Annotated in this window: 120 protein-coding genes (1 of these 120 only partly in view); 70 read left to right on the top strand and 50 right to left on the bottom strand. The window is 50.0% G+C overall.

The window, feature by feature from the left end; genetic code table 11:
• From FD09_RS09930 to FD09_RS09905, 6 genes are all read left to right on the top strand, one after another.
• Positions 1 to 358 carry the 3' end of a PTS system mannose/fructose/sorbose family transporter subunit IID gene (locus FD09_RS09930; protein WP_057820912.1) on the top strand. The gene continues 458 nt to the left of window position 1, outside the view, so only the last 358 of its 816 coding nucleotides appear in the window; its start codon lies beyond the left edge, outside the window; it ends in the stop codon at positions 356 to 358.
• Positions 359 to 661: 303 nt separating this feature from the next.
• Positions 662 to 1,135: a PTS sugar transporter subunit IIA gene (locus FD09_RS09925; protein ID WP_057820910.1), complete on the top strand. Its 474-nt coding sequence runs from the start codon at positions 662 to 664 to the stop codon at positions 1,133 to 1,135.
• A 2-nt stretch (positions 1,136 to 1,137) separates the two neighbouring features.
• Entirely contained in the window at positions 1,138 to 1,482 is a 345-nt protein-coding gene (gene yajC, locus FD09_RS09920; protein WP_057820908.1) for a preprotein translocase subunit YajC, read from the top strand.
• On the top strand, positions 1,424 to 3,346 hold the full coding sequence (locus FD09_RS09915) for a heparinase II/III family protein (RefSeq protein WP_057820906.1): 1,923 nt from the start codon (positions 1,424 to 1,426) through the stop codon (positions 3,344 to 3,346). Before yajC ends, FD09_RS09915 begins: the two co-directional genes overlap by 59 nt.
• Before the next feature lie 271 nt (positions 3,347 to 3,617).
• Complete coding sequence (locus FD09_RS09910; protein WP_057820904.1) at positions 3,618 to 4,484, top strand: metallophosphoesterase family protein; 867 nt, start codon at positions 3,618 to 3,620, stop codon at positions 4,482 to 4,484.
• A 15-nt stretch (positions 4,485 to 4,499) separates the two neighbouring features.
• Complete coding sequence (locus tag FD09_RS09905; RefSeq protein WP_157053760.1) at positions 4,500 to 6,467, top strand: heparinase II/III domain-containing protein; 1,968 nt, start codon at positions 4,500 to 4,502, stop codon at positions 6,465 to 6,467.
• Between the two features lie 330 nt (positions 6,468 to 6,797).
• Here the strand turns inward: FD09_RS09905 and FD09_RS09900 are convergent, their stop codons facing one another.
• From FD09_RS09900 to FD09_RS09890, 3 genes are all read right to left on the bottom strand, one after another.
• Positions 6,798 to 6,977, bottom strand: a complete 180-nt coding sequence (locus tag FD09_RS09900) for a hypothetical protein (protein ID WP_057820901.1) — start codon at positions 6,975 to 6,977, stop codon at positions 6,798 to 6,800.
• A 220-nt stretch (positions 6,978 to 7,197) separates the two neighbouring features.
• Positions 7,198 to 8,199 carry a serine hydrolase domain-containing protein gene (locus FD09_RS09895; RefSeq protein ID WP_057820899.1) on the bottom strand — a complete coding sequence of 334 codons (1,002 nt, stop codon included), beginning with the start codon at positions 8,197 to 8,199 and terminating at the stop codon, positions 7,198 to 7,200.
• A gap of 12 nt (positions 8,200 to 8,211) precedes the next feature.
• A complete protein-coding gene (locus FD09_RS09890) occupies positions 8,212 to 10,047 on the bottom strand; it encodes a hypothetical protein (RefSeq protein ID WP_057820898.1) in 1,836 nt (611 codons plus the stop codon).
• Positions 10,048 to 10,403: 356 nt separating this feature from the next.
• On the opposite strand from FD09_RS09890, the gene FD09_RS09885 reads away from it, so the two are divergent.
• From FD09_RS09885 to FD09_RS09875, 3 genes are all read left to right on the top strand, one after another.
• Positions 10,404 to 11,156, top strand: coding sequence for a gamma-glutamyl-gamma-aminobutyrate hydrolase family protein (locus FD09_RS09885; protein ID WP_057820896.1), 753 nt, complete (start codon positions 10,404 to 10,406; stop codon positions 11,154 to 11,156).
• Positions 11,149 to 12,462 (top strand): APC family permease, encoded by a 1,314-nt coding sequence (locus tag FD09_RS09880; RefSeq protein ID WP_057820893.1) that lies wholly within the window; start codon positions 11,149 to 11,151, stop codon positions 12,460 to 12,462. Before FD09_RS09885 ends, FD09_RS09880 begins: the two co-directional genes overlap by 8 nt.
• A gap of 369 nt (positions 12,463 to 12,831) precedes the next feature.
• Positions 12,832 to 14,505, top strand: coding sequence for an ABC transporter ATP-binding protein (locus FD09_RS09875; protein WP_057820892.1), 1,674 nt, complete (start codon positions 12,832 to 12,834; stop codon positions 14,503 to 14,505).
• Positions 14,506 to 14,662: 157 nt separating this feature from the next.
• Here FD09_RS09875 and FD09_RS17100 read toward each other — a convergent pair whose 3' ends face one another.
• The 7 genes from FD09_RS17100 to FD09_RS09845 form a co-directional block, all read right to left on the bottom strand.
• Complete coding sequence (locus tag FD09_RS17100) at positions 14,663 to 14,743, bottom strand: putative holin-like toxin (protein ID WP_420806854.1); 81 nt, start codon at positions 14,741 to 14,743, stop codon at positions 14,663 to 14,665.
• A 208-nt stretch (positions 14,744 to 14,951) separates the two neighbouring features.
• The gene (locus FD09_RS09870) at positions 14,952 to 16,235 is read right to left on the bottom strand and encodes an RNA-guided endonuclease InsQ/TnpB family protein (protein WP_057820889.1); all 1,284 of its coding nucleotides are present in this window, start codon (positions 16,233 to 16,235) and stop codon (positions 14,952 to 14,954) included.
• A gap of 454 nt (positions 16,236 to 16,689) precedes the next feature.
• Positions 16,690 to 18,324: an ABC-F family ATP-binding cassette domain-containing protein gene (locus FD09_RS09865; RefSeq protein WP_057820887.1), complete on the bottom strand. Its 1,635-nt coding sequence runs from the start codon at positions 18,322 to 18,324 to the stop codon at positions 16,690 to 16,692.
• 152 nt (positions 18,325 to 18,476) lie between these two features.
• Positions 18,477 to 20,117 carry an ATP-binding cassette domain-containing protein gene (locus tag FD09_RS09860; protein WP_057820885.1) on the bottom strand — a complete coding sequence of 547 codons (1,641 nt, stop codon included), beginning with the start codon at positions 20,115 to 20,117 and terminating at the stop codon, positions 18,477 to 18,479.
• Positions 20,118 to 20,497: 380 nt separating this feature from the next.
• Complete coding sequence (locus FD09_RS09855) at positions 20,498 to 20,680, bottom strand: hypothetical protein (RefSeq protein ID WP_057820883.1); 183 nt, start codon at positions 20,678 to 20,680, stop codon at positions 20,498 to 20,500.
• A 39-nt stretch (positions 20,681 to 20,719) separates the two neighbouring features.
• A complete protein-coding gene (locus FD09_RS09850) occupies positions 20,720 to 21,283 on the bottom strand; it encodes an LOG family protein (protein WP_057820881.1) in 564 nt (187 codons plus the stop codon).
• 110 nt (positions 21,284 to 21,393) lie between these two features.
• A complete protein-coding gene (locus FD09_RS09845) occupies positions 21,394 to 22,317 on the bottom strand; it encodes a helix-turn-helix domain-containing protein (RefSeq protein WP_057820879.1) in 924 nt (307 codons plus the stop codon).
• 243 nt (positions 22,318 to 22,560) lie between these two features.
• Between FD09_RS09845 and FD09_RS09840 the strand changes: the two genes are divergently transcribed.
• The 3 genes from FD09_RS09840 to FD09_RS09830 all read left to right on the top strand — a co-directional run bounded on the left by FD09_RS09840 (position 22,561) and on the right by FD09_RS09830 (position 25,080).
• Positions 22,561 to 23,253, top strand: a complete 693-nt coding sequence (locus FD09_RS09840; protein ID WP_057820877.1) for a hypothetical protein — start codon at positions 22,561 to 22,563, stop codon at positions 23,251 to 23,253.
• An 83-nt stretch (positions 23,254 to 23,336) separates the two neighbouring features.
• Positions 23,337 to 23,582, top strand: coding sequence for a hypothetical protein (locus FD09_RS09835; protein ID WP_157053759.1), 246 nt, complete (start codon positions 23,337 to 23,339; stop codon positions 23,580 to 23,582).
• Between the two features lie 256 nt (positions 23,583 to 23,838).
• Positions 23,839 to 25,080 (top strand): S41 family peptidase, encoded by a 1,242-nt coding sequence (locus FD09_RS09830; RefSeq protein WP_057820873.1) that lies wholly within the window; start codon positions 23,839 to 23,841, stop codon positions 25,078 to 25,080.
• Between the two features lie 24 nt (positions 25,081 to 25,104).
• On the opposite strand, the gene FD09_RS09825 is transcribed toward FD09_RS09830, so the two are convergent.
• The gene (locus FD09_RS09825; protein ID WP_057820871.1) at positions 25,105 to 25,443 is read right to left on the bottom strand and encodes a hypothetical protein; all 339 of its coding nucleotides are present in this window, start codon (positions 25,441 to 25,443) and stop codon (positions 25,105 to 25,107) included.
• A gap of 33 nt (positions 25,444 to 25,476) precedes the next feature.
• Positions 25,477 to 25,638 carry a hypothetical protein gene (locus FD09_RS16310; protein ID WP_157053758.1) on the bottom strand — a complete coding sequence of 54 codons (162 nt, stop codon included), beginning with the start codon at positions 25,636 to 25,638 and terminating at the stop codon, positions 25,477 to 25,479.
• Positions 25,639 to 25,887: 249 nt separating this feature from the next.
• Between FD09_RS16310 and FD09_RS16925 the strand changes: the two genes are divergently transcribed.
• Positions 25,888 to 26,013, top strand: a complete 126-nt coding sequence (locus tag FD09_RS16925) for a hypothetical protein (protein WP_268873287.1) — start codon at positions 25,888 to 25,890, stop codon at positions 26,011 to 26,013.
• Positions 26,014 to 26,289: 276 nt separating this feature from the next.
• Here the strand turns inward: FD09_RS16925 and abc-f are convergent, their stop codons facing one another.
• Positions 26,290 to 27,873 carry a ribosomal protection-like ABC-F family protein gene (gene abc-f / locus FD09_RS09820; RefSeq protein ID WP_057820869.1) on the bottom strand — a complete coding sequence of 528 codons (1,584 nt, stop codon included), beginning with the start codon at positions 27,871 to 27,873 and terminating at the stop codon, positions 26,290 to 26,292.
• Between the two features lie 526 nt (positions 27,874 to 28,399).
• Between abc-f and recQ the strand changes: the two genes are divergently transcribed.
• Positions 28,400 to 30,202 carry a DNA helicase RecQ gene (recQ, locus tag FD09_RS09815; protein ID WP_057820867.1) on the top strand — a complete coding sequence of 601 codons (1,803 nt, stop codon included), beginning with the start codon at positions 28,400 to 28,402 and terminating at the stop codon, positions 30,200 to 30,202.
• On the opposite strand, the gene FD09_RS09810 is transcribed toward recQ, so the two are convergent.
• The gene (locus FD09_RS09810; RefSeq protein WP_235812261.1) at positions 30,165 to 31,775 is read right to left on the bottom strand and encodes an ABC transporter ATP-binding protein; all 1,611 of its coding nucleotides are present in this window, start codon (positions 31,773 to 31,775) and stop codon (positions 30,165 to 30,167) included. The genes recQ and FD09_RS09810 overlap by 38 nt on opposite strands.
• 102 nt (positions 31,776 to 31,877) lie before the next feature.
• Here FD09_RS09810 and FD09_RS09805 point away from each other — a divergent pair, with 102 nt between their 5' ends.
• The 5 genes from FD09_RS09805 (at position 31,878) to rpsR (ending at position 34,947) form a co-directional block, all read left to right on the top strand.
• Positions 31,878 to 32,855, top strand: a complete 978-nt coding sequence (locus FD09_RS09805) for a helix-turn-helix domain-containing protein (RefSeq protein ID WP_057820865.1) — start codon at positions 31,878 to 31,880, stop codon at positions 32,853 to 32,855.
• 43 nt (positions 32,856 to 32,898) lie between these two features.
• Positions 32,899 to 33,555 carry a DNA alkylation repair protein gene (locus FD09_RS09800; protein WP_057820863.1) on the top strand — a complete coding sequence of 219 codons (657 nt, stop codon included), beginning with the start codon at positions 32,899 to 32,901 and terminating at the stop codon, positions 33,553 to 33,555.
• A gap of 170 nt (positions 33,556 to 33,725) precedes the next feature.
• Positions 33,726 to 34,019 carry a 30S ribosomal protein S6 gene (rpsF, locus tag FD09_RS09795; protein WP_057820861.1) on the top strand — a complete coding sequence of 98 codons (294 nt, stop codon included), beginning with the start codon at positions 33,726 to 33,728 and terminating at the stop codon, positions 34,017 to 34,019.
• Between the two features lie 35 nt (positions 34,020 to 34,054).
• Positions 34,055 to 34,660 (top strand): single-stranded DNA-binding protein, encoded by a 606-nt coding sequence (ssb, locus tag FD09_RS09790; protein WP_057820938.1) that lies wholly within the window; start codon positions 34,055 to 34,057, stop codon positions 34,658 to 34,660.
• 47 nt (positions 34,661 to 34,707) lie between these two features.
• Positions 34,708 to 34,947, top strand: coding sequence for a 30S ribosomal protein S18 (gene rpsR, locus FD09_RS09785; RefSeq protein ID WP_057820858.1), 240 nt, complete (start codon positions 34,708 to 34,710; stop codon positions 34,945 to 34,947).
• 280 nt (positions 34,948 to 35,227) lie between these two features.
• Here rpsR and FD09_RS09780 read toward each other — a convergent pair whose 3' ends face one another.
• Positions 35,228 to 36,187 carry a helix-turn-helix domain-containing protein gene (locus FD09_RS09780; RefSeq protein ID WP_057820856.1) on the bottom strand — a complete coding sequence of 320 codons (960 nt, stop codon included), beginning with the start codon at positions 36,185 to 36,187 and terminating at the stop codon, positions 35,228 to 35,230.
• Positions 36,188 to 36,294: 107 nt separating this feature from the next.
• Between FD09_RS09780 and FD09_RS09775 the strand changes: the two genes are divergently transcribed.
• Both FD09_RS09775 and ssb (FD09_RS09770) read left to right on the top strand, forming a co-directional pair.
• Positions 36,295 to 37,971 carry an ABC transporter ATP-binding protein gene (locus FD09_RS09775; RefSeq protein ID WP_057820854.1) on the top strand — a complete coding sequence of 559 codons (1,677 nt, stop codon included), beginning with the start codon at positions 36,295 to 36,297 and terminating at the stop codon, positions 37,969 to 37,971.
• A gap of 94 nt (positions 37,972 to 38,065) precedes the next feature.
• Entirely contained in the window at positions 38,066 to 38,524 is a 459-nt protein-coding gene (ssb, locus tag FD09_RS09770; RefSeq protein ID WP_057820852.1) for a single-stranded DNA-binding protein, read from the top strand.
• A gap of 59 nt (positions 38,525 to 38,583) precedes the next feature.
• On the opposite strand, the gene FD09_RS09765 is transcribed toward ssb (FD09_RS09770), so the two are convergent.
• The 7 genes from FD09_RS09765 to FD09_RS09735 form a co-directional block, all read right to left on the bottom strand.
• The gene (locus FD09_RS09765; RefSeq protein ID WP_157053757.1) at positions 38,584 to 39,195 is read right to left on the bottom strand and encodes a hypothetical protein; all 612 of its coding nucleotides are present in this window, start codon (positions 39,193 to 39,195) and stop codon (positions 38,584 to 38,586) included.
• 247 nt (positions 39,196 to 39,442) lie between these two features.
• Positions 39,443 to 41,263, bottom strand: a complete 1,821-nt coding sequence (locus FD09_RS09760) for an ATP-binding cassette domain-containing protein (RefSeq protein WP_057820848.1) — start codon at positions 41,261 to 41,263, stop codon at positions 39,443 to 39,445.
• The gene (locus tag FD09_RS09755) at positions 41,250 to 43,037 is read right to left on the bottom strand and encodes an ABC transporter ATP-binding protein (protein WP_057820847.1); all 1,788 of its coding nucleotides are present in this window, start codon (positions 43,035 to 43,037) and stop codon (positions 41,250 to 41,252) included. The genes FD09_RS09760 and FD09_RS09755 overlap by 14 nt, the downstream gene beginning before the upstream one ends.
• Before the next feature lie 174 nt (positions 43,038 to 43,211).
• Positions 43,212 to 43,412, bottom strand: a complete 201-nt coding sequence (locus FD09_RS09750; protein ID WP_027828808.1) for a cold-shock protein — start codon at positions 43,410 to 43,412, stop codon at positions 43,212 to 43,214.
• Positions 43,413 to 43,586: 174 nt separating this feature from the next.
• Entirely contained in the window at positions 43,587 to 44,612 is a 1,026-nt protein-coding gene (locus FD09_RS09745; RefSeq protein ID WP_057820845.1) for a DUF4179 domain-containing protein, read from the bottom strand.
• Positions 44,599 to 45,111 carry an RNA polymerase sigma factor gene (locus tag FD09_RS09740; RefSeq protein WP_057820842.1) on the bottom strand — a complete coding sequence of 171 codons (513 nt, stop codon included), beginning with the start codon at positions 45,109 to 45,111 and terminating at the stop codon, positions 44,599 to 44,601. The genes FD09_RS09745 and FD09_RS09740 overlap by 14 nt, the downstream gene beginning before the upstream one ends.
• 216 nt (positions 45,112 to 45,327) lie before the next feature.
• On the bottom strand, positions 45,328 to 46,104 hold the full coding sequence (locus FD09_RS09735; protein ID WP_057820841.1) for a sulfite exporter TauE/SafE family protein: 777 nt from the start codon (positions 46,102 to 46,104) through the stop codon (positions 45,328 to 45,330).
• A gap of 111 nt (positions 46,105 to 46,215) precedes the next feature.
• Between FD09_RS09735 and FD09_RS09730 the strand changes: the two genes are divergently transcribed.
• The 5 genes from FD09_RS09730 to FD09_RS09710 all read left to right on the top strand — a co-directional run bounded on the left by FD09_RS09730 (position 46,216) and on the right by FD09_RS09710 (position 50,022).
• Positions 46,216 to 46,809 (top strand): TMEM175 family protein, encoded by a 594-nt coding sequence (locus tag FD09_RS09730; RefSeq protein WP_057820839.1) that lies wholly within the window; start codon positions 46,216 to 46,218, stop codon positions 46,807 to 46,809.
• Positions 46,802 to 47,578 (top strand): hypothetical protein, encoded by a 777-nt coding sequence (locus FD09_RS09725; protein ID WP_057820837.1) that lies wholly within the window; start codon positions 46,802 to 46,804, stop codon positions 47,576 to 47,578. Before FD09_RS09730 ends, FD09_RS09725 begins: the two co-directional genes overlap by 8 nt.
• Before the next feature lie 75 nt (positions 47,579 to 47,653).
• Complete coding sequence (locus FD09_RS09720; protein ID WP_057820835.1) at positions 47,654 to 48,586, top strand: ABC transporter ATP-binding protein; 933 nt, start codon at positions 47,654 to 47,656, stop codon at positions 48,584 to 48,586.
• Positions 48,579 to 49,292, top strand: a complete 714-nt coding sequence (locus FD09_RS09715; protein WP_083487749.1) for an ABC transporter permease — start codon at positions 48,579 to 48,581, stop codon at positions 49,290 to 49,292. Before FD09_RS09720 ends, FD09_RS09715 begins: the two co-directional genes overlap by 8 nt.
• 16 nt (positions 49,293 to 49,308) lie before the next feature.
• On the top strand, positions 49,309 to 50,022 hold the full coding sequence (locus FD09_RS09710) for an ABC transporter permease (protein ID WP_057820831.1): 714 nt from the start codon (positions 49,309 to 49,311) through the stop codon (positions 50,020 to 50,022).
• Between the two features lie 94 nt (positions 50,023 to 50,116).
• On the opposite strand, the gene FD09_RS09705 is transcribed toward FD09_RS09710, so the two are convergent.
• Entirely contained in the window at positions 50,117 to 50,812 is a 696-nt protein-coding gene (locus FD09_RS09705; RefSeq protein ID WP_057820829.1) for a M23 family metallopeptidase, read from the bottom strand.
• A gap of 194 nt (positions 50,813 to 51,006) precedes the next feature.
• Between FD09_RS09705 and FD09_RS09700 the strand changes: the two genes are divergently transcribed.
• The 5 genes from FD09_RS09700 (at position 51,007) to FD09_RS09685 (ending at position 55,123) form a co-directional block, all read left to right on the top strand.
• Positions 51,007 to 52,050 (top strand): S41 family peptidase, encoded by a 1,044-nt coding sequence (locus tag FD09_RS09700; RefSeq protein ID WP_057820827.1) that lies wholly within the window; start codon positions 51,007 to 51,009, stop codon positions 52,048 to 52,050.
• Positions 52,051 to 52,200: 150 nt separating this feature from the next.
• Positions 52,201 to 53,256: an LLM class flavin-dependent oxidoreductase gene (locus FD09_RS09695; protein ID WP_057820824.1), complete on the top strand. Its 1,056-nt coding sequence runs from the start codon at positions 52,201 to 52,203 to the stop codon at positions 53,254 to 53,256.
• Entirely contained in the window at positions 53,253 to 53,933 is a 681-nt protein-coding gene (locus tag FD09_RS09690; protein ID WP_157053756.1) for an NADPH-dependent F420 reductase, read from the top strand. Before FD09_RS09695 ends, FD09_RS09690 begins: the two co-directional genes overlap by 4 nt.
• Positions 53,934 to 54,268: 335 nt before the next feature.
• Positions 54,269 to 54,436, top strand: coding sequence for a hypothetical protein (locus tag FD09_RS16305; RefSeq protein ID WP_157053755.1), 168 nt, complete (start codon positions 54,269 to 54,271; stop codon positions 54,434 to 54,436).
• A 93-nt stretch (positions 54,437 to 54,529) separates the two neighbouring features.
• Entirely contained in the window at positions 54,530 to 55,123 is a 594-nt protein-coding gene (locus tag FD09_RS09685) for a DJ-1/PfpI family protein (protein WP_268873288.1), read from the top strand.
• A 97-nt stretch (positions 55,124 to 55,220) separates the two neighbouring features.
• On the opposite strand, the gene FD09_RS09680 is transcribed toward FD09_RS09685, so the two are convergent.
• On the bottom strand, positions 55,221 to 55,748 hold the full coding sequence (locus tag FD09_RS09680) for a histidine phosphatase family protein (protein ID WP_057820820.1): 528 nt from the start codon (positions 55,746 to 55,748) through the stop codon (positions 55,221 to 55,223).
• A 179-nt stretch (positions 55,749 to 55,927) separates the two neighbouring features.
• Here FD09_RS09680 and FD09_RS09675 point away from each other — a divergent pair, with 179 nt between their 5' ends.
• Positions 55,928 to 57,523 (top strand): ATP-binding cassette domain-containing protein, encoded by a 1,596-nt coding sequence (locus FD09_RS09675; RefSeq protein ID WP_420806853.1) that lies wholly within the window; start codon positions 55,928 to 55,930, stop codon positions 57,521 to 57,523.
• Positions 57,524 to 57,603: 80 nt separating this feature from the next.
• On the opposite strand, the gene FD09_RS09670 is transcribed toward FD09_RS09675, so the two are convergent.
• From FD09_RS09670 to FD09_RS09635, 9 genes are all read right to left on the bottom strand, one after another.
• Entirely contained in the window at positions 57,604 to 58,242 is a 639-nt protein-coding gene (locus FD09_RS09670) for a TetR/AcrR family transcriptional regulator (protein WP_057820818.1), read from the bottom strand.
• Between the two features lies 1 nt (position 58,243).
• A complete protein-coding gene (locus tag FD09_RS09665) occupies positions 58,244 to 59,017 on the bottom strand; it encodes an ABC transporter permease (RefSeq protein WP_057820816.1) in 774 nt (257 codons plus the stop codon).
• Positions 58,986 to 59,933: an ABC transporter ATP-binding protein gene (locus FD09_RS09660; RefSeq protein WP_057820814.1), complete on the bottom strand. Its 948-nt coding sequence runs from the start codon at positions 59,931 to 59,933 to the stop codon at positions 58,986 to 58,988. The genes FD09_RS09665 and FD09_RS09660 overlap by 32 nt, the downstream gene beginning before the upstream one ends.
• Before the next feature lie 136 nt (positions 59,934 to 60,069).
• Positions 60,070 to 60,993 carry a sensor histidine kinase gene (locus FD09_RS09655; RefSeq protein ID WP_057820812.1) on the bottom strand — a complete coding sequence of 308 codons (924 nt, stop codon included), beginning with the start codon at positions 60,991 to 60,993 and terminating at the stop codon, positions 60,070 to 60,072.
• Positions 60,994 to 60,995: 2 nt separating this feature from the next.
• Complete coding sequence (locus tag FD09_RS09650; protein WP_057820811.1) at positions 60,996 to 61,670, bottom strand: response regulator transcription factor; 675 nt, start codon at positions 61,668 to 61,670, stop codon at positions 60,996 to 60,998.
• A gap of 15 nt (positions 61,671 to 61,685) precedes the next feature.
• A complete protein-coding gene (locus tag FD09_RS09645) occupies positions 61,686 to 62,690 on the bottom strand; it encodes an agmatine deiminase family protein (protein WP_235812259.1) in 1,005 nt (334 codons plus the stop codon).
• A 153-nt stretch (positions 62,691 to 62,843) separates the two neighbouring features.
• The gene (locus FD09_RS16300) at positions 62,844 to 63,041 is read right to left on the bottom strand and encodes a hypothetical protein (protein WP_157053754.1); all 198 of its coding nucleotides are present in this window, start codon (positions 63,039 to 63,041) and stop codon (positions 62,844 to 62,846) included.
• Positions 63,013 to 63,498 (bottom strand): NUDIX hydrolase, encoded by a 486-nt coding sequence (locus FD09_RS09640; protein ID WP_057820808.1) that lies wholly within the window; start codon positions 63,496 to 63,498, stop codon positions 63,013 to 63,015. The genes FD09_RS16300 and FD09_RS09640 overlap by 29 nt, the downstream gene beginning before the upstream one ends.
• A 141-nt stretch (positions 63,499 to 63,639) precedes the next feature.
• Positions 63,640 to 64,029 (bottom strand): hypothetical protein, encoded by a 390-nt coding sequence (locus FD09_RS09635; protein WP_057820807.1) that lies wholly within the window; start codon positions 64,027 to 64,029, stop codon positions 63,640 to 63,642.
• Positions 64,030 to 64,185: 156 nt separating this feature from the next.
• Here FD09_RS09635 and sdaAB point away from each other — a divergent pair, with 156 nt between their 5' ends.
• From sdaAB to FD09_RS09555, 16 genes are all read left to right on the top strand, one after another.
• Entirely contained in the window at positions 64,186 to 64,851 is a 666-nt protein-coding gene (sdaAB, locus tag FD09_RS09630) for an L-serine ammonia-lyase, iron-sulfur-dependent subunit beta (protein ID WP_057820805.1), read from the top strand.
• A gap of 14 nt (positions 64,852 to 64,865) precedes the next feature.
• On the top strand, positions 64,866 to 65,735 hold the full coding sequence (gene sdaAA, locus FD09_RS09625) for an L-serine ammonia-lyase, iron-sulfur-dependent, subunit alpha (protein WP_057820802.1): 870 nt from the start codon (positions 64,866 to 64,868) through the stop codon (positions 65,733 to 65,735).
• Entirely contained in the window at positions 65,732 to 66,229 is a 498-nt protein-coding gene (locus tag FD09_RS09620; RefSeq protein WP_057820800.1) for a kinase, read from the top strand. The genes sdaAA and FD09_RS09620 overlap by 4 nt, the downstream gene beginning before the upstream one ends.
• A 42-nt stretch (positions 66,230 to 66,271) precedes the next feature.
• A complete protein-coding gene (locus tag FD09_RS09615) occupies positions 66,272 to 66,535 on the top strand; it encodes a type II toxin-antitoxin system Phd/YefM family antitoxin (RefSeq protein WP_057820798.1) in 264 nt (87 codons plus the stop codon).
• A gap of 283 nt (positions 66,536 to 66,818) precedes the next feature.
• Positions 66,819 to 68,831, top strand: a complete 2,013-nt coding sequence (locus tag FD09_RS09610; RefSeq protein WP_057820796.1) for a DHH family phosphoesterase — start codon at positions 66,819 to 66,821, stop codon at positions 68,829 to 68,831.
• A 22-nt stretch (positions 68,832 to 68,853) separates the two neighbouring features.
• Positions 68,854 to 69,309 carry a 50S ribosomal protein L9 gene (gene rplI, locus FD09_RS09605; RefSeq protein ID WP_057820794.1) on the top strand — a complete coding sequence of 152 codons (456 nt, stop codon included), beginning with the start codon at positions 68,854 to 68,856 and terminating at the stop codon, positions 69,307 to 69,309.
• 39 nt (positions 69,310 to 69,348) lie between these two features.
• Entirely contained in the window at positions 69,349 to 70,761 is a 1,413-nt protein-coding gene (gene dnaB, locus FD09_RS09600; RefSeq protein WP_201782872.1) for a replicative DNA helicase, read from the top strand.
• Between the two features lie 417 nt (positions 70,762 to 71,178).
• Complete coding sequence (locus tag FD09_RS09595) at positions 71,179 to 72,483, top strand: adenylosuccinate synthase (protein ID WP_057820792.1); 1,305 nt, start codon at positions 71,179 to 71,181, stop codon at positions 72,481 to 72,483.
• Positions 72,484 to 72,760: 277 nt separating this feature from the next.
• The gene (locus FD09_RS09590) at positions 72,761 to 75,310 is read left to right on the top strand and encodes an MSCRAMM family protein (protein ID WP_057820790.1); all 2,550 of its coding nucleotides are present in this window, start codon (positions 72,761 to 72,763) and stop codon (positions 75,308 to 75,310) included.
• 131 nt (positions 75,311 to 75,441) lie between these two features.
• On the top strand, positions 75,442 to 75,810 hold the full coding sequence (locus FD09_RS09585; protein WP_057820788.1) for a PadR family transcriptional regulator: 369 nt from the start codon (positions 75,442 to 75,444) through the stop codon (positions 75,808 to 75,810).
• Positions 75,782 to 76,621, top strand: a complete 840-nt coding sequence (locus FD09_RS09580; RefSeq protein WP_057820786.1) for a DUF1129 domain-containing protein — start codon at positions 75,782 to 75,784, stop codon at positions 76,619 to 76,621. Before FD09_RS09585 ends, FD09_RS09580 begins: the two co-directional genes overlap by 29 nt.
• A gap of 143 nt (positions 76,622 to 76,764) precedes the next feature.
• Complete coding sequence (locus FD09_RS09575; RefSeq protein ID WP_057820784.1) at positions 76,765 to 77,301, top strand: TetR/AcrR family transcriptional regulator; 537 nt, start codon at positions 76,765 to 76,767, stop codon at positions 77,299 to 77,301.
• Entirely contained in the window at positions 77,301 to 78,359 is a 1,059-nt protein-coding gene (locus FD09_RS09570) for an ABC transporter permease (RefSeq protein ID WP_057820782.1), read from the top strand. The genes FD09_RS09575 and FD09_RS09570 overlap by 1 nt, the downstream gene beginning before the upstream one ends.
• A 14-nt stretch (positions 78,360 to 78,373) precedes the next feature.
• The gene (locus FD09_RS09565; RefSeq protein ID WP_057820780.1) at positions 78,374 to 79,057 is read left to right on the top strand and encodes an ABC transporter ATP-binding protein; all 684 of its coding nucleotides are present in this window, start codon (positions 78,374 to 78,376) and stop codon (positions 79,055 to 79,057) included.
• Between the two features lie 183 nt (positions 79,058 to 79,240).
• Positions 79,241 to 80,020, top strand: coding sequence for a CPBP family intramembrane glutamic endopeptidase (locus FD09_RS09560; RefSeq protein ID WP_162261504.1), 780 nt, complete (start codon positions 79,241 to 79,243; stop codon positions 80,018 to 80,020).
• A gap of 28 nt (positions 80,021 to 80,048) precedes the next feature.
• A complete protein-coding gene (locus FD09_RS09555) occupies positions 80,049 to 80,672 on the top strand; it encodes an SAP domain-containing protein (RefSeq protein WP_057820777.1) in 624 nt (207 codons plus the stop codon).
• Here the strand turns inward: FD09_RS09555 and FD09_RS09550 are convergent.
• The 4 genes from FD09_RS09550 to FD09_RS09535 all read right to left on the bottom strand — a co-directional run bounded on the left by FD09_RS09550 (position 80,669) and on the right by FD09_RS09535 (position 82,890).
• Positions 80,669 to 80,998, bottom strand: coding sequence for a MazG nucleotide pyrophosphohydrolase domain-containing protein (locus FD09_RS09550; protein ID WP_057820774.1), 330 nt, complete (start codon positions 80,996 to 80,998; stop codon positions 80,669 to 80,671). The two genes, FD09_RS09555 and FD09_RS09550, sit on opposite strands and share 4 nt — an antisense overlap.
• A gap of 81 nt (positions 80,999 to 81,079) precedes the next feature.
• Positions 81,080 to 81,721 (bottom strand): ABC-2 transporter permease, encoded by a 642-nt coding sequence (locus tag FD09_RS09545; protein WP_057820773.1) that lies wholly within the window; start codon positions 81,719 to 81,721, stop codon positions 81,080 to 81,082.
• Complete coding sequence (locus FD09_RS09540) at positions 81,699 to 82,439, bottom strand: ABC transporter ATP-binding protein (RefSeq protein ID WP_057820771.1); 741 nt, start codon at positions 82,437 to 82,439, stop codon at positions 81,699 to 81,701. Before FD09_RS09540 ends, FD09_RS09545 begins: the two co-directional genes overlap by 23 nt.
• Positions 82,429 to 82,890, bottom strand: coding sequence for a helix-turn-helix domain-containing protein (locus FD09_RS09535; RefSeq protein ID WP_057820769.1), 462 nt, complete (start codon positions 82,888 to 82,890; stop codon positions 82,429 to 82,431). The genes FD09_RS09540 and FD09_RS09535 overlap by 11 nt, the downstream gene beginning before the upstream one ends.
• 252 nt (positions 82,891 to 83,142) lie before the next feature.
• Here FD09_RS09535 and FD09_RS09530 point away from each other — a divergent pair, with 252 nt between their 5' ends.
• Complete coding sequence (locus FD09_RS09530) at positions 83,143 to 83,907, top strand: CPBP family intramembrane glutamic endopeptidase (protein ID WP_057820768.1); 765 nt, start codon at positions 83,143 to 83,145, stop codon at positions 83,905 to 83,907.
• Between the two features lie 22 nt (positions 83,908 to 83,929).
• Positions 83,930 to 84,628 (top strand): CPBP family intramembrane glutamic endopeptidase, encoded by a 699-nt coding sequence (locus FD09_RS09525; RefSeq protein WP_057820766.1) that lies wholly within the window; start codon positions 83,930 to 83,932, stop codon positions 84,626 to 84,628.
• A gap of 150 nt (positions 84,629 to 84,778) precedes the next feature.
• Here FD09_RS09525 and FD09_RS09520 read toward each other — a convergent pair whose 3' ends face one another.
• Together FD09_RS09520 and thiD are read right to left on the bottom strand one after the other, a co-directional pair.
• The gene (locus FD09_RS09520; RefSeq protein WP_057820764.1) at positions 84,779 to 84,970 is read right to left on the bottom strand and encodes a hypothetical protein; all 192 of its coding nucleotides are present in this window, start codon (positions 84,968 to 84,970) and stop codon (positions 84,779 to 84,781) included.
• A gap of 68 nt (positions 84,971 to 85,038) precedes the next feature.
• Positions 85,039 to 85,851 carry a bifunctional hydroxymethylpyrimidine kinase/phosphomethylpyrimidine kinase gene (gene thiD / locus FD09_RS09515; protein WP_057820762.1) on the bottom strand — a complete coding sequence of 271 codons (813 nt, stop codon included), beginning with the start codon at positions 85,849 to 85,851 and terminating at the stop codon, positions 85,039 to 85,041.
• Between the two features lie 153 nt (positions 85,852 to 86,004).
• On the opposite strand from thiD, the gene FD09_RS09510 reads away from it, so the two are divergent.
• The 3 genes from FD09_RS09510 to FD09_RS09500 all read left to right on the top strand — a co-directional run bounded on the left by FD09_RS09510 (position 86,005) and on the right by FD09_RS09500 (position 87,357).
• A complete protein-coding gene (locus tag FD09_RS09510) occupies positions 86,005 to 86,184 on the top strand; it encodes an MraZ N-terminal domain-containing protein (protein WP_057820760.1) in 180 nt (59 codons plus the stop codon).
• 32 nt (positions 86,185 to 86,216) lie between these two features.
• Positions 86,217 to 86,456, top strand: a complete 240-nt coding sequence (locus FD09_RS09505; RefSeq protein WP_057820758.1) for a CsbD family protein — start codon at positions 86,217 to 86,219, stop codon at positions 86,454 to 86,456.
• 139 nt (positions 86,457 to 86,595) lie between these two features.
• Positions 86,596 to 87,357: a glycosyltransferase family 2 protein gene (locus FD09_RS09500; RefSeq protein ID WP_057820756.1), complete on the top strand. Its 762-nt coding sequence runs from the start codon at positions 86,596 to 86,598 to the stop codon at positions 87,355 to 87,357.
• Here FD09_RS09500 and FD09_RS09495 read toward each other — a convergent pair.
• From FD09_RS09495 to FD09_RS09475, 4 genes are all read right to left on the bottom strand, one after another.
• Positions 87,314 to 88,471, bottom strand: a complete 1,158-nt coding sequence (locus FD09_RS09495; RefSeq protein WP_057820754.1) for a cation:proton antiporter — start codon at positions 88,469 to 88,471, stop codon at positions 87,314 to 87,316. The genes FD09_RS09500 and FD09_RS09495 overlap by 44 nt on opposite strands.
• A 96-nt stretch (positions 88,472 to 88,567) precedes the next feature.
• Positions 88,568 to 89,398: a DUF6612 family protein gene (locus FD09_RS09490; protein WP_057820752.1), complete on the bottom strand. Its 831-nt coding sequence runs from the start codon at positions 89,396 to 89,398 to the stop codon at positions 88,568 to 88,570.
• 453 nt (positions 89,399 to 89,851) lie between these two features.
• Positions 89,852 to 90,067, bottom strand: a complete 216-nt coding sequence (locus FD09_RS09480; protein ID WP_057820748.1) for a hypothetical protein — start codon at positions 90,065 to 90,067, stop codon at positions 89,852 to 89,854.
• A 71-nt stretch (positions 90,068 to 90,138) separates the two neighbouring features.
• Positions 90,139 to 91,173: a branched-chain amino acid aminotransferase gene (locus tag FD09_RS09475; protein WP_057820746.1), complete on the bottom strand. Its 1,035-nt coding sequence runs from the start codon at positions 91,171 to 91,173 to the stop codon at positions 90,139 to 90,141.
• A 372-nt stretch (positions 91,174 to 91,545) separates the two neighbouring features.
• On the opposite strand from FD09_RS09475, the gene FD09_RS09470 reads away from it, so the two are divergent.
• Positions 91,546 to 92,649 (top strand): phosphomevalonate kinase, encoded by a 1,104-nt coding sequence (locus FD09_RS09470; protein ID WP_057820744.1) that lies wholly within the window; start codon positions 91,546 to 91,548, stop codon positions 92,647 to 92,649.
• Positions 92,650 to 92,830: 181 nt separating this feature from the next.
• Positions 92,831 to 93,940 (top strand): lactate oxidase, encoded by a 1,110-nt coding sequence (locus FD09_RS09465; protein WP_057820742.1) that lies wholly within the window; start codon positions 92,831 to 92,833, stop codon positions 93,938 to 93,940.
• Positions 93,941 to 94,063: 123 nt separating this feature from the next.
• Here FD09_RS09465 and FD09_RS09460 read toward each other — a convergent pair whose 3' ends face one another.
• Positions 94,064 to 94,456 (bottom strand): GntR family transcriptional regulator, encoded by a 393-nt coding sequence (locus tag FD09_RS09460; RefSeq protein ID WP_057820740.1) that lies wholly within the window; start codon positions 94,454 to 94,456, stop codon positions 94,064 to 94,066.
• Positions 94,457 to 94,754: 298 nt separating this feature from the next.
• Here FD09_RS09460 and FD09_RS17095 point away from each other — a divergent pair, with 298 nt between their 5' ends.
• From FD09_RS17095 to FD09_RS09445, 3 genes are all read left to right on the top strand, one after another.
• Complete coding sequence (locus tag FD09_RS17095; RefSeq protein ID WP_057820739.1) at positions 94,755 to 95,843, top strand: PcsB-like coiled-coil domain-containing protein; 1,089 nt, start codon at positions 94,755 to 94,757, stop codon at positions 95,841 to 95,843.
• A 408-nt stretch (positions 95,844 to 96,251) separates the two neighbouring features.
• Positions 96,252 to 97,700: a DUF2252 domain-containing protein gene (locus tag FD09_RS09450; protein ID WP_057820737.1), complete on the top strand. Its 1,449-nt coding sequence runs from the start codon at positions 96,252 to 96,254 to the stop codon at positions 97,698 to 97,700.
• Entirely contained in the window at positions 97,693 to 98,031 is a 339-nt protein-coding gene (locus tag FD09_RS09445; RefSeq protein WP_057820735.1) for a DsrE family protein, read from the top strand. The genes FD09_RS09450 and FD09_RS09445 overlap by 8 nt, the downstream gene beginning before the upstream one ends.
• Before the next feature lie 55 nt (positions 98,032 to 98,086).
• Here FD09_RS09445 and FD09_RS09440 read toward each other — a convergent pair whose 3' ends face one another.
• The gene (locus FD09_RS09440; protein WP_057820733.1) at positions 98,087 to 98,758 is read right to left on the bottom strand and encodes a DNA-3-methyladenine glycosylase; all 672 of its coding nucleotides are present in this window, start codon (positions 98,756 to 98,758) and stop codon (positions 98,087 to 98,089) included.
• Positions 98,759 to 98,812: 54 nt separating this feature from the next.
• On the opposite strand from FD09_RS09440, the gene FD09_RS09435 reads away from it, so the two are divergent.
• Entirely contained in the window at positions 98,813 to 99,184 is a 372-nt protein-coding gene (locus FD09_RS09435) for a DUF488 domain-containing protein (protein ID WP_057820731.1), read from the top strand.
• 69 nt (positions 99,185 to 99,253) lie between these two features.
• On the opposite strand, the gene FD09_RS09430 is transcribed toward FD09_RS09435, so the two are convergent.
• Together FD09_RS09430 and FD09_RS09425 are read right to left on the bottom strand one after the other, a co-directional pair.
• Complete coding sequence (locus tag FD09_RS09430; RefSeq protein WP_057820729.1) at positions 99,254 to 99,640, bottom strand: hypothetical protein; 387 nt, start codon at positions 99,638 to 99,640, stop codon at positions 99,254 to 99,256.
• A 111-nt stretch (positions 99,641 to 99,751) separates the two neighbouring features.
• A complete protein-coding gene (locus FD09_RS09425) occupies positions 99,752 to 101,602 on the bottom strand; it encodes a heavy metal translocating P-type ATPase (RefSeq protein WP_057820727.1) in 1,851 nt (616 codons plus the stop codon).
• A gap of 233 nt (positions 101,603 to 101,835) precedes the next feature.
• On the opposite strand from FD09_RS09425, the gene mutY reads away from it, so the two are divergent.
• From mutY to FD09_RS09390, 7 genes are all read left to right on the top strand, one after another.
• Positions 101,836 to 102,933, top strand: coding sequence for an A/G-specific adenine glycosylase (gene mutY / locus FD09_RS09420; RefSeq protein ID WP_057820725.1), 1,098 nt, complete (start codon positions 101,836 to 101,838; stop codon positions 102,931 to 102,933).
• 22 nt (positions 102,934 to 102,955) lie between these two features.
• On the top strand, positions 102,956 to 103,201 hold the full coding sequence (locus FD09_RS09415; RefSeq protein WP_057820723.1) for a hypothetical protein: 246 nt from the start codon (positions 102,956 to 102,958) through the stop codon (positions 103,199 to 103,201).
• 280 nt (positions 103,202 to 103,481) lie between these two features.
• Complete coding sequence (locus tag FD09_RS09410) at positions 103,482 to 104,468, top strand: mannose/fructose/sorbose PTS transporter subunit IIA (protein ID WP_057820721.1); 987 nt, start codon at positions 103,482 to 103,484, stop codon at positions 104,466 to 104,468.
• A gap of 36 nt (positions 104,469 to 104,504) precedes the next feature.
• Positions 104,505 to 105,320: a PTS mannose/fructose/sorbose transporter subunit IIC gene (locus tag FD09_RS09405; RefSeq protein ID WP_057820719.1), complete on the top strand. Its 816-nt coding sequence runs from the start codon at positions 104,505 to 104,507 to the stop codon at positions 105,318 to 105,320.
• 17 nt (positions 105,321 to 105,337) lie between these two features.
• Positions 105,338 to 106,267, top strand: a complete 930-nt coding sequence (locus FD09_RS09400) for a PTS system mannose/fructose/sorbose family transporter subunit IID (protein ID WP_057820717.1) — start codon at positions 105,338 to 105,340, stop codon at positions 106,265 to 106,267.
• 172 nt (positions 106,268 to 106,439) lie between these two features.
• Entirely contained in the window at positions 106,440 to 106,841 is a 402-nt protein-coding gene (locus tag FD09_RS09395; protein WP_057820715.1) for a DUF956 family protein, read from the top strand.
• 401 nt (positions 106,842 to 107,242) lie between these two features.
• Positions 107,243 to 107,599: a DUF956 family protein gene (locus tag FD09_RS09390; RefSeq protein WP_057820712.1), complete on the top strand. Its 357-nt coding sequence runs from the start codon at positions 107,243 to 107,245 to the stop codon at positions 107,597 to 107,599.
• Between the two features lie 57 nt (positions 107,600 to 107,656).
• On the opposite strand, the gene FD09_RS09385 is transcribed toward FD09_RS09390, so the two are convergent.
• Positions 107,657 to 108,844: an MFS transporter gene (locus tag FD09_RS09385; protein WP_157053762.1), complete on the bottom strand. Its 1,188-nt coding sequence runs from the start codon at positions 108,842 to 108,844 to the stop codon at positions 107,657 to 107,659.
• A gap of 145 nt (positions 108,845 to 108,989) precedes the next feature.
• On the opposite strand from FD09_RS09385, the gene FD09_RS09380 reads away from it, so the two are divergent.
• The 3 genes from FD09_RS09380 to FD09_RS09370 are packed head-to-tail and all read left to right on the top strand — an operon-like array spanning position 108,990 to position 111,246.
• Positions 108,990 to 109,559, top strand: a complete 570-nt coding sequence (locus FD09_RS09380) for a restriction endonuclease (protein WP_057820710.1) — start codon at positions 108,990 to 108,992, stop codon at positions 109,557 to 109,559.
• A 50-nt stretch (positions 109,560 to 109,609) separates the two neighbouring features.
• Positions 109,610 to 110,443, top strand: a complete 834-nt coding sequence (locus tag FD09_RS09375; protein WP_235812258.1) for a sugar phosphate isomerase/epimerase family protein — start codon at positions 109,610 to 109,612, stop codon at positions 110,441 to 110,443.
• A complete protein-coding gene (locus FD09_RS09370) occupies positions 110,440 to 111,246 on the top strand; it encodes an SGNH/GDSL hydrolase family protein (protein ID WP_057820708.1) in 807 nt (268 codons plus the stop codon). Before FD09_RS09375 ends, FD09_RS09370 begins: the two co-directional genes overlap by 4 nt.
• Here FD09_RS09370 and FD09_RS09365 read toward each other — a convergent pair.
• Together FD09_RS09365 and FD09_RS09360 are read right to left on the bottom strand one after the other, a co-directional pair.
• On the bottom strand, positions 111,236 to 111,808 hold the full coding sequence (locus FD09_RS09365; protein ID WP_057820706.1) for a TetR/AcrR family transcriptional regulator: 573 nt from the start codon (positions 111,806 to 111,808) through the stop codon (positions 111,236 to 111,238). The two genes, FD09_RS09370 and FD09_RS09365, sit on opposite strands and share 11 nt — an antisense overlap.
• An 82-nt stretch (positions 111,809 to 111,890) precedes the next feature.
• Positions 111,891 to 112,376, bottom strand: a complete 486-nt coding sequence (locus FD09_RS09360; RefSeq protein WP_057820704.1) for a VanZ family protein — start codon at positions 112,374 to 112,376, stop codon at positions 111,891 to 111,893.
• Between the two features lie 164 nt (positions 112,377 to 112,540).
• On the opposite strand from FD09_RS09360, the gene manA reads away from it, so the two are divergent.
• On the top strand, positions 112,541 to 113,515 hold the full coding sequence (gene manA / locus FD09_RS09355) for a mannose-6-phosphate isomerase, class I (RefSeq protein ID WP_057820702.1): 975 nt from the start codon (positions 112,541 to 112,543) through the stop codon (positions 113,513 to 113,515).
• The last annotated feature ends 272 nt before the right edge of the window (positions 113,516 to 113,787 follow it).

Below are 113,787 nucleotides of genomic sequence, written 5' to 3'. Positions count from 1 at the left end.
GATTTTAATGGGTTATCTGGGCTGGAAAGTTGGGACAAGTATCATTGATACATTGTCCGACCGGATGGCTGCAATTGCGACATTGGCCAGTACGATTGGTTTAACGGTGATTGCCGGTTTGTCGGTTTCCTTCGTGAAGATCAACCTGGCTTGGCAATATACGCAGGTCATTAAGGGCAAGCAGCAAGTGGTTTCTGTGCAAACGATCTTGGATAAGATCATGCCGTTCATGCTGCCGATCTTGTTGACGTATTTCGTCTACTGGTTGATTACGAAGAAGAAGTGGACGATTTATAAGATTGTGTTGCTGCTCTTTGTGGCCGGTGTTCTATTATCGGTCCTGGGTGTCTTGAAGTAATAAAATTTTCCGGGACTGGAACCAAAAGCCATCGCTCCTTGCCGTGCCAAGTGCTGCGCAATCTCCGGTGAAATGGGGCTGGAACGTGGTGACGGCGCTTTGAGCCCGCTGAGGAACGCGGTCTCAAAGTCGCCTAACAGCATATAATCTTGGCAAAACCGGCCAAGATTATTGCTGTTTCCACCACTGAGCCCCATTTCACCTCCGATTGCTCCGCATTGGCACTGGTAACGTCGCGATTCACGCTTTTGTTTCCGTCCCTTTTTTGTTTGACACTATCATGAATACAAAGGAGTTTTTAACATGACTTATCAGTTAGCGATCGTCGGCCATGGCCGATATCCGGAGGGTGTGATGTCTGCCTTGAAGTTGTTGGCGGGTACGACGGATAATCTGCATGCGTTTAATTTAGATGAAAATACCACCCACGAACAATTTACCAAGGACATTGATACATTCTTGGATGAAAATGATGATGCCATTGTGTTTGCCGATATGACCGGTGGGGCGCCGCATCAGATTACGGCCCGCTTGATTTTGGACAAGAACAAACCCAATCAGTACATTATTTCCAGTGCGCCGGTGAATCTGATTTTGGATTTATACGCCCAGTGCCAAGCTGGCATGGTGACGCCAGAAAAAATTGATGGCATTTTAAAAAACAGCCTGAAAGAAGCCAAGGGTTTGATTCAACTGTTACCGTTGCGCAATCCAGTCTTGGATGATTTGGCCGAAAATGATAATGCGGCGCCGGATGACGCGGGAGAAGGGATCTAATCATGGATTTGTGGAAGATTTTGCTGCTGGTCTTACTGGCCGTTTTGGTGGTGCTGTACTTGGTTTTGATTCCGTTAGCTCGCCGCGGGGCGATGCGCAAACAGGCGGCGAAATTCGATGAAGTCCATGCCAAACTGAAGGCTGGCGATCAAGTCGTCTTGGCGGACGGCATCGTCGGAAAAATCAAAGAATTGACCAGTGATGACGTGCAACTCACAATTGCTGCTGGGGTGACCATTACGGTGAAACGGATGGGCATCATCGCAGTGGAGAAGGAGGCGGCAAATAATGGCCACATGGCCCCAGTACATTCAACATCTGGCACAACAACACCATCTAAGTCCTAACGCGCGGGCAAATGCTGATCGGCTCTTACAGCATCAGTATCTGTTTGATAGTCCCTACGCCATGGAACCGACCCAAGTCACCTATACTGAAGAGACATTGGATTGGCACCACACGCCGAATGGTGATCCAGAATGGCTATATATGCTCAAACGGCAAGAGTATTTGCTGGACTTGTTAGAGGCCTACGAAGAGACTGGTAACCAGGATTATCAGCAACGGATGAAAGCACTGCTGTTTTCCTGGATTGACCATAATCTCGACGATCCTTCGACTTGGCGGACGATTGATACCGGGATTCGACTGTTGAATTGGACCAGCGTGGTCACCGCGTTGGTGGCAAACGGCCAGTTGAACGCCACGGAACGGCATCGGATCGAAGCCGCGGTGGTGGCCCAGGCAGAATATCTCCACGATAATTACACGGAAAAATTCGATATCAGTAATTGGGGTGTCCTCATTACCACGGGCATTCTCACTTATGCGGCAGCCTTTCCCCGGGTGATCGAGCGGGCTGTCGTCGAGTGGGCGCAAGCACGTTTTGAGACCGAGTTGGACCTGCAAGTGGATGGCCAAGGACTCCAGTGGGAACAATCACCGCTGTATCTGCTGGAAGTTTGGCGCAGTACCTTAGCAGTCATCGCGGCTCAACAAGCCCATGATGTGCCGGTGGCCGCGATTGTGCGAGAAAAGGCCGCGGCGATGCATCGGGGGATTGTCCATGATTTGAAACCAGATGGGACTTTGCTGCAACAGGGTGATACGGATGCTATCCGCATTGACAGTCTTTATAATGCGTCAGCGGCCATCCTGAATTTGCCCAGTGCACTGCAACAGCAGCTGGATCCGATCTATGATTATGTGTTGCTGGAAATGGCCCACGAACAATGGCCGGATCCAGCTGACGGCCAGGCTGAACTGCCTCGCGAATTAGTGGCACCAGTATCGGGAAACACGATGTGGCGTTCACACTGGTCGACGGATGCAGATTACTGGCATACCTATAATGGCAGTCTCGGCAGCGGTCACGGTCACGCCGCGTTGGGCCATGTGGATCTTGTGATCAATGGGCATGATGTGATCGTTGATCCTGGTCGTTACACCTATGTGGATGGCACAGAACGGCGCTTCTTGAAGTCACCGGCGGCTCATAACACCCAACTTTTAGATGCCCGGCCGTTCAGTTTGCCTCATGATTCGTGGAAGTATCAATATGTCTCGACGCCCGTGAGTAACGAAGTCGTGCAATTTGGTTCAGATGGTCGGTTAGTGAAAATGACCTACTTGGATCAATCTGGTACCGTGCCGGCCGTGGTAACCCGGTATTGGGTAAGCTTGGCAGCCGCTCAGGTATGGCTTGCCATTGATACGGTCCACGCGGCCGGTACCCATGAATGGCACCATTACTGGCAAGTGGCCCCGGACCGCGGAGTGACACAACAAGATGATCACTTTGTCTTAGGTCAAGATGTCATATTAGCGACTACGACGCCAGACGCGTGGCCCAGTCAGACACTGTATTCGCCGCAGTATAACGATCTGCAGCATTTGACGCGGTTAGAAACCAGCACGGAGTTTACCAATTTCGGTATTACGGCGACAGTGTTTGCCCCAACAGTGAACTATCAAGGGATGCAAGTCGTGGCCCCGCGACAGTCCGGTGAAGATAAGCCAGCAGCGCCTCAATTGGCCTGGGGCATTCGTGTGGATTTGCAAGACGGCACCAATTACTTGGTGACATTGCAACCGGAAAACACGATTGTCGGGCGGAAGCTGTATTGGTTTGATGGCACAGAAGCCTACGGAGCGTTGAATGTATTTAAGCGTCAAGGGCAGCAAGTTCAACAACACGACCAGCTTCTTTAACAGCAGAGTACAGAAAAGCGACCAGCAACGGTCGCCTTTTCTGTATTTTTTTCTGATTTCAGTAAATATCTAGGTTATACTATGTGCGTGATGTCACTTGCAAAAGGTGGGAGAAACAACGACTTTAACAGAAATTCAGACGATGTTGCAGGCGCGCACATGGTCGCCCGCGCAGCGGGATCATTTATAGAAACTAATCAATCAAAATCAGAAATTACGGGGTAAAGATGATGAACGGTATACCCGTAATCTCGGACTACTGCAAGAGTTTTTGCAGGATGATCAAGGCGCTGATCTGACTTTCGACGTCTTGAGTGATGTCCATACCAATGGCCAGGATCTAGAGAAACCAGAAAATAGGCGATTTGTCACCGCGTTACAGGATATTCAATATCTTGATCCGTTGGCAGATGCATTCGTCGTTCCCGGTGATTTCACGGATCACGGGGAAGAATTTGCCTATCGCGACTTTTTCCAGTCGCTGCAGGAATATCATATGGCCCGGCCGATCGTGGCCCTAGGGAATCATGATGTGCGCTGGCAAAAAACGGAGACGGCATTTAAACAACAGTATTGGCGATACAATGGTCAGTATATGGATGGGGCGGCGTCGGCCCAGCGATTATATTGGGACACCTTTGTCCGAGGATATCATTTCATCATTATGAATACTGAAAAAGACTTGAAGGACAATGTCTATCTTTCACGGGAGCAGTTGGCATGGGTGCAGACGCAGTTGGCCGCGCATCAGGACCCGCAGCGCCCCACATTGCTTATTATCCACCAGACCTTTACGGGGACAGCAGACCATATTGCTTTGGACCGGATTTACAATCCCGCCCAGGATCCAGATCCGCACTTCAATGCAGAGATGGCACTGAAGGATATTTTGCGGCAATATCCGCGTACCGTCATCTTCACCGGGCATGTGCATAATGGCCGGGACATGATTAAGGTGTATCCCGAAGCGTATGGGTACGTGGTGGATTGCCCTTCGTTTGTTCGGGCGGATTACGGTCAACCGGGGCATGGCGATGCCTACCAGGTGAGAGTCCAGGGTAACACCGTCACTTTGCGGCTGCGAAGTTACAGCGACAATCATTGGCTGCCGCAAAATCAGCGTGTGTTTACAGTGTGAAAGGGGAGTTTGAAAGTGGCAGAAAAAACGACCAACGGCGATAAAATGCGGTTTTTAATTCAGGAAGGATTACTTGATCCCACCGAAGCAATTGTCCGGGCCAACCGGATATTGCAGCGGGATTTCTTATTTGACGATCCCTACAATATGGAACCGACCCATGAGTCTTACCACATGGATCCCATTACCTGGCAGCATTCGCCCAATGGTGATCCGGAGTGGCTGTATGTGTTGAAACGGCAAGGATACCTCATGGATTTGATGTTTGCCGCCCAGGCGCAAAAGGACCCGCGCTATCTGACGGATGCCCGGACTTTAATTTTTGACTGGATTGATCAAAACTTGGCTCACCCAGAGACATGGCGGACGATTGATACCGGCATTCGATTAATGAATTGGGCGCCGGTGGTGCAGGTATTGCGCAAACAGGATTTTTTGAATGCGACGGACGAAGCCAAAATTCGAGACGCAGTGCAGGCACAGATGGCCTATTTACGAACGCATTTTATCGACCGCTACTTATTATCCAATTGGGGCGTCCTGATCGTCACAGGGCCGCTGGTTTACGGCACGCTTCAGCAAAAAACGATTGCGGAAGTGGACATGACATGGTGCTTGCAGCAGTTGGAGACGATGTGCGCGTTACAGATCGCTGATGATGGCAGTCATTGGGAACAATCGCCATTGTACTTTATCGAAGTCTGGCGGGACCTTTTGGCCGTGCAATACGCATTTGGCCGGTATCGGCGGGAGTTACCGCTGCTCATTGCGCAAAAGATTGCGGCCATGCGGCGAATGGCGCCGTATTACCTGACGCCAGCGGGGACCTTGTTGCAGCTAGGGGATACCGATGCTGTCCGCATTGATGAACTAATCCAGACGGCCAATATGATGGTTGGTCAAATTACTTCGGTCACAGAAAAGCTACCATTGCATGTGGATTATCAGTTGGTTGCCATTGCCAATCAGCGGTTGTCCTTTAATCGCTATGCCGGGTATAGTGGCGGCGTTGAGTTACCATTGACGTTAGATAGTCCGGTCAGCGGCAACTACTTTGGCCGTTCCACGTGGAACAAGAATGCCGATTATTGGCACGTCATTAACGGCAATATTGGCAGTGGTCATGGTCATGTGAATCTGGGCCATTTCGACTTGATTATTAAAGGCCAGCCCGTATTGATTGATCCCGGCCGGTATACCTATGTGGACGGGGAAGAGCGGCACGCCATTAAAGCGGCGGCGGCCCACAATACGGTGATGATTGATGGTCAGGATTATGATGTCCCCATTGCCAGTTGGGAATATCAAACCCTGGGGACACCACTGGCCAACATGGCCTGGCACGGAGACGGCGCGGATGCCATTACCAGCATTTATCAAGTGGCCCCGGAAAAGGGCACTAAGGCGACAATTACCCGCCAATTTGTGTGGTTGGCGACCAGTCACACCTGGATCGCATTGGATCACGGGCAAGCGCATGGGCAGCATCAGTTGACGATTCCGTTGAATTTTGCCCCTCGGTTTCACGTGAAACAGGCCGGCGATCGCTGGCAAGCTCAGTTACGGACCGGTCGGCCAGTGGTGGATGTCTTTGTGGGTGAGGCCAACGGGACTGTGACCACCGGCCCTTATTCGGCTCGGTATAATCAGATGAGCACGCTGCAACGGCTAACGCTGACCCAGGATTTTAAAGATGAAGCGTTCCACGGACTAGTCGTTGCGCCCACCGATACCTGGCACAGTGTCAGTGTGGTACCGGCCCGGCAGGCGGAGAATCCTAAGGGTGTGGTGGCGCCGCAATTCTGTTACGCCTTGCGCCTGGCCGACAGCCAAGGCAATCGGACTTATGTGGTGTGGCAAAAGCAGAACACGGCCAAGGGCTATCAACTGTACTTCGTGGATGATGTTCCGGTATTTGGGAACCTGACGATTATCCAGGTCAGTGCGGCAGGGGACATTACACGGCAGTTGGTACGGTGGTGAGTTCTTAAAATACCGACATATAAAAAGGCCTGATCAATACAAGGGACTGGGACAAAAACCTCCCCGATGAGCCGTGCCAAAGCTCCGCAATCTGCGGTGACAGGTGGCTGCGAAGCGCAGCAAGTGCGTAGCCGCAGGCGTAGCAAGCTGTGACGGCGGTTTGAGCCCGCAAAGTGCGCGGTCTCAAACACGCCTAACCACATCCGCGCGCAAAAACCGCGCGCGGTGTGGTTTCCACAGCTGAGCCACCTGTCACCTCCGATTGCTCCGCATTGGCACTACACCCATCAGGACTCGGATTTCTGTCCCGGTCCCTTTGCCTGTGTGCAACTACTGTTTTCTGGTCATCTTGATAACGAAGCTGATTGCAATTAGAGCTATCCCGATGCCAGCGATGTAAGCAATGATGGGGAAGCGCATAACAATGGCCGCAAAAGCGATGGCGCCTAAAAAGGATGCCAGGGACGCTAACGGTTTCGTTTTAATTTGGTGCCACTTAGTTTGCCGCATGGGTTGATCGCCTCAAATCGTTTTTCTGATTCTTTGTAGACTATTTTTTCACTTTTTTTAATTTTAACAACCATGTATCGCCTGACTTACAATAATGTAAGGTAATGGGACCCGGAAATAAAAACACGACACTCCGAAAAAATCGAATGTCGTTTTTTTTAGTCATCTGCGCCATTTTTGGCAGTTTGGCGTAGAAAGAACCGGCGGTGGCGTTGGAAATCTACAACTGCTCGTGCCACGCATCCCGTTGCGGATACCATGCTGCCAAGCGCGCGTCATTCACCGGCGTGACGTTATATAACCACGTGGTGGCCAAGCCGCGTTCCGGCGATACATAAATGTCTGCCTGATAGCCTAACACCCGGCCGCCGTGCCAGTACCAGCTGCCCTTTTTCAACCAGGCAAAGCCATAGAAACCCTTGTACAAAGTCATGGCCGCCTGCCACGTGGTCGGCCGCAAGAACCGCTGTTGCAATACCGTCTGGGCCCAGCGGGTGAGGTCGTCAATGGTGGTTACTAACCCGCCATCGCCGGCGATGTGGTGGCCGCGACCCAGTGTGACTAACTGGCCATCAATCTTCAGGTAGCTGTCGGCCTGGGCAAATTGGGTTCCCAGCTTAGTGCGGGTCATACCCAGAACAGAGAAAATGCGTTGTTGGAAAATCTGCGCCAACCCTTGGCCGGTGACACGTTCCACCACTGTGCCCAGCAGCAGATAGTTTGAGTTGGAATACTGGCTCTTAGTCCCTGGCGTGTATGTCAGGGGTAAGGGATTGATCGACGCCAAGGCATGGACCAGAGAGATGTTTCCCCCCACCGCGCGATTGATCTGGGGATCATCATCTGGATCGGTCGATAACACTCGGCCAGCGAGGGTTTGCTTAACGACTGCGTCCACATAATCTGGGACACCAGCGGCCATATTAAGCAGTTGACGTAAGGTGATTTGATCAGCAAACCGATACTCCGGCAGATACTGGGAAAGCTTGTCGGACAAGGTTACTTTTCCTTCTTCCGCCAGCATCAAGACTACCGTCGCGAGAAACTGCTTGGTGACCGAGCCAATGCCGCTGGTGGTGGAAAATGTGAAGGGCATGCCAGTGGCATAATCCGCGATTCCTTGAGTATGGCGAAAAAGCACTTGGTCCGGTGCGGTCACGGCTAGCGCGCCGTTGTAATTTGCATCATCATTGATTTTTGTAATTTTTGACCAGCGGTTCATCTAATTGCCTCCTTATTTTGGCAACCGATCGTCTTGAATGGCCCCGGTGGCCACGCCGCTTGTACCGCTGACTTGGGCTTGGAAGCTCACTGTATCGCCGGGCTGAATGAAGCGAGCGAAGGGATCGCTCTTGATGTTGACCACATAGACGACCTTCTTTTCATTCAACAGAAGATAGAGGGTATCACCGTTGATGCTGGTGCGAAAGACCGTACCCTTGACCGCTTCTTTCTTACCGTTACTGGCATTGGCCGTGATGTTGCCGCTGAATAACGCCCGATATTTAGTCAGGGCTGTATCGGCGTCGTCCCCAGTGGCCACCGTGCTTTGGGTGCCATTGCCGGAAGCCAGCATGTACACATAACTGCGGAAAGCGTTGCTAGAATCCAGCATCGATACGACCCAAGTGGGCTTGCCGTCGATCCGGTAGAGCATGGGCATCTTCGGCTTCCAACCGGTTTGCTTCATCATATCTTTTGCCAGTTTCTGCGCGCGGTCCGGGGTCATGGCATCGGCACTTTCCTTATAGTAATAACTTTGGCCGCTGGCCGCATCTGTGAAGGCATAACCCATCACGGATGTCTGTGCGGACTTGGCGCTGGTCAGGGATTGCTGATAGTAGATTTGGCCCTTGTACAGCACCGGAGTGGCGTCTTCGTCGTTGCCTTCCGTGCCGCTGCCAGTGACGGCGACCATCACGCCTTGGCGGGCACCGCCAAAGCCGTTGGCGTTCCACCAGCCGTTGCGTTCTCGCCCCCAAGCGCCAATCTGACCGCTGGCCGTGGTGGGATCAACGGCGACATCCAGCCACTTCGGCTTTTTCTTCAGATCCTTGTAAAAGTTCAGCTCACCAGTCACGGCATTCAAAGTCACGACTGCTTTGTGGCGAAAATCCTGACGGTTGGTGACGCCGTAGCATTTCACGAGCGTGCTCACGTAGTAAGGATCGCCATTGTCGTCAATTTCCAGTTGGGGCGCATTGGCCATCAATACGTAGCCGGAATTGGCGGTTTTGGCGTACATTAACCGGCGGGCATCGCGGCTAAGATAGGCCTCCGGGGTGTAGCGCATGCTGCGTTTCACGAATCGGGGATCGGCGGTCTTGCTGGTGGCGTCGGTGACGAAATAGCCATCGACTTGTTGATAACGGAGATAGCGCCAGAAACTACCGTCAAAATCCAATGGAGCGACGTAAACAAGTTTATTCTTATATACCTGGGCCCGGACATGATCCACGGAATAGACGTTGGCATTGGGAATATTACTCAGGGAGTTATTGACCTGGGTCAGCACTGTGGCGGGGGCGTTGACCACCGGCATTTGCTGCTTGGAATTAGTCGCTGCCGGCATCGGCGCCTTGTTAGTGGAAGCATACGTTTTCACCGGAGCGTTAAGGGCTACCCGCTTGGCGTCAACGACATTCATGATACCGAAAATGAGAAAGGCTAATACTGCCAGGGCAATGCCCCAGCCAGCACCCTTCGCAAAAAGTCGGGCCGGGTGACCCTGATTAAGCGTGCGGCGGGTGGTGGCGTCTTTTTTCTTCTTATCTTGAAAGAGGCTGCTGACTTCTTTCATAGTCATGCTGCCGAGGAAAGCGGCTTGAATCAAACAGGTAATCACGAAGCTGCCTAGATTGGCGGTGATCACTGTAGCCAGGCTGGGTTCGGGCAGACCGAAATAGAGTACGCCGTAAGCGACGATGAAAAGAATAATGCTGACCACTGCGTCAGCGCCTGCCCTGCGAGTACGTTTTTCGCGGAGCAGCCAGACTGCGCCGATGATGGCGGCGATGATGCCGAGTGCGGTGAAGCGGAAGGTGATTAATAGAAAGTTCAACCACATCATGATGATTCCTCCAGAGGGGCGGGGACAAAGTTTGTTCCGGTGGCGGCCGTACCAATGCTCCGCATTGGCACTTTATCCATCGAGGTTCAAAATTTTGTCTTCGCCCGGATTATAGTGCCATAACTAACGATTATTATATCTGCTTTGACTTTACCGGAACGGGTGCGGCATGGCAAATTCGTTTTCAATAATATAGTAAAAGGTGAAAATGATGTTGACGAAAGTTGAACTTCGCCTTAGAATGAGACTATTTCTAATTCATATAGTCAGTCCGTTGGTGGGAAATTAACGACGTCGTCGAGGCCCCCCAACTCTGATTACGATCACTACTTAGAGTCATATTGGAGGAATTATACATGAAACCGATTATTGCCCTTACCGCAGATGCTTTGGTTAAACCATCACCGGTTATTAATGAGAACGAAGCGCCATTCACCCCGCGCGGATTAGTGGAGGGAATCCTGGCTGCTGGTGGGATTCCGATCGTGCTGCCTTTTCCGCAGAAAGTCAGTGAAGCTGAGGAGGCCGCTCAGGCGGCGTTGAAAACATTTGACGGGTTGGTCATTCCAGGTGGACCGGATATTGATCCGACTCTGTTTGGAGAAGAACCCATCCCCCAAATCGGCCGCACCAACTATCAACGGGATGCGTACGAGATTGCGCTGATTAAGGCGGCGGCTTTGCAGCACAAGGCAATCTTGGGGATCTGTCGCGGTATTCAGATCATTAATGTGGCTTTTGGCGGTACACTGTACCAAGATCTGGGTACCCAAGATCCGCAATGTGCCATTCAGCATAGTCAAAAGGCACCGGGTCAATTCCCGACCCACCACGTGACGACTACCCCAGGTTCTCAGATCAATCAAATCGTGGGTGCCAAGACCTTCGTCAATTCCCGGCACCATCAGGCTGTTCGGACAGTCGCCCCGGCGTTTAAAGCCACTGCGAAGGCGCCGGATGGCGTGATTGAAGCGATTGAGCTGCAACAGGGCGACGACATTTTGGCCGTGCAATGGCATCCGGAGAACATGTGGCAAGAAGATGCGGGTTCACTGGCGCTTTTCCAAGATTTAGTAACCCGTGCGGGAAAGCGTGAAGACAATGAATGATTCAATGGAAAAGAAAAATGAATTGGGCTTCTGGAGTATCATTTTATTAGGTATTAACGGTATTATCGGCTCTGGCATTTTCCTTCTGCCTAATGTTGCCGCCAAGATGGTGGGAACTGCCAGTATCTTTGTCCTGATTTTCGATGCTTTGTTGGTCTTCGCCATTGCCCTGTGTTTTGCTAAGTCGGCGACTTATTTTGACACCAATGGTGGCCCTTATCTATATGCTAAGGATGCCTTTGGCGGATTCATTGGCTTTGAAGTCGGCTTTGTCACTTGGGCGATTCGCATCATCGCGGAGGCGACGATGGCCGTGGCTTTCACCACTGCACTGGGTTCGATTTTCCCCTATGCGGCCACGACGATTGGCAAGGACGTGATCGCCGCCACGATGATTATCCTGCTGGCCATCATGAATATCGCCGGCGTCCGGGTATCGAAGGTGGTGAACAACATTATCACGGTATCAAAACTGATCCCGCTGATTCTGTTCATTGCTGTCGGCATCTGGTTCATCAAGGGCGGCAATTTCACCCCCTTATTCCCTGGCGGCCATTACACCAGCGGTAGTTTTGGTCCCGCCGCAGTGACCATGTTCTATGCGTTCACCGGTTTTGAAGGCGTCGTGGTGGCTGCTGGCGACATGCGCGATCCCGAACATAATTTGCCCCGTGCCCTGGTGATTGTCATGCTCATTGTTTTGGCTTTTTATTTATTGATTCAGGTTGTCTGTATCGGTATTTTAGGCGGCAATTTGGCCACTTCAGCTACCCCGATTCAGGCGGCATTTGGCCGAGTGGCCGGCAGTTTCGGCAGTGCCTTAGTTGAAGCCGGCACCTTGCTGTCCACTGGTGGTCTGCTTGTGGCATCCAGCTACATCACGCCTCGGTCTGGTGTCGCATTAGCTGAAAACGGCATGATGCCGCCAGCTCTGGCTAAGGTGAATAAAAAGGATGGCCCGTGGGTAGCGATTATTGTATCGTCCACATTGGGTTTGATCGTGGCGTTATCCGGTACCTTCAATTATCTAGCCCAAATCAGTGCAATCTCTCGCTTTGCCCAATACATTCCCACTTGTTTAGCGGTGTTGGTCTTCATGAAGACCAAGAAAAATGTCCCGTCAAACTTCCACTTGCCATTGGGTCCAGTGATTCCGGTACTGGCGATCGTCGTCAGCGGCTGGCTGTTGACCCAAGTCACGTTAATCCAGTTTGCCTGGGGCTTTGGTGCTCTGGCCGTGGCGATTCCGTTCTACTTCTTGATGGTTTACAACAAGAAGCGGCGTGAGCGTCAGGAAGCGGAGTAGAACGATGTTGTACACGCCAGTCGGACTATTTTGCAGTTGTTTCTTTTGCCTCCGATTTGCGGTGATTTGCGGTAAAAAAAGTTCTTGATATAATAAAAACAGAAAAGCCGGTGCGCAAACACCGAACCATGCGAACCGTTTTAAGAGCGGCAACTAAGTTCAGACATCTAATTGCGAGCCTGCCCTAGCTGGTCCAAGCTAAGGGGCGGGTTTTTTTATTTGTCGGGCATGTTGATTTTGATCATCCCGAATAACATACTTGGGATGGGAAACAATTGACAAACACAATAACGTACCTCAGAATGTTCTCAACAGGTGAATGGAATCACAATAAACACTCATTTATCATTTTGAGAGAAGGTTATCCGCGTGGTGAAAAAAAGTGTCAGTAATGTCAGTATTTTCAATCGCATTCCGCACTTTTCAGTTTATATTGGCCTCTCATTTATCCTCGCGTTAGCTGTTCAACTCATCAGTTTAGTCCCACCGCTAATCATGCAGCGTATCATTGACCAGATCATTCCGGCGGGTAATTTACGCGACGTGACAATTTCGGTGCTCTTTTTCATCGCGATTCCCATTTTGATGACGGCGGCGAACACTTTCTACAAATATATACTGGCGGTGGTCGTGCGCCGTTCAGGCCGGGCGTTGACGCTGGCTGCTTTTGCCAACGTGCTGCAGCAGCGAATGCCTTACTTCGATCGCACGAATAGCAGTGAACTGGCAACCTTTATTCGTCAGGAAACGATGAAATACGTGATGTTCTGGCTGGCAGATCTGCCTCAACTGGCGGCGAATGTGGTCGTTTGCCTCGTGATCGTGGGCTATGTGTTTCACATCCATTGGCTGTTGGCCCTATTGTTGTGCCTATATTTCCCGATTGCTTTCTTTCCGAGCAATTTTTTTGGCCGGGTGGTGAATGGCCTCACTGGACGGATTATTCAAGCCAACGGCAAGATGGCCCAGACAATCACCGACAGTGTCCGTTCGATTCGGCTGGTTAAGGCTTTTCAACTGGAAAAGAAGCAGACGAACACACTGAAAAAGGCGTTAACCGATGCCGTGAGCGTTTGGAGCAAAGTGGCTTTCTTTGATAACCTGACTGCACTGTGGATCACCAATTTTGTCAATCAGCTCATCATTGGCGTTATCTTCGTGGTGGCTGCTGGGTTAGTGATTCAAGGGCAAATGACGGTGGGCGGAATTGTGATTGTACTGAGCTATCTGGCGGTGTTTTATGCCAATGCGGCGACGATTCTCAATACGAATTATGAGTTCAAAAAGCAGCTGGCCGAATTCGCGCCCCTGGCGGATTTGCTGCAACTGAGCGATGGTGAAACTTCTGGTGCTTTGCCGCTCACGGACTTTCAACGCATTGCATTTGACCATGTGACTTTCCACTACACCGAGGAACGGGGAGATATTTTGCGGGATCTCTCGCTGGCCATCAAGCGGGGGACCTGGGTCGGCTTGGTGGGCGAAAGCGGTGCGGGCAAGACCACAATCTTTGACTTGCTTCTGCGATTCTATCAACCGCAAAAGGGTGTGATTGAGATTGACCAGACGCCTATTGCGGATTATTTGCTCAGTGCGTTGCGGCAGCAAATCACCTTGGTGTCGCAAAGTGTTTCCATTTTTCCGGGCACGATTCGAGAGAACTTATTGTTAGCCAAGGCCGATGCGACAGATGCCGAGCTGGAAGAAGTGCTCAACGAAGTGGCTTTAACGGAATTTGTCCAGTCCCTGCCAGAAGGTCTGGATACGCCCGTTGGCGAAGCAGGAAGTTTACTGAGTGGCGGGCAACAACAGCGATTGAGTCTCGCACAGGGATTATTGCGGCACAGTCCGATTCTGTTACTGGACGAAATCAGCTCTGCGTTGGATAGTGACACGGCGGAAGCCATTAAGGAAATGGTCTACCGGTTGAAAGAGCAAAATCAGCTTACAATATTGTCGATCAGTCACGATCGCCAGTTTTTGACTCGGTGTGATGCCATTTATCGGATTCAGGGTGGGCAGGCCATCGAAGAAGTGAGCTGAGTTGGTTGCTCAGCGAAGTTTGTGTTGATATAGTGTAGATAGAAAAAGGCCGGTGCGCTAACACCGACCGATGCAAACCGCTTTAAGAGCGGCGCCAGTATTGAACAGTGATGCAAGTCTGCCCTCAACCGGTCAAAGCATTGGGCGGGCTTTTTTATTACTTGTTCTCAGCCTTGATAATCGCGACGACCAGAAGGCTGAACGTGAAGATCAGCATAAGAACTTGGTACGTACTCACACTACGCGAAACCTTTCGTCAGATTCTCCCATGTCCGTTCCTTTTTTCGGTACCAAATGATACTAAATAAGAAAATTGCCGGTTCCTCCAGACGATGGTCTGTCTGGGATGCTCTCAACCAACTAGGATAGCCTGGTAGTCGAGTCTGACACGATTCCCGGCCTTAGAGTCCCCGTGAACGTCGGGTAGCCAAGCAATTGCTTGAATCTTATTCTGTTGCCGTAAGTACCATATAGTCTGTGGCTTGTTGCAAGTTGATCGCAGCGTTAACGTCGCGATCAATGGATAATCCGCAGTGCGGACAATTAAATTGACGGACGGCCAGATCCGCCATTGTGCCGTGGAATTGTACTCGATTGTAAGTGCCGCATTTGTGGCATATCTTTGTGCTGGGATACCAGGTGCCGACTTCACGCAACTCAATGCCGTGCTTTTGACACTGCCACGTGAGCCAGGTCTTGAAGTAAGAAAGTCCCAGCTTTTGCAGACTGGGCGCCATCTTGGGGTTGGCCTTCATCCCCTTGATGTTGAGCTTTTCCACGGTGATGTGCGGCGGTTTGAGTTTAACAATGCGCGCAATCGCCTGGCGGACCGTTTCTTTGTTTATTTTTGCCAGTTTAGCCGACCAGCGCGCCAGATAGTAGCGTGCTTCTTCGATTCCACGACTGGTTAGATGACCAGCCTTTTGATGCGGATGATTTTTGGCAAAACTTTCCTCGGCTGCGATTTTACGATGAGCCAAGCGGGCCTGCCAACGTTTCTTCATCTTTTCTACGTGGTAGTAATAGTGTGTCTTAGAGATGTTGATAAACTTTTCACCGGTATTCAAAACGGCCATGTCCTTGACGCCCAGATCAATACCCAGGCCTAACTTCGTGCCGGTGTGGGAGACTGGCCGAATGGGTGCCGGCTCATCGGTAGTCACTGCCACCCAATAGTCATTCGCCCAGCGGCTGACCCAGCAGCCGGTGATATGATACCCGGTTTTCTGAAGCTGATCATCAATAGGCAGATAACCAAATTCAGAAAGCCGCAGCCAGCCTACGAGTGGCAATCTGATCCGATCGCGCTGAATGCGAATCGAACCGCTGAAGTAGGTTGCTTGGCGGGCATGATAGCCCTTGAAGCGCGGCTCTTTTGCTAAGCCCTTGAAATAGTTCCGAAAAGCTCGTTCAGCATCGCGAAAGGCTTGCTTCCGCGTCTTCTGCGGGGCTTGATCCCACCAGGCCGGATAAGAACCGCTGACCCGAATGACATGGTTGAACACTTTCTCAAACTCTGCCGCAGAGATGTAAAACTGCCTTTGTGTTTCTTTAGGCAGCTCTTTGAAAGCGTCGTAGTCTGGATAAAGCTGTTTGCGTGTCTCCAGCAAGCCGAACTGCACATTGAGATAAAGATTGAACAACTTGCGTTTGACGGCCATGCACAGGATCAAGAAATCATTCTGGGCATCATTGGCTACGTGAAGTTTAGTCTTATAACTGCGGGTCATGGTTCCTGCCCTCCTAATCGGCTGCTCCGTGCCATCATCAACAGTGGGAAACGTATGTTCCTAACGAACCCATTTTATCAAAGGTGTCACCAAGCGACAACGCTTTAGCCATCCGCAGAAACGCAGAGACATCCCTTGCCGGACGAGCACATACAGTTATGGAGTATCAAAAAAGTGCCAAATAACGAAGATTATTGATTGGCCACGACGCTCACAACGATACCGTTAAAGTCGAATGAGCTCGAACAATACCCTATTTGGCAACTATTAATAACCCATGGCATTCACTTCCCTCAGGGGAAAACCGTACCCACCGCCTTAAAACTTCTGCTCAAATAGTATATCATATTCCATTCTGTTAATTAACAAAAATAAGCCATGTCAAAAAGTGGGGAAACCGCTTGGTGACGTGGCTTATTTGTTCGGAATTTTTCAGCAGATTACTGTATACCAATTACTTGCTAGGATAAATCTCCTGCACTTGTTCCTGCGCCACTGGGTGCGCCAAGAAATCATCGTAACTGATATCCGCTCGGTCCACCACACCCAATGGCCCCACTTCAATAATGTGGTTAGCGATGGTTTGAATGAACTGGTGGTCATGGCTGGTGAAAATTACAGCGCCAGTGAAATCGATCAACGCATCGTTCAACGCCGTGATACTTTCCAGATCCAAGTGGTTGGTGGGATCATCTAGCAGCAAGGTGTTGGCTTGGCTGAGCATCAGCTTGGCCAGATAGCTGCGGACCTTTTCACCACCAGAAAGCACGGGCACTGACTTGAGCACTTCATCACCGGAGAAGAGCATCCGGCCTAAGAAGCCGCGCAGGAAGGTGTTGTCGTCTTCTTCCTTGTTCTTCACATATTGCCGCAACCAGGACAAGATATCCAAGGACTCATCGCTGAATTCAGGGTTCAAATCCTTCGGCATGTAAGCGCGGTTGGTCGTCACGCCCCATGTGATCGTCCCGGTATCCGGTTGGTCAACACCCGCCAGAAGTGCCAGTAAGTGGGTTGCGGTGACGTCGCTGCGGCTGATGATGGCAGTCTTTTCACCCGGGCGCAGGGTAAAGCTGACGTTATCCAGTACCTTCACACCGTCGATGGTCTTCGATACATGATCCACCCGCACGAGATCGTTACCCAAGGGCCGTTCTGGTTCGAATTTAATGAACGGGTACTTCCAGCTGCTGGGTTTGATGTCGTCCAGGGTAATTTTATCCAGCTGTTTTTTCCGCGCCGTGGCCTGTTTTGACTTAGAAGCATTGGCGGAGAAGCGAGCGACGAACTCTTGCAGCTGTTTGATTTGTTCCTCTTTTTTTGCATTTTGGTTGGACCGTAACTGTTGGGCCAACTTGCTGGACTCTAACCAGAAATCATAGTTGCCGACAAACATTTCGATCTTGCCAAAGTCAACGTCACACATCATCGTGCAGACTTTGTTCAGGAAATACCGGTCATGGCTGACTACCAGAACGGTTTTGTCGTAATCGGCCAACCAGTTTTCTAACCAGGCGATCGTATCCGGATCTAGTCCGTTGGTCGGTTCGTCCAGTAACAGCACGTCCGGTGAACCGAATAGTGCCTGGGCCAGTAACACCTTAACCTTTTGACCTTCTGGCAGTTCCTTCATCAGCTTCGTGTGATCCGCGTCACCGATTCCCAACGCTTGGAGCAGTTGGGCAGCATCGGATTCTGCGTTCCAGCCGTCCATTTCGGCAAACTCGGCTTCTAAGTTAGCGGCTTTGACGCCGTCTTCCTCGGAGAAATCGGGTTTGGCATACAGGGCATCCTTTTCCTGCATCACTGAATAAAGCCGGTGATATCCTTGGATGACGGTATCCAGGACGGTCTGGTCGTCGAAGGCGAAGTGGTCCTGGCGCAGGCTGCTCATGCGTTCATGGGGATCCATGCTGACGGAACCGGTGGTGGGTGTTAATTCCCCGGAGAGAATCTTTAAAAAGGTGGATTTTCCGGCACCGTTCGCGCCGATAATGCCGTAGCAATTCCCGGGCGTGAACTTCAAATTGACGTCTTCGTAAAGCTTACGGTCGGAAAAAGTCATTGAGACATTCGTTACTGTTAACAAAGCGTACCTCACTTTTCTTGAGTTGTAATACATGGCAATTCTGCTGGCCGCATTTTAGCAGCCGGCGGAATTGCCATGGGAAAAAGAATCCTTCAGATTGTTTTAGCGTATCAGATATTGGGTGAACAAACAATGGGGGTGGAAAACGACGCTTATTGCTTGATTTGCTGGTGAATTTGCTGCTGTGTAATGACCAGCAAATTTGCCCCTTGGGGAATTGTCTCGGTCCGGTGGGTCACAATGAGGACGATCTTGTGGGCTAAGGCCGGTGCAATATTGGTCAGTATTTGGGTCCGGCTTTGTTTATCCAGTGCCGCCGTGGCTTCATCCATGATCACCAATTCAGTGTGGGAAGCGTCAGCTAATAAGCGGGCAAAGGCAATTTTTTGTCGTTGACCACCGGATAGATTCGCACCGAAGTCAGCAATTTCTGTCGCCAAACCTGCGGGCAGGGCAGCCACATCTTCCGCCAGCGCTACCTGTTCCAAGATGGCGGTGATTTGCAAGTCACTGAGACGATGGTTGGGATCGATATTGTCTCGCAGAGTACCGGCAAATACTGGCGCATTTTGAGCCAAGTAACTCGTTTTGGCATATAAATCGCGTAACGAAAAGGTATCGCTGGTTTGATCATTATAGGTAAGCTGGCCTTGAAACTTCTTAATGAAGCCCATTAGGATGTTGATCAAGGTTGATTTTCCGGTGCCGTTTTTTCCGATCAGGTAATAGATCTGACCTTTTTCCAGCTGTACGTTCACCTTGTCAAAAAGCAGCTGCGATCCGTTGGCATAGCGCAGGTTCGTGAACGTGATGGTCGTCAACGGCTTTTTTAAGCGCTGAGTATCCAACATGCCTTGGTCGTCCAGAGATTCAAAAAAAGTGTTCAGTTTCGTGTAGGCAATGTCGTCCAGCTTGGCTTGCACATAGATCACATTAAAGATGGCGATGGGACTATAGATATTGTCGATGTACAGAAGCAACGCCACCAATGCCCCGATGGATAACGAATTGAGATGGTGGGTGATGACCAGCACGATCACCCCGCCTTTGATAGCATTGACTAGCAGGGCAAAAATGGCGAAGAATGATTCGTGAATCAACGCCATTTCCGTTTTGTTGGCGGCGGCATTTTCTGATAACTGATGAAACGCGGCAATTTCGCGGCGATAACGACCAGTCACACGATAGACAATAAACGCCATCACGCTATGGGTCAGGATTTGATTAATCGTCTCCTGATTCTCTAATAGTGTAGTTTTGATCGAATATAGCCATTTCAGCAGCAAGCGGGTCACCGCAAAGACCAATACGTAACCAAACATAATGAACCAAATGAGCTTGGTACTGATGGCACCGATAAAGATCAGACTGAAAAGCAGCGTTGGTGCCAGATCTCTGATGACTTGGAAGGCGAATGCGAACACCACATCGCGCCCCGCACTGGCGCCGTTCTCGATTAATTGCAGCAGCGTACCCAAAGAGCGGTCGGCGACATGTTGGTATTCAATGGTGTCCATTTTTTCTAAAGCGCGTTGTTTGATGCCATAGTAGATTCGCTCAGGCAGCTTGTTTTTGGCGTATTCGTCGAAGTAGCCAATGATGGGAATGAGAATTAAAGTGGCGAGATAAACGAGGAGGGTGGGATCAAAAAGAGTGAGTGTGTGCAGCTGATCTAATACGTTTTGGAAATAGTGAACATTCAGAGTGGTCAAAAAAGCAATCAAAGTGCCCACGGCACAGTAAAGACTGCTGAGGCCTTTGTTTGCCGCGAGGATTTGCCGATATTTTTTCATAGAGTTATCTCCTGTTGATGTGTGCAGATCACCATCATTCAGGCAGGTTGAAAAATCCCAGTCGCACTTGAGAGGTTAGAATGCGGACGCAAAAGTATTTGCGGCCGTTTCGATTAGGGTTCCTCAAATAGGGACACGCGCCAACGCACTGTGCCCGTGCTGAATGATCATGATCATGGGACGGATGGAATTGTTGAGCCAGGACGTAGTAGAAATTCTACGCACTGGCCAAGTTACATCGCACATTCAACATTGAGAAGAAACTCCTAACTCCTTGATTTACCAACGTATTGCGTTGGTTGAAAACGCTTGTGATTTGATCGTATCACGCCAGCATTGCGTATACAAGGCGGCGATAAAGGAGAAACTGCGGTGGCCCACTATTGGCGGCGTTCGTGCATGTCAGTGTAGTGAATCACTGCCAGAATGGCAATCGTGGATACAGCAACACCCAAAGCCGATAAGTCAGTTGAATAGATTCGGGACAACGCGATCGTCGTCCCGCCAATGATCAACACCAGGGCAAAGCGAATTCGGTGTAAAAACTGCCATAGTTTACGCATTGTGACAAAACCTCCACTTCAGAGTACTTAGTGCCAAGGTTAATGATACTGACGAACACCTAATGGCCGATAATGGGCGATAAAATCATCAATGGCCGCGTAATCCGCAGAGAACAAAAGGTGGTCGAATGCGTCTTGGTCGAAAAAGCCCTGGCCGACTGCAGTTTGATACATGGCCCGTAACGGTTGGTAGTAACCATTCAAATCAAACAATACAGTGGGACTGCTATTCAGACCGATCCGCGCAAACGAGATGGCCTCAGTGATCTCTTCCAGAGTACCTGGCCCACCAGGCAGTGCAATGTTCACTTCTGCTAAGTCCAACATCCGGGCCTTGCGGGTGCCCATGTCAGCGACCACCTCCAATTTGGTGAGGCCGGTCATGGCTAAGCCGCGCGCTGCCAAGATCTGGGGAATGACGCCAATCACTTGCCCGCCATGGGCCAAGACACTCTTGGCCACGATCCCCATTAGTCCCATTTGACCACCGCCGTAAACCAAGGTATCCCCGCGTTGACCAACCCAAGCACCAAGCTGTTGCGCCGCTCGGGCAAAAGAAGCATCGCGGCCAGAATTGGCACCGCAAAAGACTGCAATTTTCACTGATATTCACTCCTATTATCCTGTATCCTGTCACGATGGTATTTATATTACGGTGAAACGTAACAAGCCACAAGTGGAGAGGGAGAACGATCCGGAATTATAAAATAGATTCAATTTGGAGACTGGGGATCATCGTTGTTTTTGGCCTGGAAATATCCCCGCCGCAGGTAATGGTTGCGCCCGCGATCCCAATGCACTTCAGTAATCAAGTGATAGTCGCGGGAAAAGGGCAGATTTAATTTATCGATCCAGGAAAGGAGATCAGGCAGCTGCTTTTCGACAACGGGGAAATCTGTATACAAACCGACCAAATAACGACAAAAAGTGAGTACAAATTGGATATCGATGGCTTGGGAATCGGCACTGATGGTTTGCAATTCTGTCACCAACCGAGCCGCAGTGTCCAAATGACCGGCCAGCAATTGCGGTTGAATTTCGTTCAGGTAGGCATCGGCCAAGTCATTGTCGATCTCATCCGAAAAAGAACGATAGGCCAGCAGCGTTTGGATGATTTGGCGAAAGAAACGGTGGTGCAGCGGATCGGTCAATGGGAGCAGAAAATTAGTTTCTGCGCTCAGCCGGGCTTGTTCCAGCGTCCAGTCCGGCGTATTTTGCAATACCGCTTGAAATTCGACGATGGGGGCATTCGACATGTGCAGGGAATTATGACCAGTGATATACACCAGCGCATAGGCGGTTACGGCTAGCGCCCGCATTTCTGGCAATGCATGGTAGCGGTTCGTGGCATAAAAAGCACGCAGGGCCTTAAAGTTACCCTGTTGATAATTATCGCGAATTTGCCGTCTGAGTTTTTCAGTCACAGAGGGTTCCATCCCACGATGCTGATAAAGAAATTCGGTTACACCAATATTCAGGCGCTGCAACAGGGCAAACAGCTTATCGGCACTGATATTTGTCTCGCCTTTTTCAAACTTGGCGTAAAACGAGCGGGAAACGATGCCCGTATAAACAGCCTTTTGCGGTAAATGTTGATTCGTGCGTAACCGCCGAATTGTTGGGCCATAAGTGATCATCATGTCACCTCCAAAGATTGTCTACTATATGAGACATATTGTGGATCACCGGTCTGGCGTCGTCAAGTATGAAGGCTAATAAGGTATGATAAAAGACCACCCTACCATTATGTTCGTACTTTATTCACACAATATCCAATTTTCCGTCAACAATTATTCTAATTATGATCGAATAATTCCTTCACGATAGAACTTGCTTGAGGGAAAGCTATGAAAGGTTGACTAATCTAGGAGGAACTTGTTATGAAAAGTATTAAAGTCTCTGGCTTAGTTGGTTTGACCGTTCTAGCATTAGCAACAGCAACACCGATTTCAGTGGCTGCAGCGGATAATCAAGCTGTACCGATTAATGTCGGAACAGCCTCGAATTCACAAGATCAAGGGTCGGATTTTGTGGATGCAATTGATCAATATGTGCATGTGATTAATAATCAATTTGTATTGGATGTTCCAACTAATTCAGGAATTCCAGAAAATCGAATTACCGATACACGTGAGATCCTCAGCAGAGAGAACGATACTATTCGAAAGCTGAATTTGACAATTGATCCAACTACGAAATCAATTCAGCAACCAGGGATCGAAGCGCCAAGCAATTCTGGGTTTAATGCACCATCAATTCAATGGTATGGAGTACGTTACTCGTTTACAAGTAATGCACAGGTTGCTTCATTTCATGCGACGACAAATCGGATCCGCAGTGAAACCACCGGTGCTGCTGCTTTTATTGGACTTATGTCAGTTCCTGCATATGCAGTCACTCCTATAGGCGGTACAGTGGTCACTTTTATTGCTGGGCAACTTGGAGCGTTTAGACAACTCGTAGGAGATGCTGGGGATGGAATAGCTTCATTCAATGAGTCGCACACTCATGATTACATTCACTTGGAACTCCATTTGTGGAGTAAGTATTACGTGCCGGGGGTTGGCGCATAGTGATTGATCAGTGAGGTGAAAAAATGCCATTTTTTCAGACGGTATTTAAGTTATTACTATTCGCTCTCTTACTTCTTTTTTCGATGCATATTGAAAAAGAATGGAGAAGAAACAAGCGCTTGCCAATGACACCGCCCAGAAACATCAAGGAGCTTCGTGATGATATTACCTTCTGTCTTGCTTTAGGGGGCTGGTTGATCATTTCTCGGATTGACTTTGCTAACCCCACCGAATCTCACCAAGTGTTTTCGAATATGATTATCGCAGTCATCATTGTGACGGTTATTATCGTTAAATGGTGGAATTTCAAAAAACGCGCCAACCAATGATTTAACTACCAATAAACGGTGGTAATCCCGGATTTCGTAATTAGGGTTGCCACCGTTTTTCCGGTTTAAAAACAGTTTAAATTCGGCGTTAACGTTATTCGTAAATTGCTCACGAAGGCTACAGTGACAGTCATTGAGCAAACATCATCAGTTATCATTACACCTAAAAAGCGTCTACTATATGAGACGTATTGTGAGTCAGTGGCCCGATATCGTCAAGTATGCTTGTCCCAGATAGACGAAAGGACTGAAGTACATGGATTACGTGACGATGTTTCAAGAAATTCAAGCGGTAATGCGCAAGGACTATGCAGGTGCCCAAGATAAGCAGGATTGGCCCATTCAGCACCCCGACCTGGCGACATTAACGCAGGTGCCAGATGATCACGCCTTTCTCCATTTGATCCAGCAATATTTGGGGCAGTATCGGGATGACCATGTCTTTTTCTTCAATGATCAAATTCCGTACCAAAAAGTTAGCTTTTCTGTCCGTCGTTATCAAGATATCCTTTATGTGACGGCAGTTAACCAAGAATCACGATTGAAACTGGGAACAGCAATCACTGCGATTGACGGCTTAACCATTCCAGCAGTGGTGAAAGCCCATCGATTGGAATTAGACCCCATACCGGAAAGGCAATTGTTTGGCGGCATTTTGCAGGCTGCCCAAACAGTCACGCTGAATGATGGCAAGATATTGTCGTTGCGGCATTTTTCCGTCCAATCAGATCCGGGTGTTTTCACTTACCGTCAGTTACAGAGTGACATGGGCTATGTGAAGATGACTAATTTTGCGGACTACACTGCAATTCAGCAGTTTTATCAGCAGTATTGGCCGCAAATTACGGCATTACCCAAGCTGGTGATTGATGTGCGGGTGAACAACGGCGGCGACGATGACAATTTTCGTCCATTGTTAAATGCCATGTACGTGGGCACCGTGGATAAGTCAAAAAGTGAACCGGATACCAATATGCAGGTGAACGCCACCCCGCGCAATTACCGTAATTGGCAATCACAGTTCACGCCATTACTGCCCAAGATGGATGACAGCGGCCGTCAAATGGTGACCCGCATCACAGCGTTTCTTAAAGCCCACCAAGCAGATGGTCTAATTAGTTTTGATGTTCCTGGCGGCGAGGAAACGACTGAAAAAATTCATGGGACAGACTTGCCGAAACGGATCGTTGTATTAAGTGATCGTTATTGCGGCAGTTCAGGCGACTCTTTTGTCCTGGCTGCCAAGAAGTCACCGAAAACGACAGTGATTGGCCGGGCAACTTACGGTGTATGGGATTATGCGAATGTGGTAACCCAGGATCTGGGCCATTTCCATCTTGCTTATCCGATTACCCGAGCGGATTGGATCGACCGCGGTGCGGGGATTGATGGTGTGGGCGTGCAGCCGGATATTCATTTACCTTGGACGCCCGAAATGATCACGGAAGATCAGGATCTGGCGTATGCGGAGCACTTTTTGAACAAGTCGGCGCTGTAACTGATCTGGAAATTACGGATGGTGTTAATTGATGTAATCCAGATGTGCTTTCAAATTAGTGACCACTGCCTGGGCCATGGTGGCCGGATCAACAACGCGGTTGGCACTCATGTTGTAGAGCAGAATATCCCACATACCGCCAATCATCATCAAATCAATGATCGTTTCATTCTTGGTGCCGGTATGCCAAGGCAAATCTTGGTGGGGGAGCATGACCAGCATTTTTTGCCGCTGAGTATCCCGAACAACGCTCAATAGTCCATTCTTTTGCAGTAAACGCAACGGTGTATACTGTTTTTGCCAAAACGCAAAGAAAACGGTGAACAGCTGCAAATACAGTCCGAGTAAAAAGATGTACGGCACACACATTAGGCCATCTAAGACATCAAAATGCCATCATCGAGTGCCAAACGATTGGATGCCCATCGAAAGTGGCAAGAGAAGAGTGGTACTGGCAATGATTTGTGGTACGGTGGCGGCTGGTAATATGGACAAAACCAAGACATCGGTGATTACGATGAGAGCAACCCGCCAGCTCTTTGCAATTGGCGTTTTCATTTAGTAATCACCTTGCGCTCGCGATTCAAAACCACGTGGGGTCACTTCTTTCTTTTCACAAAAACGTAAATAGTTAGCATTTCCGGTAAATAGTTAGCATTTCCGATAGAAAGCAATACCACCCATGAGCAACCCATAATTTAAATATATTGGTCCACAAAAAATTGTCAAGTGATGTTCTTCACCAGTTTGCCTAGCTTGGTTCTTGATGTAATTACACTTATAATTACATCAAAAGGGGGCGTTCTTATGACTGTTAAGACGAGACTTTTTGAGCAAAAACCGGATTATGATATACGAGCGGCAATGGAAGCTGATCGAATTAACGATAATGGTACACCGGTGGGTCGTGAGGACGTTTGGCATGATGATTAATAATATGCCAAGTCAAGGGGATCTGATTTGGGTTAATAGTGAGCCTCGTGCGATCCATGGATATGGCGGTCATGATCCAGAAGCAGAAAACACATTTCGACCAATGCTAGTAATGAGTGATGCTGCGTTATGGCGAGAATGCTTAGGTTCGTGTATCGGCAAAAAAGCAGGAGCACCAAGGTGAAAAACGCCCTGGTGTTCCTGCTTTTTATAGTTCGTGTGGCTATATTTTTTGAATGTACCCAAAAGTTTAGGAAATTTAAAATGAGTCGTTCGCTAGTCTGCCATATCCAACATCCGCTGCACGATTCGCTCCTCCGCAATATGCAGTTCCTGATCGCACAACTTACGCAGTAAATACCGGTCATGGGAAACAATCAACAATGTTCCGGCATATTCCTGCAACAGACTTTCGATTTCCTCTCGGGCTGAAATATCCAAGTGGTTGGTCGGTTCGTCTAGGATCAATAGATTGATCTTCTTTTGGAAAAGCTGCAGTAAGGTCAGCCGAATCCGTTCACCGCCAGAGAGATCCTGCAACCGGCGGGCAGCATCGTCGGCGAAGAAGCCGAACCGGGCCATGGCCTGGCGGGCAGCCTGCTCGTTGGGCATGAATGTTTGCACATACGCCAGTAAGCGCTCCTGGGGGCGGTCAAACTGGGGATTTTGAGGCAGATAGCCGGGTTGTAAACTCGCTCCCAACGTGACAGTGCCGCTGGTGGGGGTTAATTGACCCAAAATGAGTTTGACCAGGGTGCTCTTACCCGTTCCATTGGCACCAGTCACAGCGACGCGATCCCCGCGATGGATTTGGAAGTCGGCGTGTTGGAACAAAGTACGCGGACCAAATGATTCGCCCAGATCACGGGCAGTGATGACATCGTTCCCCGAGCGACCAGCAGTACGCACATTTTGCAGGCGGTGTTTAGGCGGCTGGGGTACTTGAATGACTTGGATTTTGGCCAGTCGTTTCTCCAGTTCCTTAGCCTTCCTGAAGAACTTCTCGTTTTGACTTTCATTGGCCCATTGGCGATACTGGCGAATTTGCAGCTGCAGTTTACGAATGGCCTTGGCTTGCAGGTCGTGATCCTTTTGTATGCTGGCCAGCCGCTCGGCTTTGAGCTTAATATAGCGGGAGTAATTACCAGGATAGGTGACTAATTCACCATCTTCGATTTCCCACGTTTGGGTGGTGACACGGTCAAGGAACATGCGATCATGGGAAATCACCAAATAACCGGTCTTACCCTTTAACAAAAACTGTTCCAACCACTCAATGCCAGTGGTATCCAAATGGTTAGTGGGTTCGTCTAATAAGAAAAAGTCGGCATCGGATAACAGCAGTTGGGCCAGGGCGACTCGCATTCGTTCGCCGCCGGATAACTGGTTCACCGGCGTATCGCGGTAAGCCCAAATAGCCAGTCCCTTCATGACCGTGTTGATCCGGTCCGCAAAGGCATAACCGCCCTGATCTTCGAAGTCCTGCTGGAGATTGGCGTAGCGGGCCAGCACTTTGTCCAGGTCAGCATCGGGTTGGCTCATCTGGTTTTCGCAGTAGCGCAGGGCGTCTTGAAGCTTGGTCAAAGCCGGTTGGCTGGCGCCCAAAAACGCGGTCACTGTCGCCGGAGTATCAATGAGCTGCTGGTTTAAGTGGGCGATAGTGGCGTCTTTTGCCCGGCTTACCACCCCGTCACTGGGCGTGTCGCTGCCTAGCAGGATGTCCATGAGGGTGGACTTACCGGTGCCGTTCGCACCGACCAGAGCGACCCGGTCACCGGCAGCGAGTTGCAGCGAAATATCGACAAAGAGCGGTTCGTGATCAAATTGTTTGGTGATTTTACTAGCTTGAATGAATAACATATTTTTTCTCCTTAAAGTTGCCGGAGAACGCAAAAGGCCATGGCGAGTATTCACCATGGCCCCGTTAATGGATTGGCGTCTCGGCGGTCACTGGTGGCGTTTCATTTGACTGTTTTTGGACAGACTGGTCCCGTTAACAGGCAAAGTGAAACCAACAGATTGACGAAAAGAAACGCCAAAGCGCACAAAATCTATTTCAAAAATGTGATTCTTTCCGTAACCGCACATGATGCCGCACCTTCTTTCGTAATTTATTAAGTATAGGATACAAGAAACACGCAGGAATAACAACTACCTGGGCGCGCCGCTCACCCGTCGTAAACGGGCTCCGCGGACCAGAAGCTAGCCTCTCCGAAACGGGCAAAGCCGAGCAGAAGCTATGTTAGAAGGCAGGTCAGGCAAAAAACCTAAGGGCGGGTTTTCTGCCTGACCTGCCTTCTGACGCCGCTTCTACCGCTCGCCTTTGCCCTCTATATACAGAACCACCATCTCCTCGTACAATGGGGAAAAGAACAGGAGGATCAATTTGGCACACGCAGAAGCAGCACACATACTTCAAGAAAAGTTTGGTTATGATCATTTTCGGACCGGTCAAGACCAGGCAATCGAGCGGGTTTTAGCCGATGAGAATACATTGGTGGTGATGCCCACCGGTGGCGGTAAATCGCTGTGTTACCAAATTCCGGCGCTGATGCTGCCGGGGTTAACGGTGGTGGTGTCGCCGCTGATTGCTTTAATGAAGGATCAGGTGGACGCGTTGAATGATAACGGCATTCCGGCCACCTTTATTAATAGTTCCATCGATTTCCGCGAAATTGACGAACGGCTCCGCCAGGCGGCGGCCGGTGAGGTGAAACTGTTATACGTGGCGCCAGAACGATTTGAGTCTGAGCAGTTTGTGGACGAATTAAATGATATTAAAATCAGTTTGCTGGCCATTGATGAAGCGCACTGTATTTCCCAATGGGGCCACGATTTTCGCCCCAGCTACCTTTCTCTAGCCGCGGTGCCTGAGCGGTTGGCCAGCCATCCAGCGGTCATTGCCTTGACGGCGACGGCGACTCCGCGTGTGGCCCAGGATATTCGCCAGCGTCTGCACATTCCGGATGACGGGATGGTCAATACCGGTTTTGCCCGGGACAACTTGAGCTTCCAAGTGGTCCGGGGCCAGGATGAGGATCGGTATTTGGCTGAGTATCTAAAATTAAACCAAGATCAGTCGGGGATTATTTACGTCAGTACCCGCAAAGAAGTAGAGCGGCTGTATACTTTCTTGAGCCGTAAGAAGTTGCCGGTGACCCGGTATCACGCCGGGATGAATGATGCCGAGCGGGCACAAAATCAGGAGGACTTTCTCTTTGATCGCTCACCCATCATGATTGCCACCAATGCATTTGGCATGGGTATTGATAAGAGCAATGTGCGCTTCGTCATTCACGCCCAGGTGCCCAAGGACTTGGAGTCTTACTACCAAGAAGCGGGGCGGGCTGGTCGGGATGGCCTGCCCAGCGAGGCTATCTTGCTGTTCAAGCCCGCGGATGTGCAATTGCAGCACTTCTTCATTGAGCAGTCCGATGCCGATACGGCGCATAAACACTTGCAGTATCAAAAACTGCAGACCATGGTCCAGTATGCAAATACGGACGACTGTCTGCAGCAGTTTATTCTGCGTTATTTTGGGCAAAATGATACCTCACCCTGCGGCCGCTGCAGTAATTGCCTGGATCAGCGGGAAGCAGTAGATGTGACGACGGATGCGCAAAAAGTGTTGTCCTGTGTGGTGCGGATGCATGAACGGTTCGGGAAGAGCTTGGTGGCCCAAGTGCTGGCGGGGTCCAATGTGCAGCGTATTCGCGAAATGCGGCTGACAGAGTTATCCACGTATGGATTGATGCGGCCGCAATCACAGAAAGAAATCGCGACATTTATCGACTTTTTGACCGCGGGCGGATTTTTAGCCGCCCGGGGTGGTCAGTATCCTACGCTGAGTGTGACACCCGCCGGCGTCGCCGTGCTCAAAGGGGAAGAAACTGTCCACCGGAAGACCGCGGTCCGGGCCCATCAAAGTGTGTCCACAGACGATGCGACGTTTGAAGCATTGCGACTGGTGCGCCGCCAGTTGGCAGAGGAAAACAAGCTGCCGCCTTACATGATCTTCCCGGATCAAACGCTGAAAGCGATGAGCAGTGAAAAGCCGCAGACATTGATGGATATGTTAGCGATCAAGGGTGTGGGCGAAGCCAAATTGGACAAGTATGGTCAGATTTTTCTTGATGCGTTGAATGACCAGGCTAAGCAGACTGTGCACGCAGCTGATCCAAATGGATAACCCGATCGTACATGGCTTGGACAGCGGCGGGGACTTGGTGGCCCACTTCGATTAATGTTTCAGGACCGGCCAAGAATTCTCGGCGGACCTTGTCGGCCAGTTGATCGTCTAATGCGGAAGTGGCTTCGTCCGCCAGGAGTACGGGTCGCTGGCGGATCAGTGCTCGGGCGATTTCGATCCGCTGGACCTGGCCGCCGGAAAGGTTTTGACCGTTTTCCACGACTTGGTAATCCAGCCCCTTTTCTGCCACTAAAGCACTCAACCCGGCGTCTTTCATGGCGCTCAGGACGGCAGTATCGGAGAATGCCGCCCCCAGGGTGATGTTGTAACGGAGGGTGTCGTTGAAGAGGAAGGGCGTTTGTTTCACCAGCCCAAAGTGTTTGCGCAGCGCCACCCGGTTGATCTTGGTAGCGGGGATGCCGGCCACGGTGTAAGTCCCACTGGCTAAGGGAATTTCTCCTTGCAGCACCCGCAGCAAGGTCGATTTGCCAAATCCGGACGGGGCCATGAGCAGCACTTTTTCGCCCGGGGCAATGTGCAGGTTGATATCTTGCAAAATGGCCTTGTCGCCGATTTTCACAGTGGCATGATTCATCACGAGACTGTTGTCCCTGGTTTGGGGCAAGGGTTGGCCGTCATCCGTGGCAGCGGCCATTGCATCTTCAGCGGTGCGGATGCGTTTCAGCACGGGCTTGGTCGCCCCCCGCTGGTTATACTCATCCAAGGCAGCCATTAACGGGTTGCGCATGTCGTTGGCGAGCTGCACGACTCCCATGAAGTTGGCTAATGTTAAAGCACCGGCGATAATACGCCAAATACCGACGCCGAAGGGAACGAGCACTCCCAGTACCATGATCGTGGTCAACGCGCTGGCTTCGATGGTGCCCATGAGAAAGTTCATGTGGAATAGACGATCCTCCAGGCGGCTGGCAAGTGCGCCGGTCTGCTTCTTAACCACGCCATTCGCTTGATAGGCACGGGCAGTATCCAAGCCCGCCAGAAAATCCTTGAGCTGTCCAGTCCAGGAGGCATTAGCGCTGGACCAGCGAGTCGATGCCCGGCCGATCATTTTCTGGGAAAACGAGGAAATCAAGGCCGGGATGATGTTGCCGACAAAGAATGCCAGGGCGGTGAGCCAGTCGAAGTAGACCGCACCGATAATTGCGCCAATAGCGGTGATCATATTTTCGAGAATGAGCAATTCGTTGGTGGTGCCGTTAGTCTCCAAAAGCTTCAAGTCGTTGGTCATAAACGAAATACTTTTCCCACTATCAGTGGTCAGCGGTGCGTCATCCACCATGTATTGAATTAGGCGTGTCTTGACGCGCAGGTTTACTGCCCGAACGACGACCGCCCGCATGGTTTTGAGCAGCCATTGCGCTGCGCCCCAAGCGACAAACATTCCCAATCCTAAAACAGCACTGTGCAGAAATAACGTCAGACTACGGGCGGTGGCGGCCGCAAAAAAGCGGGTCAAGACCCACGCATTGCCCACGTTGCTGATGCTGGAGAATAAACTGATCAACAAGTAGATGCCAATTTGCCATTTCTTACCATATCGCCAAACAATCATGATCCCCACACTCCTTATTGCTATTGTGTCCTCAGTGTAATCAGCCTAAAGTTGAGGTGTGTGATAAATGTCATATATGACCGTTAAACGGAGGCGGAGGACATGGCAGCATTGGGAGAAACAATTCGGCAAATTCGCCGAAACAAGGGGTTAACGCTGGCGGAAGTGGCCGATGAACAAGTGACAGCATCCTTCTTATCGAAGTTTGAACGCGGGGTGACGGACATGGGCACGGATCGATTCTTGCATATCTTGAATCGAATCCATACCACGCCGGAGGAATTCTTCTATATCCATTTGGGGACAACAGCTGAGAAAAAGGCGAGTCAGGACGGCTATTACAATCGCACTGCCATGTTTCAATCATTGTTCGGGCACAGTCTGCATATCACATCAACGGCTGAGGCCCAGCAAACCCTCGCTAATTTAATCGTTTGGGAAAAAGAAGCCAGCGAGCGTTATTTGACGACACCAAGTCTTCTGAATATGCTCTATTGGCGCGCTCAGCAACTGATGAAGCAGGACGTGACGGATCTGATTCAAAAAAAGCCGTTTGGCGATAGCCATGGGACGGCTCAATTTTCCAATGAAGCCCGGCAATATCTGTATAACGTCAACGACTGGGGTGAATTTGAAATCTATGTCTTTGCGATCTTTGCGGTGGATATGCGGCCAGCCGACGAACGGCGGTTATTCCAAGTGGCGTTGACGCGCAGTAAAAAATACAGCAGTTTTCCTGGGGCACCCAAGTTACGATTTAACATTATCTTCAATCAATTGTTTTTGGAAATGAACCGACAAGCCTATGCAATTGTGGAAGCAGATTTGCCCCAGTATGCGGATTTATTGAGGGCAGATCCCAATGCGGAACAAGAAATCTGGTACCGGTTCATTCGGGCCTGGTGGCTTTACCGGACTGATCGCCCCACAGAGGCAGCAGCACTGGGAGCGCGTACTGTTAAACTGGCCACGACTTTGCGGATGACCAAACTCGCTCAATTCGTTCAATCGGTACTGGCCTCAGTGGCCACCCAGGGACCGGAACAGGACTACACCTTTTTCCAGCAAACCGTGGTATAGGCATGCATGTTTGGCGGTACATCATTTTAGGAAGTGGGATTTGATGGATATTTTAACCTTTCAATTAATTGGCGATCCTGCAAAGGCGCCGCATATGGCAAAATACATGAAGGATCAATTTCCGTTTTTAGGTCTGCCGACCCCCATGCGTAAATCCCAGTCTAAGGCGCTGCTTAAAGTCAGCCGCGAACAGAATCTGGCGACAGTCCGCAGGTGGATCACCGATCTGTACCAGCGAGAAGCGCGGGAATATCAATACGTGGCGATTGATTTGGCCTTGGAGAACGTCAAACGCTGGCAGTTCGCGGACATCCAGTTTTTGCAGCAATTTGTGGGTCAAAAAAGTTGGTGGGACACAGTAGATGCGTGGCGAAAAGTTTTCGCGCTGTACGTCAGGATTCATCCAGACCAAAAGCCGGCTGTGTTTGCGCTATTCTTTGACGAACCAGATTTCTGGCTGCGCCGGGTGGGGATCAATCTGCAGTTGCTGGAAAAAGAAACACAAGATACGGCCATGCTCAGCCGCGCCATCTTGGCCGATCAGGATACCGGCGAATTCTTTATTCAGAAAGCGATTGGCTGGTCCCTGCGGCAATACAGCAAATATGATCCGACGTGGGTGCAGCAATTTCTGAACGCACACAAGCTCAGCCCACTGGCAGTGCGGGAAGCCAGCAGGTATTTATCTGCTCACGATTAATAGAATTTCTAGAAAACAGGCCAACTTGTGGATGGTTGGTGTTTATGGTAAGCTACTAACTTGTGAGTATCAAACTTTTTTGCAGTTCTAGCGAATTCAGAATCGTTTCAAATACTCTCCTTGCACGCGGGAATCGCGTGCCATTCAGTCCATAAGGAGGTGTAACAGTCATGGCAACACACTACGAAATTACGTACATCATCAAGCCGGATATCGACGATGATGCAAAGGCCGCTTTGATCGAACGTTTCGACAAGATTCTGTCCGACAACGGTGCAACCGTAGATGATTCCAAAGACTGGGCAAAGCGTCGTTTTGCTTACGAAATCAACCACTATCGTGAAGGCACATATCATGTCGTCAACGTACATGCGGATGATGACAAGGCGGTTAACGAGTTTGACCGGTTGAGCAAGATCGAGCCGTCTATTTTACGGCATATGATCGTCACCCGGGAAGACTAATCGGTTAGAACTTTATAGGAAGGAGCTTGGTTGTATTGATCAATCGTGTGGTATTAGTGGGTCGTTTGACTCGAGATGTTGATTTACGCTATACCCAAAGCGGCACAGCGGTGGGTTCATTTACCGTCGCGGTCACTCGGAATTTTAAGAATGCCCAAGGTGAACGGGACTCCGACTTTGTCAGCTGTGTGATGTGGCGGAAAGCGGCAGAGAACTTTGCCAATTTTACGCGTAAAGGTTCTTTGGTGGGTATTGATGGCCGCATTCAAACGCGGAACTATGAAAATGCCCAAGGTCAACGGGTTTATGTGACCGAAGTCGTCGCTGATGACTTCGCGTTACTGGAACCTAAGTCAGTGACGGATGCGCGGCCGCACGACAGTGGTCAAACCCAAGGCTCGGGCAATAACCCTGGTCAAGGGCAGCAGTCGTCTTACAACAATGGCGGTAATAACAATAATAATTACAGCCAAGGTCAAGGCGGCAACCGCAACAATCAAAGCAACCAAGGGAATTCCTATAATAATAACAATGCACAGCAACCATCCAGCGGGGCTCCTAAAAAGGACGATACGTTGGCCGATCCGTTTGCGGATAATGGTCAACCCATCGATATCTCCGATGATGATTTGCCGTTCTAACTAAACGTCTATTGGTATTACAATTTCACGAGAGAGGATGAATATACATGGCAGGACAACGTCGTGGTGGCCGTCGTCGGCGTAAAGTCGACTTCATCGCTGCTAACCATATTTCGTACATTGACTATAAAGATACGGAATTACTGAAGCGGTTTGTTTCTGAACGGGGTAAGATTTTACCTCGTCGGGTTTCTGGCACAAGTGCTAAGAACCAACGGAAGATTACGATCGCAATCAAGCGGGCTCGGATTATGGGCTTGCTGCCGTTTGTTACAGAAGAGGGTTAATTACCCGATTCGTGACCAGCATGGGGAAACCTGCGCTGGTCTTTTTTTATGCAGAGGGCGCAGCGCCCCGGGTAGAAGCGTAGAGATAAGAGCGGTCAGGCAGAAAACCCGGGCTTAGGTTTTATGCCTGACCGCTCTTATCTCATAGCTTCTGGGGCGCTGCGCCCGTTTACACGGCTGAGTCGGTTCATCGGCACCCTAGCCCCTCTGGTCGGCTCCGCCTGTTTACGTGGTTAGGGTCGGTTCATTGCGTACTAGCCCAGGTCGGTTCTCCCACCACTCACTCAATCACCTGCTGGAAAAACGAATAATCCCGCTCCGCGCCATGAGTGGCAATCAAATCCAACTTCGCCCGAACATCTGCCGCTACATCTTTCATCCGCAACGCCTTCGCCAATTGCACCGCGCTGTCCCCAATCGTCTTGCCGGCTTCCCGCTGGTCGGTTCGAAATAGCCACCAAGCCCGAATAAACCGATACGTAATCTCATGTTCGGCATCCGGTGTTTTGTCCAACAGAGCCGCATACTGTGGTAAATACTCGCCCACCATGGCATAAGCGCGGCGATTCATCTCTAAATAAAGTTGATTGGCCATAATATCAAAGCACAATTTCGGGGCACCGTGAAACTGGCTATATTTTTCACTCCGTTTCACGGCCACTTGAAATAAGCGGCGTTCGTCGTCGATCTGCATGTCGACGGCAAATATCGTAAAGACATAAAGTTCAAATTCGCCCCAATCATTAACGTTATACAGATAATGCAGGGCTTCGTGAGAATATTTTCCCGTACTGTCCGTGCGGACGGGGGGCTGTTTCGTGAGCATCCCAATGACTTCCTGGGTCATCAGTTGTTGGACACGCCAATGAAGCATATTTAACAAGGTCGGTGCCGCGTGATATTGCGTGGCAGCAGCTTTTTCACGTGCCGCCAAGTCCGCTTTTGTTTTCGCTATATCCGGCCGGTCCGCTAATGACATATCCTCGCCAAACAAACGGCCCAACATGATGGTCCGGTTAAAGTAACCGTCTTGGTTATCACCTGAATGAATGTAAAAGAACTCTTCAGGTGTGGTAAAAATTTGGGCGAGCACATGCAAAAACTTGGTCGTCGTGATATCTGCGACGCCGCGTTCGAACTTAGATAGAAAAGATAATGTGACCTGATCATCGGCCACATCCGCCAGAGTCAGACCCTTGTTCGTCCGAATCTGGCGGACTGTCTCGCCCAATTTGACCATCGAAGAGACCTCCTGCTCAATCGAAATCTTAGTCATATATGATAATTCTCAGACATTCTCATTTTAACGTGCCTAAACTTGAAGTACAAGTAAGGGAGCGAATGAGGATGACGGAAAAATTAGTGCATATTGATGGCCGGGTGGTCATCGCTAGTATCGCGACAGTTGTATCGAGTTTGGTGGGCGTAGCGATCCCGCTGGTGTTAAAGAAAGCCATTGACCAACAATCCGGATTCGGTAACGGTGTGGGATTTCAATTGATTACACTCTTCGTGGGACAGGCGCTTTTGATCACATTGGGAGAATACATCATGGCCCAGTCCGGTGAACGGCAAGTGCTGAACATTCGCCAGCGGCTCACCGGCCATTTGCTCTATACGCCCAAGGATTTCCTGGATCATCAGCAAAGCGGCGATCTCTCGTCCCATGTGATGAACGATACCAACAGTATTCGCACTTTCTTGACTGCCAATGTGGCCAACTTTGTGGCGGGGATCGTCACCATCATCGGCTCACTGATTGCCCTGTTTATGCTGGATTGGCGGCTGAGCCTGGTATTGATTGCTTGTTTACCGGTGGTCATCGTCGTGGTGGTGCCGCTCTCTAACCTGTCGGAAAAGTACGCCGAACACTTGCAAAATGATACCGGCGCAACCACGGGCTTTCTCACAGAAACCTTCCGCGAGACAGGGCTGATTAAGGCCAGCACGGCTGAACAAACCATGACTGCCAAGGCTGGTCGGCGATTCACCGATTTGTATCGAGTGGCGTTAAAGGCGGATCTGCTGGAAGCGATTGCCTCTCCGTTAGTATTACTGTGCCTGTTCGGTGCCGTGGCCGTCATTTTCACTTACGGCGGGCAACGGGTGACTGCGGGGACGCTGACAGTGGGAACACTGATGTCGTTTCTCATTTATCTTTTTCAACTGTTGAATCCACTGGGTGGTCTTTCAAACTTTTTTGCCGAATTGGCTAAGATGAAAGGCGCTACGGCGAAGATTCAACAATTGTTGCACACACCGCAAGAAGATTTAACGACGGGTCATTCTCCTGCTCCTGGTGACTTAGTTTTAGCCAATGTGACATTTGGTTACGGAGATGCCACAGTGCTGGACGATGTGACGGTGACTGTGCCTCAGAACAAAAAAGTCGCCATCGTCGGGCCGTCTGGCGGTGGGAAATCTACCTTGGTCAGTCTGATCGAACGATTTTATCCCTTGACTCAGGGCAGTCTGACCTTGGGTGGCGCGGCTGCGCAAACGATGGATCTGCGGGAATGGCGCCAAAACTTCGCCCTAGTGGATCAAAATAATGATATTGTGGCTGGCACAATTCGCGATAACCTGCTTTTTGGCTTACAAGGCCAATATACACCAGCAGACATCACCCGAGCACTGGCAGACGCCGGTCTGGCAAAGGATATCGCCGAATTTCCAGATGGTTTGGAAACGGCTGTGGGCGAAGATGGTACTTTACTTTCTGGCGGGCAAAAGCAGCGGCTCCAGATTGCTCGGGCGTACTTAAAATCGCCGCGCTTTATCATTTTTGACGAAGCCACAGCAAATCTGGACGCTGATGCAGAGCACCAAGTAACGACCAGCTTGAACAAGCTGCTGCACCAGCGGACCGCGATCATCATTGCCCACCGGCTATCCACGATTGTTGATGCGGACATCATTTATTTTTTGGAAGATCACCATATTACTGGTCAAGGAACCCATGCGGAACTCATGGCCAGTCACGACTCTTACCGCCGGTTTGTTCAGGAACAAATGATTCAGTAGCATTCTGCAAACTTGTCCCCACTGTTTTGCGTAACTAATCAGTGTACCGAAAAAAGGAGGCCAGTATTGGGCTGGCCGAAGGGAGTTATGCAGAATGATGAATCATGTGGTGTTGGTGGGGCGGTTGTGCCAGGACGTGGAAGTTAAACATACCGAAAGTGGAGTCGCACTCGCTCGGTTTAATGTGGCAGTTGACCGGAACTATAAAAACAGTCAGGGTGAACGAGACACGGATTTCGTGAATTGTTTGCTGTGGCGCAAATCCGCAGAGATCTTTGCCCAGCATACGTGCAAAGGCTCGCTTGTGGGGATTAGCGGACAGGTGCGAACGCATAACTATGAAAATAAAGAAGGGCAGAAGGTTTATGTCACAGAAATTGCGGCGGATGGCTTCAGCTTTTTGGAATCCAAGGCCATTACAGAGTCGCGCCGGTCAGGGACGCCGGTGGGTGCGTTAGCCAGTAGCATGGATAACGGTGCCATGTTGGTTGATCCCCTGGCCACCAATAACGGCCAAGCCATCGATATTTCAGATGACGATTTGCCGTTCTAAAGCATATCAAGAATCCCCGCCGGTACGGTCTAATGGCCGATACAGCGGGGGTTCTTTAGTTATTCCTGTAAAACAAACAATTGATTAGGCGTTTCAATAAACCAATGGGAATTCCACTGATAATATTCGTCCATGATATCGTGATTGCCCTTCACTTGTTCCGGCGTGGCAGTGTATTGTTTGATTACTCGCAACGATTTACCGTCTACGGTAAGCACTGTGCCAACGGCCAACCGGCTGGCCAGGCGTTGTCCCGCCATGGTTTGCGTATTCGCGTAAATCCACTTGCTGGCGTCCTTACTTTCAAAATGCGGGCCGTCCGCCAATGTGTACAGACTGGGCAACTGTGATCCATTGGTGGTTTGTGCTGTGGGAATGGCTACTAAACCAAACATGGCGCCATTCAATTGGACTTGCCGGCCACGGGTGGGTTCTTTCGCCACCACCGTGGTCGCCGCCGAAGCTGTGCTGCTGCTGGCCTGACTCGTTTGCGATGACTGACTGGCAACAGGACTATTGCTCTTTGCTTTGCTTTGTTCACTCACTTTACTGGTAGATTGTGCAACCTTCGCGGCGGTCCCGGTAGCGGACTTTTGATTGCCACTGGCACATGCGCCTAACGTCAAGACGACGAATAGCGCGGATAAAAAGATACTCATTTTCTTGATCATGTTAATCGTCTCCCCCGTATTCATACTTCCTGTTAGCCATATTATACGGGGAATTGCTCAGCAACGCACGAACAATGTTGTAAGGTTGGAGAGAGGGCGGAGCGCCCCGGGTAGAAGCGTAGAGATAAGAGCGGGCAGGCAGAAAACCCGGGCTTAGGTTTTATGCCTGCCCGCTCTTATCTCCTAGCTTCTGGGGCGCGCAGCCCGTTTGTGGAGTCCGACCAAACCGCGCGGTACTCAGCACATGCTAGTCCTTATACATCGCTGCCTGGCTTTCCCAAAGTTGCCGGAAATAAGCTGAATGCTGTGACAATTCTTTGGCTGGACCAATCTCCACGATCCGCCCGGCCTGCAACATAATCACTTGGTCTGCTAGAGTCGTGGCGCCGATCCGGTGGGTAATGAATAGCGACGGCTTGTTCGCCGACAATCGTTTAATTTTAGCAAAGACATTCAATTCATGGATCGGATCCAAGCTGGACGTGGGTTCGTCCAAGATCTGAAATTGGCCGTCGCGGTAGGCTGCTCTGGCAATGGCAATCTGTTGCTGTTGGCCGCCACTGGGTTGGAAGTTCTCGGTGCTGAAGCCGCCAATCGGTGTTTTTACCCCGTGAGGCAGGTGGCCCAGCCAATCGGCTAAGCCCCAATCCTGAATGATTTTAGTGAGTTTGTCCTGGTCAATTGTTATATCACTGGCAATATTTTGATCCACCGGGATATCAAACACCTCGTAATCTTGGAAGACCACACTGAATATACGCGTGTATTCCGCTAACGGAATCTGCTGGATATTTATCCCATTCAATCGAATCACACCATTGGTTGGTGTGTACAATCGTAACATCAGCTTCACTAGTGTGGTTTTACCACTGCCATTCTCACCCACCAGTGCGGTCACACCTTTGAAAGGCAGTGTAAACGATACATCGTGAAGTACTTCGCCGCGATTTGGATAGCTGAAGCTGACGTGATCAAATTGTAATACCAGGTTGGTTGCCGCTGTTGGCAAATACTGAATCGGTGTCAATTGTTTCGGCGGTTGGGATGACGTCAGCACTTTCTGAACATACTGAATTTGATTCTGGAATTGGGCCAGATGCTGCCAGGCTGCTACGAGTGCGGAGACCGAAGCCGCAATTTGGACGACGCCGGCAAACAGCGTATTGATATTGCTGATCGGCAGAATGTGGATCGCCATTTTGAATACCACCAGTGTGAAAACCGCGACAATGGCAACACTGGAAATCAACTGTGAAACGATCTGGGAGTTATATTCAATGTGGATCAGTTCCTGATTTTGCGTTTTCTCTTTCCGCCAGACTGCTTTGTACCGGGTTTGAATCACATCGCTCATCTGCCAAAGTTTGATGGCCTTAATGTTGCTGTAAGTGTTCACCACTTGGAGGAGAAAGTAGTTCATTTGTTTCTCCAGCGTCATCAACTGGGAAAAGATCTTAATGTTTTTCCCAGTTAAATGTTGGTACAGTCGGCTTAAGAATAGTTCAAGCCCAAGCAGCACCGCCAAAGTAACCAGCGTGATCCCCAAAAGATGGGGAACGGCTGTAATCCGGTAGGCCACCATCCAAGTAATCAGGGAAGCCCCGGTGATAATCGCCAATGTGTTTTGCACCGTTGTTTGCAGTTGATAGAAAAAAGCTTGTACCCCGCCAGAATAGCGAAAAGAAGCATCACTCTTATTCATTATGCTGTAATATTGCTTCGTTTCCAGGGTAGCAAAATCCACTTTCTCCCATTCTTCATGCATCTGAATTTTCAGCATTTCGTTAGCTCTGGTCGCATTCACTGTCATTGCCTGTTGCAGCAGTTGGGCCAGGACGCCAACGATAATCACTGTTAAGTAGGTAGTCACTGCGATCTGAATAGCTCCCGAGAATTGATGGTTCAGCATCGCATTTAACAATGCCGTGTTGCCAACAATTAAAATATAGGGATTAGCGGCATTGAGCAGACTAGTAGCCAGCGTTAGGTAGACCAGCCTTTTGTCTAAATTGTTCATGAGCACTAGCGTCGTCCACAACCCGTACAGTTCATCCTTAATCTTTTTCATTCTGCTCACCTACCGCATAAAGCGACTTTTGTGCATCCCACAGTTTCTTGTAATACTGACAACTCTGTAATAGGTCGGCATGAGTTCCAACACCCATGATTCGGCCGTTTTTGAGGACCATAATCTGACTTTGCAGAGTCAAGGACCCCAGTCGGTGAGAAATAAAAATCACCATTTTATTTTGTAACTGCTGGCTAGCTAATGCATAAAACTGTTTCTCCGCCAAAGGATCCAGTGCGGCAGTGGGTTCGTCCAGAATATTCAAATCGGCATCCTTGTAAAGTACCCGCGCAAACAGCAACTTTTCTTTTTGCCCGCCGGATAAAGAGATACCGTTGGGATCTAACTCATTACCAAGCATGGTCTGTACGCCCTGGGGCAGATGTTGCACAAAATCAGCCATGCCAACAGCCTGCAGCACTTCGTTCACTTTGGCATAATCGATTTTTCTGGGAACTACCAGTGCAATATTCTCGGCAATCGTGAAGTGCAACAGAATATCATCTTGAAATTCCACTGCCATTCTTTCCAGCAGAGAGGCGTTGGTCCAGGCCGCACGCGGCCGATCGTTGATTGTAATCTGGCCGCTGGTGGGCGTATAAAGACCGCAGATCAACTTGATCAAGGTGGTCTTACCCGCACCATTTTCGCCGACAATTGCCAAAGGATGACCAGCGGTTAGGTTCAATGAGATATAGTGCAGCAGGGTGGTATCGCTCACCGCAAAAGAAACGTCACGCAACTGGAGGTTCCGAATCTGGCCAATATCCGGTAAGCCCAATGCCCGTTCAGTTGGCTGAGCATAACCGAGAAAGGCTCGAAAATTCGTCGCATACGATAAATTTCGGCCGATTTCAGCATAGGCTTGCCGAATCGTCGTAAAACGCGTATTTAATACTTGCATCGCGGTGATGAAGACAATGATGTTTTCAATACTGACAGTTTGCGACTGAATCAGAAATAGCAATGTGCCTAACATACCGAGGGCGTTGATGGCCACTTGGGCAATTCCCACGGCAGTAGTCACCCGACTATATCTGCGTTGCCAGTTCACTACGCCATTACCCAGAGTCAGGAGGTGATGGTGCAACAGCGGAAGCATATTGAACAGTCTGATGTCCTTGCCACTGCTGCGTTTAAGCAATAATCGAGTGAAATAACTTTGATAACTCGTTATCTGATTTTCTTCCGCCTTATGTCGGGCAAACCAGCGATTCGCGACCCGTTGCAAGCCGTATTCAGCGATGTTAATGGCCAGCACGATAACGATCAGCCACGGATTGAAATAGCCCAAAACTGCCGCCACGACGACAACCTGAATGCTATTGCGGATGACCTGGAACGTATTGTCCACGATTGCTTCAATGCCATCGTTCCCACCATTATAAATTGACTCGTAGGCCTGGTCGATCACCGTTTTTCCCTTGACAGAATCAATATCTGATTGTCGCCAGTTGAAAATCAGGGCAGAGAAAACCGGAATGTAATCAAAACGGAAGGCAAACGTGTATTGGGCAAGGGCATCTTGCAACCGCGTATCCAAAATACCCAAGGCATAACCAATGACTGTTACCGCAAAAATAATGCCGATAGTGATCAGAATTGAGAATAACGGCTGTTGAAGCAGGCGCACCACGACGACCGGAAAAGAAACAATGAACCCGACATAGGCGGCACCGACCAGACAGTCTAACAGAAACAGCCCATACTTAGCCGCCTTTTCCGTTTTTGTGAATGCCCGCATCACGAAGGCCCAATTACCATGCTGATCCAACGTACCATCTCCTCGTTTCAACGACGTATAAGAGGATTACTTGTCATTTTCATCTTGATGAGTCAAGTTTACAAGGAGGCCGAAACGATTGCACATATTTTTTAGAGACGACTGGTACTTTTCTGCACAAAAAAACCTCCAGGCAGATGCCCAGAGGTTTTGGTTAATTACGAATTAGTGTTTAACAACGTTCGTAGCTTGGGGGCCACGATCGGATTGTTCAACGTCGTAAGAAACAGCTTGGCCTTCGTCTAAAGACTTGTAGCCGTCACCTTGGATAGCAGAGAAATGTACGAATACATCCTTGCCATCGTCACCAGTGATGAAGCCATAACCCTTGTCAGCGTTGAACCATTTAACTGTACCGTTTTGCATGTAGATAAATCTCCTATTCAAAAACTAAAAAGTAACATTGCACCAGGTAATCGAAAAAGGAAATCCATCGTACAAGACAAAACAAGTTCCGCTTCTTGATTACTTGAATAGTGTAACACGCTTTTCGGAAAACACCTAATACTTTACAAAATAAGTTTCTCGCCAGGGCTGGAATCATTGCAGTGTCACGGTTTTATCACCAAATTGAACTTGTACGGTGCCCTTGACAGCCTCTTGAGTGACGGAGAAAGGGAACTTACTGATGACGGTATCACCGGTCACTTCATTGCCTTCGCGGGATTCATCAATTTGGTGACCATTGATAATTAGGCTGGTTGCGAGGGCTTTGTCTTTGTACAAGCGCTTTGGCCATTGAATGGTAAGCACGCTGCCTGCTCTAGTGGTAATCAAACTCGCTTTAATGTCGTTTGTTTGGCCATTAAGCGTGCGTGGACTGTCACCGATGGGCGACACTTGGAACTGCCAATTGCCAGTGTAGGTTTTTCCACCCAAGTACAGCCGGCGGATGTACACCTTTGAAGGGGTGGTCAGGGGTAGATTTTCTTGGATGACGTTGACAAAGAGTTCACCACCATGCCGCGTGTCGCTCATTAATGCCAATTTATCCAGGGCAGAATTATCTTCTTTGAAGACTGCCGCGATATTGTTCTGTTGAACCCAAGCTTGGTCACCGGCGACATCTCTATCGGATAAAAATCCAGGTGACGTGAGTGTTTGACCGGTCTGCCAAACTAAATCAACGAAAGGTTCCACCTGATCTTTCTTTTTCGTTCCCACCAAATCCTCGGGGAACGTCAAAGTAAAGCCATAACCATTACGATCCGCATAGACCTGCTTCATGGTTAACGTAATACCACTGCTCTGGCTAGTCTGCGGGGCGGCAAAATTCTGACCAGTCGCACTGGGCGGTGTAAACGTGGAGTTATCAAAATTATTCGGCACTTGGTCAATGTTAGATTGGGTCGGGCTAAAGTGCTGCCAGCCAAAACCGATCGCGAAGGCGGCAATTAGGGCGAGCACAATCGTTTTTGGCAGCCAGCGCCAACTGCGTTTGACGGGTAATGGCGGCAGTTGGGGAGTGTCGTGGATTTGGGCCAGAGCGCGGTGCATCGCCTGGTTGCTGGCTGGTGATGGTTCCCGTTCTGTCAAATTTTGTAAGAGCTGATCAAGCTTGGTCATGACGGCTGACTCCTTCCTTGGTGGTTAACAATTCCTTCAATTGCGCACGGGCCCGGCGCAAGTGGGTGCGCACCGTAGCTGCGGGTTGATCCAGTACCTGGGCGATCTCGCCGGTTTTTAAGCCGACATAGTAGTAGTAGAGAACCAGGACTTCCTGCATTTCTGTGGGTAAATGGCTAATGGCCTCCACCAGGACCTGCTGATCCTCTGGTGCGGTCGCTGGCAGGGTATCTGTGAGTGGAAGCGATGGGGAAACACGTTTAAAACGCTGGACCTCATTGATCAAGATGCGATACAGCCAAGTGTTAAAATAACGAGGCTCCCGTAATTGAGGCAGCTTTTGCCACGCCTTCAAAATCGTTTCCTGCAATACGTCGGCCTCTTGCCGCAGCAAACGCCAGGCGGTGTTATAAAGGATCGGTTGATAATCTGTGATCAAAGCGGTAAAGGCCGCCTCATCGCCGTGCTGGGCGGCTTTCACCTTGCTTTTTTCCGCCATGCTGCCACCTCGTTTCTTGTCTTAATTGGAACACTGATTAGACCGAATTAGCGAGCAAAATGTTTCAGCAGAATAAAAAAAGGACTGGGACAAACCTCCAAGTCCTGATGATGTAGTGCCAATGCGGAGCAATCGGAGGCTGAAATGGGCTGGAGATTGCGGAGCTTTGGCACGGCTCATCAGGGAGGATTTTGTCCCAGTCCCAGAAACTTGACTCTAAAAATATGCTTTGATAAAAAGATCAATGGCTAAGCCAAACGCCGCTAACGCAATCACGAGCCGCAGCAGTTTCACTGGGACGCGCCGCACGATGGCGGGGCCGATGTAGCCACCGATTAACAACCCCAGACCCAGAGGAATCACCAGCAGCCAGGCAATGTGGGTGGTGAAGGAATAAATCACTGTGGCGATAGCGTTAGAGGCAAAGCCGGCCACATTGCGTTCGGCATTAATGACGGTGAAGCGTTCCGTGGAGATCAAGGCGAGAATGGCCAGCATGATGACCCCGCCAGCTGCGCCGAAGTAGCCGGTATACGCCCCGACAATAAACATGGCCACAATGATGAGCGCCTGTTGTCCCTTTGTCGCCGCCCGGGGACCGGTGGCTGCCGCCAAGTCCGGATTCTTCGGGGAGCGGCCGCTGATCAGCAGCAAAACACCGGATGCCCCGATAAAGAACGGCACCACCTTTTCAAAACTCGAAGCCGGCGCCTTTAGCAGGATGATACTGCCCACGATACCGCCAAGGGTGACTAGGATTAGAATTCGGCCGAGTTCCGCCCAATGGCCCTTGAGTTCGCGCAGGGATGAGAAGGTGGCTCCGATACCCGTGAAGACCAGTGCTGCCGTGTTCGTGACGTTGGCGATCACTGGCGGCACACCGATCATTAATAGCGCCGGGTAAGATGCCAGGGAGGCCAGACCAGCGATGGTACTGAGTAAACCGGCGACGACGCCGGCAATAAGCAGGAAGATAAAGTGTGTGAGGGTCATCGGAATGGGACCGCCTTTTCTGAAAAATCAGTGATTGTCATTATTTTGGCACCAACCCGACATGGCCGCAACTGCGGGGCGGGTATAATAGGAGTAAAGGGGGGTGTGCACATGTTTCAAAATTCGCACAGTCGGCTGGTCGGCATTTCAGATGGCATCTTTGCCGTGGTTTTGACTCTGATGGTCTTAGACATTGATGTACCTGCACGAATTACCACGGCCAGTATGATGGCAACGGGGTGGAAGGTGCTGCTGTATATGATCAGCTTTGGCGTGGTGTCTCAATATTGGGTTTACCACCAAGAGTTATTCCATACCATCAAGGAACCGACCATTCAGCTGCTGGTGTATAACTTTATTTATTTAGGCTTTATCTGCCTGACCCCCTTTGCCACCAGTTTCCTCAGCGACCATCCTCAGGAACGCATTGGGGCGTTGATGTTTGCCGGGGTGATCTTCCTCGTCGATGCCGTTCAGTTTATTCTTTTCCGCCTGGTGATTCGCGCCGCCGGGGGCCAAGCCCAGCTGACCAAGCATGATCGGGAGGAGTATCGCGGTACGGCGACGATGCTGATTATCAGCGGTATTTATATCGTGGTCAGCTTAATTGTGCCACAGTGGCTGTTGCTGGTGATTGCCCTGGGATTATTTGGTCGGACCGTGCAAACACACCTATGGCGGCGCTGGGGAGCACACCATGACTAGTGATGAAGAAAGGGACGCGGCATTACTGGCGGCCCAAACCAGTACCCCGCAGTTTCGCCAGGCGCTCCAAGCGGCGGTCCAAGCCGGCTTGCCTGTCGGTGTCCAGCTGGTGGCGGCTAATTTCGCCCGCTCCAGCGCCAGTTCGTATTGGTTGTTGCGCTGGCTCAGCCCGGATGCACTCCCGGTGTGGCTGACATTACGTATTGCGACCCATCCCCACTGGCTGACCCATGTGCAGCAAGTCGAAGTGGTGTGGCCGAAACTGCCTGATCTAACTGGCCTGGCCGATGCCATTGGCCAAGCCTTGACCGACGCGGCCGCCGCCGCCGCACGCTATCAGTTTACACCGCTGGAACTCGCTATTTTGAAGCAATTAATGGTGTTAGCGGAGCATAAACTCGTGTGGCTGGTGCAGATGCCGCCAGCCATGGCACTGAGTCATAAGGGGCGCTCGTTTGATTTACAGAATGATTTTCGCCGCCTGCCGTTATTCTTAGGTGACCGCAATAATGTGAATAACCGATTGACGCCCGTCCATGCCACGGCCTTTCAGGATAAGCTGATTGACTTTTTTGGCGCCAATTTATTATTCTCCCAATTTTCCAGTCATTATATGTTGAAGCTGCTGCCGACAATTCAGTGGCTCAAGCCCATGCTGGCCGCGGATCCCCGGGCGGTCAATTGGCAAACGCAGCTGGCCGCCGCCTACGGCCAAGACTTTTGTGCCACAGTGGCCCAAGCGATCCGGCCCCACAGAATTAATAGATAGTTAATAACCGAGTTAAGAGTCAATTTATCCTTGGTCGGTAAAGTATAACCATCAAGTCATCATGGAGGTAGCGACATGGATGTTGTATTGGAAGCAAAAAATGTAACAAAGCAGTTTCAGCAACAATTGGCCTTGGATAATCTGAACTTAACGGTACGTCAAGGGGATATTTACGGGCTCGTGGGCCGCAATGGCGCAGGCAAGACGACTTTACTCAAAACTTTTCTGCAGCTTATCGTGCCCACCGCAGGAACAATCGCACTGTTTGGCGAGCCCGTGGACCAGCGCCACATCGCCATGTTGCACCGTGTCGGCTCCATTATTGAGACACCATCGGCCTTTGGCGAACTCACGGCGTTAGAAAACATGCGCTACTTCTGTTTGGCGCAGGGCATCGTCACGCCCCATGCGGCTGAAGATAGCCTCGAGTTTGTCGGGCTTACCGGCACCGGCAAGAAGAAAGTGAAGAATTTTTCCCTGGGAATGAAGCAAAAACTAGGACTGGCATTGGCAATTTTGAAAAAGCCGGACCTGCTGTTATTGGATGAACCGATCAACGGGTTAGACCCCATTGCCATTGCGGATTTCCGCCAGTTATTGTTGAAGCTGAATCGGGAACAAAATACGACGATCCTGATTTCCAGCCACATCCTGGATGAATTATTCCATCTGGCGACACGCTTTGGGTTTATCGACCAAGGCCGGATGGTGCGGGAGCTGACCAAGGACGAATTTGTCGCAGAAACGGCCCAATACATTCGCATCGAGACCAGTGACATGCCGGCCCTGACCCGTGCGCTGGCTAGTGCCCACGTCACCCACTTCAAAGTGGTGGCACCTAAGGAATTGCATGTGTTTGATGAAAAACGGCCGATCAGTGATCTGAACCAGGCATTGGTGACGGCGGGCGTACCGGTGACTGGTATCAGTCAGGAAGGGCAGAACCTGGAGGATTACTTCAAGACGCTGCTCAGCGACAACCGAGGGGCGGTGCGTCAGGATGCTTAATTTAATGCGGGCCGATTTTTACCGATTGAGGCATTCCCGCGGGTTGCTTATCTGGGAAATTATTTTATTGGGTTACACGGTATTTACTACGATTTATTGGGGGCGGAGCAGAAATGTCACCGGTTGGCTGGGGCTGCTGCGGATCAACAACACCCCGGATCTGTTCCTCTGGCTGCTGCCATTAATGATGATGATCGTGGGTCACGATTTTTCGCAAGGATTGTTGAAAGATACGTTGACCATAGGGGTTTCTCGGCGCCGGTACTTTCTCAGCAAAATGGTGACCGCGGTCATTGTCGTCACCCTGCAATTGTTTGCCCTGCAGCTGGCGGCTTTCCTGACCGGCGTTGGCATGGGCGGCCTGGGACCGGTCCAATGGGGCAGCTGGTTGGCGCAACTGCTGGTCTATATTGTTCTAGTGACGACTGAAATTACGCTGATTACCATGATCTTGTATTGGAGCGGCAGCACCACCGCCGCCATTATCGTGGGCTTTATCGCCATTTTGGTCATCGCCATGTTTCACATGCAATTTGTTGATCTGGAAATTTTTAATTATATCGATTGGATGATGTCCATCAGTCGTCTTTCCACTGTCCACCTGAACACTTTGGGGGATGTGGCCAAGCCGGTTATCAGTGCCGCTATACTCATTATCGGCGGCGGGTTAGTGAACGATTGGCGATTTGAGAAAATGAGTCTCTAGAGGGGAGTTGAATGAAATGCTAAATTTAATGCGGGCTGATTTTTACCGTTTGCGCCATTCTCGGAGTTTGCTGATTTGGGAAGCGCTCATCTTAGGATTCACAATTTTTACCACCGTTAATTGGGGCCGGGAAAAACACCTCACCGGTTGGCTGGCGGTACAGCTGGTTAACAATAGCGGCGGCCTGTTTCTCTGGCTGTTGCCGCTGATCATGATGACTGTCGGCCATGATTTTTCTCAGAAATTGCTGAAAGATACCCTGACCATGGGTATTTCCCGTCGCCGTTATTTCCTGAGTAAAATGGCGACTACAGTGATCGTGCTGATTTTGCAATTATTCGCCTTGCAACTTATCGCTTTCTTGGGGGGCATCATGTACGGCGGTTTAGGTCCCGTCCAATGGGGCGACTGGTTGGCCCAGTTACTGGTCTATGTTTTCCTGACCACGACGGAAGTGACCCTGATTACGATGGTCTTATACTGGAGCAACAGTACGACCGCCGCCATCTCAGTCGGCTTCTTGGCTATCCTCGCTGTGGCCATTCTTCATTTCCAATTTGCCAATCTCGAAATTTTGAACTACACGGATTGGATAATTTCTATCAGTCAGTTAAAGACGGTGCACCTCAATAGCTTGGGGACTATCGCAAAGCCAGTCATTGGTGCGGCTGTGCTGATTATTGGCGGTGGGATTATCAATGATTGGCGGTTTGAAAGAATGAGTTTGTAGGATGATTTTGACAGACAAAAGAACGCGGCTGATTAATTGGTTTGAGTAGCCACAGAAAAGGCATCCACCGGCATGATAGTTGGTGGACGCCCTTTTATTTTGGAGTCGATCGTAATCTATCATCGCGGGTAGGGACGCCAGCCGTTTCTCCCAGCCAAACACCTTCGCGGTATACCTCATAATGTGAAAAGGCACAGGGCAACCCTTGGGCCACAGCGATGTCAGAACTATCCATCAGTTGAAAATGCAGATGCGGTGCAAAGGAATTGCCAGAATGACCGACGCGGCCCAGCACTTCGCCTACTTTGACAGTTTGTCCCACTGTCACTTGAATAGAGCCGATTTGCAGGTGGCACAACGCTGCATAAATGTCCTCCGCCAACTTAAGCACCACAAAATTACCAGCCACGGACCGTACATCGTCTGTGCGCGGATCAAACTGTTTAGCCGCCCAGTGTGCGCGGCGCAGATCACCAAAGAGATTCGTTTGTTCGCGTTCAGGATAGCCGTCTGCGGCTTCCACGACAACACCGGCCCCAGGCGCATAGATCGGCTGGCCCCAGCAGTAATAGTCACAGATGGGAATTCCCAATGTCAGATATTTCAACAGGCCGCCCCGATACGCCGGGCGGCCTGTTTTGTGCCAGGCGACTTGCACAAAGTCGTAGGCGTAACGGGTGCCAAACTTGTTTGACCCGTGACTGGGAATTTTGGTGCCGGGGGTGGTTGGCGCCAGCCATTCGCCCCGTAATGGGAATTGTACATTGATCGGTTTGCAGGTGTCTGTCATTTCAGTGCCTCCAAAAGATAAGTATATCCGAAAATGACAGCGATTGCAGTCACTGCCCTGCGCCTTCGGATAATTGAGATGATATACTAAAGGCCTAAATAAAGCGCTTACCAAAAAACGCACTCTGTCAATATTTTTCTGGAAATCGGTTTTATGTTGCTCCGGTGGATTGTTTCGATTGAGGAGGCCGCCAAATGAAACGGTTAGTTCAATACGCCAAGGTTGCGATTAGCGCGTGCTTTGTGTTCCTGCTGTTTAGCTATGTATCGGTGCAGAATGGTAATATCACAACGATTCAAGAAAGCGCCGTTGAAGTCGTTGCGTATATGAATATGAATGGTATTATCAACCATCCCGCAGAATGGCGCAAAGCCGTGGATGCAGTCAATCAAGGGCGCAGTATCAAATCGATACCGCAATTGAACAGTTTGCTAAAAATTGCGAATAAACACTCTTCGGCCATTCCTTCCGTTAACCAACAGTACGCTGTCGAAAAGATGCCCACCAAACGATCGGTTGATGGGTTAACGATTATTAACATTCCCAGCTTTCATGGCTTGGATAAACCGCAAAAAAGAAAGTATATTTCGACGCTCGCCAGTGACGTGGAAAATACGCGGGGACCAATCGTACTCAATTTGGCTGGTAACACAGGTGGTGATACTGAAAGCATGATCGATGGCTTAGCCGCACTGATTCCTAATGGGCTGTTGTGGACGGAGGTTGCTAAGAAGGGCAAACAGTACCGGGTATCCTTAACGAAGGACGGATTAGGCAGATTAATGGGTGGATCAGTTAAAAATACATTCAAAATGGGGCAGACTGAGAAAAAGAAATTGACCACCAAGGTGGCCGTCATCATGGATAATTGGTCCGCCAGTGCAGCTGAATTCACAATCATGGCGCTAAAAAAGAATCCGCATGTCAAACTTTTCGGCGTTCCCTCTGCTGGGTTTACCTCAGCCAACACCAGTAAGATGTTCTATTCACCACTATCCGAAAACTCCTGGGCGATTGATACGTGGGTCGCTGTGTGTACAGTGGGTACGGTCAAGTGTGATCAAGTGGCCAATGCGATGGGTACCCACGTTTTTAGTAATACGCCCATCGTGCCAGATGTTTGGACAGCACGGGCACCAGTAGTGCATACAGACAATCCGCAAAAACAGTGGCCGATTGACGAGACTGTGTTGACCCAAGTGCGCAATTGGTTTGCGGAGAAGAGTGCGTTGAGATAATCGTTCAAAAGGCGGCCGGCACCCCCCCTTAGCCACCACAGAAAGGCATCTGAAAACATTTAGTTGCTATCTGCCGCAAAATGCAATACCATAGTATCAACGTCATTTACTTACAAAAAGTAAGTAACCAAGTTATAGGGGGTTTTCGCAATGGTAGATATCGATCACTTAGAATTCGGACTTGAAACATTTGGGGACATTGTCGCCAATGAGGATGGCAGTTTACAGACGGCCGCACAGTCGATTCGGCAAATTGTTAAAGAAGGACAACTCGCTGATGAGTTGGGCGTGACTGTGTTTGGGGTGGGTGAACATCATCGCCCCGATTACAGTGTATCCAGTCCAGAAACCGTGCTGGCTTCGATCGCGGCGGTCACCAAAAACGTCAAGCTCGCCACCGCAGTGACAGTGCTCAGTTCAGACGATCCGGTCCGGGTGTATGAACGCTTCGCCACACTGGACGCCCTGTCAAACGGCCGCGCGCAGGTCATGCTGGGCCGGGGTTCCTTTACTGAATCCTTCCCGTTATTCGGTTACGATTTAACAGACTACGATGATTTGTTTAATGAAAAACTGGGTCTTTATGATTTACTCCGCACAGAAAAGCCGGTGACGTGGTCTGGTAAATTCCGCGCATCTTTGAAGGATCAGGAGGTTTACCCTAAGACAGAGCACGGTGAGCTAGAAACTTACATCGGTATCGGTGGTTCACCAGAGTCCGTGATTCGCGCCGTCAAGGTCGGCTACAAGGTGATCATTGCGATTATCGGTGGCCAGGCGAGCCGCTTCAAGCCGTATATCGACCTGTATCATGCCGCTGCTCAGCAACTCGACCGACCCGAATTCCCGATCGCCGTTCACTCCCACGGGTTTATTGCGGATGATGAGGATGAAGCCCTCGAAGTCGCCTTCAAGAATATCAAGGCCAACTTCGATCGGATCGGTTTGACCCGCGGCTGGGCACCAATGAGCCGGGAACAATTCGATGGGGAAACCAAGGTTGGCTCTTTCTATGTTGGTACCCCTGAAAGAGTGGCGCAACGCATCGCCCGGACGATTGATGAACTGGGCCTGGGCCGCTTCGATCTCGTTTACGGTGCCGGGAACCAGACCGCCGCTCAGCGGGAACACATGATTGAACTTTATGGCGGTAAAGTCGTACCGCGGGTGAAAGAAATCTTAGCAGAAACGGCGGCGGTGAAATAATGACCATCAAACGCGTGGGTATTTTAGGCGCCGGCAAAGTGGGCATCGTCCTCGCTGGACTGGCTTTGAAGGCCGGCTACACGGTTCGTATTTCTGGTTCTGGTGCGGTTGAAAAGATCGCACTGACTATTAAAACCATGGTCCCCGGGGCCGTGGCTTCGGAGAACGCAGATGTCGTGGCCAACAGTGATATCGTCATCTTGGCCATCCCGTTAAGCCGGTATAAGAACATTGATCCGGCCATGCTCAAGGGGAAACTGGTCATTGATGCCATGAACTATTGGTGGGAAACAGACGGTATTCGGGAAGAAGTATTGGATCCATCCACCACTTCCAGCGAACAAGTGCAGGATTACTTCCAAGGAGCCACGATTGTCAAAACCTTCAATCACATGGGTTACCATAACTTACAGGAAGAGGCCCGACCTAAAGGTGATCCGAAACGCAAGGCCCTGTTTGTGACCGGTGATGACCACCAAGCTGTCGATACCGTGGCGGCGTTTGTGGATAGTATGGGTTTTGATACCGTAGTGCATTACAGCATCGCAGATGGCATTATGACCGAACCAGGCAGTCCGTTATTTGGTGCCAGCTTGAAGCGCGACGAATTGGCCCATATCATCGATCATTTCGACGAGACTGAATTTGGTAAGAAAATCGCAGCGAAACAACTTTAATTGATCTGTAGGCACCTTCGGAAAAAATGCGAAGGTGTTTTTGTTTGCTCAAAAAGAGAAAGACATATGGTATCATCTAATTATTATATTAAGCGCTTTAGCATGAGTGAAAGATTGGAGGGAGAAAGATGTGGGTCGGTGATACGATGCTTTTGATTGCCCTGGCAGTGGGTGTCTGTTTTCTGATTCTGATTGCTTTGGCACTGGTTAAGTACTTGCGCTCGTGACTTTCATATGGATTTTACCAGTCAATTGGCGCGTTGAAAAATGTATGCACAATGATTAAAAAAGGGATATAATTTGTAGAAACCAGTTAACAATAGGGAGGCCACAAAATGGATACTAATCTTTTTCTCATTATTGTGCTGACGATTTTCTTTTGGGGCGATTATTTTCTGATGCGTCGGAAGAATAAACCACACACAAGTGATGTTTTTAAAATTGCGCTGGCGATTACGGCGTTTTTAGTCATTTTTGGCGGCGCCACATTGGTGATGAATTAGTCAGTTGTTGCTTCCAATGGTGGATCATCGTGCTATATTGGGAACGTACGGTCTATATCTGACCAGACGATATCATCGTGAAAGAAGGTCCCGATAACGAAGCAAGCAATTTTTGTCATGATGGACGATTACGCTGACTGGGAAGGCGCCTATTTATCCCGCATGTTGAATACGGCGCCAGATTGGACGGTCAAAACCGCCTCAACGCAAAAAGAGATTAAGTCGATTGGTGGTTTAACAACCAAGGTGGATTATCAGATCAACCAAATTCCACGCGATTGTGCATTGCTCGTGTTGATTGGCGGCAATTCTTGGACCATCGATAACGAGTGGTTAAAACAACTGATTATCAGTCGGTTACATAATGGCCAACCAGTCGCAGCAATATGCGGTGCTGTGGATTACTTGGCGAGGAATGGGCTCTTGAATGACTATCAGCACACCGGTAACGCGCAGTATCTTTGGCAGGACGACAATCAGTATCAAAATCCTACAGGGTTTATCGCACAACAGGCGGTCCAGGATCGTAATTTAGTGACAGCCAATGGTACGGCCGCGTTAGATTTTACAGAAGCAGTACTCAAAATGGTTGCGTTCAAGCCAGACGACCAAGTGCACCAAGATGTTGATTTGTACCGAATTGGTTACTATCAATATTGTCAAAAATACGGGAATCCTTTTCCATAAGAATTTCAGACACATTAAAACCGGAACCGTGATGGCTCCGGTTTTTCTTTTCGGTCTAGTTGTAAAGACTCCAACTAAAAAAGATAAGAACCTATTTTTAGAAGAACTCGATTTCCTTGATTGCACAGTAATCAATCCGTTGCCAGTCACCAAATTGACGCATCGCTTCTCCGTGTGTCACACAAGCAATACAGTCGTATCTTGAATACTTTGCCAACGCTGCAGACATGCGATCTTTCACCTCAGTGGACGTTTCATAGTCCCAATGATCATCGCTTGCGTGCAGACCGTGATGATCGTGATACTCTTTAAATGCGGCATCTGCATCAGCGCGGGTATGTTGACAAATACCAGTTTTGTCCGGACGCCACTCGTGCAAACCGAGTTCAACATGTAAGGGAATATTATTTCTCCGAACAATTTCGGCGGCGGTTTGCAATGCACGTGTGTAAGGAGAACTGACAAGAACTTGGACTTCTCTAAAGATTGCGTTTTTTGCGCATTCTTGGGAAATTTGAACATCATGGGGAGTCAACCCTGCTAAATCGACACCGAACCCAGCATATCCTGCCGCTCTGACCTGACTGTAATCGGGTTCAGAATGACGAATCAAATAAACCTTCAAGCAAACTCACCTCCAAGACTCTCCCATCTTACGGTATAAACTGGCGACGTTCAAATTTATATTGACATTAATGAGAACGGGCAATACAACTATTACAATACCGCTCAGCATTTAAAAAAGATGAGGTTTCGTTGGAGGAAATGCCATGCACCCACTGATTAAGACCACATTACGCCGCTATACAGGTACCGTTCATCGCCTTGGTGATTCTAACCGTTTTGAGTACGATCATGATTACTGGCAACACCTATCTCGAGGGACTGTTACTGAACAGTCTGGTCTACCGCAGTGATCGGGGCTTTTTTCTCATTTTACTAGTGACAATCGTCGTAATTGGCTTTACGCGTTTGGGGATTTCTTATTTCACCAGCCACATGCAAATCCTGACGTCGCAAAAAGTGGTTTTTCAGATCAATCAGACCATTCTAAAGTATCTATTCGGCAAGAAAACACTGGCCATCATGGCGTGGGATGCGCTAACATTGAGTGTTCGGATCAACGATGACGTCAACGAGGTCATTTCTTTCTTTAGCCAGACTGTGGTGCAGTTGGTGGGAATCGGGGTATCCGTGATTACCATTGCGATTTATGTGCTGCATGCGGATGCGCGAATTTTTCTGATGATGGCAATTTTCTTGCCATTGTATTTTGTGATCTACATTCTTTTCCGCACCAAGATCTACCGGATTGATTTGGCCTTCAAAAATCATCAGAATCAATACTTTTCGGCCCGCAACGATTTTCTCAGCCGATATGTGGAGATTAAAGGGAAAGGCAGTTATGGTGCGGAAGAACAGCGACTGAATCGGGTGCAGGGCGGGCTGTTTGGCATTGCGGTGAGAAGCTTCTGGGCCCGGTACTGGCTGTCCACTTCGCAAATTGTAATTCAACTGGTGTTTCAGACTTTGTTTTTCGTCATCGGCGGTTTGTCGGTGCTCAGTGGGAATATCACAGTCGGATTCTTTTCTATTATTCTCCAATATTTTGGGCAATTATTGGGAGCTGTGGACAGTTTGCTGACGATCAGTATTGGTATTCAATCGTATCGGGCATCGTTGACCCGACTGCAGACAGTATTAAATACGGAACCGGATCAAATCGGGACAACCAGGATCGCGACTATCGCGCATGTGGCAGTGAAAGATTTCAATATTATGGCGCTGACTGCCGATACAGAAGTTAAAGCGCCGCTGTATACCCATAGTTTGACCCTGACGTTTGAGAACCCGGGGCTGTACGTGATTACCGGAGACAACGGAATTGGGAAGAGTACATTGCTGCGGACGATAACCGGGATTTACCAGCCAACGGTAACCGGACAGGTGCTGATCAATGGTCGCGACATTGAGACGTTGGATATGGCAGAAATTAGGGCGGAGAAAATCGGCTTTCTGTTTCAGAGTATACCGGCGCCACATATTACTGTGCAGGAGTATTTAACAGATACGCTGAACATGGCGCAGCTGCAGGCTCTCCAACAGCGGGAAGAGTTTGGCCGAGTCTTCTTTTCGCCTCAATTTGATATCCATACATTATTGGCACAAAAGATGGATGTGCTCTCCACGGGTGAAACGCAACTGGTGAAGCTGTTGGCCGCAGTGGGCAAACCGGATGCGGTAGTTTATGTGCTGGACGAACCAACCGCGAATATTTATCCGGAGTTGCGTACGGCCGTGATTACGCTATTAGAACGGCTGGCGCAAAAAGCATTAGTGATCACTGTGACCCATGATCAAGAATTAAGTGGATCAGTGGAAACTGTGGTGTTGCGGTAATCTAGGTCGTAATATACAAAAGAATCCTAGTGACGGACTGACTATCACTGGGAATCCCATCGATATCCTAACACTGGATGTTACTGCCAACCTGACAAAAGCGCATTGATCCCCATTAAGAATTGTTGATCACTGGTAAACTGATTGTCCAATATTGGTTTCATCAATTGATGTAGGACATCGGAACGAGTTTGCAAGTTTTCTAACAGTTGCGGGTCAGTCTTTCCACCATCCGCTGGCTCGACCGCTTCGGCCCAGACAAAGCCTAACGTATAAGCAGTTAGGGAATTAATTAAGAAAACCGTTGTGGGTTGAATTGTTAATCCCTCTGACTGCAAGCTTGTGACAAATTCTTCAGCTAATGTGAATTCAGACTCGGTCGTCAAAGGATGGGTAGAAATCAGAGGCAGGACATGGGGGTGAGCCAATAGTGTTTGCCGTAATTGAGACATTAAGCGGATGACTTGGGCCTGCCAACTGCCGTTTGTCGATTCGGATTTTAACGTCAACGCATTTTGCCAGATCAATTCGACCAACGCATCGAAAAGGGCACCTTGATTAGGAAAATAACGATAAACCGCCATGGGGGACACGCCCATTTCTTGCCCAAGCTTGCGCATACTGAATTGTTGGAGATTTTTTTGATCAATTAACGCCAGTGCAGTTTGCAGAATGTAGGAACGGCTCAAGGTGTCCCGAGTGGGTTTAGCAGGCTTCATGTTAGTTATTTCCTTCCTTCAATGGGCGATAATTGAACCCAATTAGGGAAAACGTACCAAAGATACAGGCCATAATCAAGAGCACGACCAGACTTTGGTTGATAGTAGTTAAACCGGCATGATCCAAACTTATTTTTTTGATTGCCGATAACGCCCAGTAGGCTGGATCAATCTTTGCTAAGACTTTCGCCCAATGAGGGAATGTACTCGTCGGTGAAAGACTGCCGCCTAGTCCTGCCATCAGCATACCCAGCAGATTGGATAATGAGATGGCGATGTTTGCTGAATGTGTCCAGCTGACCAGCAATGTACCGAAAAAGGTCAATGCCGCAGAAAAGGCCATGATGACAACAATAAATGCTGGCCAGCTGCCGTTAAGGTGAAAATGGAATAGCCAGACACTCAGAAGTAATACGACAGAGATTTGTACGAATTGAATCAAATAGGCAATCAAAACCTTCCCGGTAATGATTTCACCCAAAGAAGTTGCCGAAACCTGTTGCCGATCCCAAGTGTTCCAGGTAGTTTCGTCAAAGAACATTTGGATAATCAACTGGATGGAAAAGAAGGATAATAATACGGCCAGTCCGGGAATAACTTGCTCTGACCCATTGGCGTGTGTGTAGCCCTGCGCAACCAATTGAATTTTAGCTGCCGGCAGCATGAAGGGCGTCATAATCAAGGGGATGAGCATCAGGATGATTTTAACTGTCGGTTCGGCCAATTGCAGGCGGCCATTGAGCTTAACGACCGACAGGATTTGTTTGATTTTCATTACTGGACTCTCCTCCTAGTAGGGTATGGTAGGCAGATTCTAAATCTGCCTTCGTAATTTTGATATCAGTTAATTGGTAGTTTTTGATTTCGGGTTTGCTTAAAGCAGTTTGCAATAATTCGGTGTAGTTATTCGTCTTGGTGGTATCAGCGGAGGTCAAATGGTCATTTTCCCTCCGCCAGCCGGTTAAACCAGTGGGTACTTTACCGTGGAAAAACAATTCTAATGAGGGGTGGGCATAGTGTGCGATGATGTCTTCGACACTTCCAGTGGTTTGGATCAACCCATCATTCAAGAATGCAATTTGTGCGTCAAGAGCTTCCATCTCTTGCAGATAGTGAGTTGTATAAATGATCGTGATGCCCTGTTCGCCCAGTGCTTTGACTGCTTGAATAATACGATTGCGAGAATCGACATCAGCGCCGACGGTGGGTTCATCTAAGAATATGATTTTTGCATGATTCATGAGGGCAATGGCGGAATGAAGTCGGCGTTTTTGACCACCGCTCAAATCACCTGCTTTGCGATCTTGAATGCTGGTCAAACCAAACGTTGTCAGTACTTCAGCGTATTTCGCAGGAATTTGTTGAGCAGATAGGCCATTGAGTGCCCCGAAGCTTTTTAAATTTTGCTGGACACTCAATTGTGGATAGATGGCCAATGCTTGCGGTGCCAGACCGAGATATTTCCGTACAGTGCGTTTGTCCCGACTCAATGAATGGCCTAATATTTGAACATCACCAGAATCCGGTTTTAATAGGCCAGTCATGATCTTGATCAATGTTGATTTGCCGGCCCCATTTGGACCCAATAATCCAATAACTGAACCTTGTTGGATTTGCAAATTGATTCCCTTTAGAATGGGCCGGTGGTTAAAACTTTTCCGAACGTTTTTTAAGCTGATGGCTAGTACCATTTTATTACCTTCTTTGGTTTACAACGTAATCTATGTTTACATCGTAAACCAGTTAGCAAATAAATACAAGTCGATAATTTCGGCACTGAATAGTTTCGTTGATTTGCATAGAAAAGCGTCAGAACATCAGTATTGTTCAGCGATTGGGTGTTGAAGCAACCTGCTGCGGCAATGTCACCGTGGCTGTGAAGGTTGTTGCCGTGGTGGTCAAAGTCAGCTTTCCCTGCATCAATTCAGCCAAGTGCTGCGTGATGTATAATCCCAACCCGGAGTTGCCCGTTTGGCCGGCTAGGTCTTCGGTGTAAAAGCGATCAGTTAGGCGTTCTAGGTGGCTAATGGGATGGGCGATACCGTTAGTTACGGTGAGTGTGACGGTGTGGGCTGTGGATTGCTGGGCCAAGGAGACGGTCAAGGTCTTGATTCCGTGGGTCAGGGCATTCCCCAGCAGATTTTGAATAATGCGCTGGGTCTTTTCTTGATCCAAGTGGACTAGGACGCTACTGGCAATCTGCGGCGTCACGGTGAAACCGGCTGTTTGGAGGGCATCATAGAGGGCGAGCAGTGCGTTTTGAACCAGAGCAGACAGATCAAAATCTTCGGCTTGGACGGTTAGGCGGTGTTCTGTGATGCGATTGTATTCCAGCAAGGATTCCAGGCGGGTATTGACGATTTCCAGGTTCTCCTCGGCTTGGGTGAGGACTTGCTGGGCCTTGGCCGGCGGCAGCTGTTCTTCACTGAGGTACTGCACGTAGCCGCTGGCAACGGTCAATGGTGTCCGTAAATCGTGGGAAATATTGTTGATCGCCTGATCGATTTGTTTGGCCACCGCGGCGTTGTCGGCCCGTTCCTGCCGTTGGTCGGCCAACAGCGTGTTGATGGCGTTGGCCAATTTGATAATCAGCGGATTGCGGCTGGTGGTGCGCACATCGTTGTTCGTGCGGCTCGCCGCAATAGTTTTGACCCGCCGCTGCAAATCGTGAATGGCCAACAAAATGTACACTAAATAGGCAAGACACGCGCCAGCAATGGCAATGAGGACAATCCAGCCAATTGTCGTCATGGCTACACCAGCTTCACGCCAATACCCCAGACCGTGGCAATGTGCTCGTGGTCGGGGTCGAGTTGGCGTATTTTTTTGCGCAAATTGGTGAGATGCACATTGATGGTGTTTTCATCTCCGTAATAGGGTTCGTGCCACACTTGGGTGTACAGGGCCTCTTTACTGAAGACTTGGCCAGGGTGCTGGAAAAGGAGTTTTAGGATATCAAATTCTTTCTTCTTCAGGGCGACGGACTTGTCCTGACAGTGGAGGGTGTAATCTTTTTCAGCCAAGGTGAACGGACCAAAGGACACTACCGTCGGTGCTTCCGCTGCTGGGGCGGTGTTTTGCCGCAAAGCGACCACAATGCGGGCCTTCAGTTCCTTAATATTGAACGGCTTGGTGATGTAATCCGTTGCGCCTGCCATCAATAATCTGGCGACATCGTCTTTATCGCTTATCGCTGTCAGCATAATAATCGGCGTCGTCAAAGTCTGGCGCAGATCGTGCAGCACTTCCTCACCGTTTTTTCCCGGCAGCATCCGGTCCAACAGGATTAAATCAAAGGCTTGCTGCTGGACTTGGAGCAGTCCCTCAGTGCCAGAATAGGCTTTGGTGATGGCGTACGTGTCACCGAGAACCGTATCCAGCATCGCGCCGATATCGGGGTTGTCGTCAATTAAGAGCAGTCGTTCCATGATTTTTCCCTCTTTCTAGCGTCCGGGCATGAATCGCGCCGGCACATCCCATGTCAGGCAATGGATCGAACCGCCGGTGGTGGAAATCTTAGCCACATCAATGGGCACGACACGCTTAGTGGTATGCTGGCGGACAATCTTGAGCGCCCGCTGATCCGCCGGCAGGTCGTAACGGGGTACGTAAATCGTGTCCGGTGTTTCCAGCATGTTGATGTATAGCCCCTTGGCAGAGGCAATTTTACGATCGTATTGATCTTTGTCTGTGTAGGCGGAAGGTAGGATGACAAATTTGGCATCGGGCAGCACAGCCTTAACGCGGCGTTCAACGGTGTGCACCAAGTCGTCGTCGCCGGAGAAGTCACTGACGTACAGCGTTCGGGTGTTGATAAATTTGACCATTCCGTCCGCGTGGCCGAGCACATCGCCCGGTTCGGTGGGAATAATGATCACGTGGCTGACATTCAACTGGTATTTTAACTCACTGATGATCTCTTGCCGGGACCACTCGGGATTATCTTTGAAAACATGTGTCGTCAAAATGACGGTATCATCCTGGTTCCAGACCAAGTTCCCGCCGTCCAACACCAGATCGCTGGTGCGGTAGGTGAAGTGCATCTGCTTCAACCAAACGCGGAACCGGCTATCCAGATAGTCGCGGTCGGCCTTGGCCAAGTAGCTGGGGGCGTAGCGAAATTTCACCATGCGGGTGGTAATCACCGGCGCCACGTCCCGGAGCCAAATGTCGTCGTAGGTGAAGCGGCTGGTGGGGTGAGTCAGATGTTGTTTGGTGATGGTCACTACCGGTGCCGATGTGTTCAGCTGCGTGCTGAAGTGTTTTAGGGCGGCAGTAAAGGGCCGGTAGTATTGATTTGTCTGCCGCGGCAAAGCCGTATAAATCGTTGGCGTATCCATGTGCTTTTCCACCGCTCCCGAACGCTGGCGGCTAGCCAGCAAAAAGCTACCAACAAGCATGACCACCACAAAAATAATGACGCACAAAAGTCCAGTTCGTTTTTCCATTGTAATCTCCTCGGAATATTTGCTGGACCCACCATAGCATGCCATTTTCGTATATTAATGAATAAAAATATTATTCGCAGGGTGAGGGGAAAAACTCGGTATTGACACATCGGCGTTAATATTTTTAATTATTGTTTGCGGCAATGCGGACCGCTATAACCCGTTGTTTAAGATGCTGTAAATCAACATGCCGATGATGACGACGGCCAGACCGATGGACAGTGCTAGACCGATCGGATTATGGATGTTGATATTCCAGCCAAGACCGAAACTTCGCGGGGTGAAAAGGGGTTCGTGGTCAAAAAACTTCTTGTGATGCATATTAGTCATGGGCTTTCGCTTGTTGATCATGATGCTGCCGCCAATCCGCGAAGGCGGCGTGGATCATGTCAGCGGTTTGCTGATTGAGCAGGGGTGGGAGATTATCTTCATCGAAGTAATCCGTCCCCACAGTTTCGAATTGTTCCTCGGTGATCCGTTTGCCGCCGATGGGGGTCACAGCGAAGAGAGCGGAGATGACCTGGCATTCGTCGCCATTCGGGTAAACAGTGAAGCCTTGGTCGAAAATACCGATCAGGTGGTCGATCTTGACCTCCAGGCCGCTGTCTTCCTTATATTCCCGCACGACCGTTTCTCGGAAAGTTTCACCATATTCCATGAAACCACCAGGCAAACTCCAGGTGCGGTTATCGGTACGTTGTTGAATCAGGATTTGCCCTTGATCGTTAAAAACCGCGCCCCCGGCGGCGTTAAGAAGAATCGGTTTATGTCCCACTAAGGCGCGAATTTCTTTGATGTAGTCTGCCATTTTTCAGCCTCCTAACAGTGTTAATGTCAGTGTACCAGTTTTGCTGGCGCACTCAACTGTTGAATGTTTAGCTAATGTGGTTATTCAATGTTGAGTTTGCTCGGCGATGAGGATTTCGTTATGGCTTGCACAGGGCGGCGGTTACCGCTTAGTGAAAGTACGGTGTTTCGGCGTGTTGACAGCGGCGACTAGTTTGTTGATTTTCTGGACCGCTGCTGAATAGCTTTCCATATGCTTATCCGGCAACGCCTTGATCGAATCCAGAATTAAACGGCCAGCCACAATTAACTGTTCTGCCTCCGTGCTGGAGGTGGTGAGAAAAGATACATTGAGAAATATTTCCAAAGTCACGACGGCGTCTTTTTCACCGGCTAGAGCTTGTTGGCTCAGATGGTTAATGGCGACCCGCAGGTTGCGGATTTTTCTTTTTTCTTTTCGATGTTCTGTATAATAAGGCAAAAATAATGCGACGCTGACAGCCAGCAATTCAGCGACTGCCGCCGCCCATTCTGAAATTGGACCCCAATCCATGGTGTATGCCCCCTATGTTTGTTGAAATGCAAGCGTCATTTTAATCACAACCACGACGAAAGACAAGCAGGTTGCGGGTCAATTAAGCCAGATTTAAGTTGCGCGGGTAATGGTGCTAAAATCAGCGTATATCTTTTCCCAAGAATGGAGAACAAAATGCCAGACGTCAGGTTTCACAGTGTCTTTGATATTATCGGCCCCGTGATGGTCGGTCCCAGCAGTTCCCACACCGCCGGCGCGGCCCGGATCGGGAAAGTGGTCCACGATATTTTCGGCGATACGCCGGAGAAAATCACCGTTTATCTGTATGAATCGTTTGCTAAAACATACCGCGGCCACGGCACCGATGTGGCGATCATCGGTGGATTGTTGGGTATGGCCCCGGATGATCCGCGCCTGCCGGATTCTTTGAAAATCGCCTACGACCGCGGCATCACGGTGGGATTTGTCCCGAAGAGCGACAAGGTGGACCACCCTAACACCGCTCGCATCGTGCTGAAGAAAGGCGACCGCAAACTGGAAGTCACCGGCGTCTCCATTGGCGGCGGCAATATTCAGATCACGGAAATCAACGGCTTCAAGATCACCTTGAGTATGGGTACCCCGACGTACATCACGATCCATGAGGATGTCCCGGGGATGGTCGCCCGCGTGACCCACATTTTTTCTGAAAACAACATCAACATCGGCACCATGACTGTGACCCGTTCGGCCAAGGGGGAGAAAGCCATCATGGTGCTGGAAGTCGATGACTACCAGCCAGGGATTCTCGACCAGTTGAAGCAGCTGCCGCACATGATAAATGCCACCTATTTCGAATAAGGAGTCCGCCAAAAATGTTTTATACGATTAAAGAGCTTGTCGAACAGAGTGCTGATTATCCGTCAGTGGCCGCGATGATGGTGCATATGGAAGTGGAAAATACGACGCGGAGTGCGGACCAGATTCGCCATTTAATGGGCAAGAATCTGGATGTCATGGCCCGCTCTGTCAAAGAGGGCATCGCCGGGGTGAAATCGGTGACGGGGTTGACCGGCATGGAAGCCAAGAAGATGGACCATTATTTGGCAGAGGGGGACTTCATGAGTGGTCGCCCGATCCTGGAGGCCGTGCGCAACGCCATTGCAGTGAATGAAGTCAATGCCAAAATGGGGCTGATCTGTGCCACCCCCACTGCCGGCAGTGCCGGCGTCTTGGCTGGGGTTTTACTGGCGGTGCGGGATCGGCTGCACATGACTCGAGACCAGCAGATCGATTTTCTCTTCACAGCCGGGGCATTCGGCCTGGTGATTGCCAATAATGCAGGTATCGCCGGAGCCGAGGGCGGTTGTCAGGAAGAGGTCGGCTCCGCCAGTGCCATGGCTGCTGCTGCGCTGGTCTGCGCCAAGGGCGGCACTGTGGTCCAAGCAGCCAACGCCGTGGCCATGACGCTGCAAAACATGCTGGGGTTAATCTGCGATCCCGTGGCTGGGCTGGTGGAAGTGCCCTGTGTGAAACGCAATGCGCTGGGGGCCAGCCAGGCGATGATTTCGGCCGACATGGCTTTGGCCGGACTCAAGAGTGTGATTCCAGTGGACGAAACGATCGAAGCGATGCGCCGGGTCGGTATGCAAATGCCCAGTGCCTTCAAAGAAACCGCTGAGGGCGGGTTGGCCACGACGCCAACGGCACTGAAACTCAAACAGAAAATCTTTGGTGATCAATGAGCGAACTCATTATTATCCGGGGCAACTCTGGCTCCGGCAAGACGACGGTGGCGCAGACGCTCCATCAACAGTTGCCCGGTTCCTTGTTAATTGATCAAGATGTGGTCCGGCGGGACATGCTGCAAGCCCATGATCATCCAGACAACCTGAGTATTGACTTAATGGAAACCATTGCCCGTTTTGGCCTGGCGCATGAACAGATCGTGATTCTGGAAGGTATTTTAAGCAAAGCGGTGTATGGCGACATGTTGGCTAGACTGGCTAAAGATTTTGATCGGAGCCAAGCCTACTACTATGATCTGACCTTGGCAGAAACGGTGCAACGGCACCAAACCAGGGATAAAGCGGGTTCGTTTGGACCGGATACACTGGCTAAGTGGTTTATTCCCCACGATGTACTGGGTTGGCCGGGAGAAGTGATGATTCCAGCGAGTTGGAAAATTGCGGATACTGTGCATTGTATTTTGCAGAAAATCAAAGTCGGAGATAAGTGAAAGCCTGATTTTGGCTGTTGAAAAATCTACGGAGGAATCGTGATGGTTAAATCAATGACACCAAAAGAGGCACAATCTGAACTGTTCACACTCATTAAAAACGTTAATCGAGATTCTCAGCCCGTAGTTATCGTCGGGAGCAATCAATCTGACAGTGCCGTTTTAATGAGCAAGGCGGATTATGATGCGCAACAAGAAACAATGGCTTTATTGTTGAATGGTCAAATACAAGCAGCATTTGAGAGGCAAAATGAAGAGTCTGTCAATTTGGCAGATATGATGCGGGAAATTGATCGCCAAGAATGAATACTTCGCAACTTGAATAGCACTGTGCAGACACTAAGATCGATACAGACCTGACTCGTCGAAGAATCAGGTCTTTTCTGTATTGTTTAGAAATGTCAGGCCCTGTCATTCAGGAAAAACTAGTTTTTTAAACGGGTTCACCAGGTTTCTCATGGTAAGAGACCGGGGCGCGCCGCCCTCTGTTTGCTTTCTATGTTAAAATGTTCTTAACTATTCCGTGATCGTGTACCCGTGCGCACTTTTTATGAAGTGCCGAACGAACGATACAAAAGAGGGAAATATAATGAAGAATATGGTCCAACGCATCAAGCTTCCGGCTTTTATGCGGAATGCCCGCGTGATCACGATTTTCTTGATCATCGTAGGTCTTGCGCTGGCAACGATTATCTTGAGTTTTTTCAACTCGGTCTGGATCGGGCTGGCATTGACGATCCTGTTTTTGGCGCTGTGTGTCAGCATTTACTACGCCGCCGAAGTGATTACTCAGGATACGCAGAAGTACGTCTCTGACCTGACCTACCGCATTAAGCGGGGCCAGCAAGAGGCCTTGATTCAGATGCCCATTGGGATCCTGCTGTACAACGATCGACGGGAGATTCAATGGACGAATCCGTTCTTCCAAAAATATATTGGGAAAAAGGATATTCTCGGGAAGACCTTGGATAATGCCTTGCCGGATCTTGGCCAATTCGTTGCAAAATATAGTGGTGACGATACGCCCCATCAAATTAAGTGGGGCGATAATCAATTTGACATGACCGTCCAGGACGACCTGGGCGTCATTTACTTACTGGACATTACTAAATATGCCCGGATCGAGGACCAGCTGGCCGCACAACAAATCGCCATTGGGCAAGTGTTCCTGGATAACTATGATGAAATCACCCAATCCATGGATGACCAAAGTATTTCGAATATGAGCAACTATGTGACGAATAAGCTGACGGACTGGGCCAATCATTACCATATGTTCCTCAAACGAGTGGATGATGATCACTTCTTTGTGATGTCCTACATGGAGCATCTGCAAGAGGTGGAGCACGATAAATTCAAGATTCTGGATGTCATTCGTCAAGATACATCGAAACAAAACTATCCATTGACCTTGTCCATTGGCTTTGCTTATGGGAATAGTAATTTAGCCCAGTTGGCTAACGATGCCCAATCTAATTTAGACTTGGCGTTAGGCCGGGGCGGTGATCAAGTGGTCGTGAAGTCTCCAGAGTCACCGGCTCGCTTCTTTGGTGGACGGACCAATCCGATGGAGAAGCGGACCCGAGTGCGGGCACGGATGATTTCTCAGGCGTTGCAAGAGATCTTCAAACAAGTGGATCAAATTTTCGTCATGGGCCATGCGCGGCCAGATATGGACGCGATTGGCGCCTCGCTGGGAATTCGCCGGATTGCGGAAATGAACGGTAAAAACTGTGATGTGATCGTGGATGCTAACGATGTCCATTCCGATGTGCAACGCCTGTTGCACCGGGTCAGCGAGCAACCAGAAATTGCCCAGCATATCCTGACACCGCAAGAGGCACTGAGCCGAGTCACGGATCGCACCTTGCTGATTTTGGTGGACCATTCCAAGCCGTCCATTTCCATTTCTCCAGAGTTATGCCAGCGCTTGGCTCAACGGCTGATCGTGATTGACCATCACCGGCGGGGCGAAGAATTCCCTGAGAATCCGATGTTGGTTTATATTGAGCCGTACGCCTCCTCAACCTGTGAACTGATTACGGAAATGTTTGAGTATCAACCCAAGTCAGTACCCGGCTTGAACAAGCTGGAAGCCACGGCGATGCTGGCCGGGATTACAGTGGATACCCACTCCTTCTCCCTGCGGACTGGGACCCGGACCTTCGATGCGGCGTCCTACTTACGGTCCATCGGGGCGGATAGTACCCAGGTACAGGAGCTGCTTAAAGAAGACGTGAATAACTTTATCCAGAAGAACCACTTGATTGAAACCATCGAAATGGTGGAACCCAACATGGCGTTATGTACGGGTGAGGAAGACGAGGTATATGATCCTGTGGTGGCGGCGCAGGCGGCGGATACGCTGCTGTCGTTAGCGGGGATTGAAGCCTCCTTCGTTATCGTGAAACGGATTGACGGCAAGATTGGGATTTCTGCTCGGTCCTTGGGTAAAGTCAATGTACAGGTTATTATGGAGAAGATGGGTGGCGGCGGACATTTATCCAATGCAGCGACACAAATGAAAGACACCACCATCGCCGAAGCTCGCCAGCAGCTGAAAGATATTTTGACGCAGATGGTTGAGAGCGACGAAGAATAGAGAAACGAAGGGAAGATCTTTTATGAAAGTCATCTTTTTACAAGACGTCCGCGGTAAAGGTAAGCGCGGCGAAGTGAAGAACGTACCGGATGGTTACGCGCAAAACTTCTTGTTCCGGCAAGGTAAGGCTAAGGAAGCAACCCCCCAAGCCATGAGTGAACTCAAGGGTAAGCAGGCCGCTGAAGAAAAGAAGCGGGCCGAAGAGTTGGAAGAAGCCAAAGAGTTCAAAGCCAAGATCGAAGCCGATAAGACCGTAGTGAATATCCAATCCAAAGCCGGGGCGGATGCCAAGTTGTTCGGTTCCATTCCCAGCAAGCAAATTGCTCAGGCCTTGGACAAGCAATTTGGTTTAAAGGTCGACAAGCGCAAGATTGATTTGCGCGAACCCATCCGTTCTTTGGGCTACACCAATGTGCCTGTCCGTTTAGCCCCAGGCGTGGATGCGACGATTCGGGTACACGTCACCCAACAAGATTAATTATTTCCCAGGAAATATTGAGGAAGGAAAAACGGTGTATTGAATAACGAGATGATCGATCGGACGCCGCCGCAGGACAATGATGCCGAACAGTCCGTGCTCGGTGCCGTTTTTCTGTCCCGGGATGCACTGGTGGAGGCCATGGCGTATATTACGCCTGCTGATTTCTATAAGAAGGCTCACCAATATATTTTCCAGGCGATGGTCAACCTGTCCGATCGCGATGAAGCCATTGATATTGTCACGTTGCAAAATGAGCTTAACGCCCATCAGCAACTAGCCGATGTGGGCGGGGTCACTTATTTGGTGGAACTCACCAATGTCGTGCCCACTGCGGTTAACGTCACGTATTACGCCAAAATCGTTAAAGAGAAGTCGACGCTGCGGCACTTGATCGACACCGCCACCCATATTGTTCAGACTGGGTACAACCCTGAAGGCTCCGTGGACGATGTGCTGGATGAAGCAGAGAAGGAGATCATGTCCGTCTCCGATACCACCCAGCAAAATGGGTTCCGGCCAATTAGCGATGTCCTGAATGAGGCCTTGACCAAAGTCACAGAGTTGTCGCAAAACAATGACGAGATCACTGGCTTGTCCACCGGTTATCGCGATCTGGATCTCATCACGGCCGGCCTGCATGAAGATGAACTGATCATCTTAGCGGCTCGGCCCGGGGTCGGAAAAACGGCCTTTGCGTTGAATGTGGCGCAAAACGTGGCCACCAAATCGGATACCTCTGTGGCCATTTTCAGCTTGGAAATGGGCGCTGAGCAACTGGTTAATCGGATGCTTTGTGCGGAAGGCAGTATTGAAGCCAACCACTTGCGAACTGGTCAATTAACTGACAACGAGTGGGAAAGCCTGATTGTGGCCATGGGCAGTTTGTCCAAGGCCCAAGTTTTCATCGATGACACGCCGGGGATCAAGATGGCTAATATTCGCGCCAAGGCGCGCCGGTTGGCCAAAGAGCAGGGCAACCTGGGTTTGATCGTGGTCGATTACTTGCAACTGATTGAAGGTACTGGTCAGGAAAACCGGCAGCAGGAAGTCTCCGCCATTTCCCGGCAGCTCAAAATGCTGGCTAAAGAATTACACGTCCCTGTGATCGCCTTGTCCCAGCTCTCCCGGAGTGTGGAACAGCGGCAGGACAAACGGCCTGTGTTATCCGATATTCGGGAATCCGGTTCAATCGAGCAGGATGCCGATATCGTGGCTTTCCTTTATCGGGATGATTATTATCGCGATGAAGAAGGCGACGATGACGATAGTTACGGCGATTCCGGCGGTAGTAATGCCCCCAGTAATTCCGAGGATGAAGATTCGGATGCTGGCGTGGTCGAAGTGATTATTGAAAAAAACCGGTCAGGCGCCCGGGGAACGGTGAAGTTGTTGTTTATTAAGTCTTACAATAAATTCTCGTCCATCACATACGCGCAACCGACTGGTTAAAGAATATAGCCGTGCCAATGCTGCGCAATCTGCGGCTGAAGGGGGCTGCGAAGCGCAGCAAGTGCGTAGCCGCAGGCGTAGCAAGTGGTGACGGCGCTTTGAGCCCGCTGAGGATCGCGGTCTCAAAGTCGCCTAACTGCATATAAACTTGGCCAAAACCAGGTCAAGTTTATTGCAGTTTCCACCACTGAGCCCTCTTCAGCCTCCGATTGCTCCGCATTGGCACTAGATCCATGTTGGGTCAGAATTTGATTCTGGCCCTTTGATTTTGCTCGAAAACACGGCCATTACGAATGATTTATTCATATCTGGTGAATCAGATTCGGGTTTGCATTGCTAAACTTGCTCGTAACTGATATTATGGTGCGGTGTGAGTTTTGAAGCAGAACAACAATTAAATCAATGAGGTGGACATTCATGACAGCAACGGTCGTGGTCGGAACCCAGTGGGGCGACGAAGGTAAAGGTAAAATTACGGATTTTCTCAGTCAAGGCGCGCAAGCAATTGCCCGCTACCAAGGCGGCGACAACGCTGGCCACACGATTAAGACGGACGGTCAAACCTACGCATTGCGCCAGATTCCTTCAGGCATTTTATACTCCGACAAGGCCGCTGTGATCGGTAACGGTGTGGTGGTCAATCCAGAGAGCCTTGTGGAAGAATTACACCGGCTGCACGATGCTGGTGTGACGACTGATCACTTGAAGATCTCCAACCGGGCCCATGTCATTTTGCCCTATCACATTGAATTAGATAAGTTACAAGAAGCCGCCAAGGGTGCTGACAAGATCGGTACCACTCACCGCGGAATCGGCCCAGCATACATGGACAAAGCGGCCCGGGTAGGGATTCGGATGGCGGATTTACTGGAACCTGATACATTCAAGGAAAAACTAGAGGAAAATCTCGCGGCCAAGAATGAGCTGATCACAAAGATTTATGGCGGGACACCACTGGCCTTCGCGGATATTTACGACAAATTTGTGGCATACGGCAAAGAACTGGCACCGTTCGTCACCGACACCAGCGTGGTCTTAAATGATATCTTGGATGCGGGTCACAATGTGCTGTTTGAAGGCGCCCAAGGGACGATGCTGGATATTGACCAAGGGACTTATCCCTATGTCACCTCTTCTAATCCAGCCGCCGGTGTTGGGGCTGGTTCTGGCGTAGGGGTGACGCACATCAACCGAGTTGTCGGGGTTGCTAAATCCTACACCTCGCGGGTTGGTGATGGCCCGTTCCCGACAGAATTGCTGGACGAAATTGGCGACACCATCCGTGATGCCGGTCATGAATATGGCGTGGTGACTCACCGTCCCCGCCGGATCGGCTGGTTTGACGCAGTGGTCTTGAAACACGCCAAGCGCGTCGCTGGATTGACTGATTTAGCCCTAAACTCTGTCGACGTATTGACTGGTTTGAAGACCGTCAAGATTGGTGTGGGTTACAAGCTGCATGGCGAAACCATTCAGCACTACCCCGCCAGCTTGAAGGAACTCGCTGCATGTGAGCCGATTTATGAAGAAATGCCCGGTTGGAATGAGGACATTTCCCACTGCACGACTTTGGCCGAACTACCTGAGAATGCCCGTAACTATGTGTTGCGCATTCAAGAACTAGTCGGCGTCCCGCTGATTACGTTCTCTGTAGGTCCAGATCGGGAACAGACTCGGGTCCTGGCTAATGTCTGGGAACAAGAACCGCAATTCGCCCATTAATTTAATTATCAATACTGAAGGTGTCCTGGCCAACCGGTCGGGGCACCTTTTTGAGTATTGGCAGGGTTTATCATTTGGAAATTGGGCTAAAGTATTTTTCTCAATTAAATAACATCTGTCGTTTATGGGCCGATTTGACCGTTGACACGGCGACTCACTAGGCCTAATATCAAGCTGTTTGGATATCACTATTCGCGGTGGTCTACCCATCAATTAAGAGATATGCAGAAAGCAGGCATTACTATTGCGGGTAAAAAGGAAAATATATGGACTACTGATGCTGTTCACAATTCTTTGTGGCGCATTCAGTAGTCTTTTTACTGTTCCGGTAGAAGCGGCGCAGACACCAGCCAACACGATTACGGGGTTGGACAAGGACTCTGCGGTGATTACGGATACGGATGGGCAAACAATTACCCATGATACCCAGTTGTCCGCTGGGACGCAGTATTATATTACATATAATTGGCAAGCCGCTGATACGGTGAAGCTGGACCACACTGTTTCTGAGACATTCACGTTACCGGACAATGTGCAGGTCAAAGATTCTGCAAGCAAAGATATGGTGTATGATGGCCAAATTATGGGCCATTTTAATATTCAAGCCGGCAGCCGCACCGGCACCGTTCAATTTAATGATGGAATTGCCAACTTACGTCATCGCCAGGGCGGATTCAGTTTTATTGTCTATGGCACAAAGGATACTGGCGGTGACAATAAAGCACAGATCAATCAAACCGCCTGGTTCGTGAATCAACAAAGCGGCCATGATCCAACCCAAATCGACTGGAATGGTGCGGTGAACCCGGTCAAAACGACATGGCAAAATGCTGTCATCACTTTTACCTTAAGTCCGAATCAGACCTATCAGTCAGTTTCGATGGATAAGGGTCACTACGACAACGATGATATGACGCAACACTGGAATAGTGAAGGGCCAGTGGCTCCTAGTGTTTATACCGTGAAAACCGCTCTTCAGGCCGATGCGTCGACGCTGGTGACAATTACCTTCAAACAGGCGGTGAATTACGCCATGAACTTTAATATTTTAACCAAGCCCATGGTGATTGATAACCAGGCCAACTTGTGGAAGAGCAAGATGACCCTCACGTCAACAACACTAGGCGCACCAACGAATGCAAATACGTCGTTGGCATACGGCACAGCCGCTCATGTGTCCGGGGATCAATTGGATTCTATTATTTTCACCAAGCACAGTGCTGCTGATAACGGTCTGTTGGCCGGTGCCCAATATCGATTGGAAACGGCGAACCATGTGCCTGTGACGAAGGACTATAACGGTAATGATATTTTTCCCCAGATGATGACTACACAGGGTAAAGAGGGAAAATTTGAACTCGACAATTTATTGGTCGGCACTTATTACCTGATTGAGACCAAAGCACCAACGGGATATCAACTCGATACGACGCCAATCAAAATTGTCTTACCCCAGGGACATGGGATCGGCAATCCGGTACAGGTTGCAGGTAAAGATGAGCCCATCGAACCTGTTCAACCACCCACTGGCAAAGTGGTCTTGACGAAGACGACTGATAATGGAGAAACGCCCGTGGCGGGTGCCGTTTATGCGTTGATGGATCGCCAGGGTAAAGTGCTTCAGCAATACACCACGGATAACTACGGGCAGATCACTGTCACTGATCTTGCGGCAGGTAATTATGCTTTCAAAGAGGTCAAAGCGCCGGATAAGTACACACTGAATAAAGAGGAAAAGGATTTCGCAGTCGTTGCTGGAAAAACGACGCAAGTATCTGTCACAGATAAAATGAAGGTGACGCCGCCGGTTCAGCCCACAAAGGGCCAGATCGAATTAACGAAGACCGACGGTGGCAAAACCCGGCTAGCCGGTGCTACCTTTACGCTCTATCACAATCAAAAGAATATTGGCAGTTATACGACAGACAAAAACGGCCAAATCACCGTGCCTAATCTGACACCAGGATCTTACTATTTCTTGGAGACGGCTGCCCCCGCGACTTATGATAAAAATCCCGACAAACAGCTTGTCACGGTGATGGCTGGGGAAACTGCCAAGGTACAGGTGACCGATCAGAAGTCGACGCCAACACCGCCTATACAACCGACACTGGGCAGTGCTGTTCTCACTAAAACTCAGTTTGGTAATCCCCAAATTCCAGTGAGCGGCGCCACCTATGCACTGTTCCAGACGAATGATTCCGCGTCGCCGATCATGACGGCAGTCACAGACCAGCAGGGGAAAATCGTCGTCCCCGATTTGGCGGCAGGAACTTACTACTTCGTCGAAACGGCGGCTCCGACGGGTTATGAAAAAGATAGCCAACGACACCCAGTGACCGTTGTGGCGAACCAAACGGCTACGGTCGCAGTCACGGATCAAAAGACACCGAGTCAGCCTAGTGTTCCTGTAACGCCGAGCAAGCCCGGCAAACCGAGTCAGCCCAGTGTTCCTATAACGCCGAGCAAGCCCGGCAAACCGAGTCAGCCCAGTGTTCCTATAACGCCGAGCAAGCCCGGTAAACCAAGCCAGCCCAGTCGGCCGGTTAAGCCTGGCCACCCGATCACACCCGGCAAACCAGTTCAGCTCGCGCCGCCAACCACGCCGACGGCACCATCAATACCTGCGCAAACTGGATCGACTAGTGCACAACCAGTGACCAATCCCACCGTTACACAAACGGCGAGCCAGTCAGCCAACACGGCCACTTTACCGCAAACTGGCGAAGTGAACGAGCAGATTTGGCAGTACGTTGGGTTGGCTGTGTTATTCGGTGAATTATTAGCCATGGGTCTATGGTGGCAGCACCGATCAAAACAAGAATAGTCATACATCCCGGTGATGAATCGGGATTTTATTTTCTTGGGTATTAGGTATTGCATACTAGCCGGAAACGAGATATATTATGAGCAACAACTAGCTGGTATTACCTAATAGCCGGAAAGGAGGGACGCTACATGGCGCAAGATTTACACAGTCAGATGCTCAAAGGAGTATTACAGGGCTGTGTATTGATCATTCTTAGCCGTGGTGAATATTACGGGTACACCTTGAGTCAGGAGCTCGAGCACTATGGCTTCGCGGAAATTCCCAAAGGGACGATTTATCCCTTGCTCATGGCGCTGGAGAAAAAGGGACTGATCACCAGTCAACTGCGTCCTTCCCCAGACGGGCCGGACCGTAAATATTATCAAGTGACTCCAGACGGGACGGCGGCCCGCGCCGATTTTATCCACCAATGGCATCAATTAACCGATCATGTGACTCAGTTATTAACTGCAGAGGAGGGGTCTAATCATGGCCACGAAGACGAATCAACTCATTGAAGAAAACAACACACTCCGGGAACAATTGACGCCAGCTAACAAAAAATATTATGAGGATCTGCTCCTTTACATGCGCACTAAAGAGATATTGAAAGATGATGCCGTCATTGAGCAGGAACTCCTGACGATTTTGACCGATATTATCGCTGCCCAGCAGGATGGTGTTTCAGCCGTGGATTATTTTGGCAAGCAACCCCAAGAAACAGCTGACGATATTTTGGCGGAAGTGCCCACGCATTGGTTTAGCGTGTTGAAAATGATTGGCTCTGTTCTGCTTGGGTATGTCCTGATCACCGCCATTCCGGCCCTGACGATTCCCACTTCACCGGTGGATATCGGGACAGAGATTATTACCGGCCTCTATTTCACCATGGCCGCGTTTGTGATTGTCACCTATATTGGCCGCACGACATACAAAAAACAGCATGAATGGGGCCGCCTAGGGTGGATCATTCGCTGGTTATTGGCCTGTGTATTCATCGCCCCAGGGTTCCTCTTGTCGTTCTTTCTGAAAACCCCTTGGCGGATTTATTTGACAGGATTCATCGGGATTGCACTCATTTGTGTTCTGCTGGTGATCACAGGCGTCATTTTCTGGCGGGAGAATGATAAAACGATCTGGTGGCCATTTGTGCCGATCGTGCTGATCATGGCGTTGATCGGGATCGTGACGCGGATTCCGTCTTGGCAGGCATTCCTGCTGAATACTGATCCGGGCCGCATCGGTTTGGCGGTGGCGCTGGGCGTTGCTTTGATTGTATTTTACGTGTTGATTTGGATGCTGTTTCGCCGGACGAAGCGGGAGCACTAACTATCCTTGATTACTGACCTTTGTTTTCCTCGACAGAAAGGTGTCGAGGATTTTTTTGTCTGCCGAGTTGACACCGTGTCACTTTTGCTGTATTGTAATGATCGTTAAGTGACACGGCGTCACTTTTCGAAAGGAGACATCCCATGCCCACGGCCACATTTAACAATTTGAAACCAGAAAAGAAACAACTTATCACGCAAGCACTGCGCCATGAGTTTTCCACCCACTCCTTTGCGGACGCCCAAGTGGCGCGGATCGTGAAGGATGCGGGCATTGCCCGCGGCGCCTTTTACAAATACTTCGCCGACCTGGCGGATGCCTACATCTATCTCTACGGCGTCGCCATGCGGGACATTCACGCCAGCATTAATTTTCAGCAAACCGATCAATACTCGGCGGCCAACTATCTTTCCTACGCGGAACAATTCTTGGCATCACTGGCCAATAACCCGTATCGTGAATTAATTCGCCGCCATTTCACCGAAAACGAAGGGGCTTTGCAGATCCCCACCACCCTGAATTCGCCGGAGAAGTTAGCAGTTTTACCGGCGCCGGATTGGGCGGCGACAATCTTGAGCCACGAAGTGATTCGCCAAATTATGCTCTATCCGGATATGCAAAAATCCTTACTCGCAAAATTCGCCACAACACTGGACCAACTGGAAGGAAGTCATCGTTAATGTACTTAGCCTGGAAAGAAATCAAACACGAAAAACTGCGTTACGGACTGATCATCGGGATGATTTTGTTGATCAGCTACTTAGTTTATATCCTCAGCGGGCTGGCCTTTGGCTTGGCCCAGCAAAATACCGAAGCCATTGACTCCTGGGGTGCCCAGAGTGTGATCCTGGATAAGGATGCTAACACCAGTCTGCAGCAGTCGATGCTGACGAAGAGCCAAACGGACAAGATGACCTTGACGAAGCAAGAAAGTTACGTCGGGCAAAGTGCCATTGTGGCTAAGGAAGCCAACCACGCCAAAGTATCCGCCCAATTCATCGGGCTGGACTGGGATCAGTTTATTGGGAAAAAGCTGGTATTAACCAGCGGCCACAAGCCGACCAAGGCCAATCAAGTCGTGGTGGACGATGGATTTAAGACCAGCAACTACAAGCTGGGCGACACCATCAAGTTTAATTCCAATGCAGACACCTATAAAATCGTCGGTTTCACCCATAATGCCAAGATCGATATTGCGCCCGTCGTTTACGGTGATTTGAGCACGTGGCGCACGCTGAAGAAACTGCCCGATACCTTCGTGGCCAGCGGGGTAATTTCCCAAAACGCGCAGTACAAACCAGGTGTTGATCAGTTGAAGAACTATTCAGTGGCTGCTTTTATCAATAAACTACCAGGATACAGCGCCCAGAACATGACCTTCACGTTCATGATTGCCTTCCTGATGATCATTTCCCTGGTGGTCATTGCGGTATTCCTATATATCTTAACGATTCAAAAAATCCCCAATTACGCCGTCCTGCGCGCCCAGGGAGTGCCCTCCCGCGTACTCGTCAGCAATACCATCAACCAAGCCCTATTGCTGGTCTTTGGCGGCTTAGCCTTGGGTGTCGGGTTAACTGCGCTCACAGCGGCCCTTTTACCCGCTGGCGTACCCATTGCCTTCAATTGGCCAATCCTGGCAGTTGTGACGGTGGGGATCCTGCTTACCGGCGTGATTGGCGCCTTGATTCCCGTGAAATTGATTCTCAAAGTTGATCCCGTCAGCGTGATTGCCTAATGGAGGGTTTCCAAATGGAAAATACGAATACGATTGAAATGCACCATATCGACAAGACCTTTGGCCATGACACCAGCAAGATTCAAGTGCTGAAGGATATTGAGTTCACGGCTCAGCGGGGTGAAATGAGCCTCGTGATCGGGCCTTCCGGTTCAGGCAAGAGCACCTTCCTGACGATTGCTGGCGGCCTACAAACACCGACTGCTGGGGAAGTGCGGGTGGAGGACACGCCGCTGACCGCGATTCCGGTGAAAAAACGCGATGCCTTGCGGTTAAACAAGATCGGTTTTATTCTGCAAGCCTATAACCTGGTGCCCTTCCTGACAGTCCGCGAGCAATTCCGCTTTGTCGATCGGATTAAGGGGGCTACCCACATGACTGAGGACGAATTGATGGCCTTGTTAGATGATTTGGGTATTCGTGATTTGATCAATAAATACCCCAGTGAATTATCCGGTGGCCAAACCCAGCGCGTGGCGATTGCCCGAGCGCTGTATCCCAATCCCGAGATCGTGCTGGCTGATGAGCCCACGGCTGCGCTGGATAGTGAGCGGGTGACAGTCGTGGGAGAACTGCTTCGTGATTTGGCCAAGAAGCACAATAAATCGATTATTGTAGTCACCCATGATATGCGGCTAAAGCAGTTTGCGGATCATATTTATGAGATCTTGGATGGTAATATGCGGCAGGCGAGTTAACTTAGAAGATTGACCGAATACGCCCCATCACTGGTTTTTCTAATCAGTGATGGGGCGTTTTTAACTATCATAGATCGCCCAATCATTTTGATCTGCTTAATGTCTCGTCTTGATTTTCAGAAAAGTAAAGCATAGGCTGAAAACATGTTTGGAAGGGGAGTGTTCGCGAAAGTGAATCAATTGATGGAGAAAGTTAAGCGTCACCCGGTTGTGACGGTGATCATATTTTGGTCACTCTTGATATTTTGTGATAAAGCAATCGCCAGTCCGCTGGTAGCTATGATTAAGGCACCCGATATTGTCTTGGAAGTCATATTCAAAGGATTGGAGCTGCTGGCCGCAATCGGGTTGAATCTTTGGCTCACGAAACAACCACTGCATTGGCAAGCGGCGATCGGTAAAAACAGTCTGATTGCATTTGGCATCATGGGGGCCATCGTCTTGTTTGCCACATTGGCCGAACTCGGTAATTTTGTTGATGCAGCCACGATTGCGGTCATTGCGGCGGTGCCGGAGGCGTTCGCGTTTCGGGGTGTGATTCTAGGTAGTTTAATCACGCATCTCAAAATTGAATCCGTATCCCGGCGGGTCGGGGCGGCAATTGTGCTGTCCAGCGCGTTGTTCAGTTTAGCCCACTTGGGTAATATCGGGAGCCAAGGGTTAACCGTCACGTTGATACAAGTGATTGAGGTATTCGGTTTGGGCTGTGTTCTTGGCGCATTGTATGTGCGTAAAGGCAGTCTGCTATTTCCGATGCTGGCCCATGGGTTCTTGGATTACATGGTGACCATCATGCACGGGTATACCGCGACCGTGGGCAGTGCGGGGGCACTCAACGCGACACTTTTCTCCGCTGTCTTGCATATGCTGATGTACATTGGTTTAGCAATCATTATTTGTAAGCCGGACAGCATCCACCAGTTGCAGCAGCAAGTGGGCGCGCTAGGCGGGCGAAGAGAGTGAGTTGTGACAAAATGGGGAAGAGATTTTGATGGATCTAGAGTCGTTTAAGACGCAGTATCACTACAAAACGGATCTGGTGGCATTGTGTCGCCAGTATCATTTACCCACCAGCGGTACCAAGGCTGTGCTGACTCAACGGTTGCTGGATTATTTATCTGGCCGACCGGTGACGCAGCCAGCCGGGCCATCCGCGCACCATCAACCGCTGGCTAGTCATACGCTGAGCCTTGAAACACCAATTGTCGGCTCAGGCTTTGCCTTCAATCAAGCGGCACGACAGTTCTTTTCCCACTATTTTCACGTGGAACATTTCTCGTTTACCAAGCCCATGGCCGTATTTAATCGGCAAGTTGAAGCAAAAAAAGATCAGACCGCCACAATTGGCGATCTGATCCGGGTCTATCAAGAAACAAAGGACAAACCGGCAGCACAACGGGCGTTTTTGGCTAATAGCCCCGAAGAGCGGACCGATCAGTGGAACAACTTTGTCCGCGATTTCTTCGCGGATCCGCAGACGGCAAGGTTTCACGACCGGCTGAAGGTGGCGGCCATTCTTTGGCAGCAAGTCAAACGATCGACGGCTGTCAAGATCTATGCGCCAGCGTTATTGACGCAATATGGGACACTGATTGCCGAGTATCGCCGCTCTTAATGGGGCCGGTTTTCGTTGAACCGACGGCTGAGTTTGGTTTCGCTTTGGTCCAGTAATGTTTCCGGGTCAATTCCGAATTTGGCACTGAGAATCAAGACTTGATCTAAGACATCGGCCAATTCTTCCTTCAAGTTGGCCGTCTTTTCAGCCGGTGTTTGCGGTTTTTCACCAGGATGATGGCGGCCAATTTCTAAGGCGCGCACGGCCCGGGCAACTTCACCGGTTTCTTCAGTCAAGAAATTCACGTGGACAAATGGTGAGAAATGATACCAACCGTGTCGTTTGTAAAAATCAATCAGCCAATCTTGATGGTTTTCTAAATTCAATTATGCGGCCTGCTTTCATGCACCGACTTGACCTGAACGGGTTGAGCCGGTTTTGTTTAGGTCAAGCATAGCAAATTTTGGCTACAAGTCCACTCGTTTAAAATTCCGTATACTAATCCGCAGGGTCCAGAAGAAACTGATAATAAAGGCGATCAAACCCACTACCAGGAAAGGCAATTGGTGCAGCAGCGCCGCCGGTTGAACCGAATTCACCCAGCTCAGCCCCGGCAGGTGAGGCAGTGTTTCCATCACGCCTAGTAGGATCAAGGCGGCCAAAGTACCCCAGAAGTAGGGCCACCCAATTTTAGTCCCGGTCTTAAAGAAGCCGGTGAGAAACAGGTAGTCGAAAACGGCCAGGGCCAACAATCCCAAACCAAAATAGGTCATATTCGCGTTAATGCCCGCGTGATTGGTCTGGATATAAAGCGTCCGCAACAGCGCCCAAGGAATTGTGAGCAGCAGCATGGCTGTTTGAAAAGTGAAGGTGTAGAGCACTTTTCCTCGTACTACACCGGCCTTGCCCGCCGGCAAAAGGGCCGTGTATAGAATGTCATTAGTTTGTTTGGCATAGACCAAGTCCAGACTGGGTGCCAGCATGGCGAAGAAGAAGACCACACTGTATGGATAGGCCGGGACCAATACTAAGGCGCCCAGCCAGATGAAGAACCAGGTGGTGGGGTGGGCGGCGAGCAGGTACTCTTTACGCAGGTATGGCAGAGTCATCACTATCTTTCCTTTCTATCTTGATCATGATGTCATCAAAATTGAGCGGGGCATCCACCCCTAGACTGAACTCGCGCCGGAAGTGGTCGATGAAGTCGGCCTTAGCAGCGGAATAGAGCACTGTACCCGCGTGGATGTAAGTGATGGTATCCGCGATGGCGGCCAGGTCGGTGGTGATGTGGGTAGAGAAGAGGATGCTGTGGCGACCATCGGCGACATAATGCCGGAAGACCTGGCGAATTGCGTCCCGGGAGACGGGATCAATGCCGCTGGTGGGTTCGTCGAGGATGAGCATCGACGCATGGTGGCTCATGGTGACCGCCAGCTGGTATTTGATTTGCATCCCTGTGGAGAGTTCTTTGACCTTCTTTTGATCATCTAAATTGAAGAAGCGCAGGTAATAGCGATATTGGTCTTCGTCCCACTGAGAATAGAACTGGCGGGTTGTTTTGGTGATGGCGGCCAACTTTTTTTCTGGATAGTAAACTGTTTCACCCAACATCACGGCTAAATTTTCTGCACCGGCGAGTTGGATCGTCCCGCTGGTCGGGTTGACCAGTCCTGCAATACTCTTCAGCGTAGTAGACTTACCGGCCCCATTGACCCCGATCATGCCCATGATGGTGCCCGGGGCGATGGTGAAGGAGACGTCTTGCAAAGTGAACTGCGGGTAGTGTTTGGTCAGATGACTCACTGCCAGCAAAGAATCATTGGTCATGGTGTACCTCCTTGGCCACATGCGCATAAGCCGTGGCTTGACTCAAGAACACTTCGTTTTTGACCAGGGCCAATCCCGGCAGCGGGCCTTCTTCGTCACCCAGGACGACAAGATTGGTGCCTTTGACGAGGCCAAATAGATCGCGGGCACTTTTCGGGATGACAATTTGGCCCCGCTCCCCCACTTGGACTGTGCCGAAGAGGTGTTTTCCTTTCGGCGGAATGCCAATACCGCTTTTTTCGGTATCGTGATGGATGAGATCATCCAATGTAATATTGTAAAATTTCGCCAACGCGTCGGCGTGGGCGATATCCGGGACCGATTGCCCGCTTTCCCATTTGGCAATGGCTTGGCGGGTGACCCCGGCCCCTTCGGCCGTTTGTTCCAAGGTATAGCCGAAATGTGCGCGTAAGTTCCGCAGATTCCCGGCGAGTGGTGAATTGTCTGACATCGTTGTTTCCTCCGTTTCTTCTGACTTTTCATACTTGATCATAGACGGTTTGATGCGGGTCACAACCAATTGAAGGTACCAATATTTGTTAACTTCAGTTGCAGGTAGCAATACTTAAATGGGTATCATCACCTAACAATACTGTTAGATACGGCCTCTTTTTGTCCATTCCACCCAATTGCTCCGCGTAATACTTCTTGTCCGCCGGGTATCTACGTTATAATAGGCACCATACAGAGAGGAAGTGCCCCGATGTCATCCTATCAAGTACCCAATCAAAACAAATTACCGAAGCCTCATCTGGAGCCGCCTAAAAAAGGGTGGCCGACCCATTTGCCGGATGGGGTGGTGCGCCTGCTCTTAATTCCCTTGATGATCGTGTTGATTTCCGTGCCCCAATTACCCATGGGTTTTGTCTATGCGAAGTATCGATCGGGCCAACCGCTGGGCGACTTGCCGTATTATGGTTTATTTGCGTTGATGATCCTGTTGTACGCCCTCAGCATTCTTTTTGTGCGCTGGATTATTCATCGCTATACGGATCAGCCGCTTTTGCGTCGCTGGGAAGCGCGGGATTGGAAATTCTTAGGAGTCGGTTATCTGGTGATGATGGCTGCAAAAATGATTATGGTGCCGCTTTACACGCAAATGACCGGGCAGCAATCCACCCAGAATGACGCCGCCATTCAAAAATTGCTCGGGTCTGGCAGCCAGATGATGTGGATGATCGTCTTCATGACGGTGATCGGCGCGCCCATCTTGGAAGAAATGGTCTTTCGCGGGTACATCATGAATGCTTGGTACACGCGTAATCCCATTTGGTCCGTGATAATTTCCGGGGCACTATTTGCGGCGGTCCATCAAAATAATTCCTTTTGGGGCACGCTGATGTATTTCGTTCTGGGCGCCGTATTGGCCGTGACGTATCGCCAGACGGGGAATATGGGCGTGAATATCGGTCTGCATTTCCTGAATAACGCGCCGATCATTTTTGTGGCGCTGAATCTGATTAAATGATGACGCGGGGCAGGTGACACAAATGCAGCAGCCAGAGACACCCAGTTTAATTTATCGGTTTGGCGAGTCCGTCAAACGGATATTCTTCTTTTCTGTATTCTTCTTGGTGATGGGTTGGTACCAAGCGCCGGCGCAGTTACCAGAACTGGGTCTCACCCCAGCCTGGATGCACGAGCACGACTTCTGGCTGGCACTGGCAGAGGTGCCCATTGCGGCCGTCATCGTGACCTTGTTTTTGCACCAATATGTCCATCAATTACGGGAATATAATCCCAAACGCTTTGGTCGGCACCGGTTGTCTTGGCAGCGGGTGGCGGTTTTTCTAGGCGGTACCATTCTTTTGCTGGCGCTTGTGTATTCCGGCAGCGAACCGCCTTTAAACGGCTACCGTTCTACTTTGCACCAACAACTGCAACTTATTCCGTGGACGACTATTGTTGGACAGATACTCTGCGCTCCGCTCATTGAAGAATTGCTGTATCGCGGTATTTTTATGAATTACTTCTGGAACCGGGAAAACGCGCTTTACCAGATCATGACGGTATTGTCAGCAGCCTTGATTTTTGGCTTGCTGCACGATTTTTCCTGGTCGCTGGCGCTGGTTTTTTGGACGGGAATCGGTTTTATCCATGCTGGTGTTTACGAATACACCCGCGACTTGCGCTACACCGTGGTCATGCATTTGATCGTTAATATCGTGGTGTTATGGTATTTATTCTAATACGAGCAAAAAAAGAGCGCCTTCCGTTTCACGTGAAACATGGAGGCGCTCTTTTAATATTTTCCAACACAATTAAGAGATGAACAGACTCGCAGCCGTACTAACTAATTACAGTATGGCTGCGGACTTTTGGGTATGTATTAGGAATGGTTATTTGGCGGCCGGACGTGGCAAATGATGTTTCAGATAACGGCCAATCGGATAGCCGATAACCACTAACGATACGGTAAGCAGAAGTGTGCTTTTGTAATCTCCGGTGGTCGCCATATGTATTCCAACCAAACCGACACTGACGACAACGATTAGCCAAACGATTGTGAGGACTGTGAAGGTCTTACTCATAGGATGGCCCCCTTTCTTGAATTGACCATATACCAAATGGCACAGTTTCGCTAGCTGCGCCGGTGGTGCTAGTGTTGAATTTTCGGTGCCCAGTGATTGATTGGGCCGAATTTATGACCCACCGCAATCGGATCGGCAATGGCTTCGTAAGTATATTGCTTCGCCAAGCGGAATGCGTCTGCGATGCTTTCGCCTTTCGCCATTTCGGCAGTGATCGCCGAGGAGAGTGTATCACCGGTTCCGTTGATCCGATCTGTGGCAACGTATGGGGCGCTGAGCCAGAAGCTGGTGCCATCTTCCAGTAAAGCGTAGTCCCGGACTTCCTTTTGGTCGCCATCATGATGGGCACCCTTCAACAGGACATTCTTGGCGCCGAGATCTTGCAGTTTATGGGCGGCAGTGACGGTATCGTCGTCCGTTTTGATCTCCATTTCAGCTAACTTTTGCGCTTCAAAGAAATTCGGGGTGATCACCGTTGCCAGCGGAATGAGCTCCTCCCGCAGAGTTTCGTAGGCACTTTCTTCCAGCAGCATGGCCCCGTGTTTGGTAATGATCACTGGATCCAAGACCAGCGGGCCAAACTGGCCGTCCTTGACGTTTGCCGCCACGGTGCGAATTAATTCGGAATCCGCCAGCATACCGGTCTTTGAAGCCCGGATGTGGAAGTCTGCCGCTAATGTCTTGAACTGTTGGGCCACAAAGGCCGTGGGCATGGACTGACTGGCATCAATGCCGTAGGAGTTACCGGCCACCGCCGCCGTCAGGACACACATCCCATGGACGCCTAAGGTGAAAAACGTAGTCAAATCTGCCTCCATTCCGGCAGATCCGTCTGAATCCGAGCCAGCAATCGTTAATGCTTGGGGAAATTCATTTGCCATACGTAAACCCTCATTTCTTGATAAATATTCCAATTAATCCCCATTATACAATGGCTTCCCGCTGCGGAACAGTTCCAAACAAAAAGTGGGCGCATAACTGGGAAAGTTGTTACTATAAAGGAGTGGGGAGTGTGCATGAAGGAGGGGCACAACATGGCAAGCCGTAAACACAACCGGGTCGATGAGAAGGGCCGGGTCGTGATTCCCGTAAAGATTCGGGAAGCGATGGAAATTGACGCGGGCTCGTTCATCGAGTTCGAGTATATGGCGCGCAAGCATCAACTTGTGATTCGAGCAGTCGCCGAATCCGATGTGCATGCACAGGATCATTGATCAGTTTTAATTTATGAGGAGGTTTTAAGTTTATGTCCAATACGGAAGACAAGATGAAGAACGCCAAGGACCATTTGGTGGGTAAGACCAAAGAAGGCTACGGCAAAGTCACCGGCGATAAGCAGGTGGAAACCGAAGGCAAGGCCCAAGACTTAAAAGCCGATGTCGGTGATAAGTTTTCTGAAATCAAGGAAACTGTCTCCGAAAAGGTTGGGGATGTCATCGATGCCGTCCAGGACAAGATGGGTAAAGACAAACAAGAAAAGAAGTAGTTTTCCCCCCAGGAACATGGAGAGGTGCGGATTGCTGTGATTAAACAGTGGTTCGCACCTCTTTTTGAGCATTTAATTTGCGTGCAACCAAAAAACGACCTAAGATGACCAGAACCAAAACCGAGGAGGTTTTATAATCATGGTGACCTTAGATATCGTTGTACCGTTTTATAACTTGGACGGTTATTTCAAAAATTCACTAAACAGTTTGATGAAACAAACCACCACGGATTTTACCGTGTGGCTGGTCGATGACGGCAGTACCGACGGGTTGACGGCGTTGGCGAAGCAAACTGCAGCAGCGGATCACCGGTTTTCAGTGATTGAACTACCCCGTCACGAGGGCACCTCAGCGGCGCGGAATGCTGGCGTGGCTGCAGGCCAAGCACCGCTGGTGACCTTTGTGGACGCCGACGACATTGTGGATCCGCGGTTTGCAGAAACGTTGATTACCGGTTTCCAGGAACACCACGCGGATATCGTTTCTGTGGGGTACACTTGGGGCGGCGGCTGGTTTCGGGGGCGGGGCGGCAGTGATGGTCGCGACCGCTGGCAGCAGATCAGTAAGCCAGATATGTTGGCCCAAGTGACCCGCCACGGCTCGGAAGTGGGCGGCTATATTTGGAACAAAGGCTTTTCCCGCGCGATGCTGCAGGCGCATCAGGTGACCTATGATACCCGGTTAACGATTGCTGAGGACTATCTCTATGCCACCGAGGCCGCTGCCGCTGGGGAAAACTTCTGGTATAACCCCGTGGTGCGATATACCAAGATTAACCGCCCGGGTTCCACGATTCATTCCCGGACTTGGGAAATGAGCCAGCAAGAGGATGCGGTCTTCTCCCAAATGGCGGCCATCAAGCAGCGGGCTCTGGCTGATGTAAATAATGCTTCAAGATAAATGGGGATAGCAGCGTCGTTAACAGGATTACGATGACGATGGCGGGATATTGTTCTTTCGGGAAAAGGCCGGCATCGTTGCCGATCTGGGCGGTGATCAAGGCCATTTCGCCTCGGGAGACCATCCCGGCACCGATGGTCAGACCTTGTTTCTTGGTGAAGCCGCCAAGGCGGGCGCCAATCATGCCGCCGTATAGTTTGGTGATGACGGCGAGCAGCGTAAAGAGAACAATGAGAATGACATCCGCCCACGTCAGGGTGAGTTTCATTTGCAAACCAATTCCCACAAAGAAGAAGGGGACGAAGAAGGCATAGCCCATGGGTTCGATGCTGGCGTCCACTTCTTTTTTTGTGGGTGTTTGGGCCACGGCCACACCGGCAAAGAAGGCGCCAACCACGTCTGACAGGCCGACGAAATCGGCTAGGGCGGCGGTGCCTAAGCAAATGACCATGGCCATCAGGGTGGGGCCCGAAACCACCAGCAGTTTTTCACTAAGACGCATCAACAGCGGCGCCAGCCAGCGAATCAACACAACAATACCGCCGAAGAAAAGCAGTTGTTCGCCGATGGTCAGGAGCATACTGGGCTGTTGACCAGTTTCGCTGGCGCCGCCAAAACTGATAAAGAAGCTCAACAGTAAAACGCCCAGGATATCGTCGGCCACGGCGGCCCCTAAAATCGTGGCGCCTTCTGGTCGATTCAGCGCGTTTTCTTCCTTTAATACGTCGACGGAAATACTGACGGAGGTGGCCGAGAAGACGATCCCCACCAGAATACTTTCAATCAACGACATGCCCAGCAACTTGCTGGCGATGCCCATGAGGACTACGGGGGCGGCCACGCCAATACAGGCCACATATAATGAAGGCTTGAGGAAACGGCGCAGTAAATGGAGGTCACTTTCTAAACCGGCCAGGAACATCAATACGATGACGCCCAGCTCAGAGAAGATGTGGAGCACATTAGTAGGATGCAGCCAGCCTAAAATGGCGGGTCCTAAGAGGATACCCGCCAATAATTGGCCGACCACCGCCGGCATATTGAGCCGCCGGGCGAGGTGCGCGAGGATCGTGGTGACTGCGAGAACGAGAACGATGGGTAAAAGAATAGTCATGGTCGGTTCCTTTCTAAAATGGGACACTGTCCATTATTGTACCGGTCGGTTATCTGGCTGACAACTGATGAACCGGTGAAGGAACCGGCGGTCAGACTATTCGGCGTCGTTCGTGCTAGCGGTGCTGTCACTGGCACTGCTGGAACTTAGCGCTTGGGCGTTTTTCTTCACATTGTCAGGAATCGTGAGGGGCTTCAGCTGATTGATCCGGCTGTACGTGGCATCAACAGTCTGTGTCATCTTTTGATCGTCGATTTTTGCCGTCATGGTGTAATGATATTGCTTCGGCAGATACGTCTTTTTATCCATCGTCATTGTCATTTCAAATTTCGTAATGTCGATGGCACTCCAGACCTTTTCCAGTGACGCAGAAGCACCTGGACTTTGGGCCATGATGTCTTTGGCGATATCCTTGATTGCCTTACCGCTGCCCTGGTAGCTTAGCGCATAGGTGGCAGCGTGGGTAGTGAGTTTCATTTTCTTTTGCAGTGACTTCGCGCTGTCCAAGAAACTGCTCGATTCGGTTTGCTTGCGCAACTCGGCGGCACTAGCGCCGGTTACCTGACTGATATCCATCCGGTACCAAGCGTCTTGATCTTGCACATAGGCCGTCGAATCGTCCACATACATTTTAATATTGGCATCACCATTCGCAGATTTCGTCACGTAATCCATGGACATGATAAAGGGATCGATTTGGTAAGACCCGGTCATATTGGCTTTGGTGTCGGTATCGCCCATATTGACCGTTGTGGTGAGATTAATATCAGAATTCTTGATCGTTTTGGCGGCTTTCATCGACTTTGCGATCACAGTCGTGGCGGTTTGCTGACTCGACGAACTGGCTGCGCTTTTGGTATTGTTCTGGCCGCAACCGGTTAATAAGAAAATTAGCGCGGCGACTCCAATCATCATTGCTTTCTTCATAGTGATTCCCTCCCCAAGGTGTGTGCTTTCCTCAACGTCTTAATTACACACTGGCGCCATGTGAATGTCAACGTTTTCGCATGGGGGGGGCATCTGAATGCTGTTCAGTGATGGACCGGAAAAAAGTGCAAAAAAAGTGGGAACACCTCAACTGTTTTCTAAACGGCCTAAGCCGCCAACAAATCAGTATTCCCGTAGGTTTGGCACCTATGAGTATAGTAGCAGAAAAAAAGATAGATAACAATACGTCGAAAACAGCACTGCCGGACACGCTAAAGCGGAGGAATGTAGACTGACCCACGGACTCCCTTACCAAAGCCGCGATATTGATCTTCCAGATCGGCTAAAAATTGAACCATTTCTGGTGCTAATTTTTGTTGTGCGGCTAACAACGAGAGCGGCGAGCTGATCCGGCGGGCGACGCGTTCCTCATCTCCCCTTCTTACTTCACTTCTATTTAGTTTGCGAGCGGCGCCGCCGATCACGAATCATGTTCCAAACAATAAAGATGATCACGGTCACGGCTAATCCGCCGATGACGTTGAGCGTTCGGTAAAGAAACATCACGAATCCATTTGGAAAACCTGCCGGACCTGGATCGAATGCCCAAGAGAGAAAGCCGATTAACGCCACGACTCCCCAGATTAATAATTTCACCCACGGCTTCATCAGAATGCGCTCCTCTCGATGATTTTAAGCGCATTCTAAACGTCACCGGTAGCAATGGTCAAGCATATTGCTTAATCTGTGACAGGGACGATCCAGCCTTTGGGTGCCTGGACATCGCCAAACTGAATACCGGTTAACAGGTCATACAGTTTATGGGTGATGGGGCCGACTTTCTTTTCATCATAAAATACGTGGTAGTGGTCGCCATATTGAATACCGGCGATAGGGGAGATGACAGCGGCGGTGCCACAGGCGGCGGCTTCGCCGAATTCATCCAGATCATCAATGCTAATGTGCGTCTCTTCTGTCTTCATCCCCAGCACATGTTCGGCTAAATAAAGGCTGGAATATTTAGTGATACTCGGCAGAATGGAAGGCGACTTGGGGGTCTTCAAAGTCTTGCCATCTTTGGTAAATGCCAAGAAGTTGGCAGAACCGACTTCTTCGATATACTTGTGATGGCGGGGGTCCAAATAAATGGCGTCGCTGAAGTGATGCTCATGGGCTGTCTTGCCCGCCAGCAAACTGGCCGCGTAATTCCCACCGACTTTGCTTTGGCCAGTTCCGTTATGCGCCGCCCGGTCATAGTCCACCACTAAGAAGTTGGTGGGCGTCAAGCCGCCCTTGAAATAAGGGCCCACAGGAGTGACGAAAATTCGGAAGGTGTATTCCTGGGCCGGTTCCACCCCGATGTTTTCCCCCACGCCGATGAGAATTGGCCGGATATACAAGGTAGCGCCGGTACCATAAGGCGGTACGAAATCCTGATTGGCGATGACCACTTGCTTCACGGCATCGATGAAGTCAGCCACCGGATAATGGGGCATGAGCAGCCGGTCGGCGGCATGTTCCATCCGTTGCGCGTTTTGATCTGGGCGAAAAAGTTGGATAGCGCCGGTCTTAGTCCGGTAGGCCTTCAGTCCTTCGAAAGCCCCCTGACCATAGTGTAAAATGGGAGAACCCTCATTCATTGTCATATTCGGGTCCTGAGTCAAGCCGCCCTTGTCCCAGGCGCCGTCCCGCCAGTGGGCTTCGAAGCGATAGGGAAGTTGCATATAGTTGAAGCCAAGTGCTTGCCAGTCGATTGTTTTCGGGTCTGCAATCATGATAATCCCTCCAGTTAGTTATTATTCACACATATTACTCTCATTTTAAAAGATGTCCACCGTTTCGCCTGAATTCGTGTGAGTTTTCTTGACGTGGGACCGTTATTTTGAAACTTGGACAGAGATATGAATCCTGATGATTCCAGTGTCAATGCGGAGTAATCGGAGACTGAATGAGGCTCGCCGTCACAGCGTTCCAGCCTCATTCAGCCGGAGATTACGCAGCTTTGGCACGGCCGTTGTGATGATTGTTCTCCCAGTCGCATCGGTAATGATTTGTCAAAGATATCAATCCCATGTTGCGTCCATGGGGGCATGACTGTTAATATTTTCCGTAGACTTACAAGAACGTAACATAGGAGCTAAAATTTAGTGATTACTGTAAAAGCACCAGGTAAACTATATATCGCCGGAGAATATGCGGTGGTCGAAACGGGTCAGCCCGCGGTGATCGTGGCTTTAAACCAGTTCGTCACTGTCCGGGTCGAAGCCGCCCACGGTATGGGCCGGATTGAATCGAAACAGTATCAGGAGAATTCTCTTTACTGGCGGCGCCAGGGGGATGAGATGGTTTTTGACAATCGAGACAATCCCTTCCACTATATTCTTTCGGCCATCCGGTTTACGGAAGCTTATGCCAGTGAACAAGGCAAGCCGTTGCGGCTATTTAATCTGTATGTCGATTCCGATCTAGATTCAGCAGACGGCCGCAAGTTTGGCCTGGGCAGTTCCGCTGCAGTGACGGTGGGCACAGTCAAGGCCCTGTGCCAGTTTTACAACTTGCCGTTAAGCCAGGAAAGAATCTATAAACTAGCGGCTATTGCCCATTTGGATATTCAAGGCAATGGCTCATTGGGCGACATTGCGGCCAGCGTCTTTGGCGGCTGGATCGCCTACCGTTCATTTGATCGGGAATGGCTGCATGCGCAACGCAACCTGTCGACATTAAGCAACCTATTGGCCATGCCCTGGCCGGGGTTGGATATTGAGCTGTTAACGCCGCCGGATAACTTACGGTTGCTCATCGGTTGGACTGGTTCGCCGGCTTCGACATCTCATCTAGTCGATCAAATCAAGGCGGCCACTTCCCGTTCCCAAACGGAATATCATCGCTTCTTGGCGGCCAGCCGAGTGGTGGTGACCAAACTGGTGCAGGGATTTCGGGATGGTGATTTGCAGGCGATCAAGGATCAGATTGGCCGGAATCGATTCTTGCTGCAACAACTGAGTCATATCAGCCATGTCCATATTGAAACGCCGAAACTAATGAATATGTGTAACTTGGCAATTCATGCAGGTGGGGCTGCCAAGACGTCCGGCGCTGGCGGCGGGGACTGCGGTATCGTTATTTTGGACCGCAGCGTCAACCCTGATCCGCTGATTGCGGCATGGCACAAGATCGGTGTGCAGCATTTACCCCTCAGTGTGCATTTAATTGAACCCCAAACTGTTTCACAATTGCGCGAAGCTCATTAATTCCATTAATAATTTCCAGAAAGGCCAACACGCCTCTCTGGATTTTTTTTACAGAAAATCAGGCAAAACACTTGCTTACTTTTTGTAAGTAGATATAATGGATCTTGTGGTACATAAGAAATGAGCACGGGTTGGCGAGTATTTCGCCCCGTGTTCGCTCAATATTGGAGGTTGATTTTTGATGACAGTCACAAATGGTTATGAACAAAGTGATCGCGAACAAAAACTGGATTTTATTAATGTGAATGATTTGGAAAAAGAAGCCGAAAAGATTATTCCTAAGGGCGGTTTTGGTTACATCCGCGGTGGTTCGGAAGATGAATGGACGCTGCGGGAAAATACTTTGGCGTTCAATCACGCCCAAATCATTCCGCGGGCACTGACTGATATGGAAAATCCCTCCACGGATACAGAGGCATTTGGCTTACATTTCAAGACACCATTAATGATGGCACCCACAGCGGCCCAGGGCTTGGCCCATGCCAAAGGGGAAACTGATACTGCCCGGGGTGTGGCCGCTGCTGGTGCGTTGATGGCCCAAAGCACATATTCTTCCACTTCAATTGCAGATACGGCTGCAGCTGCCAATGGTGCGCCGCAGTTCTTCCAGCTTTATATGAGTAAAGACTGGGACTTCAACCATCATCTGTTGGATGAGGCGAAGAAAGCCGGCATTAAGGGCATTATTTTGACCTTGGATGCGCCGGTGGATGGTTTCCGCGAAGATGATATGCGCAACCACTTCCAGTTCCCGATTCCTATGGCGAATTTGACCGAATACTCTGAAGGTGATGGCGCCGGTAAGGGAATTGGTGAGATCTATGCGGCTGCAGCGCAAAAGATCGGCCCGAAGGATATCGAACGGATTGCCGAATACACGGATTTGCCAGTGATTGCCAAGGGGATCATGTCCCCCGAGGATGCCTTAAAGGCCATTGGTGCTGGGGCAGCTGGGGTATATGTATCTAACCACGGCGGGCGTCAGTTGAATGGCGGCCCGGCTTCTTTCGATGTATTACCGAGCATTGCTGCCGCAGTGAACCACCAAGTACCGATCATTTTTGATTCCGGTGTCCGGCGTGGTTCCCATGTCTTTAAGGCATTAGCATCCGGTGCTGATCTGGTAGCCTTTGGGCGGCCGGCAATCTATGGTCTGGCCTTAGGTGGTGCCGAAGGGGTGCAAGGCGTCTTTGAGCATTTGAACGCTGAATTGAAGATTGACATGCAATTAGCGGGGACCAAGACCATCGCTGATGTGCAACATGCCAAGTTAGCACATTTCCCAGCATAAGCGTAACCGGTCTGTATATCTAAAAAATCCTGCCCGAGCATTTAGCTCGGACAGGATTTTTTTCGTTTGCAGAGAAATGATGATATCTTGAAGCGCGAATTCGAGAATAATGACGCAAATTAATCAGATCTTGGTGGACGCTTTGGGCAGCGGCCGAAAATGGGTAATGATGGTTTGACACAATTCTTGTAACTGACGAATGGTCAGGCCTTGCAACAAGCCCTTGGCTAGGGCCACCGTCAATTCCGGAGTAATCGTCTCGGAATCAATGATCGGCAAGTTGCTGGCCACCTGGGTACCACGATGGCGATCGCCCTCGACATACCCCCGTTGCTTCAATAGTTGGTAACATTTGGACACAGTCATGGGATCAATCGCCAGTTCGGTGGCTAAAACCCGCGTGGCTGGTAACTGATCGCCCGGATCAAGATCGCCAGTCGCAATGGCAATAATGATTTGCTGGGCTAGTTGGACGTAAATCGGTTGGGCACTGTCTTCCGTGATTTTAAACTTCACGGAACTCACCACCTTGTGTTTGTATTGCTTGCATTAATTCAATAACGGCAAGTTACGTTTATTATAATGCAAGTTTTATTACAAGGATAGACCGTTTGCATAAGTTGCTGGGAAAAATTTGATACGGTATTTACCAGCTTTCATGCGGTTCTTCATAACCCGATAAAATTATAGGCCCGCCTTTATTACGAATGTTGTCTTTTACAAAGATCTCTGGACCAGATTGTAAACCGGTCGTTACGAAACTGTAACATTGGCCGTGTTATCGTGTACCAAGAGTTCAGGAGGTCATACAAACATGAAGAAAGTTTCACGCGTATTAACGGGGATCATCGCAATAACGTTGTTCGCCGGGTTTATCGGTCCCGTGAATGTTCACGCTGACACGGTCTCCGATGCGAAGGCCGCAATCAGCAGCAAGAACGATATTTCGAGCAAACTGGTCAATGAAATCAATGACCAAACCACAAAGTTGAACGATCTTAACCAACAAGTCGTGACAAAGCAGACTGAGTTGGATCAAACCGAGGAAGACATCGATACTGCGCAAAGCCGTATTAGCGAGTTAACCGGTAAGATTACCCAGACCCAAACCCAGATTTCGCAACGTAAAGAAGTATTGAAGGAACAACTGGTGGCGCTGCAAAAGCAGAACGCCGAAACTGTCACAGGGAATGTCTACATTGACTTCCTGTTAAAGAGTGACAACCTGTCTGATTTAATTTCTCGCTCCTTCGCTGTGAATAAGATCTCTGGCGCGACGCAAGATGCGTTAACCGCCGTCCAAAATGCCGAGAAGCAACTGGCTGATCTGAAGAGCGAACAAGTGCAAAAAGAGAATCAACTGCAAAGTCAAAAACAGCAAATCGTTCAGGACCAACAATCCTTGAAGGATGCTCAAGCAGCTGCACAAAGTCAGCAAGATAAGTTGCAAAAAGAATTAAATGATAACAAGTCGCAACTGGCTGGATTACAAACACAACTAAATTCTGCTTTGGCAGCGGCGAAGGCGCAAGAAGAAGCCTTAGCAGCTAAGAAGGCCAATAGCAATAGCAGCAATACTGCTTCACCCACTCCCGTTAGCACCAACAGCGGCAGCAGTGATGCCAGTGTCAGTGGTGCTGGTATGCGGATTATGAAAATTTCATTCTATGATCCGGCAGTATTAGGTTCCGGCATGGGTTACGGTGGTGTGGCTGCGGCCTTGTCCATCTATCCTAAGGGAACACGTTTGAAGATCGTCTTCGCTGATGGCACGACGATCCACCGGGTGGTTAACGATACTGGTTCATTTGCTGCCAGCAATCCGAACCAACTGGATGTGGCCTGGCCGAATTCGTCCATTCCGTCTTACGGTGTGACGACTGCGGTTGTGACGGTCGAATAAGCTTAATATTTTAAACGAAGCCTCGCAGGTTGCGGGGCTTTTTTGATGCGAACCCGGCCGTGCCAATGCTACGCAATCTGCGGCTGAAGGGGGTGGCGAAGCGAAGCAAGTGCGGAGCCGCAGGCGTAGCTAGTGGTGACGGCGCTTTGAGCCCGCTGAGGAGCGCGGTCTCAAAGACGCCTAACGTCATCAGTGGCCAAGACCGGGCCACTGTGACGTTTCCACCACTGAGCCCCCTTCTCAGCCTCCGATTGCTCCGCAGTGGCACTAGAAATGACGGAATTTTGAGTCATCGTTCACTCAGTCGCGCGGGGAAATACAAGCGGGAATGGGCGTCGCTCTTTTCTTGACGCCTGGTAAAGCGCGCGCCACAATGAAAGAGTAACTTCTTTTTAGGAGGAAATGCGTATGGCAACAGAACCTAAAGCATTGGCAGTACCGAAAAAGGCTTCTCGTTTACGCTATGATTTGAGTCAAATTCGTATCAGCAAGACAGTGAATGAGCTGGCGGATATGGGGAAAGATGTCCGTAATAAGGTGCCTTTCGCGAAACTCGCTAAGTTCATCCCGGTGCATCGAGACGTCGTGCAGGGGATTCAGCACGTTGAACAGTCATTGATCAAGGAACTGTTGCCTATGCGCCATGCGCGGATGGCGGAGTCGCCCTTTGCATTCTTCCGGGGTACTGATGAATTGATGGCCTATGATTTGTCCAAGCAAACCAGCACGGATATTCCAGTCGTGATCGCCGGGGATGCGCACATTGGCAACTTTGGTTTCTATGCTTCCCCTGAGCGCAAGCTGTTGTTTGATTTGAATGACTTTGATGAGTCAACGATTGGCAGTTGGGACTGGGATGTTCGGCGGTTATTGGTGAGTATCATCTTGGCCGGCGAAATGATTGATTTGGACAATGATGACGTCGAAAAAACCATGCGTAATGCTGTTCAGACTTATCAACAAATTATGGTGGAATGTTTCGACGATAATACAGCGCTGGAGCGGTATTACTTCTCCACGGAGGTGGAAAGCTTCCTGCAGGCCCAAGCTGAAGGAGCATCCCTGCCGAAGTTGTGGCGTAAGATCAAGGACAATGCGCCGCAACGAGATTCTGAACAAGTGGTGCGTAAATTCACCACACTGGATACCCGCGGCCGCTTGGTGTTCAAAGAAAATGCGCCGCGGACGGTGCATGTGTCAGAGAAACGCTTCAAGGAAATCAGCACTCACCTGCGCAGTTATATGCAGACGGTAAAACCAGATGTGGCCGTGCTGCTTTCCCAGTTCCATGTCAGTGATATTGTCCGCCACAGTGTGGGTGTCGGCAGTTTTGGTACGCGCTGTTATTTGGTGCTGCTCACGGCCATTGACGGCAGTCACCTGGTGCTGCAGATCAAGGAAGCCTTGCCGACACGGCGGTTCCAAGGTTTCGATGTGACCACCAAGTTCAGCCAAGAGGGTCCGGATAATGGTGAACGGATTGTCACTTGCCAGCAAATATTGCAACGCGCATCCGATCCATTTCTCGGCTTTTATCATAACGACAACACCGGCCGCAGCTTCTATGTCCGCCAGTTCCGGGACATGAAAGAATCCATGGACATTAAAAAAATGGACGCCGACGATTTTGATACGTATGCGCGGATCTGTGCACTGCTGCTTGCCCGGGGACAGGCGCAAAGCCCGACTGGCGCGATCGTCCGCGGTTACGTCGGTCAAAAGAAGAAGCTGGCCAGTGCACTGATCGACTGGGCCCAGGCGTATAGCAAGCAAGTCCACAACGACTATGATGCATTCACGGCCGCCATTAAGGACAAAACCCTGGCCGTAGAAGGAGCCGACGATAGCGATGAATAAGGTTGTCTTTCATATTGATGAACTGGAAAAATGGGCCCACACGATGGGTAATATTCAAAATCTGCGCACATATGGCGAACAAGCCCAGATCAATTACGATATTGTGGTGTTGGTCAATGGTGATGCCATTATGGGATTTCTCGTGGAGAATCTGCGGGATACTGTGGGAAAGTTGGAACAGAAAAAGGTGGAATTTCACGCCTGCAACAACGCCATGCATAGCCACGGCGTGACGACGGGTCAGCTGCCCACTGGGGTGATTGTTGTTCCAGCCGGTGTGGCAGATCTGATTAAGCTGCAAGATGCCGGCTATGCATATATTAAGCCATAAAGTAACAGCCACGATTTCAAAAAAATCGTGGCTGTTTTTAGAGAAGCTTTAGCAATTATTTCCCGGGCAATATATCGGTGGGTAGTTTAGTGGGCGCAGTATCTTGCCACCCTTGGTCATCTTGCCAGGAACGTTTGGGGGTCTTTGAGACCCATTGATTACCGCTGACAAAGAACCGGTAGGGCCGATCATGCCAGCCGCCGCTGCGAACGCCGACGCGGGCACTGCTGCCGATTTGACGCGGACGGCTTTGCCACTGATCTGCCAGCAAAATGGTTAACGGCGCGTTGGCTAGACTCTGCAAGTTGAGGGCCTTGTCCCGGACGCCAAATGCCCGGAAGAGTTTGCCCGGCCCATTGGTGAGTTCACCTAGGCTGCGGCCGTCCCGATTTTCAGTCATCACATCAATGCCCCAAATCGGTTGAATGCCGCGCAGTAATACGCCTTGGGGGACTTCGGCGTCCTGAACGGCAATATCACACATGAACAGGCCTCGCCGTTCATAGATATAGATCGTGCCAGGTGGGCCGTAGAGGGCCTCATTGGCGGCAGAGCGGTGTCCTTGATAGGCATGGGCAGCATTATCCGCCTGACCAAGGTAGGCCTCTGTTTCCACGATCCAGCCGCCCACCAAGCCAGCCGGTGATTCATAAATTAATGGGCGCCCCAGTAAATCCTGAGCAATCTCTTGGGTTGGGCGATGTGTGAAAAAATCTTGATAGGCCAAAAATTCCGTCTCCTTTTTTTGCGAACTGTTAAACTTATCTTAGAGGTGGTTTAAGTGAGTGTCAAAATCAAGCGTATTTACGGTGACTTATTACCTGACCCCAAGGATGGGTATCGTATTTTAGTCGATCGGCTCTGGCCGCGGGGAGTTTCTAAGGTTAAAGCAGAACTGGATGAATGGGATAAGCAAATTGGTCCCAGTAATGACCTGCGGAAGTGGTTTGGCCATGATCCGGAGAAGTATCCAGAATTTAAGCAGCGCTACGTTGCGGAATTGGACGCCAATCCAAACATGCCAGACTTCTTACAACTGGTGAAAGAAAAGTCGGCAGCTGGGCCGGTGGTACTATTGTTTGGAGCAAAAGATGAGACCCATAATCAAGCCGTGGTATTACAAGAATACTTAGCGCAAAAAGGCATCAAATAGGCAAACAAAAAGGCACTCCGTTCACGCGCGGAGTGCCTTTATAGTGACTTGATCAATTGTGGACCAAGATTAAGCTTTACCGATTTCGTTGATTTCTTCTTCAGCTTGCTTGGTAATCTTAATTTCCTTTTCACCGAGTTCCGCACTGAGGGTATCCATTGCATCATCCCGGGTTTTGATAATGTCCATGTTGAAGATAATGTTCTTGATAATCCCGTTTTGATAGTCGAAACTCTCAAACTGGATAAACGGATCTTCTGATTCGCTACGGACTTCTTTATCAATTGCTTTGGCTAAAGCCTTGGCGTAAACAGCATCCTTCATGTTGGCGGTGTCCTTCTCGGTAATGTATCCGCGGGACATCAATGTTTTGCCTAGGGCCTTCACATCGTCTTTGATCTCAACTTTTGGTGCTTGTTCTTTGGCATTGTCTTTTTTGTCATTTTCTGCCATCATTCATCGCCTCACTTATCATTATAGCGCGTATTTTGCCAGTCAGCGAAGGCCAATTGCAAGCGGTGCGTGACCGGCTGGCAATTGGCCTTCAGGGAGGACATGATTAAAGTGTTATTCTTGTGCCGAAACAGGTTGCTGATGGGATTGACGATGGGTCGTGTGGGTCGGTTGCAGGCTCTTGCCGTGACGTGCCCGCAGTGCCCAGAGGATCGATACGGTGTCGATGACTTCTTGCAGCATGGCCCCGAACAAAGCGGGGATGACGCCGACACTGGCGACCAGCATTAGGGCTGTACAAATGAAGATACCCAACAAGACGGACTGTTTAGCGACCTTCATCGTGTCCCGCGAAATCCGGATGGCGCGATTGACGCGGCCTAAATCATCTTTCAAGATAACCATATCTGCGGATTCGCTGGCGGCTGTTGAACCATGGGCGCCCATAGCGATGCCGACATCAGCGATGGCCAAGGACGGTGCATCATTGACCCCGTCACCGACCATAACGCTAGGCCGTTGATCATCTGGCAGGCTGTTGAGCATATCAATCTTATCTTGGGGCAGACATTCGGCCTTCAAGTCATCAATGCCAACGTCATCGGCAATGGCTTGAGCGGTATCCTTTTTATCCCCCGTCAGCATCATCACGTGGTTCACACCGAGACTGTGCAAATCAGCAATGGTGTCCTTGGCTTCGGGCCGTAATTGGTCATTGAACGTAATATAGCCGGCATATTGCCCGTCAATTGAGACATAAACCGCAGTACCATCGACCTGGTCTTTTGCCGGCGCACCGGCTAATTCGGCCTTGCCAACCTTAATGATTTGTCCGTCGACATGGGCCGTGATCCCAGTACCGGTTTCCTCATCAATATGATCCGTGGGCAGTAACTTGTCCTGTCGAGCACTCTTGACCAAGGATCTAGCTAAAATATGATTGGATTGTTGTTCAGCACTGGCTGCGGCTTGCAACAACCGCTTAGCTGTAATGCTTGCGATCGGCTTGATTTCATCCACAGCCAAGACGCCACGGGTGATCGTCCCGGTTTTATCGAAGGCCACGGTTTTGGCACCGGCTAGTTTTTCAATGACTGTCCCGGTCTTCACAATAATCCCATTCCGAGAAGCCCGGCTCATACCGGAAACCAGGGCAACTGGTGCGGCTAAAATTAACGGACAAGGGGAAGCGACGACTAACACTTCTGCAAACCGGTGCGGGTCGCCACTGATTGCCCAGGCTAAACCGGCAATTAAGTAAGCCACGAGAGTAAATGGTACGGCGTAGCGATCGGCTAAGCGGACAAAGTGGGCCGGCCGCGCCTCGGATTCCTTGACCAGGGCCACAATTTTTTGATATTGACTATCTGCAGCGGCTTTAGTTGCACGAATTGTTAAGGCTGAGTCGCCATTGACCGCCCCAGACATCACTTCGTCGCCGAGGCGTTTATCCACTGGCCGTGATTCACCAGTTAAGGAAGATTCATCCACAGTGGATTCACCAGTCACGATGATCCCATCAACTGGGACGACTTCACCGGGTTTGACTAATAACGAATCGTCAATGTGCACATCTTCAATGTTGATGTCCATTAATTGATCGCCGGAGAAACGATGAGCCGTTTGCGGCGTATTCGCCAGCAGATTCTTTAATTCTGAACCAGCCTTATGCTGGGCAAAATCTTCCAGCGCGTCGCCACCAGTGAGCATCACCAGAATCATCAAACTGGCCCAGTATTCACTAATAGCCAGAGTGGCAATGATGGCGGTAATGGCGAGAATATCGACACCATATTTACCAGAGCGCAATGTTTTGATCATTTCGATCAACATGGTCAAGGCAATTACCGACCCCATCAAAGTGACGATCACTTGGGCCGCAACATTCAGATGGAAAACAAATTGCAATATTAACGCCAAGACACCGACGGCGATGGTCGTGAATAATTTTGTCTTATGGGACATTTTGATCAGCCTCCTTGGAACTACTCCTATATTATAATCATTCTAAATTAGGAATGCAAATTTGGAGTGCTGGAAGATACCGGGGTATCTTCTTATTCTTATGGTAACATGAAGAACGCGATTAGGGTAGTGAGAGGACTCAGTCGACCGGTTATGCGGCGATATCGATTCGAGCGGGAGCAAGCTCAGCCAACCCGTGACGATTTTTCAAAGAATTTGGAGGATACATCATAATGGAACATTGGGACGAAAAAAAGATTCGTACCTTTCAACAGACGCTATTGAATTGGTATGATGAAAAGGGTAGGGATTTACCTTGGCGGCGAGACCAGGATCCCTACCACGTGTGGCTCTCAGAAGTGATGCTGCAACAGACCGGTGTGCAAACGGTGATTCCGTACTATGAAAAATGGCTAGCGCGTTTTCCTACAGTGACGGACTTGGCTGCGGCGGATGAGGACACGGTGCTGCATCAATGGGCCGGCCTGGGCTATTATTCTCGGGCGCGCAATCTGTTAAAGACGGCGCAGATCATCACGAATGAACGGAATGGTAAATGGCCCAAAACCGTCGCTGGGCTCAAAGCGCTGCCGGGCATTGGTGATTATGTCGCTGGGGCGGTCGCCAGTATTGCCTTTGGAGTACCCACGCCGGCAATTGACGGCAATGCCTACCGGGTCTTTTCCCGGTTGCTGCTGATTGATACGGATATTACGTCCAGCCAGGCTCGCAAGGTGTTTGCGGCCGCCATCACGCCTTTGATTCCCCTGGACCGGCCTGGTGATTTTAATCAGGCGGTAATGGATTTGGGATCCTCTTATATGAAGGCAAAGGATCCAGACAGTGCCCATTCGCCGGTGAAAGAATTTGATGCGGCTTATCGGCTGGGAATCACCGCGCAATATCCAGTGCGCAGTCCGCGGAAAAAGGCAGTGGCCAAAACGTACACGGCGATTGTTTTACGGATCAATGAACAAGTAGTGTGGCAGCAACGGCCTAGCCGGGGGTTATTAGCCAGCCTGTGGACCTGGCCGCTGCTTGCTGGGGACCAGCGGAAAGTTACTGTGCCGGATCTTGTGGCATTACTGGCGACGGACAGAAAAATCGCAATTTCACCGACTACTGTTTTACGATCCCAAGTGATTGGTGGCGATGCGAGTGTCGATCACGTTTTTACGCACCAACATTGGACAGTCTATGTGCGGGCGTTAACTCTAAGCGAGCCGCCGGTTCTCCCGGCAAGTGCCCAACTTTTGCCGCTGACGCAGCAAAAGTTGGCATTACCCACACTGCAAAAAAAGATTTCCCAGTTCTACAATCAAGAAAGGTAGGCATGGCAGGATGCGAACGTTTATGACAATTATTGGCGTATTTCTGTTGGGAGCGATCATGGCGATCCTGGGCGGCTTAGAGGTTGGTGTTATTCATCACGTCAAACCGGCGGGCCGTAAACTATTAATTTGGTGCGGCGCAATTGGCGGCGTGCTACTGATTCTGGGCGCCAGCTGGCAAGTGATACTTTCAATGGTAGCGGCCATCTTGATTGTGGGACTGTTGATGGTGTTATTGCATTTTAGCAGCAAATATTCTCGCTCGTGAATGTTTTTAGTTGAAATTGTTTACAATACGGAAACGGTTCAGTAAAATGAATAGAGCATCGCGTCTGGATCAATGATGGTAGCGCTCGCATTCTCCAAGTGCTTTTACTATCCTTGGTCGTGTTCAAGATGCTATGATAATTTCAGATGGGTGGTTTATGAGGAAACGTACAAACCGTTTCTTCATAAATAAAGCGCTTATCGTCGTTTCTGCCATTCTTTATTTTTGCTTTACGGCCTCAAGGGGGGTCGACGCACAATATTTTTAGGAGGCGAAGTATATGGTTGGCATTATTCTTGCCAGTCACGGTCAATTTGCCGCAGGCATTAAACAGTCTGGACAAATGATTTTCGGGGAGCAGGAGAAGGTCGAAGCAGTGACCTTTATGCCTGATGAAGGACCAGATGACTTGAAGGCCCACCTGGAAGAAGCAATCGCCCAATTCGATCCAGAGGATGAAGTTTTGTTCTTGATCGATTTGTGGGGCGGTTCGCCTTTCAACCAAGCCAACGGGTTATACGAGCAACACAAGGATAAGTGGGCCATTGTCACCGGCCTGAACTTACCGATGTTGATCGAAGCTTATGGTTCTCGTTTGTCCATGGATTCCGCGCAACAGATTGCCGCCCACTTGGTCGAAGCCGGCCGAGAAGGCGTCAAGATTAAGCCGGAAGACCTGGAACCGAAAACGACCGCTGCGCCGGCGGCTGCCACTGCTGCTCAACAAAGCAGCGGCAATGCTGGTGCACCTGGTTCAATGCAGTATGTCTTAGCCCGGATTGATTCTCGTCTATTGCATGGTCAAGTGGCCACGACTTGGACGAAGACGTCTGGCGCTAATCGGATCATTGTTGTTTCGGATGCTGTCGCTCGTGATGAGCTGCGGAAGAAGTTGATCATGGAAGCCGCACCCGTTGGTGTGCATGCCCATGTTGTGCCAATTGATCAAATGATCAAATTGGCCAAGGATGACAAACACTTCGGTGGTCAAAAGGCACTGCTTTTATTTGAAACACCGGAAGATGCATTGCGCGCGATTCGCGGCGGTGTGCCTTTGAAGGAATTGAATATCGGTTCGATGGCCCACTCCGCGGGGAAAGTTCAACCCAACAAGGTATTGGCCTTCAACCAAGAGGATATCGATACTTTCAAAGAATTGAAACAAGATGGCGTCAAGTTTGATGTGCGTAAGGTGCCGTCTGACGCTGGGGAGAACATGGACTCGATCTTAAACAAGGCGCAGTCGATGTTGGATCAACAGAAATAATTCTTTATACATGAAAGAAATGGAGGACTAATACTCATGCAATTGAACTTTCTTCAAATCGTATTAGTCGTTGGCGTGTCGTTCTTAGCTGGTATGGAAGGTATTTTGGATGAATTCCACTTTCATCAGCCAATCATTGCGTGCACGCTGATCGGCTTAGCGACAGGGAACCTTTTGCCCTGCTTGATCCTAGGCGGGAAGTTGGAAATGATCGCCTTAGGGTGGGCCAACATTGGTGCCGCTGTCGCTCCAGATGCTGCGTTGGCATCTGTCGCATCTGCTATTATTCTAGTTTTAGGTGGTCAAGGCACTGCTGGTGTGAACTCCGCGATTGCGATCGCCATTCCACTGGCCGTGGCCGGACTCTTACTAACCACTGTCGTACGGACCTTAGCCACTGCGATTGTCCATTTGATGGACCGTTCTGCAGAGGAAGGCAATTTCCGGATGATTGATATATGGCAAATAGTCGCTATTATCATGCAAGGCCTGCGGATTGCCATCCCCGGGGCGATGATCCTGGCTGTTGGTGCAGACCGCGTGCGGGCTTTGCTGGCGTTAATGCCGCAATGGCTCACTGATGGTTTAGGCATTGGCGGGGGCATGGTCGTAGCCGTTGGTTACGCAATGGTTATCAACATGATGGCTACCCGTGAAGTATGGCCGTTCTTTGCTATTGGTTTCGTTTTGGCGACAGTCAAAGAAATCACCCTGATCGGTCTTGGTGCGATCGGCATTTCGCTGGCGTTGATCTACTTGGCATTGTCCAAGCAAGGCGGCGGTGCTTCCAGTAATGGCGGCGGCGCAAGCAACACTGGTGATCCTGTCGGCGACATCATAGATAATTATTGAGAGGAGGGTGACGAATAATGGCTGACAATGCAAATAACACAAAACGCGTTGCGATTACCAAGGGTGACCGGATTAAAGTTTGGTGGCGCTCCACATTCATTCAAGGTTCTTGGAACTACGAACGGATGCAGAACGGTGGCTGGGCTTTCTCCTTGGTTCCCGTATTGAAGCGATTGTACACGACGAAGGAAGACCGGGCTGCCGCATTGAAGCGGCACCTGGAATTCTTCAACACCCACCCATACCTGGCATCACCCATTCTTGGTGTGACAATGGCTTTGGAAGAGGAACGGGCCAATGGGGCACCCATTGACGACGTGGCCATCCAAGGTGTGAAGGTCGGGATGATGGGTCCTTTGGCTGGTATTGGTGACCCTGTATTCTGGTTCACTGTAAAGCCAATTATCGGGGCTTTGGCCGCATCCATGGCCATTGCCGGCAACATCATGGGACCAATTATTTACTTCTTAGCTTGGAACGCAATTCGGATGGCATTCATGTGGTACACGCAGGAATTCGGTTACAAGGCTGGGTCAAAGATCACGGATGACTTATCTGGCGGCTTACTGCAAGAGATCACAAAGGGTGCTACGATTCTAGGTATGTTTATCCTGGGCGCACTGGTTAACCGGTGGGTATCGGTGAAATTCACGCCAATTGTTGCGACGGTACCGCAAAGTAAAGGGGCCTATATTGACTGGGCACACTTACCTTCCGGTGCTGCGGGTATTCGTACGGCATTGGAGCAACAAGCGCAAGGTCGGACCTTATCGGCAGATAAAGTCATGACTTTACAGGATAACTTGGACACTTTGATTCCTGGATTGGCCGCATTATTACTGACATTGTTCTGTATGTGGTTATTGAAGAAGAAAGTTTCTCCAATCATCATCATTCTGGGCCTGTTCGTTGTCGGTGTTGTATTGCACGTCCTCCACTTAATGTAATTATTCGGTGAGTATAGTAATACAACAAGTATCATCATTGTTTTAAAGTTCGGGGTACTGACCTAAGGGTCTGTACCCCGAATTGTGTATCTGGGCAAGAGTGGTCCATGCCCTGTGTTACAATTATAAGTAGAGAGTTCGTCAATTGGACAGAAGAATAGGATGGACAGTAATGGTCGAATCATTGAACACGAAAGTCGAACTGGTCATGGATGCCACCTCATATTTAGGCATGCCAGAATATGGCAAGCTGATGGTGGGGGACAAGGGTTTCGAGTTTTATAACGAGAAGAATTTGAAACATTATATTCAGATTCCGTGGGATGAAGTGGACTACGTCATTGTTTCTATTCTTTTTAGGGGAAAATGGATCCCACGCTATGCCTTTAAGACGAAGAAAGCCGGCACATTCTCCTTCTCCTCGAAGGATCCGAAGCGGGTTTTGCGCGCAGTGCGGGAACATGTCCCAGCGGATCATATTGTTAAATCGCTCAGTTTCTTGCAAGTGTTATCCCGAGGAATTCGCAACCTGGGTCAGCGGGGAAATAAGAAGCAGTCATCCGGTAAAAAATAAGCGTCCCCGCCGCACATTGGTTGTCCAATATGGTATGGTCGAGGTAAGTCAAAATAGATGCTCTTTTTTGTACAAACGCGTACAATATGGGCGTTTAAAGAATTTGGTCTCGTTTAACCGGGGTGTTGCGCCCTCTAAACGGGTTCCGCGACCCAGTTCCCTCGCGCTAAGGCCATCCCGGCCAAAATCCCCAAGTGCGGGGGATTGTGTCCGGGCTGTCCTTAGCGGTCGGGAACTAACCGGGTCGCTGCACCCTCTAAACGGGCTCCACACCCCAGGCCCCTCGCGCTAAGCCCGTCCTGGTCAAAATCCCCAAGATCAGGGGATTTATGCCCAGGCCGTTCTTAGCGGTCGGGGCCTACCCGGGGTGTTACGCCCTCTCTCATGAAAGGAGCGGTCTTATGGATAAACCGCTAAATCAAGAAATCGAATTTACCACCAGCGCGCGAACGGATATGTCCGGTGAATTCCGGTCCGGCATGTTGGCGCTGGGTAATACCGGTATCGAATTTGTGACCAGAGCACCCAAGGGTTTTAATTGGCTGCCGTGGCAGAAGATTCGGTTTGTTTGGCTGGAAACGATGCTGGGTGGCCGCTTCATCAAGGGGTTTAACATTGCGACAACCAGTGGCGACCAGTGGCAGTTTACTGTCGCCCACGCCCGGACCGTGCTGGCCTTTATGGGGAAACACTTAGGCCCGCAACAAATTGCCCGTGAGGGTCGACAACTTAGCACTGGTCAACAAAACTTAGAATGAATTGTAAAAAATACAGGGTCTGGATATCCACAAGATGGATATCCGGACCCTATTTCTTTACGCTTTTTTCGGGTGAAAGATAATAAAGTGGCAGAGATAAGCGCACAGTTGGAACACTAACCCCACAGCGGTGACACCGAACCAGCCGGCGGATTGCCACATCAGGGTACCGACTAGACTGCCAAAGGAACCGCCGAGAAAATAGCTGAACATAAAGACGGTGTTGGTGCGATTGCTGATGCGTTCGCCCAGGTTTTGCACCCGCGTTTGATTGGATACCTGGCCGAATTGGTTGCCGACATCCAAAAGAATAATGCTCAAGACGAGCAGCCCAATATATTGGCCACCGACCATTAAAATGATGAAGGCCAGTGTTTCGAGCAGCAAGCCAATCAATACTAGCCAGCGATCAGAGAAACGGTCTGCCAACCGACCAATCAATGGGGCCGCCAGTGCACCGAAGAGACCAAAAATCGCTAAGAGACCGGCCTCTCGAGTGCCCCAATGATAGACCGGACTGGAAATGTAGAAAATCAAAGTGGACCAGAATAAAGAAAAAGTGCCAAACATAAAGAAACCATTACTGGCGGCTTCCCGTAACACCCGATGCTGTTTGATCAGCCCAGGAATTGTCGCCAATGTTTGCCAATATGACAACTTATGGCGATTGGCATGGCCAGGATCTGGCAGTGTGAACTTTAAGATCAGTGCCAAGGCAAGAATAACGACGACGGCCATTAAGTAAATTGTCCGCCACGGCCAAATACTGGCGACAATACCGGAAACTGTCCGGGATAGCAGAATGCCCACCAGCAAACCACCCAGCAGGGTACCCATTACCCGGCCCCGTTTGGCTGGACCGGCCAGAACCGCCCCATAGGGAATAATGATTTGCGGAACGATAGATACTAACCCGATTAAGAAGGTGGCCAGAGAAAACAGCCAAAAGGTTGGGGCGAAGTACGCCCCCAGTAAAGTGAGACTGGATAACAGACACATTCGAATAATCAATTTGCGCCGGTTCACGATATCCCCCAGCGGGACCAATAATAACAGTCCCAAGGCATAGCCAAACTGCGTTAACATGGCGGCGATACCCACCGCACCATTACTCACTTGGAAGTCTTTGGCAATCACTGTCTCAATGGGCTGCAAATAGTAATTATTGGCGACGACTACGCCGCAGGTCAGGGCCATGATGAAAATCAAACGCTGGGTCAAAACCGGTTGCTTCTGTGACAAAATATTTCCTCCGTTCTGGTACGCCTTATTAATTGTGGACACTGACTGGCTAAATGGCAAGGCCTCAATATCCGGCGGCAGGCCGATGTCTCTTTCTGGTAAATCCAGTACAATAGAAACACATATCTGACAGAAAGAAGGCTGCACGATGCGGCACAAAGGTCTGCTGCGGACCGGCATTACCCTGACCGTAATCATCGGTATTATTCTCACCATTTACCGCATGGGTATTCGGCCGAAGCTGGCATTATTCGATGCCCAGCGCTACGATCCGTATTTTTGGGGTGCGCTGGGGCTGTTACTGGCCGGTTGGTTAATCGCACTCATTTTCTTTCTCCGTCGTTTTTCCGGTGGGATGGCCAAGATCGACCGGATGGACGGCATTGCCTTCGAGGAATTCACCGCGCAACTGCTGGTGCATCTCGGTTTCACCGAAGTGGAAGTTACCCCCGCCAGTCGTGACCAGGGGGTGGATGTGATTGCCCACTCGGATGGTGAAAGTTACGGTATTCAATGCAAGCGATACAACCATTATGTGGACAATAGTGCTGTTCAGGAGATATTCACCGGCTGCGCCTTTTACCACTTGGATCATCCGGTGGTCATTTCCAACAACTATTTCTCCGCCTCTGCTAAAGAATTGGCCCATGGTGTTGGTGTGAAATTAATTGACCGCGACCAACTGGCCCAAATGCTGGCGGATCGTAAGAAATATTAGTTTGTTTAATCCGGGTATTGTGCCTGCAAGGATAATGCTACAATCGAGACATGATGACAAATGATAAATTCCCTTATCTGGGCTTAAAAGCCAGCACCGACCCGGCCCAAATCGCTGAGCGGCTGCGTTATTCACCGACTGTCTTTGAATTCTTTACGACACCTGCGGATTGTACTCCCGCGGGCTTAAATCATTTACAAAAGATGATCGAATGGGTGCAGCACACCACGCACCGCATCGTGATACACCATCCGATGAGCTATCGGGGTCACCATGTGGAAGTTTCTACGCCCGCACGGATCGATCCAGCGATGGCTCAATTTGTGACCACGAGTACCCAGGATTTGTTGAAAGTGGCCCGGGAAATGGACGTGCAACTCCTGATCCACGGTTCCTACAATGCGCCGGTGCAGACGATCAACTTGGAGTTTGGCGATGTCGCTACTGGCCGCCAAGCCGTGTTGGACGAGCTGGATCACTGGCGGGATGTCGGCGGTGATCATATTATGTTTGAAAACTCGATTTCACCAATTTATCCCTATTCTGATCCAGTCTTCAATCAAGCCATCTTAGCGCACCATTATCGGCTAGCTTTTGATACCAGCCACACCTTTATCGCCGCCCATGGAAACAACGATGTTTTGGTGGCGAGTCTGCAGCAACTGGCACCGGCGATCGTGCACTATCATCTGGTGGATTCCATGGGTCAGTTTCACGACAGTCTGCCGCTGGGCCAGGGGCGGATCGATTGGGCCCGGGTGTGGCCAACGCTGAACCAGACGGCGACAAATATTTACGAAATCACGTTGGCCAATCAGTTGGACAGCACTGCGCAGCGGGCCAGTCACACTTACTTAGAACATATTAAGGCGGCGGCCAAATGAGACGGCCCAAACAACCACCTCATCATCCCCGCCGTATTTTGCTGGCGTTGGCGGCAGTCCTTTTTGCGTTAGCCGGGGTAATCGCGGCGGCTACCATCATCACCGACCATGCCGCAGAGTGGGGGTTGACCACAGCAGCGCCGGCGAAGCAGAAGACAACCAAAAGGGCTGCCCATCCATTGCAATGGTCAGATTTCACTGCTCAGCGGCCCTTGGTTTATACGGCACTGGGGGACAGTTTGGCTCAGGGCTACTTTGCGACCGCCAAGAACAAAGGATATGTCTATCAGTTGCAGAACTTGATTCAAACTCAGCGCCAAGTGCCAGTGAAAGTGCATAATTTCTCTGAGAATGGCGGCAGTATTACCACAGTGGCTTTCCCCCAATTAGCAGAAATTGACGCCACGAAACCAGATCTGGTCACCATTGAGTTCGGCACTAACGAGTCCGTGTATGACGATCCGCCAGCGTCAGCCACGCCCACCGAGTTTGCCGATCATTTACGCCAGTTGATTCAGGACTTACAGGCGCATACTTCAGCAAAGATTATCTTGGTCACGACTTGGCACCAGCCCCGTTCTGAAACATATGATGCCCGGGTGCATCAGGTGGCCAAAGAATTTAGCCTGCCTGTGGCGGACTTGACCAGCATTTGGAAAAATGCCGACAAAAATGGCGCCGTTTCGGAAAAAGGCGCCGAATCATTTTTGGGATATGGGGACGGGTTCCATCCGTCTGATACAGGGCATTTGCTGATTGCGCGAAAAATTAATACCCAGGTGGCGAAACTTTTCAATCCTTGATTGGTAAGAACGACACCATTTTAGCGGCCGCTTTGCGTAAATCGAAGCTGCCTTTTTTAGCGCTCCATTCGGATAGCAGCCCAAGTAAATCGTGGATGTAATTCCAGTACAAATCCTCACCAGATAACTTGGTATCCCACAGACCCTGGTCTTTGCCCTGGGTGAATAGTGTCTTCATGGCGGCCAGATAATTCACCAAGTAGCCGCCTTCCTGCAGAATGGTCAAATCATCGGCACTGGCCAAATACAACACCAGCAACCGCCGCAATAGGTCCGGACCTAACGTCACAGTGGCGTTCACTGCAATCTCGGTCAGTGTCTTGATTTTTGCCGGAATGGGCGTGGGACCAGCCAGGATCTGATCCAGTAAGACATTGGAATTGAGCAGCAAGTTGTTGTAGTAGTCCATTAAAATGTCGTCTTTGCTCTTGAAGTAGTGGTAAAAAGACCCCTTCGTCACATTGAAGGAGCCGGCAATGTCGTTGACCGATACAGCGTCGAATCCCTTTTTGCGAAAAAGATCCAGTGCCCGGCCAGCGAGCTCGGGGCGTGTGACTTTCATCTTTGCGAAACCTCCTTATGGGCACAAAATATCCGTCATGTGCCTAAACTATACCTGGGTATTATTTTACCCGTAAACGCCCTCATAGTAAACGAAAAAGACTTCCCAAGACGGCCCCGGTGGTATTCGTGATCAAATCGTTCACGTCAGCCCAGCGGTTGAGTTGGACGGTGAGCCCGGCAATGAACTGGCCGCCTTCAATCACCAGCGATAAGGCCAGCCCCCACAGCAGAACCTGCCACCAGCGTAGTGGAAACAGCGTGCGCAACAGGAAGCCAAAGGGCACCGTCATGAGGATGTTTAGCCAAAAGTCAGGAGTGAAGCCCCCTCGGAACGGAATGGGGTTCGTGGGTGCCGTCCCGACCATGGTCGGAGCCATACCGCTCCAAGCACCATGGTGAGTGGCAAAAGGCATGAAACAGACTGGAATTAGTACGAGCAAATACATCCAGAGTAACGCGACAGCCAATGCCCGGCCTCCAGAACGGGATTGCTGCCAAGGCCGGGCGATGAGCAAACCGGTCAGCCACAGCATAAAAAGAATAAGGGCAGGAAGCCAACGAATCATTACACACAACTCCTTTGCTAATAGTATACCGCGTTTACCGCAACCCTTAGGAGAGTACGGCCTGGATAGTGACCAGAATTTAATGAATCGGCATGTTGCCGTTTTCTTAACCGTTTTCCTTGCTATAATGGGAATTGAAACAAATAATTGGAGGCAGGCAAACAATGGCAATTGAACCTTTGTTCTTGAACGCATATTTTCAACCCAAATTATGGGGTGGCCGTAAACTGAATACAATTTTTGGCTACAGGATTCCCGATGGCAATATTGGTGAAGCTTGGGCGATTTCGGCTCATCCCCATGGCCCTAGTACGATCACCAACGGCCCCTTAGCCGGATTGGCGCTGGATGATGCGTATAAAGAACATCCTGAATATTTTGGCAATCCCAGTGAAAAAGTCTTCCCGTTGTTAACCAAGATCTTGGACGCTGAAGCTAGTCTGTCCGTCCAAGTCCACCCTGACGATGCCTATGCTGAAGAGCACGAGCATGAATTGGGTAAAACGGAATGCTGGTACGTGATTCAAGCCGATCCTGGGTCATATCTGATTTATGGCCATCATGCCCAAACTCGGCAAGAATTAGCCGACTTGATTCACCAGGGCGACTGGGACAAACTGCTGCGTAAGGTGCCAGTGAAAACTGGTGACTTTGTCTTCGTGCCCAGCGGTACGATTCATGCTTTGAACAAAGGCATCATGGTGCTGGAAACGCAGCAATCCAGCGATACCACTTATCGGTTGTGTGATTACGATCGGGTGGATGCCAAGACTGGCAAGAAGCGGGAACTGCATATTCAACAATCCATTGATGTGACGACGGTGCCGCATCACGATCCGAAACTGGACATCACGACGGAACAACGCGGTGCGTCGACCTTCACGACTTATGTGAAGCCGCCAATCTCCCCATTCTTCAGCGTATGGCAATGGCGGATCAAGGATAAGCAAACGATGCATCATGCGCAGGCGCCGTATACGTTGGTTTCTGTTTTGCAGGGTGACGGGACGATCACGGCGGATGGTTATCCGTATGAACTGCACAAGGGTACCCACTTCATTATTCCGGCACAGATCAAGGAATGGACGCTGGATGGGGACATGCAGATTATTGCGTCAGAGCCTGGGCAAAAGGAATAGTAGGTGGAGCGCGGCCGTGCCAATGCTGCGCAAGCTACGGTGGCAGGGGGGCTGGAACGCTGTGACGGCGGTTTGAGCCCGCTGAGGTGCGCGGTCTCAAACACGCCTAACCACATCCGCGCAAAGAGCGCGCGGTGTGGTTTCCACAGCTGAGCCCCCTGCCACCTACGCTTGCTCCGCATTGGCACTATATCCGCGATGCTTGAAAGTTAGTTCCATATGAAAGACAAAAGCGATCTGACCTCTTATTGAAGTGCAACAAAAAAGTTAGA

Source organism: Schleiferilactobacillus perolens DSM 12744 (assembly GCF_001435585.1).
Lineage (GTDB): Bacteria > Bacillota > Bacilli > Lactobacillales > Lactobacillaceae > Schleiferilactobacillus > Schleiferilactobacillus perolens.
The sequence above is the reverse complement of the archived record's forward strand: the minus strand, read 5'-3'. Positions and strand labels throughout refer to the sequence as shown.

What these genes read in the sequence shown, in the direction of transcription:
- FD09_RS09830 (WP_057820873.1), top strand. Translation starts at nt 23,839, where the DNA reads ATGGATTACGTGACGATGTTTCAAGAAATTCAAGCGGTAATGCGCAAG.
- FD09_RS09370 (WP_057820708.1), top strand. Translation starts at nt 110,440, where the DNA reads ATGAGACGGCCCAAACAACCACCTCATCATCCCCGCCGTATTTTGCTG.
- FD09_RS09885 (WP_057820896.1), top strand. Translation starts at nt 10,404, where the DNA reads ATGAAACCGATTATTGCCCTTACCGCAGATGCTTTGGTTAAACCATCA.
- FD09_RS09415 (WP_057820723.1), top strand. Translation starts at nt 102,956, where the DNA reads ATGACAATTATTGGCGTATTTCTGTTGGGAGCGATCATGGCGATCCTG.
- FD09_RS09845 (WP_057820879.1), bottom strand. Translation starts at nt 22,317, where the DNA reads ATGATCACTTATGGCCCAACAATTCGGCGGTTACGCACGAATCAACAT.
- FD09_RS09720 (WP_057820835.1), top strand. Translation starts at nt 47,654, where the DNA reads ATGGATGTTGTATTGGAAGCAAAAAATGTAACAAAGCAGTTTCAGCAA.
- FD09_RS09360 (WP_057820704.1), bottom strand. Translation starts at nt 112,376, where the DNA reads ATGATTCGTTGGCTTCCTGCCCTTATTCTTTTTATGCTGTGGCTGACC.
- FD09_RS09610 (WP_057820796.1), top strand. Translation starts at nt 66,819, where the DNA reads ATGAAGAATATGGTCCAACGCATCAAGCTTCCGGCTTTTATGCGGAAT.
- FD09_RS09595 (WP_057820792.1), top strand. Translation starts at nt 71,179, where the DNA reads ATGACAGCAACGGTCGTGGTCGGAACCCAGTGGGGCGACGAAGGTAAA.
- FD09_RS09590 (WP_057820790.1), top strand. Translation starts at nt 72,761, where the DNA reads ATGCTGTTCACAATTCTTTGTGGCGCATTCAGTAGTCTTTTTACTGTT.
- FD09_RS09915 (WP_057820906.1), top strand. Translation starts at nt 1,424, where the DNA reads ATGGCCACATGGCCCCAGTACATTCAACATCTGGCACAACAACACCAT.
- FD09_RS09655 (WP_057820812.1), bottom strand. Translation starts at nt 60,993, where the DNA reads ATGACGACAATTGGCTGGATTGTCCTCATTGCCATTGCTGGCGCGTGT.
- FD09_RS09475 (WP_057820746.1), bottom strand. Translation starts at nt 91,173, where the DNA reads ATGATTGCAGACCCGAAAACAATCGACTGGCAAGCACTTGGCTTCAAC.
- FD09_RS09575 (WP_057820784.1), top strand. Translation starts at nt 76,765, where the DNA reads ATGCCCACGGCCACATTTAACAATTTGAAACCAGAAAAGAAACAACTT.
- FD09_RS09805 (WP_057820865.1), top strand. Translation starts at nt 31,878, where the DNA reads ATGGCAGCATTGGGAGAAACAATTCGGCAAATTCGCCGAAACAAGGGG.
- rpsR (WP_057820858.1), top strand. Translation starts at nt 34,708, where the DNA reads ATGGCAGGACAACGTCGTGGTGGCCGTCGTCGGCGTAAAGTCGACTTC.
- FD09_RS09670 (WP_057820818.1), bottom strand. Translation starts at nt 58,242, where the DNA reads ATGAAGCCTGCTAAACCCACTCGGGACACCTTGAGCCGTTCCTACATT.
- FD09_RS09480 (WP_057820748.1), bottom strand. Translation starts at nt 90,067, where the DNA reads ATGAAGCCGTGGGTGAAATTATTAATCTGGGGAGTCGTGGCGTTAATC.
- FD09_RS09375 (WP_235812258.1), top strand. Translation starts at nt 109,610, where the DNA reads ATGATGACAAATGATAAATTCCCTTATCTGGGCTTAAAAGCCAGCACC.
- FD09_RS09615 (WP_057820798.1), top strand. Translation starts at nt 66,272, where the DNA reads ATGGTTAAATCAATGACACCAAAAGAGGCACAATCTGAACTGTTCACA.
- FD09_RS16300 (WP_157053754.1), bottom strand. Translation starts at nt 63,041, where the DNA reads ATGATCAACAAGCGAAAGCCCATGACTAATATGCATCACAAGAAGTTT.
- FD09_RS09870 (WP_057820889.1), bottom strand. Translation starts at nt 16,235, where the DNA reads ATGACCCGCAGTTATAAGACTAAACTTCACGTAGCCAATGATGCCCAG.
- FD09_RS09390 (WP_057820712.1), top strand. Translation starts at nt 107,243, where the DNA reads ATGGATAAACCGCTAAATCAAGAAATCGAATTTACCACCAGCGCGCGA.
- FD09_RS09395 (WP_057820715.1), top strand. Translation starts at nt 106,440, where the DNA reads ATGGTCGAATCATTGAACACGAAAGTCGAACTGGTCATGGATGCCACC.
- FD09_RS09535 (WP_057820769.1), bottom strand. Translation starts at nt 82,890, where the DNA reads ATGTCAGACAATTCACCACTCGCCGGGAATCTGCGGAACTTACGCGCA.
- FD09_RS09645 (WP_235812259.1), bottom strand. Translation starts at nt 62,690, where the DNA reads ATGGAAAAACGAACTGGACTTTTGTGCGTCATTATTTTTGTGGTGGTC.
- FD09_RS09580 (WP_057820786.1), top strand. Translation starts at nt 75,782, where the DNA reads ATGGCCACGAAGACGAATCAACTCATTGAAGAAAACAACACACTCCGG.
- FD09_RS09405 (WP_057820719.1), top strand. Translation starts at nt 104,505, where the DNA reads ATGCAATTGAACTTTCTTCAAATCGTATTAGTCGTTGGCGTGTCGTTC.
- FD09_RS09565 (WP_057820780.1), top strand. Translation starts at nt 78,374, where the DNA reads ATGGAAAATACGAATACGATTGAAATGCACCATATCGACAAGACCTTT.
- FD09_RS09430 (WP_057820729.1), bottom strand. Translation starts at nt 99,640, where the DNA reads ATGATGGCAGAAAATGACAAAAAAGACAATGCCAAAGAACAAGCACCA.
- FD09_RS16305 (WP_157053755.1), top strand. Translation starts at nt 54,269, where the DNA reads ATGGATACTAATCTTTTTCTCATTATTGTGCTGACGATTTTCTTTTGG.
- FD09_RS09465 (WP_057820742.1), top strand. Translation starts at nt 92,831, where the DNA reads ATGACAGTCACAAATGGTTATGAACAAAGTGATCGCGAACAAAAACTG.
- FD09_RS09425 (WP_057820727.1), bottom strand. Translation starts at nt 101,602, where the DNA reads ATGTCCCATAAGACAAAATTATTCACGACCATCGCCGTCGGTGTCTTG.
- FD09_RS09635 (WP_057820807.1), bottom strand. Translation starts at nt 64,029, where the DNA reads ATGGATTGGGGTCCAATTTCAGAATGGGCGGCGGCAGTCGCTGAATTG.
- FD09_RS09750 (WP_027828808.1), bottom strand. Translation starts at nt 43,412, where the DNA reads ATGCAAAACGGTACAGTTAAATGGTTCAACGCTGACAAGGGTTATGGC.
- FD09_RS09510 (WP_057820760.1), top strand. Translation starts at nt 86,005, where the DNA reads ATGGCAAGCCGTAAACACAACCGGGTCGATGAGAAGGGCCGGGTCGTG.
- FD09_RS09650 (WP_057820811.1), bottom strand. Translation starts at nt 61,670, where the DNA reads ATGGAACGACTGCTCTTAATTGACGACAACCCCGATATCGGCGCGATG.
- FD09_RS09895 (WP_057820899.1), bottom strand. Translation starts at nt 8,199, where the DNA reads ATGAACCGCTGGTCAAAAATTACAAAAATCAATGATGATGCAAATTAC.
- FD09_RS09530 (WP_057820768.1), top strand. Translation starts at nt 83,143, where the DNA reads ATGTCATCCTATCAAGTACCCAATCAAAACAAATTACCGAAGCCTCAT.
- FD09_RS09890 (WP_057820898.1), bottom strand. Translation starts at nt 10,047, where the DNA reads ATGATGTGGTTGAACTTTCTATTAATCACCTTCCGCTTCACCGCACTC.
- FD09_RS09745 (WP_057820845.1), bottom strand. Translation starts at nt 44,612, where the DNA reads ATGACCAAGCTTGATCAGCTCTTACAAAATTTGACAGAACGGGAACCA.
- FD09_RS09765 (WP_157053757.1), bottom strand. Translation starts at nt 39,195, where the DNA reads ATGATCAAGAAAATGAGTATCTTTTTATCCGCGCTATTCGTCGTCTTG.
- FD09_RS09840 (WP_057820877.1), top strand. Translation starts at nt 22,561, where the DNA reads ATGAAAAGTATTAAAGTCTCTGGCTTAGTTGGTTTGACCGTTCTAGCA.
- yajC (WP_057820908.1), top strand. Translation starts at nt 1,138, where the DNA reads ATGGATTTGTGGAAGATTTTGCTGCTGGTCTTACTGGCCGTTTTGGTG.
- FD09_RS09500 (WP_057820756.1), top strand. Translation starts at nt 86,596, where the DNA reads ATGGTGACCTTAGATATCGTTGTACCGTTTTATAACTTGGACGGTTAT.
- FD09_RS16310 (WP_157053758.1), bottom strand. Translation starts at nt 25,638, where the DNA reads ATGAAAACGCCAATTGCAAAGAGCTGGCGGGTTGCTCTCATCGTAATC.
- FD09_RS09735 (WP_057820841.1), bottom strand. Translation starts at nt 46,104, where the DNA reads ATGACCCTCACACACTTTATCTTCCTGCTTATTGCCGGCGTCGTCGCC.
- manA (WP_057820702.1), top strand. Translation starts at nt 112,541, where the DNA reads ATGGCAATTGAACCTTTGTTCTTGAACGCATATTTTCAACCCAAATTA.
- FD09_RS09665 (WP_057820816.1), bottom strand. Translation starts at nt 59,017, where the DNA reads ATGAAAATCAAACAAATCCTGTCGGTCGTTAAGCTCAATGGCCGCCTG.
- FD09_RS09860 (WP_057820885.1), bottom strand. Translation starts at nt 20,117, where the DNA reads ATGAAAAAATATCGGCAAATCCTCGCGGCAAACAAAGGCCTCAGCAGT.
- mutY (WP_057820725.1), top strand. Translation starts at nt 101,836, where the DNA reads ATGGAACATTGGGACGAAAAAAAGATTCGTACCTTTCAACAGACGCTA.
- FD09_RS09445 (WP_057820735.1), top strand. Translation starts at nt 97,693, where the DNA reads ATGAATAAGGTTGTCTTTCATATTGATGAACTGGAAAAATGGGCCCAC.
- abc-f (WP_057820869.1), bottom strand. Translation starts at nt 27,873, where the DNA reads ATGTTATTCATTCAAGCTAGTAAAATCACCAAACAATTTGATCACGAA.
- FD09_RS09725 (WP_057820837.1), top strand. Translation starts at nt 46,802, where the DNA reads ATGACTAGTGATGAAGAAAGGGACGCGGCATTACTGGCGGCCCAAACC.
- FD09_RS09925 (WP_057820910.1), top strand. Translation starts at nt 662, where the DNA reads ATGACTTATCAGTTAGCGATCGTCGGCCATGGCCGATATCCGGAGGGT.
- FD09_RS09740 (WP_057820842.1), bottom strand. Translation starts at nt 45,111, where the DNA reads ATGGCGGAAAAAAGCAAGGTGAAAGCCGCCCAGCACGGCGATGAGGCG.
- FD09_RS09695 (WP_057820824.1), top strand. Translation starts at nt 52,201, where the DNA reads ATGGTAGATATCGATCACTTAGAATTCGGACTTGAAACATTTGGGGAC.
- rplI (WP_057820794.1), top strand. Translation starts at nt 68,854, where the DNA reads ATGAAAGTCATCTTTTTACAAGACGTCCGCGGTAAAGGTAAGCGCGGC.
- FD09_RS09730 (WP_057820839.1), top strand. Translation starts at nt 46,216, where the DNA reads ATGTTTCAAAATTCGCACAGTCGGCTGGTCGGCATTTCAGATGGCATC.
- FD09_RS09585 (WP_057820788.1), top strand. Translation starts at nt 75,442, where the DNA reads ATGGCGCAAGATTTACACAGTCAGATGCTCAAAGGAGTATTACAGGGC.
- FD09_RS09520 (WP_057820764.1), bottom strand. Translation starts at nt 84,970, where the DNA reads ATGAGTAAGACCTTCACAGTCCTCACAATCGTTTGGCTAATCGTTGTC.
- FD09_RS09900 (WP_057820901.1), bottom strand. Translation starts at nt 6,977, where the DNA reads ATGCGGCAAACTAAGTGGCACCAAATTAAAACGAAACCGTTAGCGTCC.
- FD09_RS09400 (WP_057820717.1), top strand. Translation starts at nt 105,338, where the DNA reads ATGGCTGACAATGCAAATAACACAAAACGCGTTGCGATTACCAAGGGT.
- FD09_RS16925 (WP_268873287.1), top strand. Translation starts at nt 25,888, where the DNA reads ATGACTGTTAAGACGAGACTTTTTGAGCAAAAACCGGATTATGATATA.
- FD09_RS09380 (WP_057820710.1), top strand. Translation starts at nt 108,990, where the DNA reads ATGCGGCACAAAGGTCTGCTGCGGACCGGCATTACCCTGACCGTAATC.
- FD09_RS09660 (WP_057820814.1), bottom strand. Translation starts at nt 59,933, where the DNA reads ATGGTACTAGCCATCAGCTTAAAAAACGTTCGGAAAAGTTTTAACCAC.
- ssb (WP_057820852.1), top strand. Translation starts at nt 38,066, where the DNA reads ATGATGAATCATGTGGTGTTGGTGGGGCGGTTGTGCCAGGACGTGGAA.
- FD09_RS09450 (WP_057820737.1), top strand. Translation starts at nt 96,252, where the DNA reads ATGGCAACAGAACCTAAAGCATTGGCAGTACCGAAAAAGGCTTCTCGT.
- FD09_RS09810 (WP_235812261.1), bottom strand. Translation starts at nt 31,775, where the DNA reads ATGATTGTTTGGCGATATGGTAAGAAATGGCAAATTGGCATCTACTTG.
- FD09_RS09365 (WP_057820706.1), bottom strand. Translation starts at nt 111,808, where the DNA reads ATGAAAGTCACACGCCCCGAGCTCGCTGGCCGGGCACTGGATCTTTTT.
- FD09_RS09780 (WP_057820856.1), bottom strand. Translation starts at nt 36,187, where the DNA reads ATGGTCAAATTGGGCGAGACAGTCCGCCAGATTCGGACGAACAAGGGT.
- FD09_RS09490 (WP_057820752.1), bottom strand. Translation starts at nt 89,398, where the DNA reads ATGAAGAAAGCAATGATGATTGGAGTCGCCGCGCTAATTTTCTTATTA.
- FD09_RS09525 (WP_057820766.1), top strand. Translation starts at nt 83,930, where the DNA reads ATGCAGCAGCCAGAGACACCCAGTTTAATTTATCGGTTTGGCGAGTCC.
- FD09_RS09760 (WP_057820848.1), bottom strand. Translation starts at nt 41,263, where the DNA reads ATGAAAAAGATTAAGGATGAACTGTACGGGTTGTGGACGACGCTAGTG.
- FD09_RS09545 (WP_057820773.1), bottom strand. Translation starts at nt 81,721, where the DNA reads ATGACTCTGCCATACCTGCGTAAAGAGTACCTGCTCGCCGCCCACCCC.
- FD09_RS09570 (WP_057820782.1), top strand. Translation starts at nt 77,301, where the DNA reads ATGTACTTAGCCTGGAAAGAAATCAAACACGAAAAACTGCGTTACGGA.
- FD09_RS09640 (WP_057820808.1), bottom strand. Translation starts at nt 63,498, where the DNA reads ATGGCAGACTACATCAAAGAAATTCGCGCCTTAGTGGGACATAAACCG.
- FD09_RS09710 (WP_057820831.1), top strand. Translation starts at nt 49,309, where the DNA reads ATGCTAAATTTAATGCGGGCTGATTTTTACCGTTTGCGCCATTCTCGG.
- sdaAB (WP_057820805.1), top strand. Translation starts at nt 64,186, where the DNA reads ATGCCAGACGTCAGGTTTCACAGTGTCTTTGATATTATCGGCCCCGTG.
- sdaAA (WP_057820802.1), top strand. Translation starts at nt 64,866, where the DNA reads ATGTTTTATACGATTAAAGAGCTTGTCGAACAGAGTGCTGATTATCCG.
- FD09_RS09705 (WP_057820829.1), bottom strand. Translation starts at nt 50,812, where the DNA reads ATGACAGACACCTGCAAACCGATCAATGTACAATTCCCATTACGGGGC.
- FD09_RS09495 (WP_057820754.1), bottom strand. Translation starts at nt 88,471, where the DNA reads ATGACTATTCTTTTACCCATCGTTCTCGTTCTCGCAGTCACCACGATC.
- FD09_RS09700 (WP_057820827.1), top strand. Translation starts at nt 51,007, where the DNA reads ATGAAACGGTTAGTTCAATACGCCAAGGTTGCGATTAGCGCGTGCTTT.
- FD09_RS09835 (WP_157053759.1), top strand. Translation starts at nt 23,337, where the DNA reads ATGCATATTGAAAAAGAATGGAGAAGAAACAAGCGCTTGCCAATGACA.
- FD09_RS09855 (WP_057820883.1), bottom strand. Translation starts at nt 20,680, where the DNA reads ATGCGTAAACTATGGCAGTTTTTACACCGAATTCGCTTTGCCCTGGTG.
- FD09_RS09715 (WP_083487749.1), top strand. Translation starts at nt 48,579, where the DNA reads ATGCTTAATTTAATGCGGGCCGATTTTTACCGATTGAGGCATTCCCGC.
- FD09_RS09620 (WP_057820800.1), top strand. Translation starts at nt 65,732, where the DNA reads ATGAGCGAACTCATTATTATCCGGGGCAACTCTGGCTCCGGCAAGACG.
- FD09_RS09505 (WP_057820758.1), top strand. Translation starts at nt 86,217, where the DNA reads ATGTCCAATACGGAAGACAAGATGAAGAACGCCAAGGACCATTTGGTG.
- FD09_RS09555 (WP_057820777.1), top strand. Translation starts at nt 80,049, where the DNA reads ATGGATCTAGAGTCGTTTAAGACGCAGTATCACTACAAAACGGATCTG.
- FD09_RS09410 (WP_057820721.1), top strand. Translation starts at nt 103,482, where the DNA reads ATGGTTGGCATTATTCTTGCCAGTCACGGTCAATTTGCCGCAGGCATT.
- rpsF (WP_057820861.1), top strand. Translation starts at nt 33,726, where the DNA reads ATGGCAACACACTACGAAATTACGTACATCATCAAGCCGGATATCGAC.
- FD09_RS09800 (WP_057820863.1), top strand. Translation starts at nt 32,899, where the DNA reads ATGGATATTTTAACCTTTCAATTAATTGGCGATCCTGCAAAGGCGCCG.
- FD09_RS17095 (WP_057820739.1), top strand. Translation starts at nt 94,755, where the DNA reads ATGAAGAAAGTTTCACGCGTATTAACGGGGATCATCGCAATAACGTTG.
- FD09_RS09775 (WP_057820854.1), top strand. Translation starts at nt 36,295, where the DNA reads ATGACGGAAAAATTAGTGCATATTGATGGCCGGGTGGTCATCGCTAGT.
- FD09_RS09540 (WP_057820771.1), bottom strand. Translation starts at nt 82,439, where the DNA reads ATGACCAATGATTCTTTGCTGGCAGTGAGTCATCTGACCAAACACTAC.
- FD09_RS09880 (WP_057820893.1), top strand. Translation starts at nt 11,149, where the DNA reads ATGAATGATTCAATGGAAAAGAAAAATGAATTGGGCTTCTGGAGTATC.
- thiD (WP_057820762.1), bottom strand. Translation starts at nt 85,851, where the DNA reads ATGGCAAATGAATTTCCCCAAGCATTAACGATTGCTGGCTCGGATTCA.
- FD09_RS09560 (WP_162261504.1), top strand. Translation starts at nt 79,241, where the DNA reads ATGGAGAAAGTTAAGCGTCACCCGGTTGTGACGGTGATCATATTTTGG.